This window comes from Pseudoalteromonas sp. GW168-MNA-CIBAN-0100 (assembly GCF_040309225.1).
Taxonomy (GTDB): domain Bacteria; phylum Pseudomonadota; class Gammaproteobacteria; order Enterobacterales; family Alteromonadaceae; genus Pseudoalteromonas; species Pseudoalteromonas arctica.
In genome coordinates this window covers 57,672-155,493 of record NZ_JBEOOL010000009.1, presented here as the reverse complement: position 1 = coordinate 155,493, position 97,822 = coordinate 57,672, and the positions used below count along the sequence as shown (strand labels likewise).

Genomic DNA, 97,822 nt, shown 5'->3' with positions numbered 1-97,822 from the left:
GTTGGGATATCGCCAAGCGGTAAGGCACCAGGTTTTGATCCTGGCATTCCCAGGTTCAAATCCTGGTATCCCAGCCAATTTGACTCCCCTGTCTAAAACTTCTCAATACTCATTAAATTCAACTTACTTTTTCTGCACTTAAATAAACATTTATAAATTCATCTATATTTATTGGTTTGCTATATAAATACCCTTGTAAATAATCACAGTTAAGACTCAACAACGCTTGTTCTACCTCTTTAGTTTCTATTCCCTCAGCAACTACATCGCAATTTAATCGACTCGCTAAAAACAATGTAGATTCTACAATGGCGTAATCAGGCGAGTTAGTAAGCATATCTTTGACAAACGACTGATCAATTTTTATTTGATTGATTGGCAGCTCTCTTAATAATGACAGTGACGAAAAGCCAGTACCAAAGTCATCAACACTAAATTTAAACCCGCGCATACTCAACTGTTGCATCATTTTTCTAGCAGCCGGTATATTTGTCATCATTGCACCTTCTGTAATTTCAAAAATTAACGAGTCGCTTAATGTAGGGTCGGTTGCGAGTAAACTAATTATAAAATCGTAAAACTCGCTGCTTTCAATATCTTTAGTCGATAAGTTGACATGTATAGTACCGGTGAAACCAAATAGCTTGAGCTTTCTAATATGATTAACGGCTTCTTGTACAACCCATTTCGATAAAGGAAAAATAAGCCCTGTACGCTCAGCTACGGTTATAAACTTTTCTGGACTAATAAAGCTGCCATCATCTTGCGGCCATCGGATAAGCGCTTCTAGGCCATGTAATTGCAGATCTTTAGAGTCCATTATGGGTTGTAAATAAAGCTCAAACTCATCTTTATGTAATGCCACTTTAATTTTGGCTGATAGATCAAAAAAGTCCTCAGCTCGTTTACCTATTGCAGATGAGTAATTTACCAATGGTTGAAATGTTTTTTTAGCTTCATGCAGTGCCAAGTCAGCTTTTTTTAATAGCTGATCGGGCAATCGGCTATCATCAGGAAAACGGCTTACGCCTATACTTAATTGTATTTTAACCATTTGCTCATTCGTACAAAACGGACTTTTGACGGCTGAGTTTATAATGTTTACACAATAATTCATGCTTTCATCTGTATCGGTATGCAATAAAAAAGCAAACTCATCGCCACCTATTCGATATAACTTAGCAATGCCGCATAATTCTTTATTTAGTTTATTGGCAAATGCAGCCAAGAGTTGGTCACCACACTGATGCCCAAACGCATCATTAATTTGTTTAAAGTTATTTAAGTCGATATAAAATAGTGAAAATGGGGAAGGATATTCAACTTGTTTACTTAAAGATTTAAAAAATTTATCGCGATTAGGTAGAGTTGTTAAGTTATCGTGCTCAGTTTGATATTTTTGATACTGCGTTGCTTGCTCTATTTTAAGAATACTTTTTAAGCTCAGTTTAATAACTAAAAAAACAAACCCACCACCGCCAAGTAACAACATAGCCACCATATTCATAACGACGGGTGCAATGTCGTGGTTTGAAAAATAATAAAGTATCCACCAATACCCTATAATAAAAAAGATAATAGCGCATAGCAGTATACTCCATGCTCTTTGCGATGTTTTTTTGCAAACTTTAACGGTTGTTTTTAAGCTAGCAACAAGCAGTAGCGCACCTAAAATAATTATTACTGTAAAAAAATTATCCACACACAGGCTCTTTAAAGTTATTAAATTGCGATTTAGTGATGTAACACCAGTTAAATTAAAACCGTGTTCAATATAGCCGAGTCACTATTTGCTGACTTAAAAACAGACATAAAAAAAGGCTCATAAATGAGCCTTTCTAATATCTACTTTAAATTTAGCCTAAATCACCACTAATTGCGTATTTTAAAACCCAGTTTTTTATTGGCCCCGTATTATTAGCCATTTTTAAAAACTGGCTACGTGCCCATTTAAGTGGCGTAATTTGATTAGAAAACCCAAAGTAACACGCGTCCATCATGCTCATCATTAATAAATTAGCCCTGCGGCGAGCTCGCTCGTATTCTTTAAGTTTTAGTGGGCAACCTATATCTCCTGCTTCGTTTAAAACCTCAGCAAGTGCCACTACGTCCTGAAAACCTAAATTAACGCCCTGCCCTGCAAGTGGGTTAATTGTATGTGCAGCGTCGCCCACTAAAACCAAGCGCCCTTGCGAATAATTATTAGCGTGTTGGCGAGTTAGCGGAAATATCGCATGGGTTTGTACTTCAAAGTCTCCAGCAAGCTCTGGGAACTTGTTCAGTATGTGCGTTTTTAACTGCTCTGGGTTTAGCCCTTTAAATGCTTGTAGTGTATTTGCATTGTCGTACCAAATTAAATTAGCGTACGGTGCCTGCATTGGTAAAAATGCTAATGGCCCGGTTGGTGTAAACTGTTGCCATGTTTTAATTTGTTGCGGGGCATCGAGTTTAATTAATACCCCCATGCAATGCTGCTGGTACTGCCATCCCGTAATACCAATATTAGCTTTATCACGCAATTGCGATTGCCCGCCATCGGCGGCAATTACTAAATCAGCCGTATAGGTTTGCTCTCCATACACAAGCGTAATTAAATCATCCGTTTGCTCTATTTTAGTTACCGGTAATGATTGCTCAATAACCTCAATCTTATAATGCTCAAATTGCTGCCACAAACTTGCTTGTATTAAACTATTTTCAATCAAGTGACCTAAATGTGTCGTGTTTATGTCGGCGCAATCAAATAATAAATTGTCACCACCGCGCTCAAAAGCCTCTAATTGTTGATAAGGTGCTATGCGGTTTTGCCTTAAAAGAGGCATTGCGCCTAATTCATCAAGTAAATTTTCTGAAAAACGATTAATAGCAGACACTCTAATATCCACCTTATCGCTACTAAGAATGTGCGATGGGTCTATTAGGTGTTTTTCAATTATGCGCACGCCAAAGCCTTGCTGAGCCAGCTTTATCGCCATAGCCGCGCCAACCATGCCCCCGCCAACCACTATCACATTATTTTTGGTCATGTTTTTCATCATTTTATTATTACTTGAGTCTGTTTTGATTGTATCAAAATTAATTTGTTTTATACCAGAGGATATCCCTAACAGCACATTAAACTCGCCCCGTATTGATTTGAGATCACAAACATGAAAACTATACTTGGATCTGGGCGGGTATCCAGCTAAAATACGCCTCCTTTAAGTGAGCATGCTTGCTCCTTAATCCTGTTTCTAGCACATTTTTGTGCCACTATCGAATTGAACACGAGGCAATATTTCAATGAGCAAAAAGCTGCATATTAAAACCTGGGGTTGTCAGATGAACGAATACGACTCTCAGAAAATGGCTGAACTTTTAGATGCCACCAACGGCTACCAGCTAACTGATGATGCAACAGATGCCGACGTAATCTTACTTAACACCTGTTCAATTCGTGAAAAAGCACAAGAAAAAGTATTTCACCAGTTAGGTCGTTGGAAATTGTTAAAAGACGACAAGCCAGACTTAATAATTGGTGTAGGTGGTTGTGTTGCCTCACAAGAAGGTGACTCTATTCGCCAACGCGCACCATTTGTAGATGTTATTTTTGGCCCGCAAACGCTACACCGCTTACCAGAAATGATTAAACAAGTGCAAGGCAACAAAGGCTCATCGGTTGTTGATATTTCATTCCCAGAGATTGAAAAGTTTGACCGCCTGCCAGAGCCAAAAGCGGATGGCCCATCTGCGTTTGTATCAATTATGGAAGGCTGTTCTAAATACTGTACTTTTTGTGTTGTACCATATACTCGCGGCGAAGAAGTTAGCCGCCCAGTAGATGACGTACTGCTTGAAATTGCACAGCTTGCTGAGCAAAACGTACGTGAAGTAAACCTACTAGGCCAAAACGTAAACGCATACCGCGGCGACACACACGATGGCGAAATATGTTATTTCTCAGATTTAATTCGTCTTATTGCTGCTATTGATGGTATTGACCGTATTCGTTACACCACATCGCACCCGGTAGAATTTACGCCAGACATCATTGACGTTTACGCTGATGTACCAGAGCTTGTAGATCACTTACACCTACCAGTACAAAGTGGTTCAGACCGTATATTAAACCTAATGAAACGTGGCCATACGGCAATTGAATACAAATCGACAATTCGTAAGTTACGCAAAATTCGCCCTAATTTAAGCATGTCGTCAGATTTCATTATTGGTTTCCCAGGCGAAAGTAAAGAAGACTTTGAAGCAACCATGAAGCTTATTAGCGACATTGGTTTTGATATGAGCTTTAGCTTTATTTACAGTGCACGCCCAGGTACGCCAGCGGCAGATTTGCCAGATGACGTAACAGAGCAAGAGAAAAAAGAACGCTTATACTTACTACAAAACCGTATTACACAAATGGCGCAGCAAATTAGCCGTCAAATGTTCGATACAGAGCAACGTATACTTGTTGAAGGTCCTTCTAAAAAGAACCCGATGGAATTACGTGGCCGCACCGAAAATAACCGTGTAGTAAATTTTGTTGGCCCGCACACAGTGATCGGACAGTTTGTTGACGTACGTATTACCGAAGCACTACCTAACTCTTTACGTGGTGACTTAATTCGTACAGAATCAGAAATGAACTTACGACGTGAAATCGCGCCTTCAGCTATTTTAACTAAAGCTGCAGCTGCAGAGCCAAAACCAGACACTGTTAACGAAATTGGCGTAGCTTCTTTCGTTCCTTAGTCACACTATTAGCGCCAGTTAACGCTGGCGCAGTACTATAGGAAGCAATTTTGAGTAATCAGTTAAAAACATTAGAGATTTATTTAGAACCTGCCGATAACAAACGCCTTTCTTCTTTATGTGGCCCGTTTGACGAAAACATCAAACAAATTGAACGCCACCTGGCTGTTGAAATAATTCACCGTGACAACTTTTTTAAAGTAACCGGTAAACTACACAACTGCGCCGGCGCTGTAGAAATCTTAAAAAACCTTTATGTTGATACTCAGCCAGTTCGTGGTGTTTTAGGCGAAATAGAACCCGAAGCCGTTCATTTAGCTATTACCGAATCAAAAGCCCTAGAGCAAGACGCATCAAGCAGCGCTTACGGCAAAGAAATGGTGATTAAAACGCGCCGTGGTGTGATTAAACCACGTAACGATAACCAAGGTGTTTATGTGGCTAATATTTTAAACCACGACATTACCTTTGGTATAGGCCCTGCTGGTACTGGTAAAACCTACCTTGCAGTTGCTGCCGCTGTTGACGCCCTTGAGCGCCAAGAAATACGCCGCATATTATTAACGCGCCCTGCTGTAGAAGCGGGCGAAAAGCTTGGTTTTTTACCCGGCGATTTAAGTCAAAAAATAGACCCGTACCTGCGCCCTCTTTACGACGCTCTTTTTGAAATGCTAGGTTTTGAAAAAGTAGAAAAACTCATCGAAAAAAATATCATTGAAGTCGCCCCACTTGCTTACATGCGCGGACGTACTTTAAACGATGCCTTTATTATTTTAGATGAAAGCCAAAATACCACCGCCGAGCAAATGAAAATGTTTTTAACCCGTATAGGGTTTAACTCAAAAGCGGTTATTACAGGCGATATAACACAGGTCGATTTACCTCGTGGCATACGTTCAGGCCTTCGCCATGCAATGGAAGTACTTGATGGCGTAAACGAAATTAGCTTTAACTACTTTAAAGCCCAAGACGTAGTACGCCACCCTGTTGTAGCACGCATAGTTGAAGCCTACGAGCGAAACGACGAAAGCGAGCGACTAAAGCGCATTGAAAAGCAAAATGCAAAAGACGCACTTGCTGCTCTTCAACAGCCTACTACTAAAGAGTAATACTTTGACAACCGAACTTGATTTACAAATAGCCTGTGAGTTTGACAACCTCCCAAGCGAAGAGCAATTTGCACTGTGGGCTGACAAAGCCCTTAGCCAATACCGTGACGAGTCAGAACTCAGTATCGTTATTAGCGACGAAGCGCAATCGCAACAACTTAATAACGACTATCGCGGTAAAAATAAACCGACCAACGTACTGTCGTTTGAATTTGAAGCACCACCAGGAATAGATATTCCCCTGGTTGGTGATTTAATTATTTGCCCAGCCATTGTATTAGCTGAAGCAATTGAGCAAGAGAAGTCATTTCATGACCACTTTGCCCACATGGTTATTCACGGATGCTTGCATTTGCTTGGATTTGACCATATAAAGAGTGACGATGCTTTAGAGATGGAAAGCATCGAAAAGCAATTACTTGCAGAGCTAAACATAGCAGACCCATACCGGGACGATATTTAAATTAACGGAGCAATTAGACGCAATGAGCGACGGTAACTCGCAATCTAGCCAGGGTTCTTCTGGCAAAACGTGGTTGGGCAGAATAGCTCAAATGTTGCAAGGGGAACCCCAGAATAGAGAAGAGCTGGTCGAAGTTATTGCCGATGCGCAAGAACGAGACGTAATCGATCCTGAAACAAAAGAGATGATAGAAGGTGTGCTTGGCGTGTCTGAGCTTAAAGTGCGAGACATAATGGTTCCGCGCTCACAAATGATCACTCTTGAGATCGACAGCCCGCTTGAAGAGCTAATTCCAATGATGGTTGACTCAACTCACTCACGTTTTCCAGTGGTGATTGAAGACAAAGACCATGTAGAAGGTTTTTTACTCGCTAAAGATTTATTGCCACTGATCTTAAATAAAGACGAGCATTTACCATCAATACGCGATTATTTACGCCCAGCAATGGTAGTACCTGAGAGCAAACGTGTTGATACATTGCTAAACGAATTCCGTCAGCAACGCTACCATATGGCTGTTGTTATTGACGAATACGGCGGCGTATCGGGCTTGGTAACGATTGAAGATATTCTTGAAATAATTGTTGGCGAAATCGAAGATGAGCACGACGAAGAAGAAGAACATCAAGATATTCGTCGACTTGCTAAACATGTTCACGTAGTGCAAGCACTCACACCTGTAGATGACTTTAACGAGCATTTTAAAACAGGCTACAGCACAGACGAAGCCGATACTATTGGCGGAACTGTACTGCACGCATTTGGCCATATGCCAAGCCGTGGTGAAACGATTGACATAGAAGGTTACCAATTTAAAGTAACCAACGCCGACAATCGTCGTATTTTGCAACTGCAAGTCACCGTTCCTAAGGCTGATGATAACGACAGTGAAGAAACTGCTAACTAGACTTACCTTATTAGCAAAAGATAAAAAAGCATGGCTCGCACTCGTTGCGGGCCTTGTTTTAACTTTTGGCTATGCCCCCTTTGAAATTTGGCCCATTGTATTTATTAGCCTTGGTACCATAATTTTTTGCGTTAACCCCAATAATACCGGTAAAGCACACGCAAAAACCGCTGCTAAATATGGCTTTATATTTGGCCTAGGCTGGTTTGGTGCTGGTATAAGCTGGGTACATGTTTCTATTGCCACCTTTGGCGGTATGCCGCTTATAGCATCGCTCTCGTTAATGGCATTTTTGTGCGCCTACTTAGCATTATTTCCCGCACTTGCCTTTTGGGCAACTACACGCTTTGCCACTGGCCCTAAAAGCTTTGGCGCATTACTAATTGCATGCTTTGCAATTAGCGAGTATTTACGTAGCACCGTACTTACCGGTTTCCCGTGGTTAAGTTTTGGCTACACACAAACCGACGGACCTTTAAGGCTGCTTGCCCCTTATATTGGCGAGTTTGGCTTAACACTTACCTGTGTCGCTATTGGCTTTGCACTGTATAGACTTACCCAAAAAGATTTTAAAACCCCGGCGGTTACGGCTACAGCTGTTGCGCTTATTTTTACAGGCGCAAGCACTACCGGCAGTATTCATTACACAGATAAAAACATGTCAGTATTGCTCGTACAAGGGAACATACAGCAACACCTGCGCTTTGAGCCAAGTGAGTTTTGGACCACAATGAGCAAATACCAAGACCTGACACGCCCACATTGGGATGCCGACTTAATAGTATGGCCAGAAGCTGCAGTGCCTGAAATAGAAATGCTTGCCGATTCCTACTTAGCCAATTTAGACAGTGCAGCCTCGTTTAATAAAACCGCCCTTGTAACCGGTATTGTTGACTACCAGCAAGACACCAAAAACATATTCAATACACTTATTGTGGTCGGTAATAAAGAACGCGGCGACGAGCACGGGCATTACCATTACCTTAATAAAAACCGCTATCAAAAACACCAGCTATTACCCATTGGCGAATTTGTGCCGTTTCAAGACTTTTTGCGCCCTATTGCCCCATTATTCGATTTACCTATGTCGTCGTTTACGCGTGGCGACAAAGTGCAAAACAACTTGCGCGCCAACGGCTTTAATTTACTCCCCGCTATTTGCTACGAAATAGTATTTTCCGACTTAGTACGCGGTAATTACAAAAGCGATTCCGACCTACTCTTTACAGTAAGTAACGATGCCTGGTTTGGCGACTCTATTGGGCCTTTGCAACATATGCAAATAGCCCGTATGCGCGCGCTCGAGCTACAACGCCCTCTAGTGCGAGTTACCAACAATGGGGTAAGCGCCGTATACGACCCTATAAGCCACGCACAACAAACTATGCCTCAGTTTGAAGCTACCATATTGAAAGCCAACATTAAGCTTATAAAAGGCGACAGCGTGTACAGCCAGTACGGCAACATATTTGTGTGGGGATTTGTGTTGTTGATGGGTCTTGGTGGTTTTGGGGTTAGGTTTAGAAGTTAAGCTCGCTATTTAAGATGTAGGGCCTACATATTTAGCTCTACATTTTTAAAGTGTTTAATTAGCTTCTAAAGCCATTTCTTCTAAAGATAACCTTAGTAAGTAGCTACACCATTCCCTTAAATTTAGCAGACTAACTTGGTAGTACTCTCTAGCGTTACTCATTGTATTGCTATCTAATAGTGGTACCGCACTGCCTGAATATGAATTATCGACAAACCTAGTTCCTTGGTGAAGGTATCTTGATCTTAAACCGTAATATGAATTAATTATTTTAACTAATGGGTCATTATTGCTATCTTTTCCCACATTCAATCTCACTCTATCTGAGATTGAATGTACTTGTTGACCACAACTATCACACTTTTTACTCTTCGAAGCTCCAATCAACGACGCAACTTCTAATGAAGACATATAAAGTATCATTGCATCTTCACTTGATGATGGATGAAGTTTAGCTGCATTAGAGAATCTTAAATCGCTCTGAAAGTCAGTATTCCCCTCATCACTTGCCTCCCCTATTCTCGGAGTTGGGGAATATGTATCTAAGGTAAATGAATCTAAAGATCTGCCTGATGAAAAATGAGCATAAGAATTCAAGAGTAATTGAATTTCATAAGAGTAAATATCATTACTCAGTATGTAATCAATAAGGAAACAGGTTTTTTCTGAGATTTGAACTAAGCCATCAGCTATTGGTTTAGCATCAATCCAACTTATATCTCTAGAGTATTTATTAATTTCAATACTTGAAAACGATGAATCATTGTCACTTTGAGTATCTCGAATAATCAAACAGTTTGTACTAACAGTTAAAATTTCAATAATCGTTTTAATTTTTTCTGCTGCTTTAGCTTCTGCATCTTTAGTATCATAACCATTAATATCAACTATCAATTTAATTGAGCTATTACCTGTTGGTTTTAAAACAAAACTTTTACCTGAGTATGCGGCAATAGAACCCCTAATAACTTCAAGAGAAGTACTAAATCTGAATTTAGAAATCAGTTTTTTATAATCTAAACTATTTTTAACTAGCTCTCTAATAACTTTTAGGTCGCTTATAATTTCATCACTTTCGATATAATCAGAGAACATGACCGCGACTAAATTTCCTTTTTGTTTATACCTGACCGAAACCTCGAAAGAACCTTTAGCTTTATAGTTCATACGTCCTAAAATTATTTGTTTAGAACCTAGCTTTTTATACGGAGAGTAATGCCAAGCACACTTACCAAAGTGATCTCTAATACTTGCCCATAAAGATCTCAAAAAATGATTACTTTCATTTTCATTATTTAATCCTTCAAGTAAGACTTCCAAATAGATATACCTATAGTTTAATTAAATTATGTTAATTGGAGTTAGTCCTTCACTGCTTCTTCTACCGTTTCCACATTTACAACTTGATTCAAGTTACCTTTAATAACCACCGTCGCTGATATTTTATCTTGAATGGCTTGCCTGTTTGGGTCCCAATATATCTGTAAAAAGCCCAATAAGCCCGTTGCAAAGCCTGCACCGTAGCCGCCGTAGCGACCAAAACAATCTAATAAACCTAATGGCTCACCGCTTAGGGCGACAACACGGATATTACAAACCTTTTTACCCGGCGTTTGGCCGCGCCAAAGTAACGAGAACAACGTAAAGTAAACAGCAGCCCAGCCAAAACCTAAGCCCAAGTCTTGAATAATGCCTTTGCTCCACTGCAAAATACTATTTGTGGTTGTTTGTGCAGGTTTTTCTTCTATTAACTGTGCAGGCTTTATTTCGTTATTTTCACTGAGCACTAGTAGCTGTAAAAGTACGGTAGCAAGTTGTGGGTTTTGTAGGTCGTCCATTTCTGCTAATTTAGGTACTTGCCCGATTAAATTATCAAGCGCGTTTTGTTGGCAAGGTTGCTCACAGCTGTCATCGGCTGTTTGCGCTAAATAAGTATTTACCTGTTGTTTTTCTGTGGGAGTAAGCTGAATTTCATCTTGTATTTTTACGCCCTGAACAGCTAAAGCTTGATCAGCGTTATCGTCTTCTAGGTAATCAATGCCAATTGAAAGCACAGTAAGTGCGCTTACAAATAAAATACTTGCTGCCGTTATTTTTAAAATTCTTCGCCACATATTCGACATTTTTGGAAGGTATTGCTGTGCCGTACCTTTATAAAAAGCCATTGCAGCAACAAATGCTATTAAAGCCGCGCTGAGTTTGGCTGCTAAAAATATCAGTGCTACATCAATAATAATCGCTAATGCACGCCGCATTGGCGTAGCTAAAGGCAAGCCCAGTAAAGCACTGTCAATTTTAAAGGCGTAGGGGGTAACAACTTCTCGGGTTTCAGAATTTGATAATTCTAATTGTTCTATCTCTTTGGCTTTCATTTATTTTCTTGTTATTAAAATAGGTAACCCGGTTAACTTACGCGTTTTTTATTTTTTGCTCAAGATTAACTCTGCTTTATTTTTAAGAAAACCGACCCCACAAACACTAAAAGTTACAACCGTTTACAAATATAAAGTTAACATAATTTACAAAAGTAACTATTGAACATATATTGATGCTGAAACTGCTTTTACACTAAAAATTAAATATATGGAGTATATTTTGAAGTTATTAACTAACGTGTTTTTCTTGTTTTCGGTCCTTATTTTGAGTGGCTGTGCCCACCAAATAAGTTTAAATCCAGACACTGAAAAACTTCAGGTTACAGAAAATAAATCAGGATCGGTTGTAGGTTATTATATTTCTGAAGATGATATAAAAAAACAAGTAAAAACACCTGGCGGTGGTGGCGATAATGTTAGTTATAAACCTTATAAAGACACAGAAGCAGCGTTGTATACTGTGCTTTCTAATAAATTTGAAAACGTTTATAGGCTTGAATCATTAACTGATAGTACATTTTTAAAAGATAAAAAAATTGAGTATGTATTCATACCGACAATAACAACGCAATCTAGCTCAGATAGCTTATTCACATGGCCTCCTACAGAATTTACTTTCACACTAAACTGTAAAACTTTAAATAACAATGGCGATATAGCATGGAATAGTGAAGTTAAAGGTTTTGGCAAAGCTGAATTTGATGAGTTTAAAAATGATTTTTCTTTATCTGCAAAACGTGCAACAGAAGAAGCATTTAACAAACTAGTTGTAGAACTTGATCAATCAAATTTATAAATAAGGACAGAAATAAAATGAAGTATAAAAGTTCACTAGGTTTAATCGCGGCTTTATTTTTAAGTGCATGTACCATTCAAGTTCCACCTTATAGTGCAGATATCAGTAACGTTTCTAAACTAAAAGAAGAGTCTAATACACCAGTCTCAGTCGGAAAAATTGAATCTGAAAAAAAATTAAATAAGATATCACTTCGAGGCTCTCCTCTTGTTTCATCTGTAGGCAACAGCTATGGTGAATATATTGAGAGCGCTTTAATACAAGAATTAAAACTGGCTAAACTTTGGTCTGGTGTTGCTAAAAAGCAAGTGACTGGCAAGGTTATTGACCAAGATATTGATGTAACAGGGTTCTCAGAGGGGAATTCATTTATAAAAGTAAATTTTGTTGTTTCAGAGGATGATGCAATTTTATTTGAAAAAGTAATTTCAGCTGAACATGATTTCGACTCTTCATTTATTGGCGCAATTGCAATCCCAAATGGTCAACGAAGCTATGTAGAGCTTGTTCAAAAATTACTTAAGAACTTGTATTCTGACGAAGAGTTTATTACTGCAATTAAGTAAGTACTCTCAGTGTAATTAAAACAAATAAGGAGCTGTATGCTACAGCTCCTTATTTATATATAAATTTAATTTGTAACTGGATAATCGGTATAGCCTTGCTCTGCACCACCAAACAAAGTGTCGGGGTTGTGGCTGTTAAGAGGCTTGCCTTGCTTTAAGCGTGCTGGTAAGTCTGGGTTTGATACAAACGGGCGACCAAAACCAATCATGTCGGCCCAGCCTTCGCTAATTGCTTTGTCTGCGCGCTCTTTTGTGTACTTGCCTGCGTAAATTAATACACCGCTGTAGGCTTTGCGAATAGCGTATTTAAACTCAACACTCATCAAAGGTGCGTCATCCCAATCGGCTTCGGCTATATGCATGTAACCTACACCGGCTTTATTTAATGCCTCAGAAACCGCTAAATAAGTTTCCTCAGGGTTTTCGTCTACTGTGCCATTAAGAGTTGTTAACGGGGCTAGTCTTACGCCTACTTTGCTGCTACCAATTTCGTCGCTAACGGCATTTACCACTTCAATTAAAAAACGTATTCGGTTTTGCACGCTGCCACCATATTCATCGGTGCGAGCATTTGATTCTGAGTCTAAAAATTGGTTAATAAGGTAACCATTAGCAGCATGAAGCTCTATGCCATCAAATCCTGCATTAACTGCATTTTTAGCAGCTTGGCGAAATTCGCCTATGACATGCGTAATATCTTGTTTGCTCATTTCGCGTGGGAGTTGGGTGTCTACAAACCCCGGTGCGCCGTTTGTATCTACAAATACTTTTACGTCTTTTGCAGCAATGGCCGAGGCTGAAATAGGCTGCACGCCACCGGTGTTGTCACTATGAGTTACACGGCCAACATGCCAAAGCTGAGCAAACATAACGCCACCAGCACTATGTACTGCGTTGGTTACTTTACTCCAACCTACAACTTGCTCATTTGAATAAATACCCGGAGTCCAAGCGTAGCCTTTGCCAAGTTCACTAATTTGTGTGCCTTCGCTTACAATTAGCCCGGCACTTGCGCGCTGTGCGTAATATGTTGCCATTAAGTCGTTAGCTATATCGCCAGGCTGTGTTGAACGCGAGCGAGTCATTGGGGGCATAACAATACGGTTTTTTAATGTTTTACCTGCAAGTTCTATTGGTTCAAAAAGTAATGTCATAATGCCTCCTAAGTTTGATTGCACTCATAATAACGTAACAAAGCACATGCAAAAACAACAAAAACTGCAAAATAGTTTTGTTGTATCTGCAATAAAGCTACAAAGTAAAACACATTAACTTTAGGTGAACTAAATGTATTTTATTGACTCTTAACAGCACTATTAAGTTGAGGGTTTGATGTGAATAAAGGGAATGCGTGGCCATGGGTTATCTCGTTATGTATACATGGCGTGTTGCTGTACTTATTACTTTCACATAAATTACTTTCGCAAAAAATAAAAGTTGAAGTACCTCCAACAAAAAAAGACACCGTAATAAACGCTTATGTAATGGTTAACTTATCAACGCAACCTAAGTTAAGCACCGTTAACACCACCACTAACGCACCGATTGTTGAGCCTGCAAAGTTAGAGGTAAAAAAAGCACCTGAATCTGTAAGCACCAATAAAATACCTACAACTCAAACACAAGCTACTAAAGCACCCAAACAACGTGACGAAAAACCAAAAACAACAACAGTAACAAAGTCCACTATTACAAATAAATCTCACCCCTCTGCCCACACCATTAATACCAACACGCAAACGTTTAAAAAACTTAACCCGTATGCGCCTATTTATGGCGCACCTATAAATAACTTAACGCATAAAAAAATGGTCACGTTTGGCGAAGCCGATAACTCAGATAGTACTGATGATGCAATAGCTGCCACGCCCACAATTAAATCACCGATTAAATCACAAAAATCGGAAGTTATTAGCCAAAATACAATAGGCACACGACGATTAGAAAAATTTAACGGTAAATGCTATTTAATTGATACTTCAACCGTATTTGGTAGTAATGGCATGCCTCAAGGTAGCGCGCAGACCTGCCCTGGTGAGCAAACTGATGATGAAATATTATTTAATAAAATAATGGATAAGTGGGCTCGTAAAAATAATTAGTTTTAAATTAGTGAACAAATACATTATTAAAGCGTATTAGTTATAAGTACTCCACTTACTTAATGCCAATTAGGAAACACGTATGACAACAAAGCAACTATCATCACTTTTTGTATTTAATTTATTAGTTGTAAGTGCACAAGCGAATGCAAACCAGCGCTGGTACGTTGTTAACGACTCAGTAATGGGCGGTGTATCTAATAGCCAAGTAACACAAACTCAAGAAAGTTTGCTTTTTACAGGCAATGTTTCGCTTGATAATAACGGCGGTTTTGCATCAATACGTACAGAGCTAAATACACAAAGCCAAAATACTAAAGCTATAGCACTGCGCGTTAAAGGGGATGGACAAACCTATCAGCTTAGGCTCAGAACTACCAATTACCTTGATGGCGCAGCGTACACCCACTCATTTAAAACAGTAAAAAATGAATGGGTAGATATAAACTTTGCTCCGAGTGATTTTACTTTAACGTATCGCGGCCGCGTGCTTGAGCAACAACCGATTATTGATTTTGATGATATAAAACAGCTAGGCTTTATGATTGCAGGTAAGCAAGAAGGTAGGTTTAAACTTGAAGTGGGTAAAATTGAGTTTAAAAGCTAACCCACCAGCATGTTGGTGGCGCTAAATAGTATAGTCGTCGCCCCGCCTCTTCATTTCACTAATAACCAGCTCAACCATTTGTTGTTTTATTGCTGCTTGCTCTGACTTTAACTCCCCTAATTGCAGCTCTAACATATCTATTTGCTCTTGCTGTTGCGTGTTTTTGTATTTTTTTGCACCTAGGTGGTCAGCATCTAAAGTTAAACTCGCATCACTTTTATTTAGCTCACTTGCAGAAGTGTTTATAGTTAAACTACGTTGTACGGGGCTTTGTTTAAGTTTATTAATTTGCTCTTGCAGCGCAATAACTCGCCCAGTGAAGTGCTTGTATACTTTTTCTAGGTTTTTATATTGATTGCCAAACGTTGCGTTATCTTCACTATATTCTTGCGCTTTGGTATCTAAAAACTTTGATAACACATATTTTGGCTCTTCCTCATTTTCCTCCTCGCTCTTTTCTTCACTCGCTTTTTCAACAGGTAGTTTATCTGATTGCGCTAAAGTTTGAGTATTTGAGCTGTATACTTGGTATGGAATGGGAGTCGCTAAAATCTTCATTATTTTATCCCTAAAATAGCTTTGTAACTATTATAGGTATCGACCTCGTATTAAAATCCTTGAGTAAATTTTAATGTTAGCTAAAAGCAAAAAGCCCCACTTTATTAAAGCAGGGCTTATACCAATTTATTAAACTAACTCGTTGCTTACTTAGTGTTTTGGTTATCTTGTGAGAGCGCAATAAGTGCAAGCGCCGCATTTAGGCGAGTATTTAAATTATTATAAATAGTCATTCCAAACACACCAATAATACAAACTATTAAACCCATTTGTAGGTTAACGCTCATCTTTAGTAAAAAAACAGCTGCAACGAGTAAGCATAGCGCTAATGCATAAATAATAGATTGAAAGGTAAAGTTAATATCACCTTTGGCTATTTTAAGTAATTCGTCTTTATTCATAATTTACTTCCTTGTTATTTAACCACTAAGACTCAATTGCCAGTAACTCTACTTCAAAAATAAGTACTGAGGCAGGAGGAATACTCCCTACCCGTTTTTCGCCGTACGCTAATTGGTGCGGTACATATAGCGTGTATTTATCGCCAGGGCTCATAAGTTGTAAGCCCTCAGTCCAACCTTTAATAACTTGGTGCAAACCAAAGCTAATAGGTGTTTTACGCTCTACTGAACTGTCAAACACAGTGCCGTCGATTAGTGTGCCGTGGTAATGCACGTTAACCATACTTTTGGGGGTTGGTGTGTTTTCGTTTTCGCTTTTATGGATTACTTTATACTGCAAGCCAGAAGTCGTTTCTACTACACCTTCTACCTTTGCGTTAGCGGCTAAATAATCTGCACCTATTTGTGCATTTATGCCTGCTTGTTGTTTTGCTTTTTTACTATTTTGAAATATTAAAAAACAAAAAATGGCGATAACTACCGCCAAAATTATATTAATCATCATTAACCTTTTTCGTTGTCTAGCTCTTCGTCTTTTTCGTCATCATCGCCGTTTACTATGTCGGCAATCTCTTTAAGACGAGCAAGTGCAATACCGTTTACTGAGTTTTCTGGATACTGGTCATCAATAATATCGCCAGCTTCTATATCCATTAACAAGTTAAGCGCTTGGTCTACGGTTTCAACTGCGTAAATATTAAATTTACCCGCTTCAACTGCATTAAGTATTTCGTCATCAAGCACTAAGTTAACTTGGTTTGATTTAGGAATGATAACGCCTTGCGAACCTGTTAAACCACGCATTTTACACAGTTTAAAAAAGCCTTCTATTTTTTCGTTTACGCCACCAATGGCTTGTACATCACCATGTTGGTTTATAGAGCCTGTAAGCGCAATTGATTGGCTAATAGGTAGGCTTGTAATAGACGAAATAAGCGCACACAACTCTGCTAAAGATGCGCTATCGCCATCTATGTAACCATAGCTTTGCTCAATGGCAATATTAGCGCTAAGCGTTAAGCTAAAGTGCTGCGCATATTTATTACCTAAATAACCGGTAAGCAACATAACACCTTTTGAGTGAATTGCTTTACCAAGCTCAGCTTCGCGTTCAACATCTATTACGCCATCGGCGCCAGCATAAACAGTTGCCGTAATACGCGCAGGGGTACCAAATGAGGTATCGCCAATGTGTAATACGGTTAAGCCATTTACTTTACCAATGGCTTGGCCATCGGTTGCAATAAGTGTGTGACCTTCTTTTATATCACTGAGCATATTTTCGCTAATTTGGCCGGTACGGTATTGCTTGCCTTCAATGGCTTCGTCAATATGGTGCGCGTCAATAACGGCTAATTTGTCTTGCTTTGCGTAGTAACTGGCCTCTGCAATAAGTTCAAGTACATCAGCAAAACGCGCTGATAATTTATTTTGATGCTCAGCTTGGCGGTAACTAAATTTAAGTAAACGCACCATAGCAGCCTGCGTTGCAGTGCACTTTAATGTTTGCTCGCAATACTCGGTTACTTTAGTAATAAACTGGTATTGCAATTTATCGCTACTTGGCAAGTAGTAATCGAAGTCGGCTAATACTCTAAATAGCTCTGCAAATTCTTCATCGTATTCACCTATGGTGTAGTACAACTCGCGCGAACCTAATAAAATAATTTTAACATCAAGCGGTATAAGCTGCGGGCGAAGTGTAAAGCTCGTCCCTACTGTGCTGTCTTGATACGGTAAGTCGTTTTTAATTTGATGTGTTTTTAACGCAAGTTTTAAACCATCCCACACTTGTGGGTTTGCCATGATTTTTTCAGCGTCCATAATTAAATAGCCGCCATTAGCACGATGCAATGCACCAGCCTGAATTGAGCGATAACAGGTAATTAAAGAGCCTTGCGATGTTGAGTACTCAATTTTGCCAAATATATTGCCAAACGTTGGGTTGGGCTCGTACACAACCGGTGCTGCGTCGTCCTCTTTAAACTCAACTAAAATGTTAGGTGCAAAAAAGTCGGTAAGCATGCCTTTGCGATCAAAGTCTTCTTTGCTTTCTTCACTTTCATCTTCGTCATCTAGCCATTCAAGTACCGCGTCTATAATTTCAACGCGTATATCTTTTAAATAGCGCAGTACACCAATATGCGTGGCATATTTATGTTCTAAGTCTTTTAAAAGTGGTTTAGTGGCTTGCTCTGCAGTCGATTTTTTAAGATTGCGTTGTTTTTCTTTTGATTCGCGTTTCCAACGTGGCAGCTCTATTAACGCTTCTATTAATGCATCTTCTAGCTTTTCAATTTTTTCAAAAAACTCTTCACGTAACGTTTCTTCAAGTTCGCCAAATTCGCTGTCGCTTAATTGTTTACCATCTACAAGTGGTGCAAACCCTACTGAATTTTTTTCTTCAACTAATGCAACGCTTTGCTCAAACGCCGCAATTTCTAGTGCGGTAATAGCACTGTCGTAGGCATCGTTAAATTCACGATCGATTGATTTTTTCTTACGCTGATACGCTGGGTTATCAAATGCCGCAGGAAAGGTGTCGAGTACTTCATCTAAAAATGAATCTATGTCGTCACTAAGTTGCTTGCTTTGGCCTGGTTGCATAAACAGCGCAATAGGTTCTCTGTGGTCATCGTAATTGTTTACGTATAACCATTCGTTTGGCGTTGAGCGGTCTTTTGCGTGTTGTTTAAGTTTATCTTTAACAAGCGTAAAGCGCCCGTGAGCGGCCTCGCCCATTACATAAACGTTGTAACCCGGCAGTTCCATCCCTAATGAAAAATCTAAAGCACTTTGGGCGCGTTGTTGGCCTATAAACGTAAGTTGCTCTGGGTATGGATTGTTCATACACGTGTTTACGTGATTAGTAGAAATACTCGGTGCGAGCTTTGAAACAGATAGTGGCAGCAATTTTTTCGTCATTCTAACTTCTTTTTTTACCAGCATATTCGCTGGCCTTTGGGCGTATTAAGTGGCCCGCAGCCACTTAATACTTATATTTAAGGGTGCAGTGCCTTACGACTAAAATAGATTCCATCACATTCAATACACGGTGTAATTTGTGTAGCGTGATAAACATCGTAACTATGGGTGCAATTCTTACATACTAATGTGCCCATGGCTATCCATTCGCCTGCGTGGTACACACCATTGTGCTTAAAATCTTGGCTAAGAGATTGCCACTCAAGTTGAGTTTTATCTTCTATGTGCGAAAGTTCAAACCAAAGAGACTCTTTAAGCTCTTGCCATGCAAGCGAATTATAGTGTGATTCGTTCTCTACTATATGTTCAATATCATTCTTTAAATAACTTTTGTAGAGCTCATATCTTTCTTGACTTAAATCTTTAAGCGCCTGCTCAGATTCAACAAACCCAGAAACCACATCTTTTAAACCATGCTCTTTCACATCTTTTATCCAATGGGTAAAACTGCTAAGCCATGTTTTGTAATCAGTCATTTTTTACTCCTTCAAAATTGCTGTTAAATCAGTCTGTAACTTATGCCTTTAGCTAACCACACTATAAAAAGGCAGGTTAACCTGCACTGAAAGTTACAATTTAATAAAAGCATGTTTTTGACGCTGTGAATAGTGTTTTATTTGGGGTATCCTAACGGCAATTTTTTATTAGTTTGCAAGAAGTCTGGAACCATAGATGCAAGAGCAATATAACCCGCAAGATATAGAGTCAAAAGTACAAAGCTACTGGGAAGAAAACCAGGTATTTAAAGTCACTGAAGATGAGAGCAAAGAAAAGTATTACTGCCTTTCTATGTTCCCTTATCCGAGTGGTCGACTGCATATGGGTCATGTGCGTAACTACACCATTGGTGATGTTGTTTCTCGTTTCCAGCGCCTGCAAGGCAAAAACGTAATGCAACCTATGGGTTGGGATGCGTTTGGTTTACCTGCAGAAAACGCTGCTATTAAAAACAAAACAGCACCAGCTAAGTGGACATACGAAAATATTGATTACATGCGTACTCAACTTAAGCAATTAGGTTTTGGTTATGACTGGGATCGCGAAATTGCGACATGTCATCCAGAATACTACAAGTGGGAGCAGTGGTTTTTCACTAAGCTTTACGAAAAAGGCCTAGTGTATAAAAAAATGTCGACAGTTAACTGGGATCCAGTAGATCAAACAGTACTCGCTAACGAGCAAGTTATTGACGGTCGCGGTTGGCGTTCAGGCGCTGTGGTTGAGCAAAAAGAAATTCCACAGTGGTTTATTAAAATTACCGACTACGCACAAGAGCTACTTGACGATTTAGACAAGTTAGAAGATTGGCCAGAGCAAGTTAAAACAATGCAGCGCAACTGGATTGGCCGCTCTGAAGGGTGTGATATTGAATTTAAACGCACCGATAACGACGAAACATTTAGCGTATACACAACTCGTCCAGATACCTTTATGGGTGTTACGTATGTTGCTGTTGCTGGTGGTCACCCTATTGCGCAAGAAGCCGCTAAAAATAGCGATGCTATTGCAATGTTTGTTGAAGAATGCAAAAACACCAAAGTTGCCGAAGCAGACATGGCAACAATGGAGAAAAAAGGCATAGCAACAGGCTTTTACGCCACTCACCCATTAACGGGCGAGCAAGTACCAATTTGGGTTGCTAACTTTGTATTAATGCATTATGGCTCAGGCGCTGTAATGGCAGTACCTGCACACGATCAACGCGACTTTGAGTTTGCAACAGCGTACGGCCTAGATATAAAACAAGTCATTGCGCCTGCTGAAGGTTCAGATCTTGAAGTAAACCTAAAAGAATCAGCATTTACCGATAAAGGCGTACTTGTAAATTCGGGTGAATTTAACGGCCTTGATTTTGAAGCTGGTTTTAAAGCTATTGCCGATAAATTAGAAGCACTCGGTGTTGGTGAGCGTAAAGTAAACTTCCGCCTGCGTGACTGGGGTGTGAGCCGTCAGCGCTATTGGGGTTCTCCTATTCCAATGCTTAGCGATGAAGATGGTAAAGAACTTGCTGCAACAGAAGATATGCTACCAGTTCGCTTACCAGAAGATGTGGTAATGAACGGTGTAACTTCACCACTTAAAGCAGACCCAGAGTGGGCTAAAACAACAGTAAATGGCGCACCTGCGTTTCACGAAACTGATACGTTTGACACCTTTATGGAATCGTCTTGGTACTACGCACGCTACTGTAGCCCACGCTACGACGAAGGCATGCTAGATCCAGCGGCTGCTAACTACTGGTTACCAGTAAACCAATACATTGGTGGTATTGAGCATGCAATTTTACATTTATTGTACTCACGCTTTTTCCATAAATTATTACGTGACTTTGGTTTAGTTAATTCAGACGAGCCGTTTGACCGCTTACTTTGTCAAGGTATGGTACTTGCTGAAACATTTTATCGTAAAGATGAAAAAGGCGGCGACATTTGGATTTCGCCAACTGATGTAAACACCGAAACCGACGAAAAAGGCCGCGTTACTAAAGCATGGCATAAGGAAGACGGCGAGCCGGTATTCTCATCAGGCATGAGCAAAATGTCTAAGTCTAAAAACAATGGTATAGACCCACAACATGTAATTGCCCAGTATGGTGCAGATACAGTGCGTTTATTCATGATGTTTACAGCACCACCAGAGCAAACGCTTGAATGGTCAGACTCAGGCGTTGAAGGCGCACATCGTTTCTTAAAACGTGTATGGAAATACGCGGTAGACGTTAAAACAGTAGGTTACCAAGCACTTGATAAATCAGCGCTAACTAACCCGCAAAAAGTACTACGTCGCGACTTACACAAAGCAATTGCTAAAGTGACTGATGATGTTGAACGTCGTCAAACCTTTAACACCGCTATTGCAGCCATTATGGAGCTTTCTAATAAGTTATTAAAAGCACCACTGAGCGACAAACAAGATGTAGCGATTGCTAACGAAGCACTTGAAGCATTAGTTATTATGCTTGCACCTATTACTCCGCATTTATCGCATGAGCTTTGGAAAGAGCTTGGTAAAAAAGGCGAGATTTTAGATGCTGCATGGCCAAAAGTTGACGAGTCTGCACTTGTTGAAGATGAAAAACTAATCATCGTACAAGTAAACGGCAAGCTTCGCGCTAAGTTAACAGTAGCTGCTGGTGCAACTCAAGAGCAAGTAGAAGCCCTTGCGTTTGCAGAATCTAACGTAACTAAATTTACTGATGGCTCAACCATTCGTAAAATCATTTACGTACCAGGCAAGCTACTTAACGTGGTAGCTAACTAATATGGCTGCATTTAACGCCATTAAAAATGGACTAGCCTTAGTGCTAGTCTGTTTTTTGTTATCAAGCTGTGGCTTTCATTTAAAAAAAGCCTCTAGCCTGCCTGATAACTTAAAACAGCTAACACTTGTAGGCGATGACGAAAAATCGACTTTATTCACTGAGCTTAAAAAAGAGCTTAAAGCGAGTAACGTAGAGTTAGTATCGTCAGCTAAAGATAAAGCCCAATTGTACTTACGCAAAGAAAGCATTGAACGCCAAACACTTTCGCTGTTTCAAAACGGCCAAGTTGCTGAATATGAGCTCGCTTATGGCGTATCGTATGTAGTTAAACGCCCAGGTGAAAAAGCGATAGAAAAACGTTTTGAGCTTTACCGTAATTATCAAGACGATCCGGATCATGCATTAGCAAAAGCAAAAGAGCTTGAGCTACTTATTAGCGAAATTCGTGAGCAAGCCAGTCGTCGTATTGTTAGAGAGCTGTCGCAACTATAATGCGCTGCTACGCTAATCAACTACCGAGTGAATTAAATAAAGGGCTAAAGCCCTTTTATTTAGTATTTGGAGAAGAGCCTTTTCAAGAAGCGCAGTGCGTACAACAAATTCGCGACAGTGCTAAGCAACAAGGTTTTGATGAAGTAATTAAGTTTACTTTAATGCAAGGATTCGATTGGCAAGAAATTATAGCCCAATACCAAAGTATGTCGCTGTTTAGCGCCCGCACTATTATTGAGCTTGATTTAAACCAACAAAAGCCAGGCGTTATTGGCAGCAACACCTTTAAAAAAGTAGTTGAACTGGTTAATCCCGATACTATTTTAATTGTTAAAGGCGCTAAAGCCAGCCAAGAAGTACAACGTGGAGCATGGTTTAAAGCCCTTGATAAGCAAGGTGTATTTGTACCTTGCTACCCGCTTACGGGCTCTCATGTAAAACGATGGCTTGATGAGCAATGCCAACGTTTATCACTTAATATGCAAAGCGACGCCAAAGTAAGCTTAATAAATGCCACCGAAGGCAACTTGTTAGCCTGTTTTCAGGAACTTGAGAAGCTCTCGCTACTGCACGGCAATGCATTAATTACTCAGCAATTAGTAATGCAAGGTCTGTTAAACCAAGCCAAGTTTGATATTTTTGATTTAAGCGATGCGCTATTAAATGGTCACGCGAAACAAGCTATAAAAGTATTAAACAAACTTGCCAGCGATAACACCGAAGTGGTGAGTATTTTGTGGGCTATAACCAAAGAGCTTAATACACTTATAAGTGTGCAACTTGGTTTACTGAATGGCGAACCTATCGCTAATTTATTTAAACAAAAAGCAATTTGGAAAAACCAACAAGGTCCAGTTCAAAATGCTATTAACCGTTTAAACATGCATACACTAGAACAAATAAACAATGATGTTGCGTTGTTTGATGCCAGTTACAAGCAAGGTAATTTAATTGCACCTTACCAAGCGCTTGCTCATATTTGTATTAAATTTTGCCAGCCGCTCAACATTCCTATGCCGTGCCACGCGGTTAATTAATAAATAGCTAATGGGTGTTAAATGATCGCAATTTTTGGTGGCACTTTCGACCCAGTCCATTTAGGCCATCTAAATATGGCGCAGCAATGCGTTAATGCGTTTAATTTGGATACGCTTTATTTTATGCCCTGTGCATTACCTGCACATAAAGCAGCTCCGGGTATTAGTGCAGTGCACCGAATTAATATGCTCAACGCAGCTATTGCTCCTTATCCTCATTTTGAACTCGATTTAAGAGAACTTAATCGAACCGGTCCATCGTATTCGTTGCTGAGCTTACAAGAACTTCGTAAAGAGCACCCCACTACACCTATTTTATTTTTAATTGGTATGGACTCATTTAACAACCTAGATAAGTGGTTTGAGTGGAAGGCAATAACGCAGCTTTGCCATATTGTGGTGTACCAGCGTCCTGCTCAACATTGCACTGTAACAGGTGAGCTCAAAAGCTATATGCAACGCGCAAATGCCGGCGAAGTAGCGGCACTTAAACACTCACTTGCAGGTAAACTTTATTTTTTACCGGGCGAAATGCTCGATGCGGCCTCAAGCACCATTCGCGAACAACTGAAAAAAAGTAATAAAAAGAATGAACTATTGCCTGATGCAGTGAGTCATTACATAGAAGTGCATCAGCTCTATCAAATTGATGCTTAAAAACTCCTAGCGTGTTAAAATGCGCGCCATTAAATTTTTAAATTGAGACAAAACCTTGGATTCAAAACAACTACTCGCCTTTGCTATGGACAAAATTGACGATATGAAAGCGCGTGACATCGTTCATATTGACGTTACTGGAACATCAGATATCACAGATTACATGGTAATTTGTTCTGGTACTTCTAAACGCCACGTACAGTCAATTGCCGATCACTTAGCAAAAGAAGCGCGTCATGCAGATTCAGAGCCATTAGGTTATGAAGGTGAAGGCGACGGCGAATGGGCACTGGTTGATTTAGGTGATGTGGTTGTACACGTGATGCAAAACGAAGCACGTAGCTATTACGATCTAGAAAAACTGTGGGGCTAAACGCTCACTCATTTTAGACAATGCTTGGAAGTAATACGTGAAAATACAAATGATTGCTGTTGGTACTAAAATGCCAGCATGGGTAGAAACGGGATTTGCAGAATATCAGCGCCGCTTCCCTAAAGATATGGCCCTAGAGTTAATTGAAATTCAAGCCGGAAAACGTGGTAAAAATGCAGATATAAAACGTATTTTACACATTGAAGGTGAAAAAACATTAGCGGCTATTCCAAAAGGCAATCGTATTGTAACGTTAGAGGTAACAGGGAAAGCGCTGGATACTCACCAACTTGCTAAAAATATGGAAAAATGGCAACTCGATGGCCGCGATGTAAGTTTACTTATTGGCGGACCTGAAGGACTTGCTCCAGAGTGCATTGCAGCTTCTGAGCAAAAATGGTCGTTATCTAATTTAACATTGCCGCACCCTTTGGTGCGTATAATTGTTGCAGAGAGCCTTTACCGAGGCTGGAGCTTAAATAACAACCATCCTTATCATCGCGAGTAACCCCTTGCCATGCTAAAACATAGACCCACTATTCGTGACCACTCCGCAGAAGCAAACTTATTTGCTAGGCGAGCATTCGTGGGTTTTGTTTTTGTATTAGGATTAGTCGCTGTATTACTTTCTAATCTTTATACTATTCAGGTAGAAGATCACCAAGACTACCAAACCCGCTCCAACGATAACCGCATTAAAGTTATTCCTATTGCACCCAACCGTGGTTTAATTTACGACCGTAACGGTGTGCTACTTGCTGAAAACAAACCTGTTTACAACCTTGAAGTCATCCCCGAAGAGGTAGATGACCTTGACGAATCGCTTGATCAAATAAGTAAAATAATTGCGATTACAGAGCAAGATAAACAAGACTTTTTAAAAGATATAAAACACACCCGTCGTTTTAAATCACAAGTATTAAAAGCCCGCTTAGACGAAACAGAAGTGGCGAAATTTTCGGTTAATCAACATAAATTCCCTGGTTTTAGTATTGAGGCACGTCTGGCTCGCTACTACCCATTTGGTGACACGCTAACGCATGCGCTTGGATATGTTGCCAAGCTTAATAGAAAAGAGCTAAACCAATTAGAACAAGAAGATCGTGCAACCAATTACCGTGCTACATATGATATTGGCAAGCTCGGATTAGAAAAATACTATGAAGAGACATTGCACGGTAAAGTGGGCTCACAACGGGTAGAAGTTAATAACCGTGGCCGTGTAATTCGCACTCTAAGCATGACCCAGCCACGACCTGGTAGCGATTTAGTACTTACCTTAGACATTGGCTTGCAACAAATTGCACAGCATGGGCTTAAAGATATGCGTGGCGCTGTTGTAGTTATGGATGCTAAAGATGGTGGCGTGCTGGCACTTTATTCAAACCCAAGTTACGACCCAAATTTATTTGTACACGGCATTAGCAGCAAAAATTATAAAGCGTTACTTAACCAAGACCGTCCGTTAATAAACCGTACTACGCAAGGTCGTTATGCGCCTGCCTCTACAGTAAAGCCCTTAATGGCTGTATTAGCGCTTGAAGAAAATATAGTAAATGAATCAACATCAATGTGGGATCCTGGTTTTTTTCAAATTCCAAATGTTGAACACAAATGGCGAGATTGGAAACGTTGGGGCCATGGTCATGTGGATGTATACAAGGCGATTGAAGAGTCGTGCGATACCTATTTTTACGATGCGGCTTATCGATTAGGTATTACTAAAATCAGTGATTTTATGGCCCGTTTTGGCTACGGCGATTTGTCAGGTATTGATATTCATGAAGAAACTACTGCTATTCTACCTTCAAAAGAATGGAAAGAAGGACGCTTTAAAGAGTCTTGGTGGCGTGGTGATACTATTTCGGTAGGTATTGGTCAAGGTTACTGGACTGCTACACCAATTCAAATTGCAAATGCGACTAACATATTAGTTAATCGTGGTATTAATCATCCACCTCATTTGGTGCAAGTAATAAAAAAAGATAGCGACATAACGCAAATTAACAACGAAGAAAAACCTCCTGTTATTTTAAAAGATCCACGCCATTGGCAGGTATCGTTAGATGCAATGCATAATACAGTTCAAAAAATATCAGGCACAGCGCACAAAGCATTTAAAGGCACTAACTACGACTCGGCTGGTAAAACGGGTACTGCACAGGTAGTTAGTATTGCCCAAGGTGAACGCTACGATGCAGAATCGCTTAAAGAGCGCCAGCGTGACAACACAATTTACGTAGGGTTTGCACCTTACAACGATCCTAAAATTGTGGTTTCTGTTGTATTAGAAAACAACCACGGTGGTATTCAAATTGCTCGCCAACTTATGGATTACTACTTTGCAGCCAATCCAGTTAATCTTGCAAGGAACGATACACCATGACCGCTTTGCACGATAAACGCTCTATTTGGATGCGTATGCATCTAGACCTACCACTGCTTATTGCATTACTCATAATGATGGCTGGTAGCATAATGGTTGTTTACAGCGCAAGCGGCCAAGACTCTTCAATGATGATTAGGCACATGACTCGTATGGGCGGTGCGGTTGTTGCTATGGTTGTTTTGGCCCAGTTTTCGCCTGCCACATTAAAGCGTTTAGTGATCCCACTTTATTGCGTTGGTTTATTAATGCTAGTGGGTGTACTTTTATTTGGCGTAAGCTCAAAAGGCGCACAGCGATGGCTCGATTTAGGGGTGACACGGTTTCAACCTGCAGAATTAATGAAGTTGGCAGTCCCGATGATGGTAGCTTGGTATATAGGGCGTAACCACTTACCTCCTCGGCCAATGCACTTAATTATTGGCTTTATGATTGTAATGCTCCCTACATTATTAATTAAAGAACAACCCGATTTAGGTACCGCTATACTTATTGCAAGTTCAGGTATATTTGTTTTGTTTTTGTCTGGATTAAGTTGGCGTTTAATCGGCTTTTTAAGCTCTATTGTAGCGCTTGCCGCATGGCCATTTTGGCACTACGGTATGCACGATTATCAAAAGCAGCGTGTACTCACCTTTTTAGACCCTGAGAGCGATCCGCTCGGTTCGGGTTATCATATTATTCAATCTAAAATTGCTATTGGCTCAGGCGGTATAGAAGGTAAAGGCTGGCTGCTTGGTACGCAATCGCAATTAGAATTTTTGCCAGAGCGCCACACCGACTTTATATTTTCGGTTTTAAGCGAAGAATTTGGTTTATTTGGCGTATGTGTTTTACTTAGTCTCTATTTATTTATTATTGGCCGTGGTTTATACATTGCTGTTAATGCACAAGATGCATTTGGTAAATTGCTCGCAGGCGCACTCACCCTCACCTTTTTTGTGTACGTATTTGTAAACATAGGCATGGTATCGGGTTTATTACCTGTTGTAGGCGTACCTTTACCACTGATTAGTTATGGTGGTACATCGATGGTGACGTTAATGGCAGGATTTGGCATTATTATGTCAATCGCAACAGATAAAAGGATGCTTTTAAAATAATGCGACACACTAATCAGCTTATATTTACCACGTTATTAATTTTGCTTTTAAGTGCATGTAGTAGCGGCTCAAGTAGCCGTTATAGCATGCGTCATGATGCAGCGCCATTAAGAGCCCCAACTACACTTGAGATGCAAGACGCTATAGTTACCGAAGTAACTAAAAGTGCCAGCGCCAGCCGTCCGTATACAGTGCTTGGTAAAAGTTATTCGCCCATGCTTGATGAGACTGGCTTTAGCGAGGAAGGTGTTGCCTCTTGGTATGGTCGTAAATTTCATGGTTATCACACCTCAAATGGTGAAACGTACGATATGTTTGCCATGACCGCAGCGCATAAAACGCTGCCACTACCTAGCTTTGTTAAAGTAACCAATACAGCAAATGGTAAGTCGGTAATCGTACGCGTGAACGATCGGGGCCCGTTTCATGACGATAGAATAATTGACCTTTCGTACGCAGCCGCTTACAAGCTTGGCTATTACACCCATGGTACAGCAAAGGTTAAGCTAGAAGCCGTTACGCTTGCGGGCGCAACTGCGCGTCAAACTTATATTCAGGTAGCTGCAGGTAGTACACTTGCTAATATTGAAGCGCTTGCCAGCACATTGCGAGAGCAATACAAATTACCAACAAATATCGTTCAAAAAGACGACATTTACAGACTGCATTTAGGGCCAATAAAAGACACCCCTCATGCAGACGAAGTATTAAAAAAATTAAAACAAAATCAATTTCAAAACGCGTTCTTGCTTTACACTCAGTAAGACCTTTAGAATGGCGTAACGCGAATCTTTAACTTTAACCATTAATGAGTATGATGAAATCTATTAAACATAAAATCCTCAAAGGTGTATGCGGCCTAGTTTGTACAGCCGCCGTATTTTCAGCCAGCGCCCAAATTATTCCGGCACCACCTCAAGTTAATGCAAAAGGTTATTTTTTGGTCGACTTTACAACAGGTAAAGTTATTGCGGAAGGTGAAGCCGATACACAGCTAGCACCTGCAAGTTTAACTAAAATGATGACCAGTTATGTAATTGGTACTGAAATTAAAGCAGGTAATATTGCCACTACCGATATGGTAACGGTAAGCGAAAAAGCATGGGCTAAAAACTTCCCAGAATCTTCAAAGATGTTTATTGAAGTAGGTAAGCAAATTAGTGTTGATCAGCTTAACCACGGTATTATTATCCAATCAGGTAATGATGCATGTGTTGCAATGGCTGAGCATATTGCTGGAAGCGAAAGCGCATTTGCTGATTTAATGAATGCCCATGCTGCTAAATTAGGTATGAGCAACAGCCACTTTATCAACAGCCACGGCCTTGATACTGACGAGCACTTCACAACGCCTCGCGATATGGCGACACTTGGTGCTGCACTTATTCGTGATGTGCCAGATGAATATGCACTTTATAAGCAAAAATCGTTTACTTATAACGGCATTAAGCAATATAACCGTAACTCATTATTGTGGGACGAAAGCTTAGATGTTGACGGTATTAAAACTGGTCATACATCAGAAGCTGGCTACAGCCTAGTTACCTCAGCAACTAAAAACGATATGCGTTTAATTGCTGTTGTTATGGGTACTACCAGCGAACGAGCTCGTAAAGTAGAAAGTAAAAAACTACTTAACTATGGTTTTCGTTTTTATGAAACAATTACTCCGTACAAAGCAGGCGATAGCTTTGCAGAACAACGTATTTGGATGGGTAACAAAGAAAATGTATCTTTAGGTATTTTAGAAGATACACCGATTACTATCCCACGTGGTCAGCATAAAAACCTTAAAGCTAACTTTGAGCTAGATAACACACTTGAAGCACCACTTGCTAAAGGTACTAAAGTAGGTACGTTATTCTTACAACTAGAGGGCGAAGATATTGCTCAATACCCACTAGTAACACTTGAAGAAGTGGAAGAAGGCAGCTTCTTTAGCAAAATTTATGATTACTTACGTTTACAGATCATGCAGTAATTTATAGCTGCCCTATTAACTAGGGTAACTAATTTAAACGTCTCCACTGTGAGGCGTTTTTTTTTGCTTGAAAAATGTTAGAATGCGCCCCATATAAGCAAGACTGCTAATTGCCTATCTGTATTAAGCTTCAAGCTTGCATAGAGTCCACACTTTTGTATGAGGAGTCACCGTCGTGGTTCAACCTGTTAAAGATACTAAATTTGATGAGTACCTAGAGTACCCTTGCCCATTTACATTCAGAATAATGGGTTTAGCTAATGTAAACTTAACTGATCAAATTTTAGCTAAGTTACAACCAATAGCGCCTGGCGATTACGCCCCTAAAGTAAAACCAAGCAGCAAAGGTAATTACGAGTCAGTAAGCCTTGTAGCAACGGTTACTAGTGGCAAACACATTGAAGAAATTTACAACGTGATCAGCAATATTGATGACGTACGCCACATGCTTTAAGCCATAGTTGAGATTTGTTGTGAACGAAAACACTTTGATCGTACGCCAACTGGGTCGTCAGCGTTATATGCCAATTTGGCAAAAAATGCAGGACTTTACCGACACCCGTGATGAAAATACGCCAGATGAAATTTGGCTTGTAGAGCACGAGAGTGTATTCACCCAAGGTCAGGCTGGTAAGGACGAACACTTACTAGCTCCTGGCGACATTGAGGTGATTAAAGTTGACCGTGGCGGACAAGTAACTTATCACGGCCCTGGCCAGCAAATGATGTATGTATTATTTAATCTACGTCGTTTAAAGATTGGTGTACGTGAACTGGTTACATGGCTTGAAGAGTGCATTATTGAATCACTCGCCGAGTATGGTATTGAAGCTTATGCTAAAGCTGATGCACCCGGTGTTTACGTTAACGACAGCAAAATTGCATCCCTTGGGTTAAGGGTTCGTCGTGGTTGCTCGTTTCATGGCTTAGCATTAAATGTTAACATGGACCTAAGTCCATTTTTACGCATTAACCCATGTGGTTATGCGGGCATGAATATGGTGCAAACTAAAGAATTAGATGGTCCTCAAAACCTAGAAAGTGCAGGTGAAGGATTGGTGAAACACATGATCAAGAAGCTTAATGCAACACAGGTTAAGCATACTGAAGGGTTTGAAAACGAATGAATAAACCAGTCAAAATGGAACCAGGTGTAAAACTACGCGACGCAGAAAAAATGGCGTTGATCCCAGTAAAAGTTTTACCTACAGAAAAAACTGAAATGTTGCGTAAGCCAGAATGGTTAAAAATTCGCTTACCTAAATCAACCGATCGCATTGACGGCATTAAAAAAGCGCTACGTAAGCATGGCTTACACTCGGTATGTGAAGAGGCTTCGTGCCCTAACCTATCTGAATGCTTTAACCACGGTACCGCTACCTTTATGATTTTAGGTGCTATTTGTACTCGTCGTTGCCCATTTTGTGATGTTGCTCATGGTCGCCCATTAAAACCTGATGCCACTGAACCTGAAAAGCTAGCACTTACTATAAAAGATATGAAGCTAAGCTACGTTGTAATCACTTCAGTTGACCGTGATGATTTACGAGATGGCGGTGCTCAGCATTTTGCCGATTGTATTCGCGAGATTCGTAAACATAATCCAACTATCACTATCGAAATTTTAGTACCTGATTTTCGTGGTCGTATGGACCGCGCATTAGAAATATTAATCGAGACGCCACCAGATGTGTTTAACCACAATCTTGAAACTGCGCCACGTTTATACAAACTAGCTCGCCCAGGTGCTGACTACAAATGGTCATTAGAATTACTTCGTCGCTTTAAAGAAGCTCACCCAGAAGTTAAAACTAAATCAGGCTTAATGGTAGGTTTAGGTGAAGAAATTAGCGAAATTGAAGAAGTACTTCGCGATTTACGTGCACACAACGTTGACATGCTAACTGTAGGCCAATATCTACAACCTTCTAAGCATCACTTACCGGTTAAACGCTACGTGCCACCAGTAGAGTTTGACGGCTTAAAAGCGTATGCAGACGAAATTGGCTTTACTCACGCGGCTTCAGGTCCGTTTGTACGCTCAAGCTACCATGCTGATCAACAAGCAGCGGGCAAAGAAGTAAAATAACCACTTTTATCAAAGAATAAAAAAAGCCGTTAATAATGCATAATTATTAACGGCTTTTTCATGCTAATTGATAAAATAGCTTACTGCGCTAACTTACCTCTTGTGATAGAAAAATCAGCAAACCTAACACGTTCTTCATCAACTCGAAGGCTGTCGGTTTCAACAATTGAGCGGTATATTCCCCACTTAGGACGAGCAAAATCATCATCACTAAAGCCGCGCCACATATCTATGTTTTGCTCGCTTATATTAAATATCTCTGCGTTGTCGCTTAAGCGCGTTAATGTCATATCAAGCTTACCACTTTCACTAAATGTAGCTTGTACAAATACCTCGACCCATTCATCTGTAATTAAAGACCAGTCGGTTTCAATTAAGTTTTTATCAAGACCCGTGCTGTTACCGTTTTCGTCAAAGCCTGCGCTATACCGCACTTGCAGTTGATTGCCTGTACTGTTTTTTTGCGCACCTGAGAGAGTGATAATAGGCTGATCGTCATTACCATTGGTGTTGTCGTTACTTTCGTTACGGGCTTTTATTTGAAAAAAATGGCTAAACTTACTCGTAAGCTCAAGCTCGCTACTTACTTTAAATTTCCAGCTGTATTGAAATGTCTCACCCTCAAACGCCAGTGTTTCTTGTGGTGATTTATCGTAGGTTTTTATTTCGTTGCGTTGTCTGTCACTTGCACCTTTGTCTTTATCTTGGTCATCATCTCGGTGGGCTAAAAATACAAAATGGCTACCAATTATCGTATCGGTATCTTCGATAATATGGACAACACTTTCATGATTGCCAGCGTATAAGTCTGGAGATTCAATTGACCCTTCGCCGAATGCATTTTCAATAAGTGTGTATGCGTGAAGTCCCGAATCTACGCCATCTGATTGCAATAACACGTGCGAGATGCTCTCAAAGCCATCAGCTTGAGTTATTGGTGCACCAACAATTGTTATGATAATTTGTGCGCCAGTACCATCTAAAGAGTTTACTGTTATTGTGTCTTGCAGTGTTTCATCTTCACTTAAAGATGTTATTGAAGCGTTTAAATCATCAAGTGTGTATGACCAATTTCCACCAGCATTTAAGCTAAAAAAACCATAGCTTGTAGCGCTATTTTCTTGTGCTATAAAAGCAGCCTCACCGGATTGTTGATCAGTAATGGTTAATGAGCCTGTTATTGCATCATTACTATCACTAATAACTTCGCCTCGGCTATTACCACCAATTATTGCTGGAGTTTTTAAAGTAATCGCTTCATTATTTTGCACCGTAGAATCAGAGCCAGAGCTGCCACAACCGACAACTAAACAAGATAGAAGTGCGGTTGTAATTACATTACGCAGTTTAAGATTATATTTAGGCATTGTTAGCTTTATAGTTAATAGTAAGTTAATAAAACATAAACTTACCAATTAACTATGCAAATAACCACAACTCAATTACCAATTAACATGACCAATTTAATGGCAATCCATTTAAAATTATAAAAGCTATGTTTTTTCAGTGTGATACAAACAATTATTCCTATAGAACGTTTATTTATATATGTTTTAAAATAAAATTAGGTTAAAGCTGAGTTACTTGAGATAATTAGTACTGACATAATTATTTAGGTTCATTATGAAACTATTAGTTCGTAACTTGTCTCGTGCTACCACTGAGCATGAGCTTCGTACTTTATTTGCAGAGCACGGTAAAGTGACTACCTGCAACTTGGTACTTGATAAAGAAACTGGCCAATCTAAAGGCTTTGCCTTTTTAGAAATGCCAAACGACATAGAAAGTAAAAGCGCCATTAAAGCACTTAACCAATCTACTGTTGATAAAAGTAAGATCCGCGTAAAGCTTGCAGACGCATAAAGCTAACTGCAACTTATACTAAAAAACCAGCTAATGCTGGTTTTTTGCTTTTAGTGCCAAGTATTGTATTTAAGCTTTATATTTAGCTAAAAAAACTAAGCGGTTATTAAGCCGCTTTTTTTATACTTATAGTGCCCAATATTATAAAAGAAGCAGACAGCACAAAAAATGTCTCCTGCTCAGCTAATATTGCAGCAGCAAAAAATGCAATGCCACTAGCTATAAATAAATACCCACTTTTTTTACATTGGTTCATTATGTGCTCCTTTAGGTTGTTCGTTATTTATACACCTTATAAAATCAATCTGCAATTGAATGAAAAGTTCTCTATAAAAATTCGACATCGCTGCGGTGCTTCCTTTATATTGAAAGCCTATTTAAATAACAATATGAAGACTATGGCATCTACTCTTTTAAAAAGCGCTAGCCTAAGCCTGCTAGTTGCACTCTTTGGCTGCTCAGAGCCTGCAAGCGAACAAACCCCATTAGAAAATACAGCCGGTGTAAGCCTTAGCAATATTAAACAGCATATTAAAACGCTAGCCTCTGATGACTTTCAAGGCCGAGGCCCGCTTACTCATGGCGAAGTGAAAACAGTAGGCTACTTAAGCGAGCAATATAAAGCGCTGGGTTTAACCGGTGCTTATAAAGGTAAATACTTACAGCCTGTAAAAATGGCAATGGTGACAGCTAATCAGGACATGCAGTTAAAGGTAGGTGATTTGAGCTTTGAATCAGGCAAAGACTTTACCGCACGTACCGAGCAACTTCAGCCATTAATTGATGTAAGAAGCTCTGACGTTGTATTTGCGGGCTACGGTATTAATGCGCCAGAATATAGCTGGAATGACTATAAAAATATTGATGTAACTGGTAAAACAGTGGTTGTGCTAGTTAACGATCCAGGCTTTGCTACTCAAAACGATGCCCTTTTTACTGGCAATGCAATGACCTACTACGGTCGCTGGACTTATAAATATGAAGAAGCCGCTCGCCAAGGTGCAAAGGCTGTATTTATTGTTCATGAAACAGCACCTGCGGCATACCCTTGGGGCGTAGTTGAAAGTTCAAACACCGGCACTAAATACACGTTAATGGATAACAATTTAAACGCGTCTAAATTACCGGTTATGGGCTGGCTAACACTTGATGCGACTGAGAAAATGTTTAACGCCGCAAAGCTTAACTATCAAGATTTAAAACAAGCAGCATTAAATGATGACTTTAAAGCGACGCCACTCAACTTAAAAGCAAACCTTGCCTTTAAAAACGAAGTATCTCATGCAAAATCGCATAACGTAGTTGCACAAATTACAGGTAGCGAATCACCTGACGAATACGTTGTTATTAGCGCTCACTGGGACCACTTTGGTACTAAACAAACTGATACTGGCCCTAAGATTTATAACGGCGCAGTAGATAACGCTTCAGGCACTGCAGCCACGCTTGAAATAGCACGCATCATGAGCAAAATGAACAAGCAAAAACCATTTAAACGCTCAATTATTTTTACTAACTTTACAGCAGAAGAAACGGGGTTAATTGGTTCTGAAGAATTTGCATCGGGTGCGGTTGTACCTACAAAAAAAATGGTCGGTCTATTAAATATTGATGGCATGAACGTGCTTGATGGCACTGACTACATTTTACAATACGGTAAAGATTTATCGACAATGGAAAACTATTTAGCAAAGGCTGCAAAATCACAAGGCCGTGTTGTTAAAATGGATCCTCGGCCGCAAAATGGCTTGTTTTTTAGATCTGATCATTTCTCACTTTCTAAGCAAGGTGTGCCTAGTCTATTATTTATGAGCCTGGGCGATACCGATCCTGAGTACATTGCGCATAAGTACCATAAAGAAGCAGACGACTACTCAGCTGATTGGTCGTTAGGTGGCGTTAAGCAAGATATAGATCTTATTGTTGATATAGCCACTCAACTTGCAAACAATGGCGATTGGCCAAAGTGGACGAGCGAGTCTGACTTTAAAGCCAAACGCACGCAAGATAAACAATAAATAACTATTAATAGTTATGTAATATAAAAATCCTCCTACTTGGAGGATTTTTGTTTTAAACGAGCCCGCATTAATAGCGTTTCGGCCTTTGCCCCTAAGTAAACATAAATAGCCAGTGCAATTAAAAGCCCCACTACTGCAAGCATCATCGCTATTGCAGGCATTAAATATTCCGATTGCCCCAGCGCCGCTTTAAACATAGTTAACAGCGCCTCAATTGATATAGCAATCAACACGGTAGATATAAACCGTGTAATAGTGCGACGCGTAGATGAGTGCCTAAAAATATCCTTATGCATAAGGATTTCTTCTTCGAGTATTGTTTTACCTAAATCGAATACTGCTAATGCTAGGGTGATGTAAATAATGATACTAAAGGGTTCAAGTGGGTCTGATGAGGTATCTACATGGGTTAATAGCGCGTATATATCATTAAAAACGATATTCAGTAAAAATAATACTAAGCAAAATAAGCACGCAACAATAATACCGTAACCCGCTTTGAAGTAAGGCGACATATTAGCGCGCGCGGTATCACCCATTACAAATTCAATAAGCTGCGTTAAGCTCACATCAACGACCAAGTAATGTTGATTATTAATTGGTTTTTTTAGTTCTTTAATCGCCGATATACATAAATGGTTAGTCGCTATAGAAATGTAGGGATCAGTAAAGCACACTCTATCACTTGTTTTAGCGTTCAAAAAATAGGGTCGCTCGCTTAAATCTTGTTGATTACCACTTTCACCTAGTTTTTTGCTATATGCCCGTTTAAAGCAGACATTATTACCCTGCTGCAAACCTTCTGCATTTAGACAATATTGTAATTCTAAAAATGGGTACTGCTTAATCAGGTAGCGGGTATCACGCTCTTTAGTTAACCCATCCTCAATACTCATCAAAATAGATTCAAGTAAGCTGTGTATTACATGCTCATATTCGTGGTAGCGCTCAACACTACTGATATAACTCATTCGCGCCATTTTAAATACTCATTAACCTAAGTTATAAATAGATTTGCAAGTTTAAAACCAATAATAAAATAACTTAATAATCAGTAACTTGACTCTATTCAAACTCAAGTTTTGCACTACTTTGGTGACTAAACAGTAATATATTAAATTAAATGCACAAAAAAGCAGCTAAGTATTAATTACTTAGCTGCTTTTTGAGTATGACTGGTAAGGTTCTACATAGAGCTTATTACTGAACCTTCGAAAACTCTTCTTTAGATAACTCGCCATTTCCATCTGCATCTAATTGATCAAAAAGCTGTACTAGTTGCGAGTTTACTTGGGCTTCTGTTTTACTAATTACGCCGTCGCCACCTGTATCAAAAGAATCAAAATCTACCGCAGCAAACGCCGCTGAAGAAGAAGCAAGAGCTACAAGTGGTAGGGCGTGTTGATCTTTGGCGGGTGAATTTGCAGCAGTATGTTTGGTTTTTAGGCAAGGCAGAGCCTATCTAGTGTGGTTATTCCCCATAAATAGGCGATAACGCAGCATAAATACCAAACATGCGCTGCCCTTTGGGTTCTTTCTAGGGACGATTAACTCTTTGTTGCTCGGTTTTTACTTAGCCCACTAGGTTACAAACCTCGCGCCGCGATTTAATCTCCCCTAGATTGAACAAATTTCAATCCACAAAGATCAATACGCCCTAAAGTTTTGTGTAGTGTTTTCATAATCGTTTCCTTAGGCTTTGAGCCTGATTAGGGGTGAACTGATTAGAGGTAAGAAGTCCTTTTCAAAGATCCTTTAGGAGTAAAGTGTTTATAAATTAATATTCAAAAAAATCATTTTCTGTCGGACCACCGCTACTTTGAACATTTAGCTCGTCAAATTGCTCTATCACTTGCACCGATTCTTCAGCTTGACTAATTGAAGCGTTGTCGTCTGCATCGAGTGTTTCAAAGTCTGTGTTTGCAAATACTACTGACGAAGAAACAATAGCCATAAGTACAAATGTTGATTGTAGCTTTTTCATAATTTAATCCTTCAAAAGTATGCGGTGTCCTAAATAAATTTGCTCTATAGTGCTCTCTAGTCACTTCCTGGTTATTCTTTTTAGTAGGCTCCCTTGCCTACTTAGGTTGTCTTTGGCAACTCAGAATTTAGATAACATTACAGAACATTAACTGCTTAAGGCTTTAATTTTAGGCCTTAGAAAACTCATCTTCAGATAACTCACCATCTTGGTTTGTATCGAGTTCTTCAAATTTGCTTAAAAGCTCAGCATCCACTGATGCTTCGGCTTGGCTGATTGCGCCATTACCATCTACGTCTAGCGTATCAAAATCTGTTGCTGCAAAAGCCGCTGATGAAGAAGCTAGCGCCATTAGTACTAGTGTTGATTGAAATGTTTTCATAATAGTATTCCTTCATTGGGTTGTTGCGATTAAGGCCTTTGGCTTTCATCACGTTTTGCTTAATACACTCTAGGTATTACAACTTTGGTGCCACTTTTTATTTATTATTTAAAAACAATGAGTTAAACAATATAAAGCGAGAGAAGCTTAATTTGAGGAGGTGTTATTGTTGCTATTTAGCAACAGCCATTTACCTAAAAATAATAAACCGATATAAATCAATTGGTTAGGTTTAGTTAAAAAGACACACTTTTGCTAAAAAGCCAAAAAGGGGGGTGTTTGGGTTAGTCTTCAAAATAAACTGAATATGAACATGGAAGTAACATAGGATTTGTTCGCGACTATTAAATAATTAATTCATTTATAATTAGTCAGTTACATTATTTTTGAGATTTATTATAAAAATTTTGAAAGGATGTTTTGAAATTAACTGTTTTGTTGCCAAATGGCGAATTACTCAGGAAGAATGTGATATATGAGCTAAGTTATAGCATTGAGTTCATAACTTAATGCGCCGTAAAATATAGGTTCGCTTGAGTTAAGCAAACCTATATCGTGTTCCAGCTATCTGCAAATGTGCCGCTATTAGGGCGTGTTGATCTTTGGTGGGTGAATTTGCAGCAGTATGTTTGGTTTTTAGGCAAGGCAGAGCCTATGTAGTGTGGTTATTCCCCATAAATAGGCGATAACGCAGCATAAATACCAAACATGCACTGCCCTTTGGGTTCTTTCTAGGGACGATCAACTCTTTGTTGCTCGGTTTTTACTTAGCCCACTAGGTTACAAACCTCGCGCCGCGATTTAATCGCCCCTAGTTTGAACAAATTTCAATCCACAAAGATCAACACGCCCTAGTGGGAGGTAAAGTATATAGATTTAAACTACTTCCACCCTTGCAGCCACTTTTGGTTATCTTTTAAATCTCGCCAACTAATTGGATATTGATTTTTTGACATAACAGCCTCAGTAATACACTCAATTACGTTGCCATCTTCATCAAATTCCACCTCAACAATAATGAAGTGTTTTTCTTTATTTATAGAAGGTGTTGCGGTCCATTTACTATTCAATAATTTTTTAGGGTTTAATTTATTCATTTAATGTAACCACTCCTACTCATAACTTATATAAGGCAACTATACGACCCCAACACCTACTTAGTTCAGGTTACTGAGCAACTAGCTTGCCTTTGTACATTTTCATTTGGCAATGAAAGTCATACTCACCGGCTTCAAGCGCAGGTAGTTTAACTGTATTGCCATCACCCATTGCCAGCGTTTTACTTATATCAAGCTGTGGAAATACCACGGTTTCGGCGCACGGCGCGCTGTCTTTTCTATCAAAGGTAAGTACAACCTCTTTGTTGGCTGCCACTTTAATGTGTCCTGGCTTATAAACACCGTTATCAACGACTATCGTTACTTTGTTGTCATCACTTTGTGTTTGCTCTGGTTTGTATAGCCAAAACCAATAAATAATTGCGGCTATTAACAGTGCACCACCTATATTAATCATCAACATAATGTACTCCTTAGCTTAAATTACGATTTATTTGGTTTGAAAAAACGTAAGCGATTAGCGTTACTTACCACTGTAAGCGATGAAAGTGCCATAGCTGCACCTGCAACAACAGGGTTAAGTAGTATTCCAAAAAATGGATACAACACGCCGGCTGCAATCGGAATACCCGCCACGTTATAAATAAAGGCACCAAATAGGTTCTGTTTAATATTTGAAATAGTTGCATTACTCACTGCAATTGCATCAGCAAGACCATGTAACGAACCACGCATTAAGGTAATGTCTGCACTTTCTATTGCAACATCGGTACCTGTGCCAATTGCAAACCCTACATCGGCTTGCGCAAGTGCGGGGGCATCGTTAATACCGTCACCTGTCATACCCACTATTTCACCGTTTGCTTGGCGCTTTGTTACTTCGTTTACTTTGTCATCGGGCATTACTTCTGCAATAAAGTCATCAATACCAACTTGCTTAGCAACGGCTTGTGCAGTGGCTTTGTTGTCACCTGTTAGCATAACTAGGTGGATACCTTTATCTTGCAGGCGTTTAATAGCTTCAACTGAATCCTCTTTAATAGGATCTGCTACTGCAATAATAGCGTGGAGCTTATTATTACTTGCAAAATACATGGGCGTTTTAGCATCACCGGCAAGTGTTTGAGCTTGCTCGGTTGCATCATCAACGGCTACATCGTATTTATCCATTAGCGCTTTATTACCAAACAACAATGTTTGCCCGTCAACACTGCCAGTTACACCTTTACCTGTAATTGCGTTAAAGTCGGCTACTTTACTTAAAGCTAAGCCCTGCTTTTTAGCGTGTGCCGTAATTGCTTCTGCCAGTGGATGCTCTGAGCTACTTTCAAGGCTTGCAACACGTTGCATTACTGTATTTTCATCACTGTTATTAAACGTAACTACATCGGTAACTTGCGGTGTACCTTGAGTAATAGTGCCTGTTTTATCTAAAATCATGGTGGTGATTTTAGATGTTGTTTGCAGCGACTCACCATTTCGAATTAATATTCCTGACTCTGCAGCTTTACCAATACCCACCATAACCGACATAGGGGTTGCGAGTCCTAGCGCACAAGGACACGCAATAATAAGTACAGTGGTTATTGCAACAACGGCATAAGCAATTGATGGCTCAGGTCCAAAGTTTAACCATGCAAGACCCGCAAGTACTGCAATAATCATGACTGTTGGTACAAATATTCCTGATATAACATCAGCTAAGCGCCCTATTGATGGCTTAGAGTTTTGTGCACGTTTTACCATATTGATAATATTAGCCAGTGTGGTTTCGCTACCAATGTGCGTGGCTTTAAATAATAAAGTGCCACTTTTATTAATACTTCCGGCAACGACTTTGTCGCCCGTTTTTTTGCTTACAGCCATTGGCTCACCAGTAAGCATTGACTCATCAACCGTACTGCTGCCTTCAATAACATCGCCATCCACAGGGATTTTTTCACCCGGGCGTACGCGTACTTCATCATTTTTTACCACATCACTAATGTCGATGTCTTGCTCTTGCCCATCGCGAATTACGCGTGCAGTTTTTGGTTGCAGGCCAATTAAGCGTTTAATTGCTTGTGAGGTGCGCCCACGTGCTTTTACTTCAAAAGCGAGCCCTAAACTAATTAAACCGATGATCATCGATGATGCTTCAAAATATACGTGTCTTGCAACTTCCGGTAATAAGTTTGGTGCTATTACCACAAACATTGAATACAACCACGCAGTACCTGTACCAAGCGCTATTAATGTATCCATATTGGCAGCATGGTTTTTGAATGCCTGCCATGCACCGTTGTAAAATTGTTTACCTGATATAGCCATAACCACAAGCGTGACTATACCCACTAAAAACCATGCTATTCGTTGTGTGTCGGTGGTCACACTCATGTCAAAAATAAGCCCGTATATCATTAACGGTGCACCGACCCCTAACGCTAATATCATATTACGCATTAGCTTTTTGTAATGTGCCTCGTCCGACTTTGCTTTTTCATCAAGTGCATCTTGATCAGACTCGTTACTCATTGGCTTAGCTGAATAACCAATGTTTTCGACTGCTTTAATAAGCGTGCTTTCGCAAGCTTTACCTTCTACACGTACTGTACGCTCAGCAAAGTTCATTTCTACATTTTGCGCACCTTGCACGCTATTAAGGGCTTTTTCAATTTTAGCCACACAACTGCCGCAATTAGCACCTTCAATAATAAAGTTTTGCGCGGTGTCTTTTGTATTAGTCGTCATTACGCTGCTCCTTATTTGCAGAATCGTTTATTGGATCAACAAATGATTCTATTAAACTACACACGTCACTGGCATTTGCACCATCGGCTGATGTATCCCATTGCGCCAGAGCTGCATGCATTCTGTTTCGTAATTTTAAAGTTTCTTGAAATAGTGCTTCGGTTTCTTCTAGGCGTTTAGTAATGAGTTTACGCGTTAACGGACAAGGACAATTCCCCAGCTCTGACTCGCCTATAATGTGTTGAATATCTTTGAGTGAAAAACCAAGTTGACGAGAGCTAATAATAAACTTTAAACGCTGCTGGTCTTGCTTTGTATACTCTTGATAGCCATTTTCTTCACTGCGTATTGGGTTAAGTAACCCAACACGTGTGTAATGACGAACAGTATCGGCAGTCACGCCCATTAACTTGGCGAGTTGTTTAACATACATAATTTAGCTCCGTCGTGTTTCAGTAGCTTCATAATAAACCTAGGTGCAACACATAGGTCAATGACTATTTTAAAACTAATAAAATAATACCAATTCGCTTAATTAAGTAACCTATTTAAGACAAGAAAATCGTGTTGATAACAAGGCAAAGGTTTCGTTATTTAGTTGTTATCACTAATTGCCTCTGCATCCATGCAGTCGTATATCAAAATGTTTAACACAGTTAACGCCGAATTTAATCCCTCAAATTGATTAAGTATTGTTGGTTATTGGTATAGTGACACAAACATAATTAACTTAAGCTGATATCGGCCGTGTATTATCTGGAGGGGGGTAATTTAGGAGAGAAGCGCCTAAGTAAGGCGCGTATTAATCTAAGGGCGTGTTGATCATTGGTGGTTTAATTTACAGCAGACTGTTTGGTCTTTAGGCAAGGCAGAGCCTATGTAGTGTGGTTATTCCCCATAAATAGGCGATAACGCAGCATAAATACCAAACATGCGCTGCCCTAGTTTGATTCGCTACGGCTTTGCTCTAATTCGTCGCTTAGTTGCTGCGCTAAAGTTTGTATTTTAGGCATAGCATCTTTCATTAAGCTTTGTGACATTTGCATAGACTCTTGCATCACAACAGGCATTTTTTCAAGTATTTTTTGCCCTGTATCTGTTTTATAAAACGCTAACATATCGGCAATTTCTTGCTCACTAAAATGTTTGTCGTACACGCTAATCATCATCGGCTGCATTTTGGCCCAGCTCATTTCGGTTTTTAATACCGTCGTCATGTCGCTGTAGTATTTATCAAAAATTGCCTGTTCAGAAGGCTTAACGCCCATTTGGTCTGACATGCCTTTCATCATGCCTTCAACCTGGCCGTACATAGAGTCAACCATTGAATCTAAATTCATTACACTAATAAGTTCATCTATTTTTTGCTGCTTAGTATTTTGTTCAGCATACAAACTACTAGAAAAAATCAGTAATGATAAAAGTAGTACCTTACCCATAATAATATCCTTTCATATAAATAATCGTTTTATAGTTACATTATTAATTAGTCTTGTAAAGGGTACAAGCAGTCACTAAAAAGGCCGAATAAAATTAATTTATTCGGCCTTTTATAAATATATTTTTATGTTAATCGTCTTCTACATTATCTAGGCCTTTAGTGCCTTCTTTGGCTTTTAGCTTATGATGAATAGCTGACTTTATTAACATGTAACCACTAATCGGTGCCGTAATTAGTAAAAATATAGTAATGAGTATTTCTTTAACACTTAGGCCATGCCCTGAATTTGCAAAATAAACCATAGCTGCAATTAGCATACTTGCCATGCCCAACGTTGTTGCTTTAGTTGGCCCATGCAAACGCATAAAAAAGTCAGGTAGTTTAACTAAGCCTATTGAGCCAATTAAAATAAACGTACCACCAAATAACAATAATATTGATACAACCCATTCGCTGATCATGTTTTCACCTTATTCAATTATATCGCCACGTAGTAAATACTTACACACTGCAACTGTACTTATGAAACCTAGCATGGCAATAAGCAGTGCAGCTTCAAAATAAAGCCCTGTATCCATACTAATGCTATATAAAATAATCAGTGCAATGACGTTAATGTACATTGTATCGAGCGCTAAAACACGATCAGGCACTGATGGACCAATGATCAATCGCCATAAATTAAGCAATAATGATAAGCCAATCATCGAAAAAACAATGAGTAATACGGTGTCTAACATTGAAATATCTCCTTTAGTGGAGCTTCGTAGCGTTGTTTTATTTGTTTGATAAGTGCTTCTTCATCTTTAAGGTCAAGCACATGTATTAATAAGTAGCGTTGTGTTGGCTCTTCACCCTCAGGTAACGATTCAGCAATTGGGTAAACCTCTGCACTCACTGTACCGGGTGTAAGCGATACACTACTGGCCAATATGGTAATTGGCATATCATGAGTTAAATCTATCGGTACTTTTATAAATGCCGGACGCAAATTTTTAGATGGCCCAAGTATAAGTAAAGCCACTTGTAAATTTGCTACGACAATATCGTACAGCACAATAAGCAACTGCTTAAGAGCCAAGCCCGGCTTTAAAATTAGTGGCTGAGGCTCGCGAAGCGAAAAACTTAATATCGGGATAAGTATTGCAAAAATAGTCGCTAATACTAAGTGCCCTACCGACACGCTATTATTTAACAATAGCCAAACCATAAACAAAAATAAGCTACGAAATGGCGTTGGTAACCAACGAAAACGGGCTTGTAATCTCATCACATGCCTCCTTTAAGTACAGCATTAATACCGCCGCTTATATCATGTAACTGAGTAGCAGCACCTAGCATGTATTCACTTATTGGTCCGCCAAAAATAACGAGCAATGGCGAACACGCAAGTAAACCTATAATTACAATTACCTGCAACGGGTGTGCATTTGCACAATCTGCGTTTTCGCTATTTTTACTTTTATGCTCCCAAAACAAGGTCGTGCCAGCACGCGAAAGCGCTACCAACAACGCGAAGCTTGTTACTAAATATACAGGCCAAAATAGTAAAGCTTGCTCACTATTTAATGTGGCTTTAAGTATCCAAATTTTACCTACAAAACCTGATAGTGGCGGCATACCAACTACAGTTAAAGCCGCAACAATAAAGCACACACCTAATAAAAATGGTTGTTTAACAGAGCGACCCGCTACTAGCCTATCACCAACTTTACCGCGCTGGATTGAAACTAAGTCTGCTAGTAAAAACAGTGCGGCACTAACAAGTGTTGAATGCACTAAATAATATAAAAGTGCAGCAGTGGCATTTACATTTTGCAATGCAATTAGCGCAACCAACGTACCTACCGATACTAATACTAAGTTAGAGGTGAGTTTACGTAAGTCTTGCGCTGCCATAACGCCAATGGCACCCACTATAATGGTGGCAATTGCTAAGCCCCAAAGCCAAGGCTGCGCCATATGTTCAAGCGCTCCTGCTTGTTCGCCAAATATCACCGTGTAAACACGAAGCATGGCGTAAACGCCTACTTTGGTCATAATCGCAAACAATGCAGCAACCACAGGTTTAGCGCTTGAATACGTATTTGGAAGCCATAAATGCAGAGGTAATAGTGCGGCCTTTAAAGCAAATACAATTAATAGTAATAAACCACCTGCTTTTGCTAGGTATACATCATCGCCCGAAAGCTGTGATACTTTTTGCGCCATATCTGCAATATTAAGCGTACCAAGTACACCGTACAAAATACCCAAACCGATTAAAAATACGCTTGAGCCAACTAAATTTAATATTACATATTGCAGTGCCGCACGAGTGTTTTGTTTATCACCTGCGTGCATTAACAGTGCATATGATGCAATCAGTAACACTTCAAAAAATACAAATAGGTTAAATAAATCGCCAGTTAAAAACGCGCCATTTACACCCAATATTAAAAAATGAACAAGTGGATGATAAAAGCTGCCCTTTTCATCATCGCCAGCACTACCATATAAAATAGCGCCCAAACCTAAAAGTGAAGTTAACGTAACCAATAAGGTAGATAACATGTCAGCGACTAAGACTATCCCAAATGGTGCAGACCAACTACCAATAGCGTAAACATTAATACCTGTATTATTAATATGTACAAGTAAAAGCGCACTAATGGCAAAAGTAGCTATTGCCATTACAATTGAAACTAAGCGGCGAATTTTGACGCTTTTACCACATGGCGGCAGCAATAAAATAACTGCCGTCAACATAGGTAATAAAATAGGTAGCGAAGCTAAATGTTGGATCATTTTTGCTCCTTATTATCTGCAGAGGTGTTAGGCACATAACCATCAACATGGTCACTACCTAAATCGGCGCGCCCACGTATTGCCAAAATAACCACAAATGCGGTCATCGCAAAACCAATCACTATTGCAGTTAGTACTAATGCTTGAGGTAGAGGATCGGCGTATTCTGTGCCAGTACCAAGTACTACCGCTTTATTAATAGTAAGGCGACCTGCTGAAAACAAAAATAGATTAACAGCGTATGAAATCATAGTAAGCCCAAGTACTACAGGGAATGTACGAGCTCTCAGCAGTAAAAACACACCGCAACTGACCAATACTCCAACGCAAGATGCGTACAATAATTCCATTAAATATTTACCTCTTTTTTCTGGGTATCTGCTGTCATATTACCTAAGCTTGCTAAAATCATTAACGTAGCGCCTACAACAGTTAAGTAAACACCTAGGTCAAATGCAATCGCGCTGGCAAGCTCTGTTTTACCGACAAACGGAATATCAAAGTAGTCAAACCAAGTTGTTAAAAATGGCTTATCGAAGAACCAACTACCCACACCTGTAAACAAAGAAATACCAATGCCTGAGGCTATAATTTTGCGATAATTAACATCAAAGCGTTCGTTTATCCATGCTGTACCATGCGCCATGTATTGCAAAATAAACGCGATTGACGTTACTAACCCAGCAATAAAGCCACCACCAGGTAAGTTATGCCCACGTAAGAAAATATATGCAGAAACTAATAACGCAAGCGGTAATAAACTTTGTGAAATACTCGCCAGTAATATTGGATGGCGCTCTCGTGCCCATGGGCGCCCTTCGCTGTCGCTCGCTGGCATAAATAATGGGATTCGAGAAAGTACTTTAAATATACCTAATGCGGCAATGCCTAATACGGTAATTTCACCAAGCGTATCAAAGCCCCTAAAGTCGACTAAAATAACGTTAACTACGTTAGTACCACCGCCACCAATTTTAGCGTTAGCAATAAAGAAGTCTGAGATTGAATCTAGCGGGCGTGTAAGTAATGCATAACAAATACTCGCTATCACTACACCTAACGTAGAGGCTATTGCTAAGTCTCGAAGTACGCGTAATGAACTTGATTCTTTTGGCGTATGCTGAGGCAAGAAAAACAATGCCAGCATAAGTAAAATAATAGTAACAACCTCAACAGTTAGCTGCGTAAGCGCTAAATCTGGAGCAGAAAAGCGTGTAAATACAACCGACACCATTAATCCTACAATTGAGAGCATTAATAGCGACACCATTCGAGAGCGATGCCAAATAACGGTAGCAAGAGCACCAATAATCAATAAGCCTGCACCAATTGCATTGTGCACATCAACAGGCGTAAGTGGCATGCTACCGGCAAGTTGTTGCATTTCAAATAATGGCCAACCCGCACACAGTAATACTACTGCTAGCATAATTACAAGGTAGCGCTGTAGCGATCCATTTTCGATACTGCTTACCTTTGACTGACACCAAGCAATAACGCTTAATATCACACGTTCAAACGTTTTTTTAGCGTTTAGAGGTGGTAATGATGCTTGAAATTGAAATAGATATTTACGATTAATATAAATAAATAAGCCACCAGCAATCGCCATCGCACTCATTAGTAGAGGCAAGTTAAACCCATGCCAGATAGCCAATTCGTACACTGGCATTTCTTTTCCAAGTACAGCTAAAGACGCCGCAGATAAAATGCCATCAATTGTAAAGTGCGGGAACATACCCACTAACAAACAAATCACAACAAGTATTTCTATTGGTACACGCATATAGCGCGGTGGCTCATGCGGCGTACGAGGTAAATCAATTGGTTCACCATTAAAAAACACGTCATGAATAAAGCGTGCTGAGTACGCAACAGCTAATGCACCTGCAACAGTTGCCAGTACTGGAATTAACCACGACATAGAACCAAGCACTTGCTGATGCAGCGTTTCTGCAAAAAACATTTCTTTAGACAAGAAGCCATTTAGTAAAGGGACTCCTGCCATTGCAGCCGCCGCGACCATCGCAAGCGTTGCAGTGTATGGTAAGTATCGCCACATACCATTTAATTTACGCATATCGCGCGTGCCCGTTTCGTGATCAATAATACCAACGGCCATAAATAACGACGCTTTAAACGTTGCATGGTTAATTATATGAAAAATAGCAGCAACAGTCGCAAGCTCAGTATCAAGTCCGAGTAATAGCGTTATTAAACCCAAATGGCTTATTGTTGAATAGGCTAACAAGCCTTTTAAGTCGTGTTTAAATAGTGCTATATAAGCACCAAACAACAGCGTAGCTAAACCCGTTAACCCAACGAGCAAGAACCACGTATCGGTGCCTGCCAAAGCAGGATGAAAACGTGCTAACAAAAATATACCGGCTTTTACCATCGTCGCAGAATGTAAATACGCGCTTACTGGCGTAGGCGCTGCCATTGCATGAGGAAGCCAAAAGTGAAATGGAAATTGTGCCGATTTAGTAAACGCACCCAGTAGCACCAATACCAATGCTACTTCGTATAAATCATGAGATTGAATTATTGCTTTACTCGCTAGAATAACATCTAGGTCGTAACTACCAACAATATCACCTAATAGCATCAATCCAGCAAGTAACGCTAAGCCGCCCGCGCCTGTTACAGCAAGCGCCATACGTGCGCCTTTTCGCGCTTCTGATTTATGCCACCAAAAACTAATTAATAAAAATGAGCTGATGCTCGTTAATTCCCAAAACAACCACAGTTGAATGACGTTGTTAGACATAACAATACCAAGCATTGCAGTCATAAATAGCATTAAGTAACTATATAGCTTAGCCATTGAGTCATTAGCGCTTAGGTAGTAACGGGTGTAGAGGATAACGAGCAAGCCTATGCCTAAAATCATAAACATGAACAATAAACTGAGGCCGTCTAACCGCAGAGACAAATCGAGTCCTATTGACGGGATCCAAGCTAAAGAATAACGAATGGTTTCGCCCGCTAAAACGGCAGGTGCATGGTATAGAGTAATCCCCAAAGCCGTCAAAGGCGCAAGAGCCGTTAAACTAGTGCTTAAATTGCGGGATAACTTACCTGTGCATGCAGAAATAACACTGCCAATTAAGGATAACAAGGGTATCCAGAGCAAAGTCATAATGTAGGGCCTTTTATTATCATAAGTTTATCAGGGCATCTCTTTTTAATACTAAGTGATGCTTTTACTGCCTGTTTTTAAACGACATTAATGACTATAGTTATACTGAAAAACACTGATTTTGTCTATAAAAAGCGGTTCTGTATGGGTGTTTTTTAAACAAGAACTAACAATTTATTAAGCCTAAAAAAACAATTAATTAATACTGATAATTGTTAATTTAATATGGCCTTATTTGCAAATGTAAGCGCGCCAGGGTGACGATGAAAGTTACCATTGGTCATATCTAAATGTTTCAACCAAAGTTGTCTATACTGCGCTGAGAGCCCTAACTGCTGATATTGCATAATAGACCAATTTTCACTAGGTTTATAAGCAATACCTCCTACCTGGCAACTCTTTGCTTTATGCCAACCTGTTGGCGGCGACTCACCATGAGAAATAAATAAATTAGGTGCAACAAAACCTGTTTTTGCACACAACCATGCTTGCTTAGTTTTAGGCAAAGCGTATTCATCTTCAAAACCGTTAAAATGCATCAGCTCATGCAAAAACACACTGTATTTTGCTTTTGAGTTTATTAGCATTGTTCCCTTAGTGACATTAGCCGTTCCGCCTTTTGGCATCATCACTATAAAATCATAATTGTTAGGAAGCTGGTTATTAAGTTTAGATAATTGCCAGTCACACTTTGCTATTTGACTAGTACTACTTTTGCACTCAAGCATACCCGCAACGTAGATTGGTTTTGAAAAACAAAAAACATTTTCACGGGGCTCTGGTTGTTTATTATAAGCATTAATAAACTCTGTAAGTTTATATAAGCCACTACGATGATCGCTCATAGTCAGCACGTTAAACATACATTGCTTATTAGGTTTGCTTATATTTCTTAAAGATGAAAAACCGAGATCGTGGATAAACACGGTAGATATTTTACTCTGTGGTGTTTTTAACTGAAGTTTTAGATGATTTAGCACATCCCCTGCTGGTAATTTGTTTTTACTAGCGAGTAACTCTAAATCGCTCCAACGTGATTGCTCAAGTAACTTTGTTGCTAATATTTTACGCTCTGGAATTGTTAAGTCATTTATAGCGGAGAGCCAAAATTGTTTTGCAGTATCACTCTGACTGCTTTTAATAAGCTTAAGAGAATACATATATTGTGCTGATGAAATTTTACTGCGAGCGAGTATAGCTAAAGAGGTCTTTGGTAACTGCTCTAGGTGGTCAGAAAAGTAAGCTGGTGAATTCCAATAACTTTGTAGAACATTGGCTTTTGTATTTAAAACATGCCAAAAGCCAATAGCGCCAAGGTGATTACTCGAGCCTGTAATTAACAAACAACATAGTAATACACCTATTAATTTAAAACGCTTAACTTGCGTCAACACCTTCCATCAACTCAAGTTCTAAACGCGCATATTTGTACTCAATAAACTCATGTACATTGGTTGCTAGCGCAAGCCTAAAATAGTCTGATGCTAAATACAGCTCACCCGCTGCTTGATGCATTTTGGCTAAGTAAAAATAAGCTTCACATAAACGCTGCGCATATTCTTGCTCAGTTCTAACACCATCACTAATGCCTGATAAAAATGCATGTTCACTCATATCGCCCGTATAAAGAGAAATTAACTGATACGCCCATTGTGAATCATCAAGCGCAGTCGCATTTTGTTTAAGTGCATCAAGTGCGATTACTTTATCCTCGTGTGCCTGGGCTAAATAAACCCATAAAACACGGTATGGATCTTTAGGAGAACGGGCTAAAAACTCGTTAAAGTCATTTTTAGCAAGGCCAGCTCTATCGCCGTAATACAGTGCGATTCCTCGGTTTAAATAGGCGTATTCATGCTCTTCATCAAGCTCAAGAGCTGAATCGAAAAACTCATAGGCTTTTTCGTACTGCTGCATAAGCGTATGTTGAATACCTAAAAAATTATACACTTCAGCTAAATCAGGCTTAAGTTTTACTGCGCGGTTAAAATCAATACGCGAAAGAGTGGTCATACCTAAACTATCGAAAAGTACACCACGGTCGTAATAAAGCTTAGCTTGTTGCTCTTCGCTTAAGTCAGCCCTATTCAATAACTCTGAGTAGCGTGCAATAGCAATTTCACTTCTAAAGTCAGAGGCTAAAGGTGCAGTAAATGGCACATTAACAATCGGGGTTGGTTCTGATTCTGTTGTAGTTTGGCAAGCGCTTAAAGACAAAATAGCAAAAGATGCCAAAGCTAAATGTTTGAGTATCATTAAAATCCTTAATACCAAGATATATCGTGATTAATATAAGACAGGCCTTGTCCAATAAGGTTTCATTAAAGCATAAAAAAAGGGGCTAGACAGCCCCTTTTTTATCATCTAGCTAATATAACTAGATTAATAAGTTAACAATTACGCGTCAGTTGGCGCGTCAGCTGCAGGTGCTGCTGATTCCATTGCTTCTTTAATACTTAGACGTACACGGCCTTGGCGATCTACTTCTAGTACTTTAACTTTAACTTCTTGACCTTCAGAAAGGTGATCAGCCACGTTATTAACGCGCTCAGTACTAATTTGAGAAATATGTACTAGACCATCTTTACCAGGAAGAATGTTTACAAACGCACCGAAATCAACAATACGTACAACTTTACCTTCGTAGATAGTACCTACTTCAAGTTCAGCTGTTAACTGCTCAATACGGCTAATTGCATTAGCTGCACTTTCACCATCTGTAGCGGCAATTTTAATTGTACCGTCGTCACCGATTTCAATCGTTGTACCAGTTTCTTCAGTAAGCTGACGAATAGTTGCGCCACCTTTACCAATAACTTCAGCGATTTTCTTCTGTGGGATTTTCATTGTGTATATGCGAGGAGCAAACATTGATAGCTCTTCAGAAGGAGCAGAAATTGCTTCGTCCATCACTTCTAAGATATGTAAACGTGCAGCTTTTGCTTGTTTAAGCGCAATTTGCATGATTTCTTGAGTGATACCTTCGATTTTGATATCCATTTGAAGTGCAGTGATACCTGCAGCTGTACCAGCAACTTTAAAGTCCATGTCACCTAAGTGATCTTCATCACCTAAGATGTCAGAAAGAACAACGAATTTATCGTCTTCTTTAACTAGACCCATCGCAATACCGGCAACAGACGCTTTAATTGGTACACCGGCATTCATAAGTGCAAGTGAAGTACCACATACAGAAGCCATTGAAGATGAACCGTTTGATTCAGTGATTTCAGATACTACACGGATTGAATATGGGAATTCAGTCAATGTTGGCATTACAGCAGCAATACCACGCTTAGCAAGGTTACCATGGCCGATTTCACGACGCTTAGGAGAACCAACAAAACCAGTTTCACCTACACAGAATGGAGGGAAGTTGTAGTTAAGCATAAAGTGGTTTTTATGAGTACCAGTTAAATCGTCGATTAACTGTGAATCACGTTCTGTACCAAGTGTAGCTGTTACTAACGCTTGAGTTTCGCCACGAGTAAAGATAGCAGAACCGTGAGTACGCGGTAATACGCCAGTCATTACATCCAGTGCACGAATCATATCTGGTTCACGACCATCGATACGTTTTTCGCCAGCAGCGATACGGCCGCGAACGATTTTCTTCTCAAGTGAACCGAAGATTTTACCAACTTCTTGCTTGTCTAGAGACTCGCCTTCAGCAAGTTCAGCTGTTAATACTGCAACAACTTCGTCCTTCGCTTCGCCAAGTGCTTCTTTACGCGCTACTTTATCAGTGATTAAGTAAGCTGCGCCTACTTTATCAGCAGCAATTGCTGCAACTTTATCTTCTAGTGCAACGTTTTTAGCTGGTGCAGTCCAATCCCAAGTAGGCTTGCCTGCTTCTGCTTTAAATTCTTCGATTGCAGTGATGATCGCTTGAGATTGCTCATGACCATATACAACAGCGCCAAGCATTACGTCTTCTGCAAGTACGTTAGCTTCTGATTCAACCATAAGTACCGCTTTATCAGTACCGGCTACCACTAAATCAAGTTGGCTTTCTTCAAGCTCTTTTAATGTAGGGTTAAGTACGTATTCGCCGTTGATGTAACCAACGCGAGATGCACCAATTGGACCACTGAACGGGATACCAGAGATAGCAAGTGCTGCTGAAGTACCAATCATCGCAACCATATCAGGTTGGATTTCAGGGTTAACAGAAACAACAGTAGCAATAACTTGTACTTCGTTTACAAAACCGCTTGGGAAAAGTGGACGAATTGGACGGTCAATAAGACGTGCAATAAGTGTTTCGCCATCGTTAGGACGACCTTCACGCTTTAAGAAACCACCTGGGATACGACCAGCAGCATACATACGCTCTTGGTAGTTAACTGTTAGTGGGAAAAAGTCTTGGCCAGGTTGTGCTTCACGCTTACCAACAACAGTTACTAAAACTGAAGTGTCGCCAATGCTTGCAAGTACAGCGCCGTCTGCTTGACGAGCGATTGCACCAGTTTCTAGAGTCACTGTATGTTGACCTAGTTTGAATTCTTTAATAATTGCTTGCACTTAAAATATTCCTTAAATGTATTCTAATAAGTTGTCATCAAAGTACCAATTACAGTACATAATTGTATTCAGTTGGAAATCAATTAAGTACTACAATTGGCAATGATGTGAATAAGCGTAGATAAACCTTTTTACCTACGCGCATAGTATATACCAAAGCTGCTTCAAAATGCGAGTCTAGCTACTAGATTTAAGCTGGGCTAATGAGTGGGTAAATACAACGATGCTTGATAAGCTATGAAATAGGAGTTTTACAATATAATTCAATAGGTTTATATATTTGTTTTATTTTCAAACACAAATTTTAGGCACAAAAAAAGGAGCTAAAAAGCTCCTTTTTCTATAATCTAGTTCTTAGCGACGTAGGCCAAGTTCTTTGATTAACGCAGTATAACTAGTGATGTCTTTACCTTTAAGGTAATCAAGTAGTTTACGGCGAGTGCTTACTTTACGAAGCAGACCACGACGTGAGTGGAAGTCATGCTTGTGATCAGCAAAGTGACCTTGAAGCTTGTTGATGTCAAAAGTAAGTAATGCTACTTGTACTTCTGATGAACCTGTATCGCCTTCTGCACGTGCAAATTTAGCAATGATATCGATTTTTTCTTGATTGCTTAGTGACATAGTAACTCCAAAAATTAAATTTAAAAGGTGTCTTAGCCGATCACTAATTCAGCCAAAACGATTAAGCGGGCGTATTCTACCAACTGTAGGAATAACTACAAGCTAATTATCCCCAACTACAACTAATAAGCCACCGTTAGGCACATTAGTTGCTTATTCAGGCTTCACGTAATCGTCTTGCTGACTAGCAAGACCACGTTTAACCTTTAAATGACCGTTTGAGTTGCGCTCACCAGTACCAATAAATATATTATCCGCAACAACTTTAATTGCACCATCAGGTAAAGCGATTGATAATTCTACAGCTTGCCCGTGACTAAAAATTCCCCCTTGTTCTTTTGTAATTTCAACAACGGGTAAATCAGTTAAAGCAGTATCAATTGGTAGCAATAGCGAGTCTAAATAAGTTGAAGGCGCAAGCTCTTCTTCTTTCGCTTTAGCAAGCAACGTTTCAATCTCATCAAGCGAGACCATTTTATCTGCCGGATACTGACCAACAGCGGTTCTGTGGAGCATAATAACGTGTGCGCCACAGCCTAGATTTTCGCCTAAATCATCAACGATAGTACGAATGTAGGTCCCTTTAGATACATGGGCCGTCATTTGTAATACATTGCTTTGCTCATCAAATTCGTCAAACGATAAGCTAAACACGTTTATTTTTCTGCATTTACGAGGAACTTCAATACCTTCGCGCGCGTACTTATATAACGGTCTACCTTGGTACTTAAGAGCTGAGTACATTGACGGATATTGTTCAGACTCACCAACAAAAGCAGCTATTTCTTTTGTTAGCTGTTCACGCGTAACGTTCACATCTTTAGTGCTAACAATTTCGCCATCAGAATCTGATGTTGTTGTACGCTCACCCAGTTGTGCACGAACTATATAGGTTTTATCTGTATCGAGTAAAAACTGCGTAAACTTAGTCGCTTCACCAAAACAAATTGGCAGCATACCTGTAGCAAGTGGATCTAAAGCACCTGTGTGCCCAGCTTTTTGCGCAAAATAAACACTTTTTGCTTGCTGTAATGCTTTATTTGATGAAATGCCTTCAGGTTTGTTTAACAACAAAATACCGTCAACTGCACGGCCTTTACTGCGCTTTGCCATCTGTATCAGTGCCTTCTTCGCTATCTGTATCGTCTACGTGATCAGTACCTTCTTCGCTATCTGAAACATCAGCAGCATCAACACTTTCTACGTCTTCATCTACATGCTTTGCGTTATCTTCGCGGATAATAGAATCCACTAAGTTAGAAATACGCATACCTTCCATTAATGAGTTATCAACTACAAACTTTAACTCAGGCATTATACGTGCACGGATACGCTTACCAAGTAACGAGCGAATATAGCCCGTTGCTTCATTAAGTACTTTTGCGCTTTGCTTTGCTGCGTCTTCATCTTGTGTGTTAAACACAGTAATGAAAATTTTGGCATAAGATAAATCGCGCGATACTTCTACCGCTGACACTGTCACCATACCTAAGCGTGGATCTTTAATTTCGCGTTGTAAAATTACAGCAATCTCTTTTTGGATTTGCTGTGCAACACGATCAGTGCGAGAAAATTCTCTCATTATACTTGTCCTAAAATAATAACTTATTGAAATTAAATAATAAGTTAACTAAATAATGGATATGCAAATGGGGGCTAAGCCCCCATTTAAAATCTTAGCGTAGGGTGTGTAGAACGTCCGGCGTTAACCTGAGCGTTCAATACTCCCTAGTAACAATTATAGAGTACGTTGTACTTCAACTGTTTCGAATACTTCGATTTGGTCACCAACACGTACGTCATTGTAGTTCTTAACGCCGATACCACATTCCATGCCGTTACGAACATCAGCAACATCGTCTTTAAAGCGACGAAGTGACTCAAGTTCACCTTCATAGATAACAACGTTTTCACGTAGTACACGGATTGGAGCGCTACGTTTAATAACACCTTCAGTAACCATACAACCAGCGATTGCGCCAATTTTTGGAGACTTGAATACGTCACGAACTTGAGCAAGACCAATGATTTCTTGTTTAAACTCTGGCGCTAGCATACCTGACATTGCTTGTTTAACTTCGTCAATCAAGCTGTAGATTACGCTGTAGTAACGTAGGTCTAAGTTTTCAGTCTCGATAACTTTACGAGCTGAAGCATCAGCACGAACGTTAAAGCCAACTACAATTGCGTTAGACGCTGCAGCTAGTGTTGCATCAGTTTCGGTAATACCACCAACACCTGAACCAACAATCTTCACTTTCACTTCATCAGTAGAAAGTTTAGTTAGTGAATCAGAGATTGCTTCGATAGAACCTTGAACGTCTGCTTTAAGTACCACGTTAACTTCAGAAACATCGCCTTCAGTCATGTTAGTAAACATGTTTTCAAGCTTAGCTTTTTGCTGACGTGCTAGTTTAACATCGCGGAACTTACCTTGACGGTATAAAGCAACTTCACGCGCTTTACGCTCATCTTTAACTACAGTCGCTTCGTCGCCTGCAGCTGGAATACCAGAAAGACCTAAAATCTCAACTGGAATAGATGGACCAGCTGACTTAATGTCTTTACCGTTTTCATCGCGCATTGCACGAACACGGCCATACTCAAGACCACATAATACAATGTCACCTTGGTTAAGCGTACCAGATTGAACAAGTACTGATGCTACTGGACCACGGCCTTTATCAAGACGAGATTCAATAACAACACCAGCCGCCATACCTTCAGTAGGTGCAGAAAGCTCTAGAAGTTCAGATTGGTTCAATACTGCTTCAAGAAGGTCGTCAATACCTAAGCCAGTTTTAGCTGAGATATGAACGTACTGCGTATCGCCGCCCCATTCTTCTGGAATAACGTCTAGTACAGCAAGTTCGTTTTTAACACGATCTGGATCTGCGCCTTCTTTATCCATTTTGTTTACTGCGATGATTAAAGGAACGCCAGCTGCACGAGCATGCTGTACCGCTTCTTTAGTTTGTGGCATAACGCCATCATCTGCTGCAACTACTAGGATTACGATATCAGTCGCTTTAGCACCACGAGCACGCATTGAAGTAAATGCAGCATGTCCTGGTGTATCTAAGAAGGTGATCATGTGACCGTTTACATCAACATGGTATGCACCAATATGCTGTGTAATACCACCGGCTTCGCCAGAAGCAACCTTCGCAGAACGAATGTAATCAAGAGTTGATGTTTTACCATGGTCAACGTGACCCATTACAGTTACTACTGGAGCACGTGGCTCTGACTTACCATCTTCGTGGCGGTCATTAAGTACTGTTTGCTCTAATTCGTTTTCTTTAACAATGATAACCTTGTGACCCATTTCTTCTGCAACTAATTGTGCAGCTTCTTGGTCAATCACTTGGTTAATAGTAACCATGTCACCCATTTTCATCATTGTTTTAACAACTTCAGCGCCTTTAACGGCCATGCGTGATGCAAGCTCAGCTACTGTAATTGTTTCGCTAATACGCACTTCATTTTTAACATCAACAGTTGGTTTTTGGAAACCATGTTGTAATGATGCAGGTGCTTTTAACTTAGACTTGTTACGGCCTCTTGACGCTGCAAATTTATCTTTTGCTGGCGCTTTTTTCTTTTTCTTAGCACGGCGTGTACCTTGCTCATCACGAGCATCGGCAACATCTTCTGCTTCACGTGCATAAGTAGAAGTCGTAAGATGGTGATCCGCTGTTTCTTCGCGTTTCTTACGTTCTTCTTCTTCTTTCTTCCAGCGTGCCGAGTTTTCTTCAGCTAGCTTTCTTGCTTCTTCTGCTTGACGTTTCGCTTCTTCTTCAGCTTTCTTCAATGCGGCCTCTTCTGCTTCTTTTTGCAGACGCTCAGCTTCTATGCGATCTTTCTCAGACTTAGCACTTTGCTCTGGGGTCATCTGCTTTTGTTTCGCTTTACGCTCTGCATCAGCTTTGCGTTTAGCTTCTTCTTTGGCTTTACGGTCGGCTTCTTCTTTCGCTTTGCGTTCTGCCTCTTGTTTCGCTTTTAATTCTGCGGCTTCTTGGTCAGCTTTTTGCTGCTCTTCAAGACGCACTTTTTCTTCAGCAGCTAAGCGAGCTTGCTCTTGTTCTTGTTCCATTGCGCTTTTCTTCACGTAAGTACGTGTTTTGCGAACTTCAACTTGAACATCTTTTGCTTTACCAGTAGAGCCCGTAACACTTAAAGTGCTTTTGCTCTTACGTTGTAAAGTCATACGCGCTGGGCCATCTGAACCTGTACCGCCATGATGCTTGCTTAAATGATCAAGTAACGTTGCTTTTTCAGCTTCTGTTACGTTATCAGTTGCTTGCTTAGTGATACCTGCTTGTGAAAACTGCTGTAGCAATTTATCAACAGTCGTACCTATATCGCCGGCTAGTTTTTCAACATTTACTTCTGCCATAGTGTGTAATACCTCCGTTAATAAATTACTCGTCTGCAAACCAACAAATGTTTCGTGCAGCCATAATCAGTTCACCCGCTTTTTCAGATGAAAGTTCTGTGATATCAACTAATTCGTCAATACCTTGCTCTGCCAAGTCTTCAAGTGTAACAACACCCTTGCTTGCCATAACAAATGCTAAGTGACGCTCTAAACCTTCAAGCGCAAGTAAGTCTTCAGCTGGCTCTGCGCCATCTAAGCTTTCTTCCGTTTTAAGTGCTTTAGTTGTCAATGCATCTTTTGCGCGTGAGCGCAGTAAATCTACAGTCTCTTCATCAAGACCATCAATTTCTAAAAATTCAGACGCTGGTACATACGCCACTTCTTCAAGTGTCGAGAAACCTTCGTTGATAAGTAATGATGCAAACTCATCATCAATTTCTAAATTTTCAGTGAATAAGTTAAGTAACTTATCAGATTCAGCTTCATTTTTAGTACGCATGTCTTCAACAGTCATTACGTTTAGTTCCCAGCCAGTTAACTGACTTGCTAAACGAACGTTTTGACCATTACGACCAATTGCTTGCGCTAGGTTATCTGCTTCTACAGCGATATCCATTGAGTGAGTGTCTTCATCCATTACGATTGAAGCAACTTCTGCTGGCGCCATTGCATTGATAACAAATTGTGCCGGGTTGTCATCGTAAAGTACGATATCAACACGCTCACCGCCAAGTTCTGACGATACAGCCTGAACTCGTGCGCCACGCATACCAACACATGCACCAATTGGGTCAATGCGTTTGTCGTTAGATTTAACAGCAATTTTAGCGCGTGAACCTGGATCACGTGCTGCTGCACGTAATTCAATCATCTCTTCGCCAATTTCTGGCACCTCAATGCGGAATAATTCCATTAGCATTTCAGGTTTAGAGCGCGTTACAAATAATTGTGCACCGCGTGCTTCAGGCTTAACTTCATATAAAAGACCACGGATACGGTCACCCGGGCGGAAGTTTTCACGTGGTAACATGTCATCACGATAAATTACCGCTTCTGCGTTGTTACCTAAATCAAGTACGATTGCATCGCGAGTTGCTTTTTTAACAACACCCGTTACCAGCTCGCCTTCTTGATCTTTGTATGCTTCAACAACTAAAGCGCGCTCAGCTTCACGTACTTTTTGTACGATAACTTGCTTAGCCATTTGTGTTGTAATACGGTCAAATTTGATTGAGTCGATTTGCTCTTCAACATAATCACCCATTTGCAAATCAGGTTCTTCAACCTGTGCTGCTTCTAGAGTGATTTCGCTGTATGGGTTCTCTAAAGAACCATCTTCTAATACAGCGGCAATCTGCCAACGACGGAACGTATCGTAATCACCGGTTTTACGGTCAATTGCTACGCGTACTTCAATTTCGCCATCGTGTTTTTTCTTTGTAGCTGTCGCTAAAGCGAACTCTAGAGCTTCAAAAATCTTTTCTTTTGGAACCGCTTTCTCATTGGAAACGGCTTCAGCAACCAATAATATCTCTTTTGCCATGGGTAATGCCTCGCTTGCCCTATTCCTTCGCACTCGAATTTAAAACTTCGCGATTAAATTCGCACGTTCGATGTTACTAAGCATGATCAGATGCTCTGCACCATCGCTAGATAGTGTGATCATATCGCTGCTAACTGCTACTAAGTCGCCTTTAAAATTACGACGACCATCCTGTGGAAGTTTAGTACGCACGCGTACTTCCTCTCCTTGCGCCTGCTCGTAGTGATCTTGTTTGAATAATAGACGATCAACACCAGGAGACGATACTTCCAAATCATATTCATTTGTAATTGGGTCTTCGACGTCTAAAATCGCACTAATTTGGCGACTTGCATCCGCACAGTTATCAACTGAGATCCCATCCTCATGAGCAATATATACTCTTAAGGTAGAATGGCGACCCGCTTGCACAAATTCAAGACCATGCAATTCAAAGCCTAACATTTCTACCGCAGGCGTTAACATGGTTACTAAATCTTGTTCAAGTTTTGTCACGAAAATCCTCCATACAAACAAAAAAAGGGCTTATAGCCCTAAAATACTGAGTTTAAGTTTTAATTTGATGACAATTGCCACAAATCGCAAGGTGCAGATACAACAACGCCCCGAACCAAGCGGGGCGTCACACCAATAAAGCATAAAACTGTGTGGCCTAGGGCCAAGCTTGGTTGCGAGTCAGTAAACTGACCTAATTAAACTACATAGTCTAAAACGCAAAACGCGCATTACTTAGAATGCGCGATATAAATTAGTAAGGTAATACCTACTAGTAGAATTGGTTGCGGGAGCCGGATTTGAACCGACGACCTTCGGGTTATGAGCCCGACGAGCTACCAGACTGCTCCATCCCGCGCCAATAGATATCAAACTTTAAATTTAATATCGCTGTTAGCTGTTTTACAACATGCTAAACAATGGCCGCTATTATAAGGATGTACGGGATGATTAGCAACTATAATACGCAATTAGTTTGTAAAATTTCCAATTCGTCAAGATGCTAATTTAATGTATATATAAGTAACATAAGTAATCAATCAATTTTATAAAATGCTGTCTCTAAATTATTAAATATTACAGCTTATTATTTTTGAGTGAAAATCAAACAAACTAAATTTGAGCTACCTTAGTACCTTCTAGATGCTTACAATTTACTAGAAAATAAATTGATATAACTAAAACCCATACTTTAACACTAAAAAAACGTGCAGAATTTTATCTGCCCGCTATAATCAATTTTATGCCACTTAATAATAATAGTTATTACTCACTGCAGCGAGATAAAAATGAACCAACAACAATCAGCATTGTTAAATAACTTAACAATTATTAAGCCAAATTTTCATGCATTCACGGCTCGATTTCACAGTAAATTGGCTGAATCTAGCATTGAAATGAATTACCCAACAGCCTTACAATTTAACGAAAAGAGTTTTACCCTTTTTTGTGTGTTAGAGCGAATTGTTAAACATTTAGATAAGCCAGCATCGGTAGCTCCTTTTTTAGCACATCATTTAATGTACCTAAAAAAAAGCAGTGTTTCGCAAAGTGACATTGCACTATTATCTGATGCGTTTTACGAAACCCTTAAAGAGCACCTTGGTAAACACTTTACTCCTGAGAGCCAGCTCGCTTGGAAAAAAGCCCTTAAATATTTTGAAAACTTTGCCAGCAATATTCTATTTAATGTATCTAATGTGGTTTCGTTACAACAAAAAATGCAGCAAAAGCAAAGTAATAAAATTTAAATATAAAATTTTAGGGGTGGCAATTTAACTTACTTAACCTCCCCATTAATTAAACTCATTTGCACACCATGATCCAACACGCCTTTATTGCCTTGATAATCGGTTAAGCCTTTTTGCTCTATTCACTCGTAGTTAAATAGTAAAACGATCCTTTAATTAAATACGTCCGTATAAAAAAATTTGGCTTTACTATGACCCATCACAAAACACTCAGACTAATACTAGGCGATCAGCTAAACCCATCTCATTCATGGTACAAGCAAAAAGACGACGACACGCTTTACCTCATCGCAGAACTAAAACAAGAAACTGACTACGTTAAACATCACATTCAAAAACTGTGTGCTTTTTTTAATGCTATGGAAAACTTTGCAACTGCATTAAACACGGCAGGTTTTAATGTTTTGTATTTAACACTTGATGATACCGATGACGACAAGGACTTGATTGAATTACTCAAGCGAGTTGCCGATAAATACCAATGCGACTCTATTGAATATCAATACCCTGACGAGTTTAGGCTAAAATCTCAATTAGCTAAGTTTAAAAGTGATAGCTCATTAAATGTAATTGCTACAGATACTGAACACTTTTTATTACCGTTCACCGATATAAAAACACGCTTTACAAAAAACAAGCATGTAACAATGGAGCACTTTTATCGTGCTATGCGTAAGCAATTTAATATATTAATTGATGATGCAAAGCCAACTGGTGGCAAATGGAATTTTGATAGTAATAATCGTAATAAATTTTCCAAAAAAGACTTAGCCGACATCCCAGAGCCTAAGTTATTCAATACTGATGTTAGCAGCATTATTTCTCGTTTAAATAAACACAACGTCGCTTATTTGGGTGAAATAAATGAACATTCACTGGAGTGGCCAACAACGCGTAAACAAGCGATTGAATCTCTTGAATACTTTTGTGAGCACTTACTTAGTCGCTTTGGTCACTTTCAAGATGCGATGACAGATCAAAGTAAAAACAATACCAGCCTGTACCATAGCCGTTTATCGTTTGCCCTAAACGCAAAAATACTCCACCCGTTATATGTAATCAAACGTGTAATAAGCGAATACGAACAAAGACCCAATGAAATATCCCTCTCGCAAGTAGAGGGCTTTACTAGGCAAATATTAGGCTGGAGAGAGTATGTACGTGCCATTTATTGGATTAACATGCCCGACTACGCAGTTAAAAATCAATTGCAAGCCAAAAATAAACTGCCATCTTATTTTTGGAACAGCTCTACAAAAATGAATTGTCTAAGCCACTCACTCAAACAAAGCCTTGAAACCGCTTATGCCCATCATATTCAGCGCCTAATGGTTATTGGGAACTTTTGCATGCTTACAGGTATTAACCCTGATGACGTAGACAACTGGTACTTAGGCGTTTATATAGATGCCATAGAATGGGTAGAAATGCCCAACACTCGAGGCATGAGCCAGTTTGCCGATGATGGAATAATTGCAACAAAACCCTATGCTGCAAGCGGTAACTACATTAATAAAATGAGCGATTACTGCAAAAGCTGTCAGTACGATGTTAAACAAAAAGTAGGAGATAAGGCCTGCCCGCTAAATAGCTTGTATTGGCATTTCATGAATAGACACAGAGACAGGCTAGAGAAGAATCCACGTATTGGTATGGTATATAAAAACTGGGATAAACAAGATAAAACACTTCAAGAACAAACGCTGCAACAAGCAACCTACTACCTTAATAATTTAGAAGCGCTTTAAGTAAAAAAACCGCCTCAAATGAGGCGGCTAAATAATCAGGGGAATATGTACTTTAGAAGACTATTTACCTTCTATTAGATTGCTATTACCAATTTCTATTTTACGTGGTTTAAGTGCTTCAGGAATTTCACGCTGTAACTCTATGCTCAATAAGCCGTTAGCTAAATCGGCACCAAGTACTTTTACATGGTCTCCAAGCTGAAACTTACGTTCAAAGTTACGCTCTGCTATACCTTGATGAATAAACTTACGTTCATTATTTTCATCTTTATTAGCTTTAATACCTGCAACTTTTAATGTGTTGTTTTCTGACTCAATGGTCAATTCACTATCACTAAAACCGGCAACGGCCATAGTGATTCTGTATTTGTCTTTATCGAGTGCTTCTATATTGTAAGGAGGAAAACTCGGCTGCTTGTCTGTATTAGCTGCCGCATCCATAAGTGATGCTAAATGTTCGAAGCCGATAAATGAACGATAAAGTGGTGATAAGTCTACTGTACGCATAATAATATCCTCATATTTAAGCGATATTTTGCATGTGCTTTTCTATTGAACAAGCTCAAGCAAAGTTTAACTAATAATATAAATTTCAATTGTTTAAGTTTAATTTAGGACCCATCAGGCGTCCTACTTAACTATATATGGACGGTAAAATTGTTTTCAAGTAAATTTATTAAAAATAAATAAAAAAGGCACTGAAGAGCTGTCTCTTATACACAAATCCCTGCTAAGAAATTAGCGGGGATTTTTTTGAACTAAATCTCAATGTCATGATCAGATCTTCAAATCTTGTTTGAGGGCACATTATGATTAACGAACATACTCATTGGGCAAAACAACAATTCGGTAAATCGGACTTAGGTGATCCAAGAAGAACAGCGCGTCTGGTAAAGTTAGCATCAACGCTTGCAAATGAACCAGGAAAACCACTTGTGAACATCACTCAATCCCCCGCCGATATGGAAGGTGCCTACCGCTTTATTCGCAACGAGAATATTGACGCAACGGCTATAGCAGAGTCAGGCTTTAAAGCCACGGTTGAACAAGCAAAAAGTCATAACTTATTGCTCGCATTAGAAGACACGACCACACTAATTTATAAACATTCCTCCATTCGAGATGATTTGGGTCATGTCGGACGAGGAGCAAAACAACGAGGCTTGTTAGCTCATAGCGTATTACTGTTTGCGCCAGACACAAAGCAAGTTGTGGGATTAATTGAACAGTCTCGCTGGAGTCGTGATATCAACACGATTGGAAAAAGAGAAAAACACGCGACGACTTCTTACGAAGAAAAAGAAAGTTACAAGTGGGAGTCAGCGTCACGAGCGATGGCAGAGCGGCTGCAAGGACAAATGGCGAACGTGATATCGGTGTGTGACCGCGAAGCGGACATCTACGAATACTTGCAGTATAAACTGACCGAGCAGCAACGATTCGTCGTACGCTCGATGCAAAGTCGTCATATTGAAGAAGGTGAGGATAAGCTCTATGCGTTTGCAAGCGAGCTGATGAGTGCAGGCACCAAACACATCCACATTGCACAAAAAGGAGGAAGAAAAGCCCGAAGCGCAACACTGGATATCACCTATGCGCCAGTGACACTCAAAGCGCCTTACAATAAGAAAGGACGCTCCCTCCCAGTTTACTATGTCGGCTGTGCAGAGAGAGGAAACGCTGAGAACGGCTTAAGCTGGCACCTATTAACCAGTGAACCAGTCACCAGCAAAGAAGACGCCTTAGCTATCATCACCTACTATGAGCACCGTTGGCTTGTAGAGGAATACCATAAAGTCTGGAAAAGTGATGGCACGGATATCGAAAGTTTACGCCTTCAAAGCCAAGATAACATGGAAAGATTGGTGACGATTAATGGCTTTATTGCGACGCGAATATTGCAACTAAAGTTCACCAATGAGCAGCCTGATTCTCCAAGTTGTGAACAACTGTTATCTCCCAAAGCATGGAAGTTATTGTGGTTAAAGAGAATAAAAACACCATTGCCTGAAACTGCTCCAAATATGTCATGGGCGTATCAGGAACTGGCAAAGTTAGGAGGCTGGAAAGATACCAAGCGCACAGGGCGTGCATCTGTGAAAGTGTTGTGGCAAGGATGGCTTAAGTTACAAGCCATCCTGGAAGGCTACGATTTAGCAAAATCTCTTGAGTCAGACTTGTGATCAAGAGACAGCTGAAGAGTGCCTTTTTTGAAACCATGTAAAATGAATACTATTTAATAAATGTGCCCCGGATTGGATAGTCGTTTTCTCTTGAAAACTTAATTCCACCTAGCAGTTGCTCTAAATCAGGACGAACAAACGGGCTGTTTGATATATCGACCATTTGAAGCTGATTTTTTTCATTAAGCACATAAATCCCTGGTTCAGCAAATGGATGATCAGTTTCTGCACCACTGCGAGGCTCGCTAATATGTAGCCCTAAATCAGTCATTTGTTCGATTGTTAAACCATAGTAAATTGGGAAGTTAATATCTATTTTTTCAAGATGTTTATTAAGCTGCTCATGGCTATCACCACTTACTGCAACCACTTCAACTCCAGTCTCTTTAAAGTCTTTATGAACTTTAGCAAGCTCGTTGAGTTGCGCAGTACATTTAGGGCGGTGCTGGCCTCGATAAACAACAATCATTTTCCACGGAGAGTCACTTATTCTGTCAACTAAATCTACCTTTTTCTCATCAACATCACTCACTACTAGTGATGGCATAATATCCGCAGGTTTTAAACTAGTGTTACTCATTGCGATCTCCTTTTACTATTTCAGATTAAAAATTAATTTTGCTCTTACACATAGAGTTTAGGGTAACTTTTATTAATTCAACCTAAAATTGCAATTAAAATCTATTAAAGCTTTAAGACCATCCCTTTATTTTTCTATAAATGGTAGATGCACTTACCCCTAAATAAGCAGCAGCAAGAGGAATGTTGTCTTCGCAGCTTTTGATTGCGTTTTCAATAGCCCTTTTTTCAACTTGCCATAATGGTTCTATATCGTGAACCGACATAGGAGATAATTGAACACTCTGATCGTTTGTATTGTGAATTGACTTAGTTGAGCTTGAGTGTTTTACAGCGCCTAGACCAAATGAATTTGGTAGCATATCTCTTTCTATTACATCGCCATCATTAATAACGACTGTATTTTCAATTACATTTTGCAGTTCGCGTATATTTCCTGGCCAATCGTAATTACAAAAAAGCGCCTTAACTTCATCAGAAAAGCCAATAAAATGTTTAGCGTTGCTATCGCTTTTTTGTTTTAAAATATACTCAGCGAGCAGTAAAATATCGTTTCCGCGCTCCCTTAAAGGCGGGAGCTTTACGGGGATAACATTTAAACGATAATATAAATCTTCTCTAAAGCGCCCTTCTGCTACCTCTATTATTGGATTTCTGTTGGTTGCACATACCAAGCGAACATCGCTGTGTAATACCTCGCTGCTACCAACCTTGCTAAATATGCCGGTTTGTAAAAAGCGTAATAACTTAGCTTGTAAGTTAAGCTCCATTTCACATAGTTCATCTAGAAATAACGTACCGCCGTTGGCCACTTCAACAGCGCCCTTTCGATCGCTTAACGCCCCACTAAACGCACCTTTAACATGACCAAAAAATTCAGACTCAAATAATTCGGTTGGTATAGCGGCGCAGTTTATTGCAATAAAAGGACCTTGGCTGCGAGGGCTCGAATCATGAAGGGTTTGTGCGCATACTTCTTTACCGGTTCCACTTTCACCTGTAATAAATACGCATGCTTTGCTTCTAGCTGCGCTATCTAGCAATCTAAAAACGGTTTTCATTGCGAGTGATTCACCAACAAAATCTTGGCTTTTATCACTGCTTTCAACCAAAGGTTGTACTTTAGTTTGCTCTTTGGGTGTTAACGCACTTTCTACTGAGCTAATAAGTCGCTGACTTGTGAAGGGTTTTTCTAAAAAATCAAAGCCACCTAAACGCATAGCTTCCACTGCAATATCAATAGAACTATTTGAGGTGATCATGACTACATTAGCAGGATTTTTTTGTTTATTTACAAATTGTAAAACTTCAAGCCCACTTATATCAGGCAAACATACGTCTTGTACTATCACCGCAGGCATTTTTTCTTTAATACCGACCAACGCAGAATACCCATCTGCGAAATGCTTACATTCAAAACCTACTTGCTCTAGCTGACTTGCGTACAAAGCACCACTTGCGATGCTATCTTCAACTATATAAACAAGACCTTTACCCATTATATCTGACACGGCTTTCTCCTAGATAGCTATACTCTTACTCATTATTTGATATGCATCTCGGGTTTTATCCAAGTTATGCTTAATAACAAGCCCTGCGTGCAAATTTTCTTCTGTGGTTGGTGGTGGTGAATCGTGTAACTGTGTTGCCAATGCAGCTAAAGGAGCGGCTCCATATAAAGCAGCCGAGTTTTTCAAAACATGCATTATTTCTCTAATTTTTATAATATCTGCATTACTAATTGCCGTATCTAATTGGTTAGCCATAGTAGCTAATTCATCGATAAATAAGTTTACTAATCGAGCTAAAACGCTTATTCCAACATCCTTTTCAAGTTGAATTAAAACGTTTAGCTCAGTAATACTTTTATCGATAAACTGCTCTGATATAGGCATAGATAACCTTTGTGTAAGTTAAAGCTTCGTACACTAATAAAATGTAAGAGTTGTAGTTTAAGAGTAATTTATTTTTTGCATTTTGCAAATCAAAATGAATATAAACAATTACAGAGCCCAGGTATCAATACTTTTTGTTAATGTTTGCGGTTTATCGAGCAAGTACCCCTGAGCAATATCACAACCAAGTTGTTCTAATATTTGTAATTGCTCATTCTCTTCAATGCCTTCTGCTACAGTTTGTAAGCCCAATCGCTGAGCCATCGCAATAATTGCACTACATAACGTAAAGTCTTCATTATTAGTTGCAATACCACTTACAAAACTGCGATCAATTTTTAAACCATCAATATCAAATTGACGAAGTAGACCTAAAGACGCGTACCCAGTGCCAAAATCATCAATCCACACCTTTACGCCTTCTTTATGGAAGTTTTCAAACGCCTTAGCTATTTTATCAGGACTATGAATGAGCGCTGTTTCCGTTAGTTCTACTTTGATGGCCTCTGGTGGTATTTGGTGCTTTTCTAGCAAAGCCATTACTTTTGAAAACACATCACCATCTAAAATTTGTACCGGTGAAATATTTAAAGAAACAGCAATATCTGTCATACCAAAATGTCGCATCTGTTTTAGATCAGACAAACATTGCTCAAAAATCCAGTCACCTAATTCTAAAATCATTCCCGATTGCTCTACATGCGGGATAAACTCATCAGGGCCAACAATGCCAAAGCGCGGTGATTGGCACCTTACTAGCGACTCAAAGCCGACCAACTTTCCCGTTCCTAATGATACAAGCGGTTGATAAACCATTTTAAAATAATTATTTTGCATTGAATCAGACATGATTCTTTCTAACTCATGCCATCTTGCGAGATTGACTGGGCTTTCCGATTCTAGGTATTTAAACGCACTCATGATTTTGCTCCGTTTTTCACTCTTAGTGACTTATTATAATGAGTAGCAATTTACAGGCCATTTTAAATGTGGAAAAATAGAAATAAAAACCAATAGATTCAGGCGGTTAAATTGGAAGGTTAAAAGATTTTAGTTCTCCCACTTTATTCGCATTTTGCAATTCAGTTTGCTATGCACCTAAATTGGCAAATGAGCGCTTAATCGAGCCTATAAAGCACAGATAAGCCAGTTAATAGCTGCTACTAAAGCTAGTGTTAGCAATTGTAGGTGAGAAAAGAGAAAGCTTTGATAAAACTCTGTCTAAGTTAAGCACAATCTAAATTTAAAAGCATATAGCTAATTTTATAGGGAGGGATAGAAAGTTAAAACGGTGGTAGGAACATAAAAAAACGCAGGCAACTATAAATAGTTACCTGCGCAAAAGTCTCTAGTTTGAAAGAGTGTCATTATTTTCGTTTTTAGGAGCAGTTACATGTTGTGCATAGTTAGTATTTTGCGAGTCAAATGTATTACTCATCAACTGTGCGTTTTCAACATCAGCTTGTGTAAAAGTAATTGGCTGTATATCTGCCAACGGTTCAATCGAATCGCTACCTCGTAAAACTGTAATACCTATTATTAAAGTGGCAACAAGCAAAATAGACAAAACCATAATTTCAGGTGTTAGTACCCAATTGTTACCTTTAGGCTGTTGTTTAGCTTTTGTGTTTGTTTGCATTTTGCACCCCTTAAAATTTAACTAAATTCGTCTTGATTTGATATTTAATATGTTGCGAAAGCCGTGCCAACTAAACAAAAACAAACGAAAGATAAAATAAACAACAAAATCAAAGTATTAAAAAAATTAAAAATGTAATTTAGAATCCAAAAATAATTCGTAACGTTGTATTTTTATTTTGAATTGCAATTTGCGAATCAAATTGAAAAACCATAATAAAAACACTCATTAAATACTAAAAAATAAATTTAACTTACTCCTAAAATACTAGGTTAATTTCTTCGTTTATCAAGTTTTATGCAACACAAACCCACTTTTTATATTGTTCTTCATTGCTCAGCTCAGCTTTTCCCACACTTGCGCTAAACGAGAGAGCTTTAAATGTTTAGATTCAATAACCTGCTCTGGGGCATATTTATCAAGCAATAAATAAAGTGTCTCACTTACAATTGGCTTAGCTAAGTAATCATTCATCCCCGCTTCTATAAATCGCTCTTTATCACCATGAATTGCATTTGCTGTGAGCGCTATTATAGGGGTGACTATACCTAACTTTCTGATTGCTTTAGTTGCAGAAATCCCATCGAGTATTGGCATTTGGATATCCATAAAAATAATATCAAGTTTATTGTTTTTAGCCTTGGTTATTGCCTCTTGCCCATCACTAGCAATATGTACCCGACAGCCTTTTTGCTCTAAAAACTGCCTTATTACTATTTGATTATTAGTATTATCTTCAGCAACCAATACATTGGTCCCATTCAACTGAGTTAACCCTGAAGGGCTTTCTAAGGCTTCTTTTTGTTCACGATTAGTAAATATAATATCTAAATGAAATAACTGCTCTTCCAATAAACTAATTGCTCGCGGTACATGCGATACTTTAAAAGGGCCATTTAACCTAAGCTCTCTATCGTTAAGATTTTGCGGTAATAAGTTTTCACCTAGTAAGTCTAGGATAAGTAAACACGGTGAATTAAGGGAGTTATATGTATTTATACACTCGCGTGTTTGGGCTAGCGTTGGAGGATCAGTTAATACAATTGCATCAGGAAAACTATCATACTCAGGGATATCTGGGCATATTTCATAGTGCTCAAAAGCGATAGAAAACCGAGTGAGTGTGTGCTCCAACGCGGTTTTTAAAATTTGGTTATGTCCTACAATCCATACTCTTGGCTTTTTACTTCGTGCTGCAAACCCCTCTCGCAATATTGAGTCGGTTGTGTCTATTTGTAACGGGTAATTAACGATAAACTCACTCCCTTTATTGAGCTCAGAGTTAACCGAAATATCTCCCCCTACTACATCACAAATTTGCTTACATATAGCAAGGCCTAAGCCACTACCACCATGTTTTCGGGTAATTGAATTATCTGATTGAATAAAAGGCATAAACATACTTTCTATTTTATTTTTTGCGATTCCCATTCCAGTGTCTTTTACTGATAAATGAAGATTTAAATTATTGGCTCCAATGTAAGTACATCTAACGGTCACCGTTATTACGCCTTGCTGAGTAAACTTAATCGCATTGGCTAATAAATTAATGGCTATTTGCCTTATACGTGCATGATCACCAATTACTTGAGCGGGGACATCAGGATAAAAATCAAAAACAACCTCAAGCCCTTTTTGCAAAGCGCTTTGGGAAATTATATCTATTGCTTCTTCAATACACGTATCAATACTAAATGGCTGATTATCGAGTGTTATAGCTTGTGCTTCAAAACGCGAATACGTTAATACATCATCCAATACACTCAGTAATGCATCAGAGCTTGTTTTAATCATTTGTGTGTAACGCATTTGCTCAGAAGTTAAACCGGTATGATGCAAAATATCTGCAGAGCCAATAACGGCATTTAATGGCGTGCGAATTTCATGGCTAATATTTGCCATAAATCGGCTTTTAGACTCAGCTAATGTTTCTGCCTGATGTTTAGCTTCAAGCAATATTTGCTCGCTTTCAATACGTTCTTGTATATCAACAAGTGTTGCGGCAATAGATAACAAATCGCTTTCGTAGCCACCCACAATGGGAGTAAGTGTCATTTCAACCCAATTATTTATGCCTTGTGCATTAATCAAACGTATATCAAAGCGACGTATATCACGCTTACCTTGTTTATAATCAAGCAAAGTGCTACTAATTTTTTCTACATCTTCTTTTGCTATAAACTTAATTATAGGTAAGCCAAGACTCTCATCTACACTGCTGTGTAAGACGCGTTGCCATGCTTGATTTATAAATAATAAATTGCCAAATGTATCAAGGCGTAAAACAATATCAGGAATATTATCGACGACAGAGTGGTAGTTATATTCTATCTCTGCCATTGCTTGTTCAGCTTTAACTCGCTGCGTAATATTAGTTTCTATAGCGATAAAATGCTTTACTTTACCTTCATCATCTCGCACTGGATTTGCATCAATAGCAACCCAATAAACGTTACCATTTTTATCGTAATTTGTGGTTTCAACTTGAAAAGGAAGCCCATTTTTTACAGCGTGAGACATAACCTTACGACTTTTTTCACATGTTTTTGGCCCTTGCAGTAATTGACCTGGGCTAGTGCCTATAACCTCATCACAGGTGTAACCTGTAAGTACTTCAAAACTATTGTTAACCCACTCAATTACGCCAAATTTATCTGTAATTATTACTAAGTTATTTGTATGGCTTGCAACAAGCGATAAGCGTTTTACATATTTTTGTTGTTGTGTGAGCAATAATTGAGAATCTTTATGACGTTGAATGTCATAGAACGAGCCTATAAAGCCGCTTTTTTCATCATAAACTAACCTTAACTCAAACCAGTTCATGAGCCCGATGCTGCTTTTAATTTGTATTTCTACACTGGGAGCCTGCTTCCCTTCTAGTAAACAACAGCTGTATGCGACAAAATGCATAATATCATCGCAATTCATTAACTTAGTAATATTGGAGCCAATTAATGAATCGGTTGAGTAACCTAACTTCTTCTCCCAAGCTTCATTAATATAAGTAAAATTCAAATGTTTATCACACTCAAAAATACACTCATCTAAAATAGCTAATAGCTTTGCTTGACGTCGATTACTATTGGAAAGTTTTTCAACTAGTGCATATTGGATTTGAACTTGTAGCTCATCATTATTATTCATGATCTCTCCAATACTTTATAAAAGTATTACTCTCACAAACTCGTGCATAAAGAAGGGAAACCTTTTCACAGTAGAATGCTTGTTCAAAAGGAGTGCGTCTCGGTGTGCAGTCACTTAAAATAGTGGCATTAGAACCACGTGCAACAGCAGTGCGCACAGTTGAATCAATACAGATAGAAGACACAGTACCCGCTAAAATTATATTAGTGGCCCCATGTTTTTTGATGTTTTCGGCTAAATCTATATGTGTAAAAGCATTTAAACTTCTTTTCCCAAATACCACCTCTATAATATTACTAAAAAGGTCTAGCTGCTTAATGGTTTGAGCACCGTACGAACCCGCTTTAAATGCCCCCACCGCAATGACTTTTAATATACCAATCGGATTTTTAAGCTCGCTATAGTTTTGCGTAAAGTGAATGGGTGTATTAATAACTAAAGCAAATTGCTCTGCCCAGAAGGTCAATAAATAGAGTGTATTTTCCCCCACGCCAGTAATTCTTGATGACTCTTCAACCTCGTCATACAAAATACCTTTTGGCAAAAAGTAATTGTTTTGAAAACCAATTAAAATAGGTGCTGTCTTAGAGAAATCATCCATAACTCTCTCCTTATTAATCAATTTAAGAGGCTAACTGCCAAGGTTTAATAAATTTCTCAAGTACCGCTTTTGTCACTGGCTTCTGTAAATAGTGAGTAATTCCTTTATCAAACAACTCAGCTATTTGCTCATCGCCTGTTAACCCCGTTAAAATAACTTTAGGAGTATTGTTATTAGGTGTATTTTGCCTAACTAATTGCTGCGCCACATCGCTACCAAACATTCCTGGCATACGCTCATCTAAAAGTAGCAAGTCAAATGGTTCATTTTGAGCAAGTGTTAATGCACTGGCACCATTTTCTGCACACGTTACTAAGCAGCCCAGCATTTCAAGCATTACTTTTGTAGCAATTTGGCTCGGTAAGCTGTCGTCTGCTACTAATACCGATAAACGTGTTTGTGTGTGAAATGTTGTTAAAATAGTAATTAAGTCGGTATCAAAAAATGGCCAGCCTAATATTTTTTTAGATAGTTTATGAGCTTGGCTCAGCTCGTAAATGTCGTTAATAGAGCACAACTTTATGTGTGTATTTAAGCTGTCACTATTTAATTTATCAATTAATGCGTTACCACTAAGATGGCGTAAATCCTCTAGCTGTGCAGACTCTCTAAGCGTGCTATTAAATAATTTAAAATTTAAACCAAAACGATCGTGAGTATTAGCTGACATTTTTAAACAGCTTTTGAGTAACGCTTCGCAATCAGTTAAAACGTCTACATTTTGTCTAACATCAAGCGCTAAACTAACAGACTCTTTAGTTGCTAAGAGCCCGTGAAAATCCAACGTGTTTACTTGTTCAGAATCATCAATCTGATAGTGAATACTAACTCCCTGAATATTTGCTTCGAGGTTAAGTAAAAAGCACTGCTTTACTGCTGCTAGCGCCGGAGTAAGAAACGCCTCGCATTGTGCAATCATTTGCTCTGGCGGAATTTGCAAACAGACGTAGTTACATTGCAACTTATTGATTAAGGTAATAGAGAATTTTTGACTTTGGGTTTCACAATATTTACCTATTACTCCTTGGATAATTTCTAAAACGTGACTATTAATATTCATAAAGCATTCTCGTTAACCCAATGTATAGCTCTATATCATCAAGTTATGTGCCATAAATTAATTCTTGTAAACACACTTGCATTCATAGACTTAAGTATTAGACAAACAGGGCTCTGGTTTTTCATTCGCATTTTGCAAATCATATTGCTATGCATAATATGATTTATGCTTTTATTAGAATGGTGCAATCGATTTTTTTCTCTTTAAATAATTTTCCATTCATTTAAACTGATATTAATCAAATTGAGGAGAAAGCTATGTTAACCGTAATTTTTGGCCGTGAAGGTTGTCCATTTTGTGTTCGTGCGAAAGATGTTGCTGAGCAATTATCAAACGAACGTGATGACTTTAAATTTCGTTACATCGACATAATTAAAGAAGGTATAAGTAAAGCCGACCTTGAAAAGTCAGCGGGTAAGCCTTGCCCTACTGTTCCACAAATTTTTGTAGACCAAAATCACATTGGTGGATTTACAGAATTTGAAGCTTACGCAAAAGAAAACCTAGGCTTGTATAAATAAGCTTTGTATTAAATATGTTAACCAGTTTAATAAACCCTACATTGAGCTGGTTAAATTTCGACCAACATCAAACACATACAAATTAGTTTCAATTTATACAAGCATTTGCCTCGCGAATCCTATATAATGCGCGCCTCTTTAAATTCGTTGAGGCGTATTAATGTCAGAACCAGTCACGTTTGAATCTCTAAATCTTTCTCCTGCAATTTTGAAGGCAGTTGAAGAGTTGGGTTACAAGACACCATCTGAAATCCAAGCTCAATGTATACCGTTATTGCTAGAAAGAAAGGACGTACTGGGACTAGCTCAAACGGGTACAGGTAAAACCGCAGCATTTGCACTGCCATTACTAAATAATATTGACCCGTCTGTGAAACAGCCACAGATCCTTGTACTCACACCAACACGTGAGCTTGCGATCCAAGTTGCTGAGGCATTCGAACAATATGCTAAACATGTTCGTGGTATTGAAGTATTGGCACTATATGGTGGCCAAAGCTACAGTATCCAATTAAGCGCACTTCGTCGTGGCGCTCAGGTTATTGTTGCAACTCCAGGTCGTTTAATCGATCACATTAACCGTGGCACTATCAAGTTTGATGCTCTACAAGCACTTGTACTTGATGAAGCCGATGAAATGTTACGTATGGGCTTTATCGATGATGTAGAAAGCATCATGGAAAAAACACCGCGCGAAAAGCAAACATGTCTTTTCTCTGCGACTATGCCTAAGCAAATTCAAAACATCAGCAGCAAGTATATGAACAATCCTGAACAGGTTCATATTTCTGCGCGTAACTCTACAGTATCATCTGTTGAGCAAGTGTTTTGGAATGCAAGCGTACATAAAAATAAAGCTATTGTTCGCTTCTTAGAAGCTGAACAGTATGAAGGTGCTATTGTTTTCGTACGTACGCGTAACGATACAGTACAACTTGCTGAGTTATTAGAGCGCGAAGGTTTCTCTGCTGCTCCACTTAATGGTGATATGAACCAGCAAGCACGTGAACGCACTGTAGAACGCTTAAAAAGCGGCATGCTAAATGTTGTTATTGCAACAGACGTTGCTGCTCGTGGTCTAGATGTTGACCGCTTAAGCTTAGTTATCAACTACGATATCCCACAAGATTCTGAAGCCTACGTTCACCGTATCGGCCGTACAGGTCGTGCTGGTCGTACTGGTAAAGCAATCTTATTCGTAAAACATAACGAACGTTATTTACTTAAAAATATCATTCGTCATACGAAGTCTGAAATTGCACAAGTTGAATTACCAACTGCAAAAATCGTTGAAGAAAAACGTATTGAAGCGTTACAAGCAAAATTAACTATTGCGCTTGAAAACAAAGATATTACATTCTTTAACGAGATAGCTACTAATATGGCTGAAAAACTTGAACTTCCTCTTGAAAGCTTAGCGGGTGCGTTACTGTGTTTAGCACAGCAACAGTCTCCAATTAAAGTTGAAGAAGTTAAGATTCAACCTCGTGAACGTAACGAGCGTAACGATCGCAACCCACGTAGTAACGACCGCAATGATCGCGGTGGTGACCGTGGACGTCGTAACGAACGTGGCGGCGAACGTGGTGGTGAACGCGCTGAGCGTAAACCTCGCGAACGTAACAGCCGTGATGCAGGCCCTATGGATACTTACCGTATCGAAGTAGGTCGTGAACACGGTGTTCAGGTTAAGAACATTGTTGGCGCTATCGCTAACGAAGCTGACATCTCAAGCAAGTTTATTGGTGATATTCGTTTACACGACAATCACAGTACGGTTCAATTGCCGCAAAACATGCCTAAAGATGTACTTGATCATTTCCAAAAAGTGTTTATTTGTAAACGTCCTATGGGCTTAACAATTACACAAGATCAAGGCCCTGCTGAGCCACGTGCAGAACGCTCTGAGCGTCCAGCTGGTGACAAAAAGCGCACCTTTAGTAAAGATAAAGACGATAGCCAACGCGGTGATAAGCGTACTGGCCCTCGTAAAGAACGTCGCCCAGTAAGCTTCACAGCTAAATAAGCAACGACTCTTTAATAAAAAAACCTTGCCACGAAAGTGACAAGGTTTTTTTGTGTCTGTAACATGAGAAAACTAGTTAACCTGAACTCTGAATAATAAATCTCTTAACCAGAGTTCAGGTTAGTTAGAGGAAAAATTCAGAAGCTCGCTATTAAAATGGCTGCCGTAATAGGAATAAGCAGCTGTATTACTTTCAGGGAGAGATGTAAATAAATGAAACTTTTAACAAGCCAAATAACCCGAATGGTAGCCCTACTTCATAATAAAGGTTTTTTTCACATATACCTATATGCTGGATTATCGCCCAGCGGTTGTGATTGGCGCTATATAATTGGTCACACTAAAGATGGGAAGTGGCCAACTAACGATCTAATTACTTATGGTAGCATCAACTCTAGCAGCAAACTGACATGGTCTGAGAAGAATACAACTAAAGATTTATGCAATGACTTTATTAACTACTTCAAACTTGAAAAATATTCTCCTACAAAAGAGCAACTTCAATACATAGATTGGTACTCAACTGTTGTTAACTCACTAGCTGAGGATGAAGCAGTCATTTTTTATGCAGACTACCAAGCTAGTCATCAACCTTTACTAAATAATGCGCCAGGCTTTGTAAAAAAATAATATTTTTGACAGTAAGGATCACTGATATGAAAAAATTATATGAATACCTACCAATCATAGCGCTACTAAGCCCTCTTATTTTATTCATGGCTATTCCAATTGTAATAGACTTTACAGACCCTCCATTTATTGCAAATAAAAAATATGACATTACTATTTTTTGGATTATCCCTATTATTTCAGGTGCACTATTTATCTATTTGAATATGCTTGTATTCAAAAAATATAAGCAATGCAGTAAATATAGAGAATCATTTAAGCATAATATTTCAGGAATAAAGAACCTAGCTTCATTTATTTTAGGCTATTTGGCAGCTCCATTTTTAATATACGCAATATTTTATATCTATTTAGCCCTTCCAATAAAGCTGTTTGCTTATTTCACTGAAAGTGATTATTGGTATAAAGAATATATCCTGACAGACGTTGAAGAGTGCGGCAGTGATTATGAAAATAGTTGTACACGTTTATCTTTTTTAGATCCTAAAACTAAGCAAATACACGAGCTTCGGTGGTATGAAGAGAAATCATCCATTATCAATAGTAAAGGGCACTATGTTTATGTAATCGGTGAAGCTAGCTATTTTGGTTATATTGTCAGAGGGCTAGAAAGATAGCCATCATTGGCTTACAAAGTTAAAGCTTATAAAAAAGCCCTGTCATTTTCGTGGCAAGGCTAATATAAGCTCTTAATATTTATACTTTATTAAGGCAAAGCTGGGTAAACGTAGCTAGCATCAAGCCCTAGTGGAATACCAAGTGCCCAGTAACCTAATAAAAAGATACTCCAGCCAATCATAAAGGCGATTGAGTACGGTAGCATAATAGCAATTAAAGTACCTATACCTGTGCCTTTCACATACTTTTGACAGTACACCACCACTAATGGGAAGTATGGCATTAACGGTGTAATAATATTAGAACTTGAGTCACCTACACGATAAGCGGCTTGAGTTAAGTCTGGCGAAATGCCAAGTTGCATTAACATCGGTACAAAAATAGGGCCAAGTAACGCCCATTTTGCTGAACTTGAACCTACAAACAAGTTAACAAAGCCAGTTAAAAAGATAATGCCCACAACCGTTACTGCACTTGGCAATTCCATTGCCTTTAATAACTGCGCACCTTCGATTGCGAGTAATGCACCTAAATTTGATTTACTAAATGCAGCAATAAATAGCGAACAGAAAAACGCCATGACGATATAATATGCCATGCCGCTCATCGCTTTACTCATAGCATCAATCATATCTTTTGAAGTTTTAAAGGTACCTACCGTAAAACCATATACAGTGCCAGGTAGCCAAAAAAGTAAAAATATTAATGGTACAATAGATTGCATTAAAGGAGAGCTAAAATTAGTAAGGGATCCGTCACTACTGCGCATTGCAGAATCGTCTGGAGCAGAGATAAATGCTAATAACGCAAGCCCTGCAATCATCACGGTACTGGCTATATAAAAGGCACGTTTTTCATCACTACGTGCATCTTCAAATACAGGTAAATCCTCTTTCGCACCATCAACCGCTGTTTTTTGTAAACGTGGTTCAATAATTTTATCGGTGATGTACCAGCCCAATGCCACAATAAATAAGCTAGATGCTGAAGCAAATGCCCAGTTATTTAACGGGTTAATTGTCATTGCAGGATTAATTATTTGCGCCGCACTTTGGGTAAAGCTTTGTAGTAATGGATCAATCCCTGATGGAATAAAGTTAGCCCCAAAACCACCACTGACTCCTGCAAATGCCGCTGCAATACCCGCAAGCGGATGGCGTCCTGCAGCATAAAATATAACACCGGCAAGTGGAATAACTAATACATAACCTGCGTCAGTAGCGGTATGGCTCACAATGGCCACTAAGATGATTGAAGGCGTTAATAGCTTTTTAGGAGTAACTTTAAGCATTAACTTAAGGCCAGTATTAATAAAGCCCGAATGCTCAGCAACACCTACACCTAACATAGCTACTAAAACGACACCTAAGGGAGCGAAGCCGGTAAAGGTTTTTACCATAGAGGATAAAAAGGTAGCGAGCGAATCACTTGCCAGCATATTATTAATAATAATCGCTTCACCGGTACGTGGATCTATTGCATCAAAGCTTACACCTGAAAACCACCACGACAAAAACCAAATTAATAACATTGCAAACAGAAATATTACGGCTGGATCTGGAAGCTTATTGCCAACCCGCTCAACAAAATTTAAAAAACGCGCAACAACCCCTGAAGGTAAAGCGTCGTGATTATTATTCATTTTTATTGTTCCTAAAATTTATTTTAGTAACAATATCGCATAAAAACAAAACAGTAAATTAACATAAAAATCTGCTTTAAAAGTTTTGGACACAAAAAAACACGATAGTGATAAACAAATCGTGTTTTTTGTATCACTTACTTTTAAGCGAGGGCTTTAACTTCTTCCCACAAGCGTGCAACTAATGTCTTGTCCTCTTCGTTAAGCTCACCATTACGATACGCTTTAACTAAGCTCTGCTCTACAGTTTCGTTTAGCTCATCTATACTGATTGTCAGCTTTTCTACTTCGGCATAACCAACTGCAAGATCAAAATGACCTCGTAAATAGCCGCCTGCAAATAACTCATCGTCAGTTGCTTTTATTACTAAATCATCGAAGTACTGCTGGGCTGCATCGATATAGTTCACTAAACTCATTTATTAATCTCCTGGTTTTGCAAAGCACCTGTATTTTCAAGGTTTTGGTGCCCTACTGCATACATAATATGGTCGTTAAATCCGGTGGTTACTTTAATATAACCCGTTAATTCATCATCTAATTCGCCATCGCCGGTGTCACAAATAAGGGGGCGGCTATTAAGCGCTTGTAGTTTTGTTTTTGTTGCTACTACAATAATGTTTTCTTTGCCAATTGCACGTATAAGCGCAGGGCTCAATTGCTGATTACCACGGCCAAATATATGCCCTTGCCCGCCAATGAGCGTAATGACTAACTTAGTACTTTGATCATGTGTAAGCTCAAGTAATTGCTTCGCCGTTAAATCTTGAGCAACTAAGGTTTGATCTTTTATTAAATCAACGCCAAGCAACGTATTCTCAAGTCCCATTTCTTCCATTATGGCCTCAACGGTTGAGCCGCTACCCATTATATAAAATGTGTCTTCATCCATTTGCGATACAACATGCGCAGCAATGTCGGCAAGTACGAGTTCGTCGGTTTCTTTGCCGCCATTTTTAACCGCTTGCATATAGCGTACTTCGCTAGGTGTTTGCATTTCGCCGTAGCGCTTTGCTTTTACTGTGCCTTGTCTAAAGGCATCTTCATCTATATCCATTACATCTGCGTCAGCTAAGGTAACTAACTCACCTTTAACCAGCATTTCGACTACGCGCCCTGCTGCTTTGGGTGTAATGGCGTATACACCAGAATGAATTTTACAGCCTGCAGGAATACCAAGTACAGGAATGGTATCTTCGATTGCATGGCAAATATTACGCGCTGTACCATCGCCTCCAGCAAATAAAACTAAATCAACACCAAAGTCTTTAAGTACTTTTGCTGCTTGTTCTGTGTCATCTGGGGTTGTTATTACTTCAGAGTTATATACAACCTCTACATTAAAGCCCAAGGCTTTTGCTGTTTGCTCACCCATGTCACCGTTAACGGTGTAAATGGTTAAGCGCTCTTTATAAGGCAATAGCACTTCAAGCGCTGCTTTTGTGCGGCTATTTGCTTTGGGTTCTGCACCTAATTCGATTGCTTTAGCGGCTGTGTGTGCGCCATCACTACCTTTTAAAGCAACTGTTCCGCCTAAACCCGCTACTGGGTTTACAATTAAACCTAATTTAAACGCCATTACAAAGCTCCTTCGGATGTTGCCAATTAAATTGCTGCGCTGTTAATGGCCACTGTGTATTATAAAAATCAGAGAGTGCTTTTAAAAGTGACTCTGTACGAGAGTTAAAGCCATTTTCGATTAACGATAATACACGTGCATGTACTCGCTGCTGAAAATCAAACCGACATGTTTGCTCGCCGTTTAAGTTATCCACCGACACATTAAAAGTAAACCCTGCTGCAGTGCTTAATAACCACTCTATAGCTTGAGGCTTTACTTCTACGCTTTCAAACTCAGCTTGTTTTTGTTTGTCGCGCCCATCGGGGCAATACCAATAACCATAATCTTCTAATAAACGACGTGCATCGCCTGCTACTAGCCAATGCGCAATTTCATGCAGTGCACTCGCATAAAAACCATGAGCGAATACAACCTGATGAAAAGGCGTTGTATTATTAGCTGGAATATAAATAGGTTCGCAATCGCCTTTTATCAATCGGGTATTATAATTTTGATAAAAAGTGCGCTCAAAAATTGAAATTAGATCAGCTATTTGATGCATAAAATTAGGCTAATTAGTCTCGGTTATAGCGCTATTTTGCGCATTAAAAACGAGACGAATTGTACGGGCTTTTACAACTAAAGTAAAAATAAGGCGTGATAGTAAAATATAAGCGGACTAATCTTTCACTTTATTGATATTTTTAATAATACCTAAACAGTAAAGAGTATTACCAAGTTCTTTACACTGTGTTTTTTCACCTGAGGTTTTATTGGCTAAGCTAGTTAACATATCGTACCGTTTACGTAGAATTAGTATATATCTGGCATGTCTACGGCATTCAAAGCAATGAGTACAGTGTGAATCGACCCAAAATCTTAATGTTTCAAACCAATATTGCTGCTCTTGAGCAAAAAAAATAAATGCCTTAGAGCAAGTCCCGCACTTCTCTTCAATATCAACATAAAGTGCCCGAGGATAAATGGCATAGTTTTGCTTTTTTATATCAGCCAATATTACCGTATTAGGGAAGTATTTAAGGCTCGAGTAACGCCAGTGCGCATTCTCTATCGCCTCTATTGTCACTGGGGTATTGGTAGTTATTGGTGTATTGCCATACCTTGGGTGATTTAGATACATGAGCTGCCTAGTTTAAACTTATGATTTTAAGGCATAAAACATGCCATATAAGAAAACAATAATTATACAGGCGTTCCTGCTTCATCACACTCTACAATATCGGTCTCGGTTAATGCCTGAGTGATCCATCCTTGCAATACTGGGCAGCGCATAACAAAGTCACAATATTGCTGCGCCTCTGGCGATAACGTAATTTGATAGGTTTTTAAGCGCAGTACAACAGGCACATACATGGCATCAGCAATACTAAAGTCACCAAAAAACCACTCATTTGGAAACACATCTTGTTGCTGTGCAAATATCTCGTCTATACGGGCTATGTCTTTTAGTGCTTCGCTCGATAGGTCTACTTTACGGGTAGTTCTTATATTCATTGGCATTTCGCTGCGCAGCGCCATAAAGCCTGAATGCATTTCAGCGCTTAGCGCACGCGCTTTAGCTCTTTGGGTAATATATTTTGGCCATGCAGCGCCCGATAAGTAAGCATCGTTAATATATTCACAAATTGCTAGTGAATCCCATACCTGTAAATCGCCATCAATTAACGCTGGAACTTTTTGCACAGCAAAGGTCTTTTTTAGTTCATTGTAAAAGTCGGGGGTGTCGAGTACCAGCTGGGTTTCACTAAACTCAACATCAAATTTACTCATTAAATACCATGCGCGTAATGACCAGCTAGAGTAGTTTTTATTACCGATAAATAATTGCATATTGTAGATACCAAAGTGAATAGACGCTCCTACCTTACTAGGTGATTTAACAACCAACAACATTTTGTTTAAAGTCTCTTTGCTAACTGTTACTTAAAGCTATTAATTACTCACTTAACTGCTTGTTTAAATGCTTTTTTAATAGTTGTGTATTACGCGTGTTAGCTTTAAAAAAGGCATCAAAAATATCACCAAAAAATGGCACTAAACCGCCCACAAAGTCTATGAGCATATTGATAATCATCTTAGTCTTTATACGTTTACTCACACCTAAACGCTGCGCTTCTATCAGCACATAACTTGATAAAATTAGCCCTGCGGCATCACCTATAACGGGAATTAAACCAATCACAGCCTCCAAACCTATATTAAATTTAGTAAAAGGAATGCCAATGCTGCTATCAGTTAACTTACTGAATCGCTCTAAGCGGGCTATTGCAGCTTGGGCTTTTATTTGTGAGTGTTCATTAATATTATCGTTCATGATTACTACCCTCCTTCTTGCAGTATATAGGGCCTACTTGAACAACTCCTGAAAGGCTTTAAACTAAATTACAGACATAAAAAAACGCGGTAATCCGCGTTTTTTTATAATTATAAATACTTACACAGAGCCGTTAATTGGCCCGTGCTGATGATTTACATGCGGATTTTGTCCGCGTTGACGCAGTAAGTGGTCCATTAAGGTAATAGCCATCATTGCCTCCGCAATCGGGATTGCACGAATACCCACACACGGATCGTGACGACCTTTGGTGATCATCTCTACCGCTTCGTTGCTTGTATTAATGCTGTTACCTGGGATGGTAATACTCGACGTTGGTTTTAGCGCAATAGAAGCAATAATGTCTTGCCCTGTCGAAATACCGGCAAGTACGCCACCCGCATGGTTTGATGTAAAACCTTCAGGGGTTAGCTCGTCGCGATGCTCAGAGCCTTTTTGCTCAACTACGTCAAAGCCATCACCAATTTCAACGCCTTTAACTGCATTAATACTCATTAATGAGTGTGCAAGTTCGGCATCAAGGCGGTCAAATACTGGCTCACCAAGACCAACAGGTACATTGCTTGCCACTACTTTTACTTTAGCGCCAACTGAGTCACCTTGCTTTTTAAGGTCACGCATATATTCGTCAAGCGCTTCAAGCTTACTTGCATCAGGGAAGAAGAATAAGTTATTTTCAACTTCGTCCCAGTCAAACATTTCCGCCTTAATAGGGCCAAGCTGACTTAAACATGCTTTAACTTCAATACCATGAAATTGCTTTAAGTATTTTTTAGCAATAGCACCTGCCGCTACGCGTATTGCGGTTTCGCGTGCAGATGAACGACCGCCACCGCGATAGTCGCGCAAGCCGTACTTATGCCAATACGTGTAATCGCCATGACCTGGGCGAAATACATCTTTAATTTTGCCGTAATCTTGCGAGCGTTGATCGGTATTTTCAATCAATAAACCAATGCTGGTACCTGTGGTTTTACCTTCAAAAACGCCTGCTAATATTTTTATTTGATCGCTTTCACGGCGCTGCGTTGTATAACGGCTTTGGCCTGGTTTTCGGCGATCTAAATCAATTTGTAAGTCGGCCTCTGTGATTTCAAGACCTGCGGGAGTACCATCAACAACGCCGCCTAATGCAACGCCGTGGCTCTCACCAAAGGTGGACACTTTAAATAACTGTCCAATGCTATTACCTGCCATTAACTTTCCTCATTCCTAATGACTACCAATAGCCAAGCACACGGCTTGGCTATTCATTTTTTACTTATTTTGCAAAATACTCATCTAGCTGCTTTTTGCTAATTACAAATACACCTAAGCCGCCTTGTTCAAATTCAATCCATTCAAACGGCGCGCCCGGATAAAGTGCATCCATATGTACCATAGAGTTACCAACTTCTACAAATAACAAACCGTTATCAGTTAGGTGTTCACTCGCTTCACTTAAAATAGTACGGGTTACATCTAAACCATCGTGGCCTGATGCAAGCCCAAGCTCTGGTTCATGATGAAACTCACGTGGCAGGTCAGCCATATCTTCTGCATCAACATACGGTGGGTTTGCAACTATTAGGTCGTATTTTTGACCTGGTACACCGCTAAATACATCAGACTGAATGGGTAACACACGATCACTTAACATGTAATCGTTAATGTTAATGTCTGTCACTTCAAGCGCTTCATACGATATATCTACCGCATCAACTTGTGCTTCCTCAAAAACTTGAGCAAGTGCAATTGCTATACAACCCGACCCCGTACATAAATCTAATATGCGGTTAACCGATTGTGGCTCTTCAAGCCAGGGTGTAAAGCGGTTGCTGATAAGCTCAGCAAACGGTGAGCGAGGTATAAGTACACGTTCATCCACATAAAATGGCATACCCGCAAACCATGCAATGTTTGTTAAGTAAGGTACTGGTGTGCAGTCGTTAATACGTTCTGCAATAAGACCCGCAAGTCGGTTTTTTTCTGTGCTTGTTAAACGCGCGTGCATTAATTCTTTTGGCGCATCAACAGGCAAGCTAAGCGCAGGCAGTAATAAGCTTACAGCTTCATCCCATGCGTTATCTGTACCGTGTCCAAAAAATATACTACTACTTGCAAATTGGCTTGTAGTCCAACGTAACCAGTCATGTAAAGTTGACAGTTCTGCAACGGCTTCTTCGAGTGTTGCTTCTTCTATTTGTAAATCGCTCATATATTTTTACCTGTATTAGCTTACTGACTGTTTTGAGTCTTTAAGACGATTGCATTGCCTATCTGCGCTGGGCAAATTACAATTGCCTCTCATTTAAGTATTGTACCGCCTTTTGCGCTGCGTTTTTACGTTTTTTTGTTTAGGTAATAGTTATGAAAAAAGACACTCCATCACATTCGTCCCTAAGCAATGACGACATAAGCTTATTTCGTCAAACGATCACAGGCGCCAAAGTATTTAAACAAGATACTCATCGTTTTGATACAAAGCCTAAGGTGTCACAAGCTAAGCAATTTGCCCAGCAAAAAAAGCAGGCTCAATCTGAATTTTTCTTCTCAGACGTTTATATTCCCGATATAGACACCCACGGCACGGTTAAATATGTAAAACCAGGCCAAGATACCTTCCTAGCTAAACAGCTTCGCCGTGGTGACTTTGCACCCGATTTGACGCTAGATTTACATGGCTTAAATAAAGAACTTGCTAAAGACGAACTCGCTGGACTCATTCACGAATGTAAAAAGCAGCATTATTATTGTGCATGTGTAGTGCACGGTATTGGTGGCGGCGTACTAAAGCACAAAGTGCCTCAGTACTTAGTACAGCACCCTGACGTAATAGCGATCCACCAAGCCCCTCTCGAATATGGTGGTAGAGGCGCTGTACTTATTTTAATTAATTTACCGCAAAGTGATGAATTTAGACGCTAACTTTAGCCATTACTAGGATGTAACTACGTGCATATTTTTTCAATTATTTTTCCGCTCATTTTTATTGTGGCGTTTGGTTATAGCTGTTGCCGATTAAAATTTTTCGAAAAGCAGCATATTGCAGGCTTAAGTAAATTTACTTTTTATATTAGTTTGCCTGCTTTTTTATTGTTAAATATGTCGCAAATTAACTTACAGCAAAGCATTAGCCTTTTTGCATTTTTGAGTTTTTACATACCCGTTCTGAGCGTGTTTGGGGTGGGTATTTTAATTGATCGCTTTTATTTAAATAAAAAGTATTTAAAAAATTACCAACAACACGGCGTCTTTGGACTTGCTTCTAGCTATTCAAATATGGTGTTAGTGGGTATTCCTATTGTTATTGCATCGCTTGGCAAAGAGATGATAGCCATTGCGTTTATGATCATTACTTTTCATAGCACATTGTTATTTGCACTTACTTTTTTAATAGGCGCTAAAGGCAGTAGCGATAAATTTTCGTGGTCGCATTTTGGGAAAAGTATGGTGTTAAATCCAATAGTACTGAGTATTGGGTGCGGGCTTATATTAAACATATTAGGAGTAACACTGTTCACCGACTTAGCAAATAGTTTGGAGCTATTAGCTAAACCAGCAATTGCCTGTGCGCTATTTGTACTTGGTGCAAATTTAGCTTTTTATAAAATAGCAGCAAATTGGCAACCCGCGTTAATAGCATCAATTTTAAAAATATTTTTATTGCCTGCGCTAGTTTTATTGGTAGGCACTTATGTATTTAAACTAGACACGCAAATACTCAATGTATTAGTACTTTTAAGTGCGTCCCCTGTTGGCGTAAATGCTTATCTTATTGCGAGTCAAATAAAGCAGCATGAAGCTACTCTTGCTGGGGCTGTCGTACTTTCTACTATCTTAAGTGTTATTAGCTTTACGTTTTGGCTAGCTTTATTACTTTAGCTTACAAACCGCCGGCTACATCAACAAAGCTACCCGTTGTAAAAGAAGCGTGCTCTGAAGCTAAAAAGTAAATTGCTGCAGCAACTTCCTCGGGTGTACCGCCTCTGCCAAGGGGTAATTTACTTTTAAGACGATCGACTCGATTTTTTTCGCCGCCATCGCTATGCATATCAGTGTAAATAAGCCCAGGTCTAACCGAGTTAACTCTAATACCTTTACTTGCCACCTCTTTTGCCAAGCCAATAGTAAATGTGTCCATTGCACCTTTAGATGCTGCATAATCAATGTACTCATTAGGAGAGCCCGTTTTAGCGGCCCCCGATGATACATTAACAATACTACCGCCATTTCCCATTCGCTTTATTGCCTCACGGCTACATAAAAAAGCACTGGTAATATTTGTAGTCAAAACTTCGTTTATGCGCTCAGCACTCATTTCTAACAAAGGCATTTGTGGTTTTAAAATACCGGCGTTATTTATTAGTACATCAAGTCGACCAAAGACTTTATCTATATGCATAAATAAAGCTAAAACGTCAGCCTCTAGTGACACGTCACCTTGAATTACTTCAGCCTCAACGCCTAATTGCTTTACTTTTTCTGCCACCAATATTGCACTAGCTAAATCTGCTTTATAATTAATGCAAACATTATAACCGTGCTTTGCAAAATATAATGCGGTAGCTGCGCCAATACCTCGACTAGAGCCAGTGATGAGTACAACGGGGGAGCAAGTCATTAAAGCTATTATTCTTTTAAAGCTGCAACGACTGAAATTTCAACAAGCAGTGCATCACGTGCCATTTTAGCTTCTACGCAGGCACGTGCTGGTGCATAACCCTCGGTTACCCACGCATCCCATACTGCATTCATATCAGCAAAGTATTCCATGCTCTTTACATAAATAGTCGCGCTAAGCATATGTTCTTTTGAACTTCCCGCTTCATCAAGCAATGCCTCTACTTTATCAAGCATAGTTTGAGTTTGTTCTTTGATATCTTTTTGCGCGTCGGCGCATACCTGCCCACATAAATACACAGTGCCGTTATGTTTTACAATGCGGCTCATGCGCGCACCTGTTTGTAAACGTTCTATTGTCATTTTACTTTACTCAATTATTTATATTTAAACGTTTTCTGGGGCATTTATACTTAAATAACTACTACGCTGGGTTTGCTCATCGTAACTAATAACAGCAACAGCACCCGTATTAAAAATGGGCATATTGCCAGGGCTTAATTGGTCCACTAAGTAACTTACAATAGGCATGTGTGCCACTATAAGCCATGTATTGCATTGGGGGTTCGTAGCAATAAGTGTTTCGATGTAGTCAGCAGCAATTTGAGGTTTGCCTTCGGGAATTATATCAGACGTGGTTTCGCTAAATTTAAATACGTTATTTTTAGCCACACCTGCAGCTGTTTGCTGTGCTCGAATGTAAGGACTAACTAACAGTGCATCAGGGTAATGTGCTTTACTGAGCCAAAGGCCCATTTTTTCAGCTTCATCATGCCCTGCTTGGGTTAAATTTCTACCTGCATCATCAGCCTGCATGGGTGTTGCTTCGCCGTGGCGCATTATTAGGATTGTTTTCATAAAAAATCAACCGATTAAAGAATATAAAACAGTAGCCAGTTTGCCCGTTTGTCAGCTATATTAACAATATAAATCTATTTATTTCTAAAATAGTTCTTTCATGAGATTCAGGTAAATCTTTAAGCTGTACTTCGCTTTCCTGAAGCCATCATCTGTTGTTAACAAGTAAACGTTTAGTTTCAGGAGCATCATTTGAATATCAGCCGCAATGATAACAGAGCATACCGCGCCTTTACACTGGACAATGGTCTAAAAGTACTATTAGTGCAAGATAAAGATTCTACAAAAGCGGCAGCATCAATGGCAGTTAACGCCGGACATTTTGACGACCCTCTTGATAGGCAAGGCCTAGCACACTTTTTAGAGCACATGCTTTTTTTAGGCACTGACCAATACCCAGATTCAGGCAGTTTTAATAATTTTGTTTCGCAAGCTGGCGGCAACACCAATGCGTGGACCGGAACTGAGCATACCTGTTACTTTTTTGATATTAACAATCAAGAATTTGAACAAGCACTTACCCAATTTAGCCGTTTTTTTATTGCGCCACTTTTAAATTCAGCCGAAACAGAAAAAGAACGCAACGCAATTGAAGCCGAGTTTAAACTAAAAATAAAAGACGACGGTCGCCGTATTTATCAAGCCCATAAAGAAACGGTAAACCCAGCTCATCCATTTGCTAAATTTTCTGTAGGAAACCTACAAACCTTAGCTGACAGAGAGCGCTGTATTAGTGATGAGCTTCGTGACTTTTTTAATAGCCAGTACCAAGCTCAGTGGATGACTTTAGTTATTTGCGCAAACGAAACACTAGATACACTACAAAGCTGGACTCAAACTTACTTTGGCGCAATTAACGGCAACAAAAACCTTAAAAAGCCAGAGATCAGTGAGCCACTTTATCGCAAACAAGACATAGGGAAAATACTCCATATTGAGCCCCATAAGCATATGCAAAAACTTATTATAAGTTTTGCTATGCCTAATATTGACGACTTTTATCGCCATAAAACAGTAAGTTTTATTGCCCATTTACTTGGCTATGAAGGCGCGGGTTCTCTTTATTCTATTTTAAAAGAACAAGGCTGGATCAATGCACTTTCTGCTGGCGGTGGTATTAATGGCAGCAACTTCAAAGATTTTAATATTAGCTTAGCGCTTACCGATGAGGGTATTGAATACTTTGAAGACATTATTGAAATGGTGTTTGAATACATTTGTTTAATTAACGATAACACCGAAAAATTGCCGCGCTTATATCAAGATAAAAAAAATCTATTACAAATAGCATTCGATAACCAAGAAAAATCACGCTTAATTGATTGGGTCAGTAATTTAAGCATTAATATGCAGCATTACGACGAAGCAAATTACGTGCAAGGCGACTATTTAATGGAAGGCTTTAAAAAAGCGACCCACGAAATGGCCATGCAGTGGTTAACGCCACATAATATGCGCATCGTACTTATACATCCAGATGTAGAGCCTGAACATAAAACGGCATGGTACAACACACCATATAAAGTAGAACATATTTCACCTAGTTGGCTTGATGCCCTTAGCGAGATAAATAAGCCGTTGAGCGAAATGCTGCTACCTACAGCTAATCCTTATTTAACAAAAGAAGTGGTGTTATTTGATGTCGTAAAACCACAAACAAAACCCGAATTATTAGTAAAAGAACCCGGTTTTGATTTTTGGTTTAAACAAGACAATACATTTCGCGTTGCTAAAGGCCATTTTTATTTGGCCATGGATTCTGATTTTGCCGTAAAAGATGTAAAACATATGGCACTCACCCGCTTATTTACAGATTTATTTATGGATAGTGTCGGCGAGCAATTTTATCCAGCAGAACTTGCGGGACTTAGCTACCACTTAACCTCGCATCAAGGTGGATTAACTCTACATACCGCGGGGCTTTCATCTAGCCAGTTAGAGCTTGTTGATCAATTAATAGATGCTTTATTTAATGTAGAGATCTGTGCAAAACGCTTTGCTGAATATAAAAAACAGCTTGTAAGGCATTGGCGCAATAGCAACCAAAACAAACCAGTCAGTGAGTTATTTAGCATTTTAGGCGCAAAAATAATGCCTTGGAACCCACAACCTGGGGAGCTTGCATCGGCATTAAAAAACACCTGTTTTCAGCAATTTAATGAGTTCAGAACAGACTTTTTTAAAGCACTACATGTTGAATCATTTTTACATGGTAACTGGCAGCAAAGTGATGCAATAGCCTTTCAAAAAAAGGTCGCAAATCACTTAAAAAACGCAACCATAATTGAAGATTTAAGACGCCCTCTTTTTGAAATTAAAAAAGTAACTCGCTACGAGTTAGAGCTTCCTTGTAACGACCATGCAATGGTTATTTACTATCAAGCGCAAACGGATTGCGTGGCCGAAAAAGTAAAAATGATGGCGTTAAATCATTTAATTAATCAAGATTACTTTAATGAATTACGAACTACACAGCAACTTGGTTATTTAGTAGGCGCAGGTTATGCACCATTTAACACGCGTGCTGGTATAGCATTTTATGTGCAGTCACCTAAGTTTGATGCAAAAACTTTATTGCATCGACATAACCGTTTTATTAAAAACTACCTTGATAATATTGATGCACTTGATGAAAACGATTGGCAACAGCAAAAACACGGCCTTAGTACTCATATTGCAGAAAAAGATAAAAACCTGCGCCTACGCTCACAACGGTTATGGCTTGCTATTGGTAACAGAGATCATGAATTTCATATGCAACAACGACTTTTAGATGCCTTAAATGCGCTAACCCTAAAAGAACTAAAAGTTTATGCACTAAGCCTATTTGATGATAATAGACCAAGATATGAGCTTTTAAGCTCGGCAAAAGTCAATAAATCTCAAAATATGCCCGTTTACTCTCAATCTCTTTGACACTAGGTTTAGCTTGTTTTAAATTATCATTTGTAAATTAGAAGTAATAAAAAAATGATAAAAATAATAATAAAACTAAGCATGCTTGTAGTACTTGCTTACTCATTTGAGCTTTTTGCCTTTGAGTCATCATTTAATTACAACTCCGACAATATACTTATACTAGCAAGCGCCATTATAGCGCTTGCTTTGCCCTACCTGTTATTTGTAATCCACAAACTTAGACGCTCACGCCGTCAACTCCGTCTTTCGGAAAAACGCCTTAAAAGTACTGTAGAAGGTAGCGGCGATACACTTTGGGACTGGAACATAAAAACAGGCGAAGTTATTCGTATTAACGATAAGTACTTAATGGATTCGACTACCTTAATGGGGTTTCCGCCAAACAAAGGCCTTATTCACCCTCACGATATTAATAACGTTGAGCACTTGTTAAAAGTACACTTTGCAGAGCAGTCTGCTTTTTTTGAAGCCACCTACCGAATCAAAGATACATTTGGTCGTTGGCATTGGGTACTCGATCGCGGAAAAATAATTGAAAAAGACGCCAACTTATCACCCCTTAGAATGACAGGTACCGTTCGCGATATATCACAGTTAAAATCAACGGAAGAACGCTTAAACCTTTTTGCTAAATGTGTTGAATCTCTCACTGACGCCTTAGCAATTTACGATAAAAACTTTAAACTGGTTGATATAAACCCGAGTTTTTTAACCTTGTTTGGTGGCGTACGCGAGCAATACTTAGGAAAAGATTTCAACCTATCTGGGTATGAGCCAAGCTACACAAACAGAATTATTGAAATAGTAAAAGAGCGCGAACATATCCAACAAGAAGTGAAGCTTCGTAATAGTGAGCGTGTTTTATTGCCTATAGAAATATCGATAGATGAAATTAAAAACGATCAAAATCAAATAACTAATTATGTCGTTGTTTATTCAGATTTAACAGAGCGTAAAAAAGCCGAATCGCAGTTACATAACTTATCGAATCGAGATCGCACAACTAGTCTACCTAACCGAAATTTATTTTTTACTGATTTGCAAAAGCTAGTAAAGCTCAACTCGCATCACGCCTTGCTTGTATTCGATTTAGATAACTTTAAAAAAATAAATGACTCGTTAGGGCATCAACTAGGTGACAGCTTATTAGCTAAACTAGCAATGCGCTTAAATAAACTAACCCGCGAAAATGATGTATTTTATCGTTTAGGCGGCGATGAGTTTGCTCTTGTAATGTCTGACACTAACGACATACATGTAATTACACGTATGGCAAAACAGTTTTTAGCAGCCATTGCTACACCATTTAAAATGGCTGGCCACGAACTGGCAATCACCTCAAGTGTAGGCATTGTATTATTTCCAGAAGACGGTAATACGCCTGAACTGCTCCTAAAAAATGCAGATACCGCGATGTATCATGCTAAAAAGAAAGGTAATAGCTACCTATTTTTTAACGACACGATGAACCGTCAAGCCGTTAAACGACTGCAAATAGAAAACCTTATGCGCTTTGGTTTAAAAGAAGATCATTTTGAAGTGTACTACCAACCAAAAATGAATATTCGCACAGGCAAGCTAACGGGCATGGAAGCATTAGTACGCTTTATTACACCCAAAAAAGGTATTATTAGCCCAGGCGTGTTTATACCCATAGCCGAGGAAACGGGCCAAATAATTGAAATTGGCGAAGTTGTATTAAACAAAGCCTGCAGAGACGTAAAAGAATGGCTAGATAGCGGTTTATTTAGCGGCCGAGTAGCTGTCAACTTATCAGCAAAGCAATTTAGCCTCCCCGATTTAACTTCTCGTATTGACGTTATTTTGCAAAAAAACGAATTACCTTCTTACTTTTTAGAGCTTGAAATAACAGAAGGTACTGTAATGGACGACCCTAAAGAAGCCATTGCAATTATGCGTTCGTTAAGTGCCCGAGGTATTCATTTAGCAATGGATGATTTTGGTACTGGTTATTCATCATTAGCGTATTTAAAGCAATTTCCGCTTAATACACTTAAAGTAGATAAAGCATTTATAGATGACATGACCAACGAACGTGGGCGTAATATGGTCGACTCAATAGTCACTATTGCGCATAACCTTGATTTGCATGTAGTTGCTGAAGGTGTAGAACAAGCTCATCAAATTGATATACTTAAAAAGCTTAATTGCGAAACAGTACAAGGTTATTACTATTCTAAGCCACTATCAAAAAGTGAATTTACTGAATTTTTAAAGCAGCAACAAACTAAAGCAGCCCCAAGCTTAATTAGAAAAAATAAAAATGTGGCGTCGATAAATTAAGGGCGCCATATGCACGCATTTATACCTACATTTCTTACTAAAGCACGACGATAATGTAGATTAAACAAGCACCAGGCCACAGGCCCAAGTAAACCGCCTAAAATAAGCCATCGCTTAATTGGCATACCTTTTTTAATGGCTTCTAAATACATTAAAGCTATAAATGCACTGCTTAGTAAAACTATAAACAAAATTACCCTTTAAAGTTGCTCAAAAATACGGCGGTTATTCTAACGCTAACGTGATTAAATTTAAAGCAACAAATCCCCCGCGCGCACAAAAAAGCCGAACCTGTTAAACACAGGTTCGGCTTTTAAAATTATAATTTATACCAATCTGCTTATATATGGGGTCTATTTAACGTTAAGAAAATTACGCTAGAACTAGGGCCTGTTGACCTTTCAGGATTAAAATTTGTTCAACCTAGGGGCTATTTAATCGCGGCGTGAGGTTTGTAACCTAGTGGGCTAAGTAAAAACCGAGCAACAAAGAGTAAATTGCCCCTAGGCAGAACCCTTCGGGCAGCGCATGTTTGGCATTTATTCCACGTTATCGCCTATTTATGGGGAATAACCACACTACATAGGCTCTGCCTTGCCTAAATACCAAACACACTGCTGCAAATTTAACCTCGAAAGATAAACAGGCCCTAGGCAAAAGTTTTTATATCTGGTTGTTCTCGGCAATTGCTCCCTGCATTGCTCTACCTCCTGCATCCATGCAGTCGTAAATAAAAAACTTTTAACGACGTTATAGTGCAATTTAATTCGTTAAATTGATCAAGGATTTATGCAGGTTGGTATTGCAAGTTACTTTTCAGCACGACCCATAAATTTGTGTTCAACAGTATTAATACGGATACGGTCACCTGTTGAAATATGCTCTGGCACAGAAATATTTAAGCCAGTAGACATACGTGCAGGTTTTGAACGAGCACTCGCAGATGCACCTTTGATAGATGGGTCTGTTTCTTCAACAACAAGTTCAACACTTGACGGTAAATCAAGCCCTACTGGCGCGCCATCAATAACAATTACGTGTACGCCTTGTGTTTCTTCATTAACAAATAAAATTTCTTCGCTAATAGCATCTTTGCTTAAGTTATAAGGCGTGTAATCTTCATTATCCATGAACACATACTCGTCACCATCAATGTACGATAGCATTACTTCACGGCGTGTTAAATCAGCCAGCGTTAGCATGTCACTGTCTTTGAATGTTTCGTCAACTTTACCACCGGTTACCACATCGTATAAACGCATACGGTATAAACTACCACCAGCACGACCTTGCGGCACAGAGCGCACAATATCTTTTACAACTAAAACGCGGCCATTGAAGTCAATAGCAGTACCTTTTTTAACATCACTCGCCTTTGGCATGTGTGAATTCCTATTATTTTTTTGATTGCCAGAAACATACCACGAACTGGATTTTGTTCAACTAAAATTACGTTGGTTTTACGCTACATGTTGTATTAGCTTGTAAAATTTTAATTTATACTAAAATACATATAATCAAATGTGAAAAAAACTGCTATGGTAGCTTTACCGAGTATGACTTCAAGGAATGGATCATGGACCAGAAAAAAGTACATGAGTATTTAGTTAAAAAACCACTTGTTCAGGTTACAAAACCATTTGCGCAAGAGGTTGATGTATATAAAGTGAATCATAAAATGTTTGCGACTCTTGCTATTGGCAATGACGGTCAAACTAATGATGATGGTGAGGTTATTTGGTGGCTTAACTTAAAGTGCGATCCTGATGAAGCAATATCATTGCGTGATATTTTCCCGGCAGTGATCCCTGGTTACCATATGAATAAACGCTTATGGAACACAGTAATTTTAGACGGCACAATTCCACAAGGTGAAATTGAGAGAATGATTGATAACTCATTTAATTTAGTCGTAGAAAACATGCCAGAAAAAGACCGAAAAGCTATTTCACTTCACTTGTAAACACTTTTTGGGCTAGGCTACTAGCCCATTAAAACCCTACACCTTAAGCGTATAAATTAAATCGTCATATAACTTTTCGCCTATTGTATGCACTTTAAAAAGTGTATCGGTATGGGTTAAACCGCACTTACCAAGCACCTTTTCAGAACCAATATTGCCACGCGTTACGACTGCTTTAAACTGCCTAATACCACATTCTTTCCAAGCCCAGTCAATCACAGCTCTTAGGGATTC

Annotated in this window: 95 protein-coding genes, 2 tRNA genes and 1 pseudogene (1 of these 98 running past the window's edge); 37 read left to right on the top strand and 61 right to left on the bottom strand. The window is 39.3% G+C overall.

What is annotated here, in order from left to right:
* Window positions 1-2: 2 nt before the first annotated feature.
* Window positions 3-77, top strand: a tRNA-Gln gene (locus AAEY62_RS07850).
* 41 nt (window positions 78-118) lie between these two features.
* On the opposite strand, the gene AAEY62_RS07845 is transcribed toward AAEY62_RS07850, so the two are convergent.
* Both AAEY62_RS07845 and AAEY62_RS07840 read right to left on the bottom strand, forming a co-directional pair.
* The gene (locus AAEY62_RS07845; protein WP_350634771.1) at window positions 119-1,702 is read right to left on the bottom strand and encodes a putative bifunctional diguanylate cyclase/phosphodiesterase; all 1,584 of its coding nucleotides are present in this window, start codon (window positions 1,700-1,702) and stop codon (window positions 119-121) included.
* A gap of 154 nt (window positions 1,703-1,856) precedes the next feature.
* Window positions 1,857-3,113, bottom strand: coding sequence for an FAD-dependent monooxygenase (locus AAEY62_RS07840; protein WP_350634770.1), 1,257 nt, complete (start codon window positions 3,111-3,113; stop codon window positions 1,857-1,859).
* 169 nt (window positions 3,114-3,282) lie between these two features.
* On the opposite strand from AAEY62_RS07840, the gene miaB reads away from it, so the two are divergent.
* The 5 genes from miaB to lnt are packed head-to-tail and all read left to right on the top strand — an operon-like array spanning window position 3,283 to window position 8,741.
* Window positions 3,283-4,731 carry a tRNA (N6-isopentenyl adenosine(37)-C2)-methylthiotransferase MiaB gene (gene miaB / locus AAEY62_RS07835; protein WP_101216148.1) on the top strand — a complete coding sequence of 483 codons (1,449 nt, stop codon included), beginning with the start codon at window positions 3,283-3,285 and terminating at the stop codon, window positions 4,729-4,731.
* Between the two features lie 50 nt (window positions 4,732-4,781).
* Window positions 4,782-5,840: a PhoH family protein gene (locus AAEY62_RS07830; RefSeq protein ID WP_350634769.1), complete on the top strand. Its 1,059-nt coding sequence runs from the start codon at window positions 4,782-4,784 to the stop codon at window positions 5,838-5,840.
* A gap of 4 nt (window positions 5,841-5,844) precedes the next feature.
* The gene (ybeY, locus tag AAEY62_RS07825) at window positions 5,845-6,303 is read left to right on the top strand and encodes an rRNA maturation RNase YbeY (protein ID WP_002958542.1); all 459 of its coding nucleotides are present in this window, start codon (window positions 5,845-5,847) and stop codon (window positions 6,301-6,303) included.
* Window positions 6,304-6,325: 22 nt separating this feature from the next.
* Window positions 6,326-7,210 carry a CNNM family magnesium/cobalt transport protein CorC gene (corC, locus tag AAEY62_RS07820; RefSeq protein WP_007585597.1) on the top strand — a complete coding sequence of 295 codons (885 nt, stop codon included), beginning with the start codon at window positions 6,326-6,328 and terminating at the stop codon, window positions 7,208-7,210.
* Window positions 7,191-8,741 (top strand): apolipoprotein N-acyltransferase, encoded by a 1,551-nt coding sequence (gene lnt, locus AAEY62_RS07815; protein ID WP_350634768.1) that lies wholly within the window; start codon window positions 7,191-7,193, stop codon window positions 8,739-8,741. Before corC ends, lnt begins: the two co-directional genes overlap by 20 nt.
* A gap of 54 nt (window positions 8,742-8,795) precedes the next feature.
* Here the strand turns inward: lnt and AAEY62_RS07810 are convergent, their stop codons facing one another.
* Together AAEY62_RS07810 and AAEY62_RS07805 are read right to left on the bottom strand one after the other, a co-directional pair.
* Window positions 8,796-10,061, bottom strand: coding sequence for a hypothetical protein (locus tag AAEY62_RS07810; protein ID WP_350634767.1), 1,266 nt, complete (start codon window positions 10,059-10,061; stop codon window positions 8,796-8,798).
* Window positions 10,062-10,102: 41 nt separating this feature from the next.
* Entirely contained in the window at window positions 10,103-11,113 is a 1,011-nt protein-coding gene (locus AAEY62_RS07805; protein ID WP_350634766.1) for an RDD family protein, read from the bottom strand.
* 223 nt (window positions 11,114-11,336) lie between these two features.
* Here AAEY62_RS07805 and AAEY62_RS07800 point away from each other — a divergent pair, with 223 nt between their 5' ends.
* Window positions 11,337-11,912, top strand: coding sequence for a hypothetical protein (locus AAEY62_RS07800; protein ID WP_350634765.1), 576 nt, complete (start codon window positions 11,337-11,339; stop codon window positions 11,910-11,912).
* 17 nt (window positions 11,913-11,929) lie between these two features.
* Window positions 11,930-12,478, top strand: a complete 549-nt coding sequence (locus AAEY62_RS07795; protein ID WP_024591118.1) for a hypothetical protein — start codon at window positions 11,930-11,932, stop codon at window positions 12,476-12,478.
* Window positions 12,479-12,543: 65 nt separating this feature from the next.
* Here the strand turns inward: AAEY62_RS07795 and AAEY62_RS07790 are convergent, their stop codons facing one another.
* Window positions 12,544-13,632: an alkene reductase gene (locus AAEY62_RS07790; RefSeq protein WP_350634764.1), complete on the bottom strand. Its 1,089-nt coding sequence runs from the start codon at window positions 13,630-13,632 to the stop codon at window positions 12,544-12,546.
* Between the two features lie 180 nt (window positions 13,633-13,812).
* On the opposite strand from AAEY62_RS07790, the gene AAEY62_RS07785 reads away from it, so the two are divergent.
* Complete coding sequence (locus AAEY62_RS07785; protein WP_350634763.1) at window positions 13,813-14,580, top strand: hypothetical protein; 768 nt, start codon at window positions 13,813-13,815, stop codon at window positions 14,578-14,580.
* 82 nt (window positions 14,581-14,662) lie between these two features.
* Complete coding sequence (locus AAEY62_RS07780; protein WP_197189398.1) at window positions 14,663-15,187, top strand: CIA30 family protein; 525 nt, start codon at window positions 14,663-14,665, stop codon at window positions 15,185-15,187.
* Between the two features lie 21 nt (window positions 15,188-15,208).
* On the opposite strand, the gene AAEY62_RS07775 is transcribed toward AAEY62_RS07780, so the two are convergent.
* The 5 genes from AAEY62_RS07775 to AAEY62_RS07755 form a co-directional block, all read right to left on the bottom strand.
* Window positions 15,209-15,745, bottom strand: coding sequence for a hypothetical protein (locus AAEY62_RS07775; RefSeq protein WP_350634762.1), 537 nt, complete (start codon window positions 15,743-15,745; stop codon window positions 15,209-15,211).
* A gap of 146 nt (window positions 15,746-15,891) precedes the next feature.
* Complete coding sequence (locus AAEY62_RS07770; RefSeq protein WP_182671329.1) at window positions 15,892-16,146, bottom strand: hypothetical protein; 255 nt, start codon at window positions 16,144-16,146, stop codon at window positions 15,892-15,894.
* 25 nt (window positions 16,147-16,171) lie between these two features.
* Window positions 16,172-16,648, bottom strand: a complete 477-nt coding sequence (gene bamJ, locus AAEY62_RS07765) for a BamJ family beta-barrel-assembly machinery protein (RefSeq protein WP_007585579.1) — start codon at window positions 16,646-16,648, stop codon at window positions 16,172-16,174.
* A 2-nt stretch (window positions 16,649-16,650) separates the two neighbouring features.
* Window positions 16,651-19,071: a Lon protease family protein gene (locus AAEY62_RS07760; RefSeq protein ID WP_350634761.1), complete on the bottom strand. Its 2,421-nt coding sequence runs from the start codon at window positions 19,069-19,071 to the stop codon at window positions 16,651-16,653.
* Between the two features lie 77 nt (window positions 19,072-19,148).
* Window positions 19,149-19,607, bottom strand: a complete 459-nt coding sequence (locus AAEY62_RS07755; protein WP_007585575.1) for a zinc ribbon-containing protein — start codon at window positions 19,605-19,607, stop codon at window positions 19,149-19,151.
* 196 nt (window positions 19,608-19,803) lie between these two features.
* On the opposite strand from AAEY62_RS07755, the gene leuS reads away from it, so the two are divergent.
* The 13 genes from leuS to lipA all read left to right on the top strand — a co-directional run bounded on the left by leuS (window position 19,804) and on the right by lipA (window position 32,511).
* Entirely contained in the window at window positions 19,804-22,392 is a 2,589-nt protein-coding gene (leuS, locus tag AAEY62_RS07750; RefSeq protein ID WP_007585573.1) for a leucine--tRNA ligase, read from the top strand.
* A 1-nt stretch (window position 22,393) separates the two neighbouring features.
* Complete coding sequence (locus tag AAEY62_RS07745; RefSeq protein ID WP_010554703.1) at window positions 22,394-22,885, top strand: LPS-assembly lipoprotein LptE; 492 nt, start codon at window positions 22,394-22,396, stop codon at window positions 22,883-22,885.
* Window positions 22,885-23,922: a DNA polymerase III subunit delta gene (holA, locus tag AAEY62_RS07740; RefSeq protein ID WP_350634760.1), complete on the top strand. Its 1,038-nt coding sequence runs from the start codon at window positions 22,885-22,887 to the stop codon at window positions 23,920-23,922. Before AAEY62_RS07745 ends, holA begins: the two co-directional genes overlap by 1 nt.
* 21 nt (window positions 23,923-23,943) lie before the next feature.
* Window positions 23,944-24,579 (top strand): nicotinate-nucleotide adenylyltransferase, encoded by a 636-nt coding sequence (gene nadD, locus AAEY62_RS07735; protein ID WP_350634759.1) that lies wholly within the window; start codon window positions 23,944-23,946, stop codon window positions 24,577-24,579.
* A gap of 55 nt (window positions 24,580-24,634) precedes the next feature.
* On the top strand, window positions 24,635-24,952 hold the full coding sequence (gene rsfS, locus AAEY62_RS07730) for a ribosome silencing factor (protein WP_007585564.1): 318 nt from the start codon (window positions 24,635-24,637) through the stop codon (window positions 24,950-24,952).
* Window positions 24,953-24,989: 37 nt separating this feature from the next.
* Window positions 24,990-25,460 (top strand): 23S rRNA (pseudouridine(1915)-N(3))-methyltransferase RlmH, encoded by a 471-nt coding sequence (gene rlmH, locus AAEY62_RS07725; RefSeq protein ID WP_007585562.1) that lies wholly within the window; start codon window positions 24,990-24,992, stop codon window positions 25,458-25,460.
* Window positions 25,461-25,469: 9 nt separating this feature from the next.
* Window positions 25,470-27,338, top strand: a complete 1,869-nt coding sequence (gene mrdA, locus AAEY62_RS07720; RefSeq protein WP_350634758.1) for a penicillin-binding protein 2 — start codon at window positions 25,470-25,472, stop codon at window positions 27,336-27,338.
* A complete protein-coding gene (gene rodA / locus AAEY62_RS07715) occupies window positions 27,335-28,441 on the top strand; it encodes a rod shape-determining protein RodA (RefSeq protein ID WP_007585558.1) in 1,107 nt (368 codons plus the stop codon). The genes mrdA and rodA overlap by 4 nt, the downstream gene beginning before the upstream one ends.
* Window positions 28,441-29,205, top strand: a complete 765-nt coding sequence (locus AAEY62_RS07710; protein ID WP_121954930.1) for a septal ring lytic transglycosylase RlpA family protein — start codon at window positions 28,441-28,443, stop codon at window positions 29,203-29,205. The genes rodA and AAEY62_RS07710 overlap by 1 nt, the downstream gene beginning before the upstream one ends.
* Before the next feature lie 53 nt (window positions 29,206-29,258).
* Window positions 29,259-30,422 (top strand): serine hydrolase, encoded by a 1,164-nt coding sequence (locus tag AAEY62_RS07705; protein ID WP_010554697.1) that lies wholly within the window; start codon window positions 29,259-29,261, stop codon window positions 30,420-30,422.
* A 175-nt stretch (window positions 30,423-30,597) separates the two neighbouring features.
* Window positions 30,598-30,876, top strand: coding sequence for a DUF493 family protein YbeD (gene ybeD, locus AAEY62_RS07700; RefSeq protein WP_002958517.1), 279 nt, complete (start codon window positions 30,598-30,600; stop codon window positions 30,874-30,876).
* 19 nt (window positions 30,877-30,895) lie between these two features.
* A complete protein-coding gene (lipB, locus tag AAEY62_RS07695; protein ID WP_010554695.1) occupies window positions 30,896-31,549 on the top strand; it encodes a lipoyl(octanoyl) transferase LipB in 654 nt (217 codons plus the stop codon).
* A complete protein-coding gene (gene lipA, locus AAEY62_RS07690; protein ID WP_002958515.1) occupies window positions 31,546-32,511 on the top strand; it encodes a lipoyl synthase in 966 nt (321 codons plus the stop codon). Before lipB ends, lipA begins: the two co-directional genes overlap by 4 nt.
* 80 nt (window positions 32,512-32,591) lie before the next feature.
* Here lipA and AAEY62_RS07685 read toward each other — a convergent pair whose 3' ends face one another.
* On the bottom strand, window positions 32,592-33,878 hold the full coding sequence (locus AAEY62_RS07685; protein WP_350634757.1) for a VCBS domain-containing protein: 1,287 nt from the start codon (window positions 33,876-33,878) through the stop codon (window positions 32,592-32,594).
* A gap of 256 nt (window positions 33,879-34,134) precedes the next feature.
* Between AAEY62_RS07685 and AAEY62_RS07680 the strand changes: the two genes are divergently transcribed.
* On the top strand, window positions 34,135-34,374 hold the full coding sequence (locus tag AAEY62_RS07680; RefSeq protein WP_007585551.1) for an RNA recognition motif domain-containing protein: 240 nt from the start codon (window positions 34,135-34,137) through the stop codon (window positions 34,372-34,374).
* A gap of 106 nt (window positions 34,375-34,480) precedes the next feature.
* Here the strand turns inward: AAEY62_RS07680 and AAEY62_RS07675 are convergent, their stop codons facing one another.
* Window positions 34,481-34,630: a hypothetical protein gene (locus AAEY62_RS07675; RefSeq protein ID WP_165783596.1), complete on the bottom strand. Its 150-nt coding sequence runs from the start codon at window positions 34,628-34,630 to the stop codon at window positions 34,481-34,483.
* Between the two features lie 142 nt (window positions 34,631-34,772).
* On the opposite strand from AAEY62_RS07675, the gene AAEY62_RS07670 reads away from it, so the two are divergent.
* The gene (locus AAEY62_RS07670; RefSeq protein ID WP_350634756.1) at window positions 34,773-36,392 is read left to right on the top strand and encodes a M28 family metallopeptidase; all 1,620 of its coding nucleotides are present in this window, start codon (window positions 34,773-34,775) and stop codon (window positions 36,390-36,392) included.
* A gap of 35 nt (window positions 36,393-36,427) precedes the next feature.
* Here the strand turns inward: AAEY62_RS07670 and AAEY62_RS07665 are convergent, their stop codons facing one another.
* The 25 genes and pseudogenes from AAEY62_RS07665 to AAEY62_RS07545 all read right to left on the bottom strand — a co-directional run bounded on the left by AAEY62_RS07665 (window position 36,428) and on the right by AAEY62_RS07545 (window position 61,844).
* The gene (locus tag AAEY62_RS07665) at window positions 36,428-37,375 is read right to left on the bottom strand and encodes a PDC sensor domain-containing protein (RefSeq protein WP_024591129.1); all 948 of its coding nucleotides are present in this window, start codon (window positions 37,373-37,375) and stop codon (window positions 36,428-36,430) included.
* Between the two features lie 220 nt (window positions 37,376-37,595).
* A pseudogene (locus tag AAEY62_RS07660) lies at window positions 37,596-37,790 on the bottom strand (EF-hand domain-containing protein); the annotation flags it as partial.
* A 382-nt stretch (window positions 37,791-38,172) separates the two neighbouring features.
* Window positions 38,173-38,379: a hypothetical protein gene (locus AAEY62_RS07655; protein WP_024593886.1), complete on the bottom strand. Its 207-nt coding sequence runs from the start codon at window positions 38,377-38,379 to the stop codon at window positions 38,173-38,175.
* A gap of 169 nt (window positions 38,380-38,548) precedes the next feature.
* Entirely contained in the window at window positions 38,549-38,761 is a 213-nt protein-coding gene (locus tag AAEY62_RS07650) for an EF-hand domain-containing protein (RefSeq protein ID WP_007585535.1), read from the bottom strand.
* Window positions 38,762-39,642: 881 nt separating this feature from the next.
* A complete protein-coding gene (locus tag AAEY62_RS07645; protein ID WP_007585532.1) occupies window positions 39,643-39,858 on the bottom strand; it encodes a TIGR02450 family Trp-rich protein in 216 nt (71 codons plus the stop codon).
* A gap of 70 nt (window positions 39,859-39,928) precedes the next feature.
* Complete coding sequence (locus AAEY62_RS07640; protein WP_197101601.1) at window positions 39,929-40,282, bottom strand: cupredoxin domain-containing protein; 354 nt, start codon at window positions 40,280-40,282, stop codon at window positions 39,929-39,931.
* Between the two features lie 20 nt (window positions 40,283-40,302).
* Window positions 40,303-42,549 carry a heavy metal translocating P-type ATPase gene (locus AAEY62_RS07635; protein WP_350634755.1) on the bottom strand — a complete coding sequence of 749 codons (2,247 nt, stop codon included), beginning with the start codon at window positions 42,547-42,549 and terminating at the stop codon, window positions 40,303-40,305.
* The gene (locus tag AAEY62_RS07630; protein ID WP_165728931.1) at window positions 42,539-42,982 is read right to left on the bottom strand and encodes a MerR family transcriptional regulator; all 444 of its coding nucleotides are present in this window, start codon (window positions 42,980-42,982) and stop codon (window positions 42,539-42,541) included. Before AAEY62_RS07630 ends, AAEY62_RS07635 begins: the two co-directional genes overlap by 11 nt.
* A 508-nt stretch (window positions 42,983-43,490) precedes the next feature.
* Window positions 43,491-43,988: a DUF2059 domain-containing protein gene (locus AAEY62_RS07625; RefSeq protein ID WP_010554687.1), complete on the bottom strand. Its 498-nt coding sequence runs from the start codon at window positions 43,986-43,988 to the stop codon at window positions 43,491-43,493.
* A 130-nt stretch (window positions 43,989-44,118) separates the two neighbouring features.
* Window positions 44,119-44,451, bottom strand: coding sequence for a Na+/H+ antiporter subunit G (locus tag AAEY62_RS07620; RefSeq protein ID WP_007585525.1), 333 nt, complete (start codon window positions 44,449-44,451; stop codon window positions 44,119-44,121).
* A gap of 9 nt (window positions 44,452-44,460) precedes the next feature.
* Window positions 44,461-44,730: a K+/H+ antiporter subunit F gene (locus tag AAEY62_RS07615; protein WP_007378493.1), complete on the bottom strand. Its 270-nt coding sequence runs from the start codon at window positions 44,728-44,730 to the stop codon at window positions 44,461-44,463.
* On the bottom strand, window positions 44,724-45,260 hold the full coding sequence (locus AAEY62_RS07610; RefSeq protein WP_007585523.1) for a Na+/H+ antiporter subunit E: 537 nt from the start codon (window positions 45,258-45,260) through the stop codon (window positions 44,724-44,726). Before AAEY62_RS07610 ends, AAEY62_RS07615 begins: the two co-directional genes overlap by 7 nt.
* Window positions 45,260-46,777 carry a monovalent cation/H+ antiporter subunit D gene (locus tag AAEY62_RS07605; protein WP_350634754.1) on the bottom strand — a complete coding sequence of 506 codons (1,518 nt, stop codon included), beginning with the start codon at window positions 46,775-46,777 and terminating at the stop codon, window positions 45,260-45,262. Before AAEY62_RS07605 ends, AAEY62_RS07610 begins: the two co-directional genes overlap by 1 nt.
* Window positions 46,774-47,127, bottom strand: a complete 354-nt coding sequence (locus tag AAEY62_RS07600; RefSeq protein ID WP_010554685.1) for a Na+/H+ antiporter subunit C — start codon at window positions 47,125-47,127, stop codon at window positions 46,774-46,776. The genes AAEY62_RS07605 and AAEY62_RS07600 overlap by 4 nt, the downstream gene beginning before the upstream one ends.
* The gene (locus tag AAEY62_RS07595; protein ID WP_033012429.1) at window positions 47,127-49,919 is read right to left on the bottom strand and encodes a monovalent cation/H+ antiporter subunit A; all 2,793 of its coding nucleotides are present in this window, start codon (window positions 49,917-49,919) and stop codon (window positions 47,127-47,129) included. The genes AAEY62_RS07600 and AAEY62_RS07595 overlap by 1 nt, the downstream gene beginning before the upstream one ends.
* A 215-nt stretch (window positions 49,920-50,134) precedes the next feature.
* Window positions 50,135-51,310, bottom strand: coding sequence for a hypothetical protein (locus tag AAEY62_RS07590; RefSeq protein WP_350634753.1), 1,176 nt, complete (start codon window positions 51,308-51,310; stop codon window positions 50,135-50,137).
* The gene (gene nlpI, locus AAEY62_RS07585) at window positions 51,297-52,175 is read right to left on the bottom strand and encodes a lipoprotein NlpI (RefSeq protein WP_282114008.1); all 879 of its coding nucleotides are present in this window, start codon (window positions 52,173-52,175) and stop codon (window positions 51,297-51,299) included. Before nlpI ends, AAEY62_RS07590 begins: the two co-directional genes overlap by 14 nt.
* A 141-nt stretch (window positions 52,176-52,316) precedes the next feature.
* Complete coding sequence (gene pnp / locus AAEY62_RS07580; protein ID WP_024591623.1) at window positions 52,317-54,443, bottom strand: polyribonucleotide nucleotidyltransferase; 2,127 nt, start codon at window positions 54,441-54,443, stop codon at window positions 52,317-52,319.
* Between the two features lie 354 nt (window positions 54,444-54,797).
* On the bottom strand, window positions 54,798-55,067 hold the full coding sequence (gene rpsO / locus AAEY62_RS07575; RefSeq protein ID WP_007585509.1) for a 30S ribosomal protein S15: 270 nt from the start codon (window positions 55,065-55,067) through the stop codon (window positions 54,798-54,800).
* A 153-nt stretch (window positions 55,068-55,220) separates the two neighbouring features.
* Window positions 55,221-56,180: a tRNA pseudouridine(55) synthase TruB gene (gene truB, locus AAEY62_RS07570; RefSeq protein WP_197237002.1), complete on the bottom strand. Its 960-nt coding sequence runs from the start codon at window positions 56,178-56,180 to the stop codon at window positions 55,221-55,223.
* Window positions 56,164-56,649 carry a 30S ribosome-binding factor RbfA gene (rbfA, locus tag AAEY62_RS07565; RefSeq protein WP_007585506.1) on the bottom strand — a complete coding sequence of 162 codons (486 nt, stop codon included), beginning with the start codon at window positions 56,647-56,649 and terminating at the stop codon, window positions 56,164-56,166. The genes truB and rbfA overlap by 17 nt, the downstream gene beginning before the upstream one ends.
* Window positions 56,650-56,805: 156 nt before the next feature.
* On the bottom strand, window positions 56,806-59,466 hold the full coding sequence (gene infB / locus AAEY62_RS07560) for a translation initiation factor IF-2 (protein ID WP_007585504.1): 2,661 nt from the start codon (window positions 59,464-59,466) through the stop codon (window positions 56,806-56,808).
* Window positions 59,467-59,491: 25 nt separating this feature from the next.
* Complete coding sequence (nusA, locus tag AAEY62_RS07555) at window positions 59,492-60,991, bottom strand: transcription termination factor NusA (RefSeq protein WP_007585502.1); 1,500 nt, start codon at window positions 60,989-60,991, stop codon at window positions 59,492-59,494.
* A gap of 39 nt (window positions 60,992-61,030) precedes the next feature.
* Window positions 61,031-61,486, bottom strand: coding sequence for a ribosome maturation factor RimP (rimP, locus tag AAEY62_RS07550; protein WP_002958482.1), 456 nt, complete (start codon window positions 61,484-61,486; stop codon window positions 61,031-61,033).
* 281 nt (window positions 61,487-61,767) lie between these two features.
* Window positions 61,768-61,844: transfer RNA gene (locus tag AAEY62_RS07545), tRNA-Met, on the bottom strand.
* Between the two features lie 430 nt (window positions 61,845-62,274).
* Between AAEY62_RS07545 and AAEY62_RS07540 the strand changes: the two genes are divergently transcribed.
* Both AAEY62_RS07540 and AAEY62_RS07535 read left to right on the top strand, forming a co-directional pair.
* Window positions 62,275-62,736, top strand: a complete 462-nt coding sequence (locus tag AAEY62_RS07540; protein ID WP_007585499.1) for a globin domain-containing protein — start codon at window positions 62,275-62,277, stop codon at window positions 62,734-62,736.
* A 191-nt stretch (window positions 62,737-62,927) separates the two neighbouring features.
* On the top strand, window positions 62,928-64,484 hold the full coding sequence (locus AAEY62_RS07535; protein ID WP_101164005.1) for a cryptochrome/photolyase family protein: 1,557 nt from the start codon (window positions 62,928-62,930) through the stop codon (window positions 64,482-64,484).
* Window positions 64,485-64,544: 60 nt separating this feature from the next.
* On the opposite strand, the gene AAEY62_RS07530 is transcribed toward AAEY62_RS07535, so the two are convergent.
* Complete coding sequence (locus AAEY62_RS07530; RefSeq protein ID WP_007585496.1) at window positions 64,545-64,991, bottom strand: Hsp20 family protein; 447 nt, start codon at window positions 64,989-64,991, stop codon at window positions 64,545-64,547.
* A 302-nt stretch (window positions 64,992-65,293) separates the two neighbouring features.
* Between AAEY62_RS07530 and AAEY62_RS07525 the strand changes: the two genes are divergently transcribed.
* Window positions 65,294-66,667 (top strand): IS4 family transposase, encoded by a 1,374-nt coding sequence (locus AAEY62_RS07525; RefSeq protein ID WP_121955487.1) that lies wholly within the window; start codon window positions 65,294-65,296, stop codon window positions 66,665-66,667.
* A gap of 49 nt (window positions 66,668-66,716) precedes the next feature.
* Here AAEY62_RS07525 and AAEY62_RS07520 read toward each other — a convergent pair whose 3' ends face one another.
* From AAEY62_RS07520 to AAEY62_RS07485, 8 genes are all read right to left on the bottom strand, one after another.
* Window positions 66,717-67,247, bottom strand: a complete 531-nt coding sequence (locus AAEY62_RS07520) for a redoxin domain-containing protein (RefSeq protein WP_350634752.1) — start codon at window positions 67,245-67,247, stop codon at window positions 66,717-66,719.
* 112 nt (window positions 67,248-67,359) lie between these two features.
* Window positions 67,360-68,757: a sigma-54-dependent transcriptional regulator gene (locus tag AAEY62_RS07515; protein ID WP_101164084.1), complete on the bottom strand. Its 1,398-nt coding sequence runs from the start codon at window positions 68,755-68,757 to the stop codon at window positions 67,360-67,362.
* A 9-nt stretch (window positions 68,758-68,766) separates the two neighbouring features.
* The gene (locus AAEY62_RS07510; protein WP_350634751.1) at window positions 68,767-69,141 is read right to left on the bottom strand and encodes an Hpt domain-containing protein; all 375 of its coding nucleotides are present in this window, start codon (window positions 69,139-69,141) and stop codon (window positions 68,767-68,769) included.
* 108 nt (window positions 69,142-69,249) lie between these two features.
* Entirely contained in the window at window positions 69,250-70,062 is an 813-nt protein-coding gene (locus AAEY62_RS07505) for a putative bifunctional diguanylate cyclase/phosphodiesterase (RefSeq protein WP_225305785.1), read from the bottom strand.
* A gap of 427 nt (window positions 70,063-70,489) precedes the next feature.
* Window positions 70,490-70,780, bottom strand: a complete 291-nt coding sequence (locus tag AAEY62_RS07500; protein ID WP_024591629.1) for a hypothetical protein — start codon at window positions 70,778-70,780, stop codon at window positions 70,490-70,492.
* Window positions 70,781-71,116: 336 nt separating this feature from the next.
* Window positions 71,117-73,927 (bottom strand): PAS domain-containing hybrid sensor histidine kinase/response regulator, encoded by a 2,811-nt coding sequence (locus AAEY62_RS07495; RefSeq protein ID WP_101164082.1) that lies wholly within the window; start codon window positions 73,925-73,927, stop codon window positions 71,117-71,119.
* A complete protein-coding gene (locus tag AAEY62_RS07490) occupies window positions 73,920-74,528 on the bottom strand; it encodes a cysteine hydrolase family protein (protein WP_024591631.1) in 609 nt (202 codons plus the stop codon). Before AAEY62_RS07490 ends, AAEY62_RS07495 begins: the two co-directional genes overlap by 8 nt.
* A 22-nt stretch (window positions 74,529-74,550) precedes the next feature.
* A complete protein-coding gene (locus tag AAEY62_RS07485; protein ID WP_010554674.1) occupies window positions 74,551-75,588 on the bottom strand; it encodes a response regulator in 1,038 nt (345 codons plus the stop codon).
* A gap of 257 nt (window positions 75,589-75,845) precedes the next feature.
* Here AAEY62_RS07485 and AAEY62_RS07480 point away from each other — a divergent pair, with 257 nt between their 5' ends.
* The 4 genes from AAEY62_RS07480 to AAEY62_RS07465 all read left to right on the top strand — a co-directional run bounded on the left by AAEY62_RS07480 (window position 75,846) and on the right by AAEY62_RS07465 (window position 79,382).
* Window positions 75,846-76,109, top strand: coding sequence for a GrxA family glutaredoxin (locus AAEY62_RS07480; protein ID WP_007585470.1), 264 nt, complete (start codon window positions 75,846-75,848; stop codon window positions 76,107-76,109).
* 160 nt (window positions 76,110-76,269) lie between these two features.
* Window positions 76,270-78,135, top strand: coding sequence for a DEAD/DEAH box helicase (locus AAEY62_RS07475; protein WP_007585469.1), 1,866 nt, complete (start codon window positions 76,270-76,272; stop codon window positions 78,133-78,135).
* A gap of 213 nt (window positions 78,136-78,348) precedes the next feature.
* Entirely contained in the window at window positions 78,349-78,765 is a 417-nt protein-coding gene (locus AAEY62_RS07470; RefSeq protein ID WP_101164081.1) for a hypothetical protein, read from the top strand.
* Window positions 78,766-78,791: 26 nt separating this feature from the next.
* Window positions 78,792-79,382: a hypothetical protein gene (locus tag AAEY62_RS07465; protein ID WP_024591633.1), complete on the top strand. Its 591-nt coding sequence runs from the start codon at window positions 78,792-78,794 to the stop codon at window positions 79,380-79,382.
* Between the two features lie 89 nt (window positions 79,383-79,471).
* On the opposite strand, the gene AAEY62_RS07460 is transcribed toward AAEY62_RS07465, so the two are convergent.
* The 9 genes from AAEY62_RS07460 to prmB all read right to left on the bottom strand — a co-directional run bounded on the left by AAEY62_RS07460 (window position 79,472) and on the right by prmB (window position 87,139).
* Window positions 79,472-81,025 (bottom strand): AbgT family transporter, encoded by a 1,554-nt coding sequence (locus AAEY62_RS07460; RefSeq protein ID WP_024591634.1) that lies wholly within the window; start codon window positions 81,023-81,025, stop codon window positions 79,472-79,474.
* A 143-nt stretch (window positions 81,026-81,168) separates the two neighbouring features.
* Window positions 81,169-81,444 (bottom strand): YfcL family protein, encoded by a 276-nt coding sequence (locus tag AAEY62_RS07455; RefSeq protein ID WP_002962183.1) that lies wholly within the window; start codon window positions 81,442-81,444, stop codon window positions 81,169-81,171.
* On the bottom strand, window positions 81,441-82,604 hold the full coding sequence (locus AAEY62_RS07450; protein ID WP_024591635.1) for an ATP-NAD kinase family protein: 1,164 nt from the start codon (window positions 82,602-82,604) through the stop codon (window positions 81,441-81,443). Before AAEY62_RS07450 ends, AAEY62_RS07455 begins: the two co-directional genes overlap by 4 nt.
* On the bottom strand, window positions 82,594-83,148 hold the full coding sequence (locus AAEY62_RS07445) for an elongation factor P hydroxylase (protein ID WP_024591636.1): 555 nt from the start codon (window positions 83,146-83,148) through the stop codon (window positions 82,594-82,596). Before AAEY62_RS07445 ends, AAEY62_RS07450 begins: the two co-directional genes overlap by 11 nt.
* 117 nt (window positions 83,149-83,265) lie before the next feature.
* Window positions 83,266-83,727 (bottom strand): zinc-ribbon domain containing protein, encoded by a 462-nt coding sequence (locus tag AAEY62_RS07440; protein WP_029769945.1) that lies wholly within the window; start codon window positions 83,725-83,727, stop codon window positions 83,266-83,268.
* Window positions 83,728-83,789: 62 nt separating this feature from the next.
* Window positions 83,790-84,437 carry a glutathione S-transferase family protein gene (locus AAEY62_RS07435; protein WP_024591637.1) on the bottom strand — a complete coding sequence of 216 codons (648 nt, stop codon included), beginning with the start codon at window positions 84,435-84,437 and terminating at the stop codon, window positions 83,790-83,792.
* 106 nt (window positions 84,438-84,543) lie between these two features.
* The gene (locus AAEY62_RS07430) at window positions 84,544-84,921 is read right to left on the bottom strand and encodes a DUF4112 domain-containing protein (protein WP_024591638.1); all 378 of its coding nucleotides are present in this window, start codon (window positions 84,919-84,921) and stop codon (window positions 84,544-84,546) included.
* 120 nt (window positions 84,922-85,041) lie between these two features.
* Entirely contained in the window at window positions 85,042-86,139 is a 1,098-nt protein-coding gene (gene aroC / locus AAEY62_RS07425) for a chorismate synthase (RefSeq protein ID WP_024591639.1), read from the bottom strand.
* Window positions 86,140-86,203: 64 nt separating this feature from the next.
* Window positions 86,204-87,139 carry a 50S ribosomal protein L3 N(5)-glutamine methyltransferase gene (gene prmB / locus AAEY62_RS07420; protein ID WP_101164080.1) on the bottom strand — a complete coding sequence of 312 codons (936 nt, stop codon included), beginning with the start codon at window positions 87,137-87,139 and terminating at the stop codon, window positions 86,204-86,206.
* Between the two features lie 152 nt (window positions 87,140-87,291).
* Between prmB and smrB the strand changes: the two genes are divergently transcribed.
* Together smrB and AAEY62_RS07410 are read left to right on the top strand one after the other, a co-directional pair.
* Window positions 87,292-87,849, top strand: a complete 558-nt coding sequence (smrB, locus tag AAEY62_RS07415; protein WP_342879412.1) for an endonuclease SmrB — start codon at window positions 87,292-87,294, stop codon at window positions 87,847-87,849.
* A 27-nt stretch (window positions 87,850-87,876) separates the two neighbouring features.
* On the top strand, window positions 87,877-88,806 hold the full coding sequence (locus tag AAEY62_RS07410) for an AEC family transporter (RefSeq protein ID WP_024591640.1): 930 nt from the start codon (window positions 87,877-87,879) through the stop codon (window positions 88,804-88,806).
* Between the two features lies 1 nt (window position 88,807).
* Here the strand turns inward: AAEY62_RS07410 and AAEY62_RS07405 are convergent, their stop codons facing one another.
* Genes AAEY62_RS07405 through sixA form a run of 3 tightly spaced genes read right to left on the bottom strand, consistent with a single transcriptional unit; the run spans window position 88,808 to window position 90,402 of the window.
* Window positions 88,808-89,545 carry an SDR family oxidoreductase gene (locus tag AAEY62_RS07405; protein WP_024591641.1) on the bottom strand — a complete coding sequence of 246 codons (738 nt, stop codon included), beginning with the start codon at window positions 89,543-89,545 and terminating at the stop codon, window positions 88,808-88,810.
* Window positions 89,546-89,553: 8 nt separating this feature from the next.
* Window positions 89,554-89,907, bottom strand: a complete 354-nt coding sequence (locus tag AAEY62_RS07400) for a RidA family protein (protein ID WP_024591642.1) — start codon at window positions 89,905-89,907, stop codon at window positions 89,554-89,556.
* 24 nt (window positions 89,908-89,931) lie between these two features.
* The gene (gene sixA, locus AAEY62_RS07395) at window positions 89,932-90,402 is read right to left on the bottom strand and encodes a phosphohistidine phosphatase SixA (protein ID WP_024591643.1); all 471 of its coding nucleotides are present in this window, start codon (window positions 90,400-90,402) and stop codon (window positions 89,932-89,934) included.
* A gap of 192 nt (window positions 90,403-90,594) precedes the next feature.
* Between sixA and AAEY62_RS07390 the strand changes: the two genes are divergently transcribed.
* Both AAEY62_RS07390 and AAEY62_RS07385 read left to right on the top strand, forming a co-directional pair.
* Window positions 90,595-93,318 (top strand): insulinase family protein, encoded by a 2,724-nt coding sequence (locus AAEY62_RS07390; protein ID WP_010554661.1) that lies wholly within the window; start codon window positions 90,595-90,597, stop codon window positions 93,316-93,318.
* Window positions 93,319-93,372: 54 nt separating this feature from the next.
* Window positions 93,373-95,625 (top strand): sensor domain-containing protein, encoded by a 2,253-nt coding sequence (locus tag AAEY62_RS07385; RefSeq protein WP_007580604.1) that lies wholly within the window; start codon window positions 93,373-93,375, stop codon window positions 95,623-95,625.
* On the opposite strand, the gene AAEY62_RS07380 is transcribed toward AAEY62_RS07385, so the two are convergent.
* Together AAEY62_RS07380 and efpL are read right to left on the bottom strand one after the other, a co-directional pair.
* On the bottom strand, window positions 95,622-95,816 hold the full coding sequence (locus AAEY62_RS07380; protein WP_007580601.1) for a hypothetical protein: 195 nt from the start codon (window positions 95,814-95,816) through the stop codon (window positions 95,622-95,624). The genes AAEY62_RS07385 and AAEY62_RS07380 overlap by 4 nt on opposite strands.
* A 618-nt stretch (window positions 95,817-96,434) precedes the next feature.
* Window positions 96,435-97,007: an elongation factor P-like protein EfpL gene (gene efpL / locus AAEY62_RS07375; RefSeq protein ID WP_007580599.1), complete on the bottom strand. Its 573-nt coding sequence runs from the start codon at window positions 97,005-97,007 to the stop codon at window positions 96,435-96,437.
* Between the two features lie 194 nt (window positions 97,008-97,201).
* Between efpL and AAEY62_RS07370 the strand changes: the two genes are divergently transcribed.
* Entirely contained in the window at window positions 97,202-97,588 is a 387-nt protein-coding gene (locus AAEY62_RS07370; RefSeq protein WP_007580596.1) for an MmcQ/YjbR family DNA-binding protein, read from the top strand.
* A gap of 36 nt (window positions 97,589-97,624) precedes the next feature.
* Here AAEY62_RS07370 and AAEY62_RS07365 read toward each other — a convergent pair whose 3' ends face one another.
* Window positions 97,625-97,822, bottom strand: partial view of a GNAT family N-acetyltransferase gene (locus tag AAEY62_RS07365; protein ID WP_007580595.1) — the 3' portion only. It continues 312 nt past the right edge of the window; 198 of the gene's 510 nt are visible here — the last part of the coding sequence; the start codon falls outside the window, past its right edge — the gene reads right to left on this strand; its stop codon occupies window positions 97,625-97,627.

Bases quoted from the DNA above. Each gene is read 5' to 3' on its own strand.
- corC (WP_007585597.1), top strand. From the start codon at position 6,326: ATGAGCGACGGTAACTCGCAATCTAGCCAGGGTTCTTCTGGCAAAACG.
- rodA (WP_007585558.1), top strand. From the start codon at position 27,335: ATGACCGCTTTGCACGATAAACGCTCTATTTGGATGCGTATGCATCTA.
- AAEY62_RS07795 (WP_024591118.1), top strand. From the start codon at position 11,930: ATGAAGTATAAAAGTTCACTAGGTTTAATCGCGGCTTTATTTTTAAGT.
- bamJ (WP_007585579.1), bottom strand. From the start codon at position 16,648: ATGATTAATATAATTTTGGCGGTAGTTATCGCCATTTTTTGTTTTTTA.
- AAEY62_RS07685 (WP_350634757.1), bottom strand. From the start codon at position 33,878: ATGCCTAAATATAATCTTAAACTGCGTAATGTAATTACAACCGCACTT.
- AAEY62_RS07500 (WP_024591629.1), bottom strand. From the start codon at position 70,780: ATGCAAACAAACACAAAAGCTAAACAACAGCCTAAAGGTAACAATTGG.
- efpL (WP_007580599.1), bottom strand. From the start codon at position 97,007: ATGCCAAAGGCGAGTGATGTTAAAAAAGGTACTGCTATTGACTTCAAT.
- AAEY62_RS07490 (WP_024591631.1), bottom strand. From the start codon at position 74,528: ATGGATGATTTCTCTAAGACAGCACCTATTTTAATTGGTTTTCAAAAC.
- AAEY62_RS07540 (WP_007585499.1), top strand. From the start codon at position 62,275: ATGAACCAACAACAATCAGCATTGTTAAATAACTTAACAATTATTAAG.
- AAEY62_RS07615 (WP_007378493.1), bottom strand. From the start codon at position 44,730: ATGTTAGACACCGTATTACTCATTGTTTTTTCGATGATTGGCTTATCA.
- nadD (WP_350634759.1), top strand. From the start codon at position 23,944: ATGATCGCAATTTTTGGTGGCACTTTCGACCCAGTCCATTTAGGCCAT.
- AAEY62_RS07405 (WP_024591641.1), bottom strand. From the start codon at position 89,545: ATGACTTGCTCCCCCGTTGTACTCATCACTGGCTCTAGTCGAGGTATT.
- AAEY62_RS07780 (WP_197189398.1), top strand. From the start codon at position 14,663: ATGACAACAAAGCAACTATCATCACTTTTTGTATTTAATTTATTAGTT.
- AAEY62_RS07635 (WP_350634755.1), bottom strand. From the start codon at position 42,549: ATGACGACTAATACAAAAGACACCGCGCAAAACTTTATTATTGAAGGT.
- AAEY62_RS07535 (WP_101164005.1), top strand. From the start codon at position 62,928: ATGACCCATCACAAAACACTCAGACTAATACTAGGCGATCAGCTAAAC.
- smrB (WP_342879412.1), top strand. From the start codon at position 87,292: ATGAAAAAAGACACTCCATCACATTCGTCCCTAAGCAATGACGACATA.
- AAEY62_RS07760 (WP_350634761.1), bottom strand. From the start codon at position 19,071: ATGACGAAAAAATTGCTGCCACTATCTGTTTCAAAGCTCGCACCGAGT.
- nusA (WP_007585502.1), bottom strand. From the start codon at position 60,991: ATGGCAAAAGAGATATTATTGGTTGCTGAAGCCGTTTCCAATGAGAAA.
- AAEY62_RS07465 (WP_024591633.1), top strand. From the start codon at position 78,792: ATGAAAAAATTATATGAATACCTACCAATCATAGCGCTACTAAGCCCT.
- AAEY62_RS07790 (WP_350634764.1), bottom strand. From the start codon at position 13,632: ATGACATTACTTTTTGAACCAATAGAACTTGCAGGTAAAACATTAAAA.
- AAEY62_RS07675 (WP_165783596.1), bottom strand. From the start codon at position 34,630: ATGAACCAATGTAAAAAAAGTGGGTATTTATTTATAGCTAGTGGCATT.
- AAEY62_RS07605 (WP_350634754.1), bottom strand. From the start codon at position 46,777: ATGATCCAACATTTAGCTTCGCTACCTATTTTATTACCTATGTTGACG.
- AAEY62_RS07475 (WP_007585469.1), top strand. From the start codon at position 76,270: ATGTCAGAACCAGTCACGTTTGAATCTCTAAATCTTTCTCCTGCAATT.
- nlpI (WP_282114008.1), bottom strand. From the start codon at position 52,175: ATGATACTCAAACATTTAGCTTTGGCATCTTTTGCTATTTTGTCTTTA.
- AAEY62_RS07655 (WP_024593886.1), bottom strand. From the start codon at position 38,379: ATGAAAAAGCTACAATCAACATTTGTACTTATGGCTATTGTTTCTTCG.
- AAEY62_RS07770 (WP_182671329.1), bottom strand. From the start codon at position 16,146: ATGAATAAAGACGAATTACTTAAAATAGCCAAAGGTGATATTAACTTT.
- AAEY62_RS07640 (WP_197101601.1), bottom strand. From the start codon at position 40,282: ATGTTGATGATTAATATAGGTGGTGCACTGTTAATAGCCGCAATTATT.
- AAEY62_RS07430 (WP_024591638.1), bottom strand. From the start codon at position 84,921: ATGAACGATAATATTAATGAACACTCACAAATAAAAGCCCAAGCTGCA.
- AAEY62_RS07670 (WP_350634756.1), top strand. From the start codon at position 34,773: ATGGCATCTACTCTTTTAAAAAGCGCTAGCCTAAGCCTGCTAGTTGCA.
- AAEY62_RS07470 (WP_101164081.1), top strand. From the start codon at position 78,349: ATGAAACTTTTAACAAGCCAAATAACCCGAATGGTAGCCCTACTTCAT.
- AAEY62_RS07645 (WP_007585532.1), bottom strand. From the start codon at position 39,858: ATGAATAAATTAAACCCTAAAAAATTATTGAATAGTAAATGGACCGCA.
- AAEY62_RS07710 (WP_121954930.1), top strand. From the start codon at position 28,441: ATGCGACACACTAATCAGCTTATATTTACCACGTTATTAATTTTGCTT.
- AAEY62_RS07530 (WP_007585496.1), bottom strand. From the start codon at position 64,991: ATGCGTACAGTAGACTTATCACCACTTTATCGTTCATTTATCGGCTTC.
- mrdA (WP_350634758.1), top strand. From the start codon at position 25,470: ATGCTAAAACATAGACCCACTATTCGTGACCACTCCGCAGAAGCAAAC.
- AAEY62_RS07485 (WP_010554674.1), bottom strand. From the start codon at position 75,588: ATGAATATTAATAGTCACGTTTTAGAAATTATCCAAGGAGTAATAGGT.
- AAEY62_RS07595 (WP_033012429.1), bottom strand. From the start codon at position 49,919: ATGACTTTGCTCTGGATACCCTTGTTATCCTTAATTGGCAGTGTTATT.
- AAEY62_RS07445 (WP_024591636.1), bottom strand. From the start codon at position 83,148: ATGCATCAAATAGCTGATCTAATTTCAATTTTTGAGCGCACTTTTTAT.
- AAEY62_RS07745 (WP_010554703.1), top strand. From the start codon at position 22,394: ATGGCTGCATTTAACGCCATTAAAAATGGACTAGCCTTAGTGCTAGTC.
- AAEY62_RS07460 (WP_024591634.1), bottom strand. From the start codon at position 81,025: ATGAATAATAATCACGACGCTTTACCTTCAGGGGTTGTTGCGCGTTTT.
- AAEY62_RS07600 (WP_010554685.1), bottom strand. From the start codon at position 47,127: ATGGAATTATTGTACGCATCTTGCGTTGGAGTATTGGTCAGTTGCGGT.
- aroC (WP_024591639.1), bottom strand. From the start codon at position 86,139: ATGGCAGGTAATAGCATTGGACAGTTATTTAAAGTGTCCACCTTTGGT.
- AAEY62_RS07495 (WP_101164082.1), bottom strand. From the start codon at position 73,927: ATGAATAATAATGATGAGCTACAAGTTCAAATCCAATATGCACTAGTT.
- rpsO (WP_007585509.1), bottom strand. From the start codon at position 55,067: ATGTCACTAAGCAATCAAGAAAAAATCGATATCATTGCTAAATTTGCA.
- AAEY62_RS07665 (WP_024591129.1), bottom strand. From the start codon at position 37,375: ATGGCGCGAATGAGTTATATCAGTAGTGTTGAGCGCTACCACGAATAT.
- AAEY62_RS07370 (WP_007580596.1), top strand. From the start codon at position 97,202: ATGGACCAGAAAAAAGTACATGAGTATTTAGTTAAAAAACCACTTGTT.
- leuS (WP_007585573.1), top strand. From the start codon at position 19,804: ATGCAAGAGCAATATAACCCGCAAGATATAGAGTCAAAAGTACAAAGC.
- lipA (WP_002958515.1), top strand. From the start codon at position 31,546: ATGAATAAACCAGTCAAAATGGAACCAGGTGTAAAACTACGCGACGCA.
- AAEY62_RS07620 (WP_007585525.1), bottom strand. From the start codon at position 44,451: ATGATCAGCGAATGGGTTGTATCAATATTATTGTTATTTGGTGGTACG.
- prmB (WP_101164080.1), bottom strand. From the start codon at position 87,139: ATGAGCGATTTACAAATAGAAGAAGCAACACTCGAAGAAGCCGTTGCA.
- infB (WP_007585504.1), bottom strand. From the start codon at position 59,466: ATGGCAGAAGTAAATGTTGAAAAACTAGCCGGCGATATAGGTACGACT.
- AAEY62_RS07435 (WP_024591637.1), bottom strand. From the start codon at position 84,437: ATGCAATTATTTATCGGTAATAAAAACTACTCTAGCTGGTCATTACGC.
- AAEY62_RS07440 (WP_029769945.1), bottom strand. From the start codon at position 83,727: ATGTATCTAAATCACCCAAGGTATGGCAATACACCAATAACTACCAAT.
- AAEY62_RS07625 (WP_010554687.1), bottom strand. From the start codon at position 43,988: ATGGGTAAGGTACTACTTTTATCATTACTGATTTTTTCTAGTAGTTTG.
- miaB (WP_101216148.1), top strand. From the start codon at position 3,283: ATGAGCAAAAAGCTGCATATTAAAACCTGGGGTTGTCAGATGAACGAA.
- AAEY62_RS07455 (WP_002962183.1), bottom strand. From the start codon at position 81,444: ATGAGTTTAGTGAACTATATCGATGCAGCCCAGCAGTACTTCGATGAT.
- AAEY62_RS07520 (WP_350634752.1), bottom strand. From the start codon at position 67,247: ATGAGTAACACTAGTTTAAAACCTGCGGATATTATGCCATCACTAGTA.
- holA (WP_350634760.1), top strand. From the start codon at position 22,885: ATGCGCTGCTACGCTAATCAACTACCGAGTGAATTAAATAAAGGGCTA.
- AAEY62_RS07650 (WP_007585535.1), bottom strand. From the start codon at position 38,761: ATGAAAACATTTCAATCAACACTAGTACTAATGGCGCTAGCTTCTTCA.
- AAEY62_RS07450 (WP_024591635.1), bottom strand. From the start codon at position 82,604: ATGGCGTTTAAATTAGGTTTAATTGTAAACCCAGTAGCGGGTTTAGGC.
- AAEY62_RS07385 (WP_007580604.1), top strand. From the start codon at position 93,373: ATGATAAAAATAATAATAAAACTAAGCATGCTTGTAGTACTTGCTTAC.
- AAEY62_RS07630 (WP_165728931.1), bottom strand. From the start codon at position 42,982: ATGTATGTTAAACAACTCGCCAAGTTAATGGGCGTGACTGCCGATACT.
- AAEY62_RS07775 (WP_350634762.1), bottom strand. From the start codon at position 15,745: ATGAAGATTTTAGCGACTCCCATTCCATACCAAGTATACAGCTCAAAT.
- AAEY62_RS07505 (WP_225305785.1), bottom strand. From the start codon at position 70,062: ATGAGTGCGTTTAAATACCTAGAATCGGAAAGCCCAGTCAATCTCGCA.
- AAEY62_RS07510 (WP_350634751.1), bottom strand. From the start codon at position 69,141: ATGCCTATATCAGAGCAGTTTATCGATAAAAGTATTACTGAGCTAAAC.
- AAEY62_RS07480 (WP_007585470.1), top strand. From the start codon at position 75,846: ATGTTAACCGTAATTTTTGGCCGTGAAGGTTGTCCATTTTGTGTTCGT.
- sixA (WP_024591643.1), bottom strand. From the start codon at position 90,402: ATGAAAACAATCCTAATAATGCGCCACGGCGAAGCAACACCCATGCAG.
- truB (WP_197237002.1), bottom strand. From the start codon at position 56,180: ATGGCAAAGCGCAGTAAAGGCCGTGCAGTTGACGGTATTTTGTTGTTA.
- AAEY62_RS07610 (WP_007585523.1), bottom strand. From the start codon at position 45,260: ATGAGATTACAAGCCCGTTTTCGTTGGTTACCAACGCCATTTCGTAGC.
- AAEY62_RS07805 (WP_350634766.1), bottom strand. From the start codon at position 11,113: ATGAAAGCCAAAGAGATAGAACAATTAGAATTATCAAATTCTGAAACC.
- AAEY62_RS07755 (WP_007585575.1), bottom strand. From the start codon at position 19,607: ATGACTGATTACAAAACATGGCTTAGCAGTTTTACCCATTGGATAAAA.
- AAEY62_RS07680 (WP_007585551.1), top strand. From the start codon at position 34,135: ATGAAACTATTAGTTCGTAACTTGTCTCGTGCTACCACTGAGCATGAG.
- AAEY62_RS07525 (WP_121955487.1), top strand. From the start codon at position 65,294: ATGATTAACGAACATACTCATTGGGCAAAACAACAATTCGGTAAATCG.
- AAEY62_RS07400 (WP_024591642.1), bottom strand. From the start codon at position 89,907: ATGACAATAGAACGTTTACAAACAGGTGCGCGCATGAGCCGCATTGTA.
- AAEY62_RS07705 (WP_010554697.1), top strand. From the start codon at position 29,259: ATGAAATCTATTAAACATAAAATCCTCAAAGGTGTATGCGGCCTAGTT.
- rbfA (WP_007585506.1), bottom strand. From the start codon at position 56,649: ATGAGAGAATTTTCTCGCACTGATCGTGTTGCACAGCAAATCCAAAAA.